This window comes from Azonexus hydrophilus (assembly GCF_905120355.1).
Taxonomy (GTDB): Bacteria; Pseudomonadota; Gammaproteobacteria; order Burkholderiales; family Rhodocyclaceae; genus Azonexus.
The window spans coordinates 1-113,547 of the sequence record NZ_CAJHOB010000010.1; the positions used below are offsets into that span (position 1 = coordinate 1).

The window sequence follows — 113,547 nt, forward strand, 5'->3', positions numbered from 1 at the left end:
TTGCTGTCCCCGGTGCAGAAAGCCTGGCATGAATCCGGGCGGGAACGATGAGATGCGTGCACTTCCGTAGGTGCCGTGATGTTGGTTCTGGCAATGGCTCTGCGCACTTTCCAATCTTATTTGGTAACGGAATGGTAGTGGCCAGAGTCGAGGCTGGCGGCAATCTGACGGCTGAGTTCGTACAGGGCGGCATTCATTGCGTGGATGGTGGCGCCGGTGTCGGTGTTGCCGGTGTCAATGCGAATGCGTTGTTCGTGCAGGCTGCTGGCAGTTGCGCCAGTCTGGATGTTCCACCGGGCATGTAGCCAGACTTCGTTGGCGGTGCCGGCATCGAAGCGGATGATTTCGAGATGCAGGCGACGGTCGGCGGTGATGCCCGGGGGAGCAGGGAGCTGGACCACTTGTCCGGCGCCGAGCAGTTGCCCGAGGTTTTCCCCAAGCGTGCGGCGCACGCCGTCTTCGAGCGGTTCCGCCCAGCGCTCGCGCTCACGCAGGAGCAGGCGGCCGCCGTGGTCACGGAGGACGATCTGCGGGCGGTTGAGGTAGTCGGGCAGGACGATGGCGCCGATACCTAGGCGGGGGGCTGTGGTGCTCGCGGCGCTGAATGTCGTCGTGGCCGGAGCCGCTTCGAGCAGGTAGAACTGGCTGGGTGGGCTGCTGGCGCAGGCACTGGTGAGCAGGGCGGTGGCGAGTAACAGGTGGGTACGGTGCAGCATCATTGTTCTCCCTTGCCACGCAACAGCGTTTCGGGCCGTTGCTCGATGGTTTCGGACAGCTGGCGGACTGCGCTGGCGGCCCGCGTGGTTTCTTTCAGTGCGCGTTGCAGGTTGTGCTGTAGCAGCGAATTGTCGGCGGTGGCAGTGCGGATGTCGGACGCTGCCGCCGCAATTTCTTTCAGTGCGCTTTGGGCGGTTTGCATGGCGCTGCGGGTTTCGGCCAGGGTGCTGTGGATGTCGCCGAGCAGTGGCGTGCTGCCCTGTTCAAGCCGGGCGCTCAGGCGTTTCATGTTGTGCATGGTCTGGTTGAGGGCGTGCAAGGTGGTCTGCAGCTGGTCGCTCTCGGCAGTCTTGCGCAGCACGCTGGCCAGGGCCGAAATGTCGCGGAAAAGTGTTTCGAAATCAATGTTGCTGAGTTGCTGTTTGAGTAGCTGAACGGGGGTCGGGATGGTTGGAATTTCCCGCAACTGGCCGGCGTCGCCATGTCCGCGCAGGCGGGCCGGGGTTTCTGGATGGAAGTCGAGGTCGATGTACAGTTGCCCGGTGAGCAGGCTCTGCATCGATAGCTGGCCACGCAGCCCCTGGGTGACGAACTGGCCCGAAGCCATCTGGTTGTTGATGTCCACCGACTGTCCGTAGAGATCGACAGCGGGTTGGGCGAAGAGCTCGATTTCGACCGGGATGAAGAACGATTGCCGGTTGCTGTCGAGGGCAATGCCGATTTGTCTGACCAGCCCGATGTTGACGCCGCGAAAGACGACCGGTGCACCCACTTGCAGGCCATAGACGGAGCCGTCGAAATACATGATGTAGCGCGATTTCTTTTTCCACAGATCGCCGCCGGCAACAAAGAAGAGCGCGGCGATCGCGAGCGTGATGGCGCCGAGGACGAAAGCGCCGATCAGTGCGGGTTGGGTTTTCTTGCTCACATTTTTCCCCTGCCGAGAAAGTTGCGGACGCCTTCCGGTCCGCTGTGTCGGAGTGTCTTCGGGTCGCCCAGGGCGATCATCGTGCGCGTTTCGGCGTCGAGGAAGACGGCGTTGTCGCCGATGGCGAAGATGCTGGCCAGTTCATGGGTGACGATGACGATGGTGGCGCCGAGGCTGTCCCGCAGTTCAAGGATCAGTTCGTCGAGATGGGCGGAGCTGAGCGGATCGAGTCCGGCGGACGGCTCATCAAAAAAGAGGATGTCCGGGTCCAGCGCCATGGCACGGGCCAGCGCGGCGCGCTTTTTCATGCCGCCGCTGATTTCGGAGGGATAGAAATCCTCGAAGCCGGCCAGTCCGACCAGGGCCAGTTTGACGGCCGCCAGTTCGCGTGCATCAGCCGCGCGGAAGCCGCCGATCTCGGTCATGGGCAACATGATGTTTTCACTCAGCGTGAGCGAACTCCACAAGGCGCCGCTCTGAAAAAGCACGCCGAAACGCCGCTGCATGGCCTGGCGGGTGCTGTCGTCGGTCTGCCAGAGATCGACGCCGGCAAAGCGGACGCTGCCGGCCGCTGGTGTCTGCAATCCGATCAGATGGCGCAGCAGGGTGCTTTTGCCGCAGCCGCTGCCACCCATGATGATGAAGATGTCGCCCTGTGCGATGGTGAAGCTGAGGTCGCGCTGGATCAGGCGCTCGCCGTAACGTAGGGTCAGCGAATCGATTTCGATGGCGGTCGGGCGCGGGCTCATGTCAGATGCCCAGCTGCTGGAAAAGAATGGTCAGCAACGAGGCGGAAATGGTGATCAGCAGGATGCCGAGCACCACCGCTGCCGTGGTCGCCTCGCCGACGGCCTGGGCGCTGCGCCCGCAGCGCATGCCGCAGAGACAGCCGGCAATGGCGACGAGCGCGCCATAGACGGTGCCTTTGACCATGCCGACGATGAAATGGGTCAGGTTCAGGGCTTTCGTGGTCTGCTGGAAATAGGCGAAGGCGCCGACATCGAACACCGTCGTCGCGATCAGCATGCCGGCGGCCACGCCGACAATGCCGGCGTACAGCGTCAGCAGCGGGGCCATGACCAGTAGCGAGAGGAAGCGCGGCAGCACCAGGAAATCGCTGACCGGCAGACCGAAGGTGCGGAAGGCGTCGATTTCCTCGTTCACCTGCATCGTCCCCAACTGGGCGGCGTAGGCAGCGCCGGTGCGCCCGGCAAGGATGATGCCGGTCATCAGCGCGGCGATTTCGCGCACCATGCCGATGCCGACCAGGTCGGCGATGTAGATCTGGGCGCCGAGCATGGCCAGCTGCGCCGCCCCCATGTAGGCCAGAATCGTGCCGACGAGAAAGCTGATCAGCGAGACGATGGGCAGGGCACGCGGTCCGGCATCCTCGGCGAAAAGAAGCAGGTCCGCCCGCTGGAAACGGGCTCGGCCCAGCACCAGCCGGCCGAGCGAGCGGAACAGGTCGCCGAGGAAAGCCAGGTTGAGCGGAAGGCGTTGCCAGGCGGCCAGTGTGACCTTGCCGACATGATCGAGGATGCCTTCTTCGTGCGAGTTGCCAGGTTGTCGCCGTGCCGGCACGGCCAGGGCCAGGCGCAGCAGGCGGGCCAGTCCGGGCGGCAGGCCGTCGTCGGCTACGACGCAACCGGCCTGGCGCGCTGATTCCGCCAGCGGCAGCAGACGGGCGAGCAGGCTGCTGTCCCAGCGGCCCAATCCGCTGCAATCGAACTGCAACCGCTCACCACCCGTCACTGACGGCAATGGCTCAGGCTGCTGTTCGCCGGCGTGCCAGTCGCCGGCAATCTGGCAGGTGAGGATGCCGGCTTCCTGGTGAAGCAGCAGGCTGGCGTTGTGCGAAGTCATGGCCAAGGATTCTAGCGCAGCTTGCCTGTTGTCATGCGCCGGGCGAGGACGGCGGCAGCCTGGCCCGGGAAACAAAAAACCACCGCGAACGGTGGTTTTCAGGGGGGGGCGCCTGCGCTCATGCTGCCTTTTTCGGCCAGCTCAGGTCGTTCCAGGCGTTTTGCCAGATCCGGTAGGTATTCTGTGCGGCCAGCAGGGAGAGCAGCGAGACGCGCGTCTGGTGGCGACACAGCCAGCTGAGTTGCGGTGCCGGGTTGAGGAGCGAAGGCGCCGGGCTGGTTTCGTCTTCGACCAGGCTAAGGAAGCGTTCGACGGCCAGGCCGGAGAATTCGCTACCGGCCGTCTGGCCACTCAGGTATTCGGCTTCACCAACGGCACGGCGCCAGAGTTTGAGTGCGAGTTCCTCGCTGATGCCGGCGCGTTTGGCAACCCAGGGGAGAATTTTCGGTGCTTGCATGCTGTTCATGGTGTTTTCCTTTCAGGCCAGGGTAGAGGCTGCTGTGATGTTGAGTGTCTGCCTTGTGAGCATTTTGTGCGGTGCACTATAAATATGGTGCGAAGTATACATTTTTCCAAGGAGGAGGGCGCTGCGCCAAGGTAAAAAATTGTTGCGACGCACAAATTCACCACAGTGAAGGGAAAGGGGTACACTGCCATGCTGTTTTTTCTTCCAGTATTGTCATGTCTGACCTCCTCCATCATCTCAATGCGCCGCAGTTGCAGGCGGTGACGCTGCCGCCGGTGCATGCCCTGATTCTTGCTGGCGCCGGTAGCGGCAAGACACGGGTGCTGACCACGCGCATTGCCTGGCTGCTAGCGACCAATCAGGTGGGGCCGGCGGCCTTGCTGGCGGTGACCTTCACCAACAAGGCAGCGCGCGAGATGACGGCGCGGCTGACGGCGCAGGTGCCGATCAATGTGCGCGGGATGTGGATCGGCACTTTTCACGGCTTGTGCAACCGCATGTTGCGCGCGCACTACCGCGAGGCGGGGTTGCCGCAGACCTTCCAGATTCTCGACAGCGGCGACCAGCTCGCCATGGTCAAGCGCTTGCAGAAAAACCTCGGGATGGACGATGAAAAATATCCGCCGCGCGAGCTCTGCCACTTCATCAATGCGCACAAGGAACAGGGGGTCCGGGCGGCGCAGGCCGAGGTGTATGACCATTACACGCAGCAGCGTGTGGATTTCTATGCCGAGTACGAAGCCCAGTGCAATCGCGAAGGGGTGTGTGATTTTGCCGAACTGCTGTTGCGCAGTTATGAGCTGCTGCAACGTAACGAGCCCTTGCGCACGCATTACCAGCAGCGGTTCAAGCACATCCTGGTCGATGAGTTTCAGGATACCAACCGTCTGCAATATGCCTGGCTGCAGTTGTTGGCCGGTGGCGGGGCAAAGATTTTCGCGGTCGGCGACGACGACCAGTCGATCTATCGTTTTCGTGGCGCCGAAGTCGGCAACATGCGCGACTTCGAGGCGCAGTGGTGTGGCGACAATATCATCCGCCTGGAGCAGAACTATCGTTCGCACGGCAATATCCTGGCCGCTGCCAATGCCATCATCCAGCACAACAGTGACCGTCTGGGCAAGAACCTGTGGACGGAAACCGGTGCCGGCGAGCCGATCCGGGTGTTCGAGGGCTATTCCGATCTCGACGAGGCGCGTTTCATTGTCGAGGAAATCCGCAGCCTGGTGCGCGACGGTGTGCTGGCCAGCCAGTGCGCCGTGCTCTATCGCTCGAACGCGCAGTCGCGGGTGATCGAACATGAGTTGTTTACCCAGGCGGTGCCGTACAAAGTCTATGGCGGGTTGCGCTTCTTCGAGCGGCAGGAAATCAAGCACGCGCTTGCTTACCTGCGTCTGCTCGGTAATCCGGATGACGATACGGCGTTCCTGCGCGTCGTCAATTTTCCGACTCGTGGCATCGGCGCCCGCTCGCTGGAGAATTTGCAGGCTGCCGCGCATCAGATGAATTGCAGCCTGTACAACGCGGCGGCCTCACTCAGCGGCAAGGCGGCGCAGACGGTGGGGGCGTTCGTCGGCCTGATCGAACGCCTGCGTAATGAAACGGCGGCGCTGCCCTTGCCGGAAATCATCGAGCACGTCAGCGAAGTGTCGGGCCTGCTGGAACACTACCGGCGCGAGAAAGAAGGGCAGGAGCGGCTCGACAACCTGAACGAACTGGTCAGCGCCGCTGCCACCTTCATTGATGCCGAAGGCGTCATCGGCGAGCACGGCGCGCTGGCGGATTTCCTGGCGCACGCGTCGCTCGAGGCGGGCGAGCACCAGGCCGGCGAAGGTCAGGAAGCGGTACAGCTGATGAGCGTGCATGCCGCCAAGGGGCTGGAGTTCGACGTGGTTTTCCTGAGCGGTCTGGAACAGGGGCTGTTTCCTCACGAAAACGCGGTCAATGAAGGCACGGCCGGGCTGGAAGAGGAGCGGCGCCTGATGTACGTGGCGGTGACGCGGGCGCGCCAGCGGCTCTACCTTTCCTCAGCGCAGAGCCGCATGTTGCACGGGCAGACGCGCTATTGCGTGCCGTCGCCGTTTTTCAGCGAGATTCCGGGCGAGTTGCTGCTGCGCCTGAACCATACGCGCACACCGTATCCGGCCAGCAATCGTCAGGCCGATACGGCCGGGGGCTGGGATGGGAGTGCGAGCACGGTGGCGGGCTGGCGCATCGGTCAGAGCGTCGAGCATGCCAAATTTGGCGCCGGCGTGATCGTCGCCTGCGAGGGGCGCGGTGCCGATGCCCGGGTGCAGGTGAATTTTGGTGGCGGGGCCGGCATGAAGTGGCTGGCGCTCGAATATGCCAAACTCACGCCCCTGTGAGTTTGTGCGCGGGCGCGGCAGTGATACCCTCACGCTTTCCGGATGTTGGTTACTTGATGGGTGAAGCGTGATGGCAAAAATCAAGGCAGGGCTCTTATCGCTGCGTGATCTTTTCGCGACGGCGTGGTGGATCTTCCTGATTGCCGGCATGGGTTTCGTGGTCGCCTATCAGTTCGTCGAACCCGCGCCGCCGCGCCATGTGGTCATGACCAGTGGCGGCGAAAGCGGCGCCTATTACCATTTCGCCAAACGCTACGCCGCCCTGCTGGCGCGTGATGGCATCACCCTGGAAATACTGCCGTCGGAAGGCTCGTTGCAGAATCTACAGCGTCTGCAGGCAGGCGAAGCGCAGATCGGCTTTGTCCAGGGCGGCACGATTCCGCCAGCACCGGATGACGACCCTGATGGCGAGTCGCCGTATCCTGAACTGCTCTCGCTGGGTAGCATGTTCTATGAGCCGGTGTGGGTGTTTTATCGTGGGCCGACCATCGACCGGCTGTCGCAACTCCAGGGCAAGCGCATTGCCATCGGCCAGGAAGGCTCCGGTGTGCGCCAGCTGGCGGAGCGCCTGCTGGAAGACAACGAGATCGATTTTCGCCGTAACACGATGCCCATTTCCGGCCTGGATGCGGCCGAGGAGCTGCAGCAAGGGCGCATCGATGCGGCGTTCGTGATTGCCGCCGAACATGCGCCAGTCGTGCAGGTGCTGCTGCGTTCGCCCGGTGTCAAGCTGATGAATTTCTCGCAATCCTTTGCTTACGAGCGGCGCTATCCGTTCATGACCCGGTTGACCATGCCGCAGGGGGTGGCCGATCTGGTCCGCGACCTGCCGCCGCAGGACACTCGGGTGCTGGCGCCGACGGCCAGCCTGGTGATCCGGGAGGATCTGCATCCGGCGCTGCAGAATCTGCTGCTGCAGGCTGCGCGCCAGGTGCATGGCAAACCGGGTTTCTTTCAAACGGCCAACGAGTTTCCCGCCTACATGGATGGCATGTTGCCGTTATCTGATCAGGCCGAGCGCTTCTTCAAATCCGGCCCGCCGTTCCTGCAGCGCTATCTGCCGTTCTGGCTGGCGGTGCTGGTGGATCGGTTGTTCGTGCTGTTGCTGCCGGTGATCGCCCTGCTGATTCCCTTGTTGCGGGTGGCGCCGGCACTTTACAGCTGGCGGGTGCGGTCCAAGGTGTTTCGCTGTTATGGCGAGCTGAAATTCCTGGAGGACGATCTGAAAAACCACTACGATCCGGCACGCAACGAGGAATATCGCAGCCGGCTCGATGCGCTGGACGAAGAGGCGGCAGGGCTGCGTGTCCCGCTGGGCTTTACCGATCTGGTCTATACCCTGCGCGAACACGTGAACCTGGTCCGGCGTATTCTGGAGAAACAGGAAGCCGGCGAAGGGAAGCACCCATGAAAACCTTTCTCGTCGCCAATCCCAAGGGAGGCTCCGGCAAGAGTACGCTGGCCACCCATCTGGCGGCTCACTTTGCGCATGCAGGGCAACAGGTGATGCTGGGCGACATCGACCGGCAGCATTCGGCGCGCGAGTGGCTGGCCAGCCGTCCGGCGCATTTGCCGGCTATCGCCACCTGGAATATCGGCCACGATCACATTGCCCGTCCGCCCCGGGGGGCCAGCCATGTCGTGCTGGATACGCCGGCCGGGCTGCGCGGCAAGATGCTGGACAAGGTACTCAAATTGTCGGCGCGGGTGATCGTGCCGGTGCAGCCTTCGATATTCGACATGCGCGCCACGCGTGTTTTCCTCGATGCCCTGCTGGCGGAAAAGGCCGTGCGCAAGGGGCGGGCCGATGTGGCCGTGATCGGCATGCGGGTGGATCCACGCACCCGGGCGGCAGCCGAGCTGGAGCGTTTTCTCGACAGTTTCCAACTGCCCGTGCTGGCCTATCTGCGCGATACCCAGCGCTATGTTCAGGCGGCCGCTGGCGGCCTGACCTTGTTCGATCTGCCGCCCGGGCAGAGCGAGCGCGATCGGGAACAGTGGCAGCCCATCATCGCTTGGGCGGAAGCGGCGGATTGACGCCGGGGCGACCGAGGACAGCATGCTCAAATATCTGCTCATCTGCATTCTGGCGCTGATCGTCTGGTGGGCGTGGCGGGCGCCGCGCCGCCGGGAACGGGCCGTTCCCCCCCGTAACGTGGAGGGGGATGAAAACATGGTGGCCTGCGCCCGCTGCGGGGTGTATCTGCCCGCGAGCGAAGCATTGCCCGGGCCACGGGGGACCTATTTTTGTTCGTCGCAACATCGTGAAGGCTAGCGTTCCTGCCTGGCTGACCAGCACCTGGGAGGCCAACTGGCACTCGTTCCAGTACTTCCTCTTTGCCCGCTTCCTGTTCGGCGCACTGTGCCTGCTCGGCCTGGTGTTCCCCGGGCAGTGGAACGTGCAGCTGGCCCTGCCGCCGTCACCGACGCTGTTCACCCTGTTCATCCTGTTCCTGCTGCTCAGCGGTGGTGGTCTGCTGCTCGCGCGTCTGTGGCAGAAGCATTTCAATTTCCAGCTGTCGCTGCAGGTGGTCGTCGACATCGTGCTGATCAACAGCCTGATGGTGCTGGCCGGGGGGATCGAGAGTGGTTTTGGCCTCATCCTGCTGGTTTCCCTGGCGGCGGCAAGTCTGGTCGGGCAGGGGCGCTGGGTGTTGTTTTATGCTGCGCTGGCAACGTTCTCCGTGCTGATCATGCAAAGTCAGGCGATTGTCGCGCAGGGGGCCGACAGTGGCAGCATCGTGCAGGCGGGGTTCATTTCTGCGGCGTATTTTGCCACCGCCATCCTGGCCCGCCTGCTCGGCCAGCGCATCATGGCCAACGAAGAGCTGGCGCGGCGGCGCGGTATCGAACTGGCGGACCAGATTCACATCAATCAGCGCGTGGTCGAGCGCATGCAGGATGGCGTGCTCATTCTCGGCCACGATGGTCGGATCGTGCGCCACAACCCGATGGCGGCGCGCCTGCTGGGCTTGCCGGAAGCCGCCACGCATCTCGAGAGTTGCACCCCGCCACTGGCCGCGGCGCTGCAGAACTGGCTGGCGGGCTATAGCAGCGACAGCGTCTTCATCAGCGGCGCCGGTAATGCCGAACTGGGGGCCCGCTTCATGCCCACCGGCAGCAGCAGCGGTGAAGTGCTGGTGTTCGTTGAGGATGTGGAGCGCATCAAGGAGCAGGCCAAGCAGCTGAAACTCGCCGCCCTGGGCCGTTTGACGGCCAGCATCGCACACGAAATACGCAATCCGTTGTCGGCCATCGGCCATGCCGCAGAGTTGCTGCATGAGGAGCGGCGTGGCGAAACATTCGATCGCCTGCTGCGCATCATCGGTGACAACACCTTGCGCCTGAACCGGATCGTGACCGATGTGCTTGAACTGGGGCGACAGAAGCAGGCACGGGTGGAAGGGATCAGCCTGCGGCCTTTTCTCGTCCGCCTGGCGGAAGATGCGCAGTCGGTGGGGCAATGGCCCCCCGACGTGGTCCGACTGGACGTGCCGCCGTCGTTGCTGTTGTGCTTTGACCGGGCGCATCTGCATCAGGTGTTGTGGAACCTGATCGCAAATGCCGTGCGTCATTCCAGTGGCAAACCCGGTGCGGTGCAGGTGCGGGCAGCGGCCAGCGAGGCCAGCGGCCGGGTGGATATTGCGGTGTGCGACGATGGCCCGGGCGTGTCGGAGCAGATGCGCGACCAGATTTTCGAGCCGTTCTTTACCACCCACAGCCTCGGGACGGGGCTGGGGCTGTTCATTGCCCGCGAACTATGTGTTGCCAACGGGGCCACGCTGGTGTTGCGCAATCTTGCTCCCGGCATGGCGCCGGGGGCACAATTCGTCATTTCCGGGAGATGTGACACGTGTCTGTAAGCCGTAATGAGCGCCGGCCACGCAGCGAACTCAAGCGCGTGCTGGTGGTGGATGACGAAGCCGATATCCGCGAGCTGATCGACCTCACCTTGCTGCGCATGGGGCTGACGGCGGTGTGCGCGGGTTCCGTGGCGGAGGCGCGGGCGGCGTTGGCCAGTCACGATTTCCAGTTGTGCCTGACCGACATGCGCCTGCCCGATGGCGATGGCCTGGACATCGTGCGTCATATCGGCGAGGCGTACGCGCATCTGCCGGTGGCCGTGATCACGGCCTACGGCAGTGCCGAAAATGCTGTTGCAGCGCTGAAGGCGGGGGCGTTCGATTATCTGGCCAAGCCGATTGGCCTGGAGCAGTTGCGCAATCTGGTGCAGGCAGCGTTGCGGCTGCCCGGTACGGAAGAGGCTGTCGGCACGGCGGAGCAGGAAGGGCCGGAATTGCTGGGGGCGTCCCCGGCCATGCAGCAGGTCCGGGCGATGATCGAGAAACTGGCGCGCAGCCAGGCGCCGGTGTACATCTCCGGCGAATCGGGTTCAGGCAAGGAGGTTGCCGCCCGCCTCATTCATGCCCGCAGTGCCCGCAGTGCCGGGCCTTTCGTGCCGGTGAACTGCGGTGCGATTCCGGAAAACCTGATGGAGAGTGAATTTTTCGGCTATCGCAAGGGGGCTTTTACGGGCGCCGACAGTGATCGGGACGGGTTTTTCCAGGCGGCGCACGGGGGCACCTTGTTTCTCGATGAAGTGGCCGATCTACCGCTGTCGATGCAGGTCAAGCTGTTGCGTGCCATTCAGGAAAAGAAAGTGCGCAAGGTGGGGCAGGTCAGCGAGGAGCCGGTGGATCTGCGCATTCTCTGCGCGACCCACCGCAATCTGCGCGAGTGCGTCGAGAGTGGCACGTTCCGCCAGGATCTGTACTATCGCCTCAATGTCATCGAATTGCGCATGCCGCCCTTGCGCGAGCGCAGCGAAGACATCGAAATGCTGGCCGAGCGCATTCTGAAGCGTCTGGCGGGGCCGGAGCATCCGCTGCTGTCGGCGCAAGCCTTGGTGATGCTGATGACGTATACCTTCCCCGGTAACGTGCGGGAGCTGGAAAACATCCTCGAACGCGCTACTGCGCTCTGTGCCGAGGGCGTCATCCTGCCCGAGGATCTGCAGCTGGAATCGTTGGCCGTGCCGGCTGGGGCGGTCGCTGCGGAGGCGGGGAGCTGGTCGGCGCCAGCGCGCCCGGCGCCGCTGGCAGAGCGCTTGCGGGCCATCGAAAGTGCGCTGCTGCGCCACGTCATGAGCGAGGCGGCGGACAATGCCGAGCAGGCGGCAGAGACCCTGCACGTCAGTGTCGAATCGCTGCAAGCCCGGCTGGCCCGCAACGCATGACGCAGGAGGACGGCATCTGGTTGGCGGAGGGCTGGTGGTCAGCGGCGCGCCACCATCCTTCACCCAACTTCGGGCCGCGGCCGCCGGCAACTCCGGTATCGCTGATCGTGCTGCACAACATCAGCCTGCCGCCGGGCGAATTCTCGGCGCAACCGGTGGTCGATTTCTTTCTCAACCGGCTGGCGGTCGACGCTCATCCTTACTTTGCGGAAATCGCATCGCTGCAGGTCTCGGCGCATTTTTACATTGCCCGCGATGGTGCGTTATTTCAGTTTGTCGGCGCCGATCTGCGAGCCTGGCATGCCGGCCAGTCGTGCTGGCGGGGGGACGCGAACTGCAACGATTTTTCCATCGGCATCGAACTGGCCGGCAGCGACGACACGCCTTTCGCCGCCGCTCAGTACGTCACGTTATGGCCGCTGCTGCGCGCCCTGCGCCAGCGTTATCCTGTCACCGCCATCGCCGGCCACAGTGACATTGCCCCCGGGCGTAAAACCGATCCCGGGCCCTGTTTCGACTGGCCCGCCGTGGCCGAACGTCACCCCGATCTCTGCCCGCCTTGAGACTGCCATGCGCTTGCTCGTCATCGAAGACCACCCCGACATCCTGGCCAATATTGCCGACTACCTGACGGCGGCAGGGCATGTCGTCGATTGCGCCCACAACGGTCCCGGCGGCCTGCACCTGGCGCTGACCGGCAGCTATGACCTGATCGTGCTCGACATCATGCTGCCGGGCATGGATGGCTTTCAGCTCTGCCGCAGCCTGCGCGCCAGCGGCAAGCGCACGCCGATCATCATGCTGACCGCGCGCGATACGCTCGACGACCGTCTGCAAGGGTTGCGCGAAGGCGCCGATGACTATCTGGTCAAGCCGTTTGCCCTGGCCGAACTGGCGGCGCGTATCGATGCCGTGCTGCGGCGCAGCGAAGGTTTTCAGTCGCGTCTGCAGGTGGATGATCTGCTGCTCGATCTCGCTACCTGGCAGGTCACTCGCGCCGGCCAGCCGCTGAAGCTGAATCCGGCCTGCCTCAAATTGCTCGAACTCCTGATGCGCAAGAGTCCTGGCGTGGTGCGCCGGGAAGAAATGGAGTTTGCCCTCTGGGGCGATCAGCCGCCACCGAGCGACAGTCTGCGCAGCCACCTGCATCTGCTGCGCCAGGCGGTCGATCGCCCTTTTGCACACAGCCTGCTGCACACCGTGCATGGCATGGGCTACCGCCTGGCGGCCGAGCATGCGCAGTGAACGCATGCCGCAGCCGTTGGCGCGGCGCATCCTGCTTTCCTTCATCCTGCTCACGTCGCTGGTCGCCGGCATCAATGCCTGGGCCATCATTACCGTCCTGCATGAGGTGGAAGAGGATCTGGTCGGCGAGGAATTGCGCCAGGATATGGCGGCGGTGGAAAACGTCTTCCTCACCGAAGGCCGGATTCCCGACCTGACGGGTGGCAGCGCCCTGTACGCGCCGACGCTGCGGCCGCAGAAACCCTTGCCGCGGGAGCTCGAAACACCGCACCCGGGGTATCAGGAAGTGGTCACGGAGCGTGTCGCCTGGCATGTGCTGGAAGAAGAAATCGATGGTCACCGTTTCATTCTGGTGCGCAATCAGGATGCCTTCGAGGCGCGTGAAAAGCTGTTTTACAAGGTGGTCGCGGGCGGCGTGTTGCTGGCCATCGCACTGGCCTACCTGATCGGGCGCCTGACTGTACGCCGGGTCATCGATCCGGTGATTCGCCTTGCCGCCGCCGTCCGGACGCAGGGGGCGGCACGGCCACTGGCGACAGCCTATGGTGATGACGAGCTGGGGCAGCTGGCGCAGGCATTCGATCAGGCATTCAACGAACTGCAGGCCGCACTCGAACGTGAGCGGCTGTTTACCAGCGACGTCAGCCATGAATTGCGCACCCCCTTGATGATCGTGTCGACGTCCTGCGAATTGCTGGCGCAGGGGCCGCTGCCGGACAACAGCCAGCGGCAGATTGCGCGGATCGCCAAGGCCGGTGCCGACATGCAGGCGCTGGTGGAAACCTTCCTGCAACTGGCCCGGGTGCAGACAACCCGGCTGGCGGAGGGCGACGGCGTCAGCCTCGAGCAGATTGCCGCAGAACAGGTCGCCGTGTGGCAACCGCTGATCGAAGTGCGCGGTTTGTCCTTCGTGTATCGCCAGGAAGGCACGGTGTCCGGCCGCTGGCACCCGACGCTGCTGCGCGTGGTACTGGGCAACCTGCTGCGCAATGCGCTGCATTACACCGAACAGGGCGAGATCCGTTTATGTCTGGATGTTGATGGTTTTCGTGTCGAGGATACCGGTCCCGGCATTGCGCCGGAAGAACTGGGCCGCATCTTCGAACCCTTCCAGCGCGGTCGGCATGCGCGTGGCGAAGGGCTCGGCCTGGGGCTGTCCCTGGTGCGCCGGGTATGCGCCCAGGCCGGCTGGAGTGTGACCGCCGAGGCGCTGGCGGCGGGCGGCAGCTGTTTCCGGGTCCGTTTGCGGCCCTGATTTCACAAAAATTTCACATTTTTTTGACGTGGCTTTGATTGCCGCATGTCTATCGTTGTCGCCATTACTTACTGACGGGCTGACCGTGACTAAACGCACACCGATCGAACTCGAGTTTTCCAAGAAATACGACGACGAACATTCGCTGCAGTATTTCCGCAAGCACAAGGATGGCCTGGCGCGTCGTTTATCCGACTGGCGGGATCAGCAACTGGCACGCCGGGCCCTGCAGATTGCCGGCAATCCCGGGGTGGTGCTCGATCTGCCCTGTGGCGCCGGACGGTTCTGGTCCTTGCTGGCAGAACAGCCGGAGCGTGTCATCCTGGCTGCGGACAATTCGCCGCACATGCTTGAGGTGGCGCGGCGTTGCCAGCCAGCGGAACTGGTCAGTCGGGTCAAGACGTTTCAGACCTCGGCGTTCGCCATTGATCTGGAGGATGGCGCGGTCGACTGTGTTTTCAGCATGCGCCTCCTGCACCACATTGCCGAACCGGAGCACCGTCTGGCCATGCTGCGCGAGTTTCACCGGGTGACGCGCGACACCTTGATCGTATCCCTGTGGGTGGATGGTAATTACAAAGCCTGGAAACGCCGCCGCCTGGAAGCTCGGCGTGCCTTGCGCGGTCCGGGCGAAAACCAGAACCGGTTCATGGTTTCGGCTGCCGTCGTCGAAGCGGAATTCGCCGCTGCCGGTTTCAAGGTGCTGGCGAGCCAGGATTTCCTGCCGCGCTATGCAATGTGGCGTGTTTATACCCTGCGCAAAGCCTGATTTTTACAGGAATAGACGATGTCGTTCGCCATTGATGCGGCTGCGGCGCCCGCAGCTGTGAGCCCGCTGCGCCGTTATTTTGCCCTGCTCTATGTGGCGCTGTGCGTCATGATCGGCCTGTTCTGGCCGCAGGTCGAAATTGAGGGGGCGCAGGCCTGGGGCTATGTCCTGCTCAGTACCCTGGCGTACTCTGGCGCCTATCTGCTGCTGGCGGCCCTGCCGCTGGGGCTGTTGTCACTGTTGCCACGCCGTCTGCCTGGACGTGATCTGTGGCTGGCCGGCGCGGCAGGCCTGGGCGGCAGCCTGGTGCTGCTGGCGGTGTATGCCGATTACCGGCTGTTTTCGCTCTACCAGTATCACTTCAACGGTTTTGTCTGGAACCTGCTGACGACGCCGGGGGGGATTGCGGCACTCGGTGCGACCGAATCGACGGAGCGTACGGTGGCCATGCAGGTGGCCGGCATCGTGCTGGCCAATATGGCCGTGCTGTGGCTGCTGCACCGCTATCACGACCGCGGCTGGCAATTGCCCCGGCGGACCTGGCGGCGGACGGCGGCCACCTTGTTTTGTTTGCTGGGCGTGGTTGAACTGGGTTTCGCCTACAGCGTGCATACCGGTCAGGAGAACATTCTGGCGGCGGCGGATGCGATTCCCTTCCATCTCAAGAGCGGCGCCAGCAAGCTGTTCAAGCGTCTGGGCGTCGAACCGCGGGGCAAGGAAAACATGCGCCTGGCCGGCGGTGAGGTGGTCTATCCGGCAGAGCCGGTCGATAGCAGCAAGGTACGGCCGGATAACGTGATCATTCTGGTGGCCGAATCCTTCCGCTGGGATCTGCTCGACCCGGAAATCACCCCCAACCTGTGGCGCTTTTCCCAGCGCGCGACGCGTTACGAGCGTCACTACAGCGGTGGCAACCGTACCCGCATGGGCATGTTCTCGCTTTTCTACGGGATTTACGCGCCCTACTGGTACAGCTTTGAAAAACAGCGGGTGTCGCCGGTGCTGATGCAGGTGCTGCGCCAACAGGGGTATCAGATGGCCCTGCATACCAGCCAGAGCTTCACCTATCCCGAGTTGCACCACACCCTGTTCGTCGATGTGCCGCCGGAGAATATGCACGCCATCCAGCAGGGCGATGCCTGGCGCCGCGATATCCAGAACATCGACGATCTCAGCCGGCATATCGATCAGCGCGATCCGAAGCGTCCCTTCTTCGGCTTCATGTTCTTCGAATCGACGCATGCGCCGTACAGTTTCCCGGAAGACAGCGCGCTGCGTCCGGACTACCTGCGTGACATGAACTACATCGATCTCGATCTGCGCAACAACATCGGCGGCATCCACAACCGCTACGTCAATGCGGCGCATCACATCGATGCCCAGTTCGGGCGTCTGCTCGAACACCTGGAACGTACCGGCATGCTCGACAAGACGGCTGTGCTCTTTACCGGTGACCACGGTGAGGAATTCATGGAAAAAGGGCGCTGGGGTCACGGTCATGGCAGCACCTTCCCGGAAGAACAGATCCGCGTACCGCTCGTGCTCTGGCGTCCGGGAGTCGAACCGGCCGTGGTCAGCCACCGCACCTCACACCTGCAGGTCGCGCCCACCTTGCTGCACTGGCTGGGCGTGCAACAGGCGCCGCAGACCTATAGCTCGGCGCTGCCGCTGGAGCAGGAAATGCCTTACTTCGTCTTTGGTGAATACGACCACATGGGCGTCGATGACGGCGAACACAAGATCGTTTTTCCCTATACCGGGCGCGACCATTTCCGTTACAGCGTCTATGACGAGAACGATCACCCCGTCACCCGCACGCAGCGCGATGAGGTGGTGGCTGCCGCCCAGCCCCTGCTGACGGCGGTCAGCCATGAAAGCCGGCGTTTCGTGCGCTGATGGGGGGCGTGTCCTGTCAGCCGGGACATCGAGCGGACTGGTGAGGGCTTCCCCGGAGCAACCGGCCAGTCGTCCGCTGACCAGGGCTGGTAGTCTGTTGCTGCCACTGCTGGCGATGGCGGGATTGCTCTGTTGGCCGCCGGAGCGCCTTGATTTTTATCTGAGCCGTATTTTTTATCGCCCGACGGCCGGGTTTTTCTTGCGTCATGATTTCTGGCTGGAGCGCGTGCTGCATGATGGTGTGCGCCAGGTGGCGGCTCTCGGCGCAGTCGGCCTGCTGCTGTGTTTGGCGGGGAGTTTCCTGCATCCGCGTGCCAGGGCATGGCGGCGCCCCCTGCTGTATTTGGCGCTGGCGATTACCTTATCCGCTGCTTCGATGCCATTTCTCAAAAGTGCGACCAAGGTCTACTGTCCGCAGCAACTGGAAGAGTTCGCTGGCGTGCAGCCCTACGTTCCGCTGCTGGCGCCGGTTGCGGCACCGCACGATACCGGGCGCTGCTGGCCGGGCGGGCATGCGGCGACGGCATTTTCGCTGTTTGCGCTTTACTTCGTCTTGCGCGACCGGCGGCCGCGTCAGGCCCGCTGGGTGCTGTACGCGGTCCTGGCCGGCGGAGCTGTGCTCAGTACGGCCCAGATCATGCGCGGCGAGCACTTTTTCTCACATAACCTGTGGACCATGTTGATCGACTGGACGATCTGTCTGCTGCTCTACCGCCTGCTGCTGTATCGTCTGCAGTCACCGGGACTGAGCGGGTGAACCCGGCCAGCGCTGGCGCCGGCCGGGAGGTGAATGTTGCTTTGGGGACAGCCCCCGGCGTTGTTCAGTGCCAGCCCAGCAGGTGGTTGCGGAAGGCGTAACTGGCGCCCTGATAGTAGGCAATGGCGCGGGCAATCAAGGGATCAGTGGGTGCGCCGGCTTGTTCGTCGCTCGCGCCCAGGGCGTCGCGGTGCTGCCGCAAGCCGCGGCGGGGGCTGAGGATGGCGAGGTCGTGGCCGTCGAAGAGCCCCAGATGCTGGTAATTGCCGATCGGCGCACGGCCCGGCAAGGAGTGTTGCAGCAGCAGGTTGCGGCCAAAAAAGGTGGATTCGTAGCTGATCCCGAGCAGGCCGAGCAAGGTGGGGGCAAGGTCGATCTGGCTGGCCAGGGTATCCACTTCGCGGGCAGGGATGAAGCCCGGCGCATAAATGAATAGCGGGATGTGGTAATTGGCTACCGGCAAGTCCTCCAGCCCGGCGCTGCCGGCCGTGTGATCGGCGACGAAAATGAACACGGTGTTGGCAAACCACGGCTTGCTGCGCGCCTGGGCGAGGAATTCGCCAATGGCGTAGTCGGTGTACTTCAGCGCCCCATCGCGCCCTTTACCGGAAGGAATGTCGATGCGGTTGTCCGGATAAGTGAAGGGGCGGTGATTCGACGTGGTCATCAGATGGAAGAAGAAAGGGCGTTTGCTGGCTGCCGCGTTATCGGCCTGTTGCAGCGCCTGGCGGTAAAGGTCTTCATCGGACATGCCCCAGGCGTTGGTGAACTTCATCTCTGCTTCCGGTACGCTGCTCTGGTCGACGATGCGGTAACCATTGCCACTGAAAAAAGCATTCATGTTGTCGAAATAACCGCGGCCACCATAAATGAAAGCGCTGTCGTAGCCGCGGGCAGCCAGTTGCTGGCCGAGGCTGGCGTAACCGCTCTCGCGGCCGATACGCTTGACGATGGAGCGCCCCGGGGTGGGCGGGATGGACAGGGTGATTGCTTCCAGGCCGCGATCGGTGCGCGTGCCGGTGGCCTGAAAGTTGGAGAAGAACAGGCTTTCCCGGCGCAGGCGGTCGAGATTGGGCGTCAGCTGACGTGGGTCGCCAAAACTGCCCAGGTAGCGGGCGCTCAGGCTTTCGATGGTGACCAGAATGACGTTGCGCGCCTGGGCCGGGCCGGGATTGTCGATCTGACGCCGGATGTCAAATGGCGCATCGCTTAGAAAGCGCGCGTTGGGTTCGCTTACTTCCGCGCGCAGCAGCGCTGCTGCCTGAGCTTGCGGCAAGGTGGCGTAAAACTGCGTGTAGTCGAGTTCGTTATTGCGGAATGCGGCAAAAAACTGGAAGGGGCCGTTGCTCGCCAGTTCGCGCTGATAAACATTGCCGCCGCTGTGATGGGGAAAGTCCTGGCCAATGGCCAGACTGTTGACGATTGCCAGGCTGAGCAGGGCGGCAAACGTTTTCACGGCTGGGCGCAGGGCCAGGGGTGGGGCGGAAAAGCAGGCGCTGAGTGTGCGGCGCAAGAGCAGAGTGAACACGCCGGCCAGAATCGCCAGCAAGCCCAGCAGTCGATAGAGGGGGTAGGACTCGATGATGTTGTCGATTACTTCCTTGGAATAGACAAGGTAATCCACCGCAATGAAGTTGAAGCGCACGCCGAATTCATCCCAGAACAGCCATTCGGCAGTGGCGACGAACAACATCAGGAACAGCAGCAGGGCAAACAGCACCGTCAGGGTGTGCCGATGCCAGCGAGTCTGCCACCAGCGGCGGGGGCAGAGCAGGAGATAAAGGGCCAGCGGCAGCACGGCGTAGGCGAGAAAGGCGAGATCGTAGGCCGTCCCCAGCAAAAACAGCTGCGCCGCCGCCAGTGGTCCGGCCGCAGCTTCTTGCAGATGAGTCAGCCAGAGCAGGCTGCGGGTACAGAAAAAAATGCCCAGCCAGCAGGCGACAAACAGGGCGAGGTAGCGCGTTTGCGCGTGGCGCGGCAAAAACAGGGGAGCTGTACGGACGATGTCTGGACGCTGCATGACGGGCACGAGGGATGAACACGCAGGCAGTATTGGCCGGCGGGCGTCAATAAAACGTCAAGGAAAGGTGAAAAAAACGTCAACGTCCCGACCTGGTCGGTACAGTTTCGAGCCAGTGCAGGGTCGGGTTTAGCGGCAGGTATCGCAGGGGTGGATTTCGACCGTGAGATGCACCAGGGCCTGTTCGTTTGCCAGCAGTTCGCGGATGGCGAGCGGTGTCAGCGTCGGATCATGCGAGAGCAGGGACAGGGTGCCGGCATAGCGGCCGTTACCGACACGCCAGAGGTGCAGGTCGGTGATGAGCAGATCGGCATTGAACCTGTGCAGTTGCTGGCGGAGGCGTGTGGACAGTGGTGACTCGACTTCGCGGTCGAGCAGGATGCGGCTGCTGTCGCGCAGCAGGTTCTTTGCCCACAGGGCGACCAGGGCGGCGCCGACCAGGGCGCAGGCGGGGTCAAGCCAGGACCAGCCCTGCCACCAGCCGCCGGCAAGGGCAGTGATGGCGAGGATCGAGGTGAGGGCGTCGGTGACGACGTGGACGTAGGCCGCCCTCAGGTTGAGATCGTGGTGGTGCTCATGCTCATGCCCATGATCGTGGTGGTGTCCGTGATCGTGGTCGTGGCCGGCCCGCAGCAGGATCACGGCGCAGACCAGGTTGACGATCAGGCCGAGGACGGCAACCGCAAGGGCTTCGGCGTAGGCAATCGGGCTCGGCGTGATGAGGCGTTCGACCGCGCCCGCGACCATCAGCGCCGCGATGGCGAGCAGGAACAGGGCGCTGGTATAGCTGGCCAGGATTTCGATCTTCCAGGTGCCGAAGACGAAACTTGGATCGTCGGCATAGCGTCGGGCGGTGCTGTAGGCGAAGACAGCCAGGCCAATTGCCAGGGCGTGCGAACTCATGTGCCAGCCGTCGGCGAGCAAGGCCATGGAGTTGAACCACCAGCCGGCACTGATCTCGATCAGCATCATCAACAGGGTGATCCAGAGCACCCGGCGCGTACCCGCCTCGGCGTGCCGGGTGCTGCTGGCAAAATCGTGTGAATGCGCCCAGCGTGAGAGATCGTGTGGTGTGTTCATCGCTCTGCCCGGTTCGACGGCGTTGTTATTGCTGCCCGTAGCTGCTGAATTTTTCGCCTACCGCAGCCATTTCCGCCGGGCTCAGCAGCACCGGGGTGCCCAGCTGGCAGGTGCGCCAGTACTGTTCGCACAGTTCCTCCAGTTCGCCGGCGAGGGCCAGTGCCTGTTCAAGGTCGCGGCCGGCAACGAGCAGGCCGTGGTTGGCGAGCAGGCAGGCGTGGCGGTCGGTCATGGCGTCAAGCGCGGCGGCGGACAGTTCCTGCGAGCCAAAAATCTCGTAACGGCTGCAGCGCACCGTGTCGCCGCCGAAGCGGGCAATCATGTAGTGAAAGGGGGGAATGTCGCAGCGCTGGCAGGCCAGGCTGACGGCAAAGGGCGAATGGGCGTGCACGACGGCACCGACGTGCAGCCGGGCGGCGTAGAGGTCACGATGCAGGCGCCATTCGGAAGAGGGTTTGCGCTGGCCACTGATCGTCCCCGCCAGGGTCATGTGCGGGATGTCAGCGGCTGTGAGCGCGGCGTAAGGCATGCCGGTGGGCGTGATGTAGAAACCGTCGTCGGCGCGCAGGCTGATGTTGCCAGCGGTCCCCCGGTTGAGCCCGGACGCCTGCGTGGCCAGGGCGGCAGCGATGAGCTGCTGGCGCGGGTCAGTCATCGCCCACCTCGTCGGGGTACAGGGCCCGCAAGCCTTCTCGGCTGGCCGGACAGCTGCCGCGTTCGGTGATGATGGCTTTGACGAGCCAGCCGGGAGTGACGTCGAAGGCGGGGTTGGCGACATCCGCATCGGCCGGCAGCTGGCGCAGGTGGGCGGGTTGCTGTGCGCGATCCAGTCCGGTGACCAGGCGCAGTTCGTCGCCCGCACGCTCTTCGATGGGAATTGCGGCGCCGTCCGGACAGGCAAAGTCGAGGGTGGAGCGCGGCGCCGCGACATAGAAGGGAATGCCGTTGTCGGCACAGGCCAGCGCTTTCAGGTAGGTGCCGATCTTGTTGGCGACATCGCCATTGGCGGCAATGCGGTCGGCACCGACGATGACGGCATCGACCTTGCCCTGGCGCAGCAGGAAGCCGGCCGCATTGTCGGCGATCAGCGTATGCGGCACGCCATGCTGCGCTAGTTCCCAGGCGGTAAGCAGCCCCTGATTGCGGGGCCGGGTCTCGGATACCCAGACATGCACCGGAATGCCGGCGTCGTGCGCCGCATAAATCGGCGCCAGTGCGGTGCCGTGGTCCACGGTGGCCAGCCAGCCGGCGTTGCAATGGGTCATGACATTGAAGACCTGATCGTCGGCGATGATCAGGTCTTTCCACAGCGCCAGCGCATGCTGGCCGATGGCGGCATTCTGCGCCACATCTTCCTCGGCGATGCAGGCGGCTTCTGCCCAGGCTGCCGGGCAGCGGTCAGCCTGCGGTAACGGGCGCAGGGTCTGCGCCATGCGGGTCAATGCCCAGTGCAGATTGACCGCGGTCGGGCGGGTCGCGCCCAGGCAGTCGAGCGCTGCGGCAAGGGTGGCATCGCTGCCATCCTGCGCCAGTGCGAGGGCGACACCATAGGCGGCGGTGGCACCAATCAACGGCGCACCGCGCACCTGCATGCTCGAGATCGCCCAGGCGCAGCCGTCCAGGCTGTCGATGCGCTGCCAGACGAGGCGGTGCGGTAATTGAGTCTGGTCGATGATTTCAATCGCCCCGTCCGCGGTGAGCGGGCGCAGGGGGCGGGTAGGGATGCCGTTGACGTTCATGGGGTGTGTGCTGCCGTGAGAGTGGTTGCCGCTATGGGTGCGGATCATACACACTGAAGCCGGCCGGCGCATGCCGGGCCGGCCGACCGGAAAGCGCTTGCGCTCACCGTCTGGCCTCGGAATAATCCGGCCTGTCATCAACTTCACCGGAACAAGACCATGGGTATGCTGCAAGAATTCAAGGAATTTGCCGTCAAGGGCAACGCGATGGACCTCGCGGTCGGTGTCATCATCGGCGCGGCCTTCGGCAAGATTGTCGATTCGGTGGTGGGCGACCTGATCATGCCGCTGGTCAGCATGGTGGTGGGCAAGCTGGACTTTTCCAACCTGTTTCTCGTGCTGGGCAACAACCCGGAAAACCTGACGGCCCTGGCTGACCTGAAAAAAGCGGGGATTCCCGTCTTTGCCTACGGCTCTTTCATCACCATCCTGCTCAATTTCATCATCCTCGCCTTCATCATCTTCATGATGGTCAAGCAGATGAACCGCCTGCGCAAGGCCGATCAGGAAGAGGCTCCGGCACCGGCCGAAACGCCGGAAGAAGTCCAGCTGCTGCGCGAAATTCGTGATTCGCTGAAGAAATAAGCAGTGCAGACTGAACCAGCCCCCGGCGTTCCGGGGGCTTGTCGTTTTCAGAACAGCATCCGCCACAACGCGCGGATTGCCCCGCTGGCAGCCTGTACTTGGGCGCGTTCGACCGGGGCCTTGGGGTTGGCGGAGAGGCGGGTCAGGTGTTGTTGCCGGCGCAGCTCGCGGTAGGCATCGCCCGCAGCCTGGGCGGCAGCGCTTGGGATCAGGCCGAGTTCGGCGGCGATGCGCAGCAGGGCGATGTTGCCGAGGTTGCCGGTCAGGCGCGGGTGCTGGTGCGCGTGGCCGAGGACCAGATATTGCACGATGAATTCGGCATCGATCAGGCCACCACGGTCGTGTTTCAGGTCGAAAAACTGCGGGGCGTCGCGGGTGTGGGCGGCATGCATCTTGTCGCGCATGGCGAGGATGTCTTGTTTGAGTGTGGCCAGGTCGCGTTGCTGACAGAGGATTTCGCAGCGCAGTCGTTCGAAGCGCTCGCCCAGCGCGCGGTCGCCGGCACAGGCGCGGGCGCGGGTGAGGGCCTGGTGTTCCCAGGTCCAGGCGCTGTGCAGCTGATAGTTGCGGAAGGCGTCGAGACTGACGGTCAACAGGCCGGCGTCGCCATTGGGGCGCAGGCGCAGGTCGGTTTCAAACAGGGTGCCGGCGCCGGTCTGGCTGGATAGCCAAGTGTTCATGCGTTGCACCAGACGGCCATAGTTGTCCGGGGCGTCGGGGTCGTCATCGTCGTAGATGTAGACCAGATCGAGGTCGGAGGCGTAGCCCAGTTCCTTGCCGCCAAGCTTTCCGTAGCCGATGACGGCAATTTTCGGGTCGGCGCAGTGGCGCTGGCGGATTTTGCTCCAGGCCAGGGGCAGGGTTTCCTGGATCAGTGTATCCGCCAGTTCGGTGAGGTGATCGGAGAGGGATTCGATGCTGTGCTGGCCGGCCAGATCCTGCGCCAGCAGGCGAAACAGCTGGGCGTGGTGCATTTCGCGCAGGATGTCCATTTCGCGCTCGGTGTCGCCGGCATGATCGGCGAGGTTCTGCCGCAGTTGGGCCCGGAAGGCAGGCCAGTCGGTGGCGGTGTCGTACAGACGCGGATTGAGCAGTTCGTCCAGCAGCAGGGGGTAGCGTTTGAGATATTCGCTCGCCCATTCCGAGGCGCCGAGCAGGTCGATGAGGCGGCGCAGCGCCAGCGGGTATTGCTGCAGGAGGGCGAGATAGGTGCCGCGCCGGGCGATATGGTCGATGAACAGCAAGGCCCGGTGCAGGGTGAGGTCCGGGTCGGCGGTGCTGGCGGCGGCTTCGATCAGGCGCGGGCCGATGGCGTCGAAACGTTGCCGGTTGCTTGCCGGTAGTTGCTGATAGCGGCTGGCCTGGCGCAATTCGGACAGGCGCTGCAGCACGGTGGCGGGATCGCGGAAATGTTGCGTGGCGAGCAGCTGATGCGCAGCGTCTTCGTCGAGTTGGCCGAGCCAGAGGCCGGTCAGCGGATGTTCGCCTGCTTCCGGATCGGCAAAGACGTTGTCGAAATGCTGGCTGACGCGGGCGCGATGGGCGGCGAGGACGGGAGCAAAATGCGCCCAGTCGGGGAAATCCATGCTCTGTGCGATCACTTCGCGGGCACTGTCGGTTGTCGGCAGCAGGTGCGTCTGCGCGTCATCGACGTACTGCAGGCGGTGTTCCAGGCGGCGCAGAAAAACATAGGCAGTACGCAGTTCGGCTTCCGCCTCGGCGGTGATGATCTGGCGTTCGGCCAGCAGGGCGAGGACGTGCAGGGTGGGGCGGATCTGCAGGGCGGTATCGCGGCCGCCACGGATGAGCTGAAAGACCTGGGCGATGAATTCGATCTCGCGGATGCCGCCGGGGCCGAGCTTGATGTGGTCGATGTGGTCCTTGCGCGCCACTTCGCGGCGGATCTGGGCGTGCAGTTCGCGCATGGCGTTGATGGTGCCGAAATCGAGGTATTTGCGGAACACGAAGGGGCGGGCGGTATCGGCGAGTTCCTCGGCCCAGTGCTCCTGCCGGTTGGCGCCGTCATTCATGACCCGCGCCTTGATCCAGGCGTAGCGCTCCCAAGCCCGGCCCTGGGTGATGAAATAGTTTTCCAGTGCGTCGAGCGAGCAGACCAGCGGTCCGGAGTCGCCGTTGGGGCGCAACCGCATGTCGACGCGGAAGACCTGCCCATCGGCAGTGATGTCGCCCAGGGTCTGGATCAGTTTTTTGCCCAGACGGGTGAAGAAGTCGAAATTTTCGATGCTTTTCTTGCCGTTTTGCTGCCCGTCGGTGTCGCCATCCTCCGGGTACACGAAGATGTAATCGACATCGGAGGAGACATTCAGCTCGCGTCCGCCCAGCTTGCCCATGCCGACGACCAGCAGCCGCAGCGCCCGCCCTTCGCTATCGAGCGGCTCGCCGTAGAGGGCGGCCAGTTGCCGGTGATGGTGCGCCAGCGCCAGGTTGGTGGTGAAATCGGCCAGCCAGCTCATGGCCTGCATGATTTCGTTCAGCGGCGCCAGGCCGCCCAGGTCGCGCAGGATGAGTTGCGCCATGATCCGGTGCCGCAACCGGCGCAGGGCGGTGCGCAGGCTGTCGTCGCTGTGGTCGCCGGTGAGCAGGGGCGCTTCCAGGGCGGAGTAGTCCAGCGGCTGTTCCCAGTGGGCGCTCAGTTCGTCGATCAGGGCTGGCTGGGCGGCAAGAAGCTGGCTCAGGTAACGGCTGTGGCGCAAGGCGGTGTGCCAGCGCGGGTCGAGGGTGGCGGTCATCGGATCGGGGGCGGGTGAGGGTAAAATGCCGGCCTGTTCATGTTCCGGCCGGGAACGGCTGTATCGTCGAGAGTTGCATTCTAGTGAGCAATTTCATTTTCTGGCAAAGCCGGATTGATCCCGTGGCGTGAGTTCTCCGCAGACTTCGTTGCCGACGCCCGAGCGTCGTCAGGTGCGCCAGGCGGTCTATTACCGCGTGCATGCCTGGCGGCAGCTGCTGGCGCGCTCCTGTTGCGGCGTGTCGGTGGGGGGCGTGCTGCGCGTCCTGGGCTGGTTGCTGCTGGCGGCATGGCTGCTGTTCGTGGCTGTTTTTCTGGGGCTGCGTTTCTTTGTCCTGCCGGCCATCGACGATTACCGGCCGGCGCTGGAGCGTAGCATTGGCGCGGCGCTGGGGCAGGAAGTACGGATCGGCCGAATCGCCGCGCAGTGGCAACGCTTTAATCCGGAGCTGGTGCTGGAAGATTTGAGTCTGCTGGCCGACGATGGCAGTCCGGGATTGACCTTGTCCAGCGTCGATGCCGTGCTGTCCTGGCACACCCTCTGGCGCTGGCGGCCGATTCTGGCGCTGCTGGCGATCGAACGGCCGGTGCTCAATGTGCGCCGGGGAACAGACGGCCAGCTCGAAATCGCCGGCATCCGCGGCAGCGAAGGGGGCGGCAGCGATGGCCTGGACTGGCTGCTGGCCCAGAAACATATTCGCATCACTGATGCCACCCTGCTCTGGGAGGACGCCCTGCGTGGCGCGCCGGCGCTGGTGCTGGAAGATGTGCAGATGCGTCTGGACAACAGCGGTCGTCGCCACCGGTTTGCCTTCTCGGCCCTGCCGCCAGCGGCCCTGGCGGGGCGGCTGGATGTACGCGGCGATCTGTACGGCAATGTGCAGGAGGGCTGGTCGCTGCAGGGGAGCGAAGTGGATGGCAGGATCTACCTGGATTTGCCCTATGCCGACCTTGATGCCTGGCGGCCCTGGTTTGATTATCCGGTACCGTTGACCCACGGGCAGGGCGCATTGCGCCTGTGGGCCGAACTGCGAGACGGTGACATCGGTGTGACCATGGATCTGGCGCTCGACAGTGTGCGCGTGCAGCTGGGGCAGACCCGGCCGGTACTCGATCTGGCTACCCTGCGGGGGCGTCTGCTGGCGACCTGGCGGGCACAGGGCTGGCAACTGGCGGCAAAACGCCTAGAGTTGCGTACGCACAGCGGCATGCAGCTGGCGCCGATGGATTTCCTGCTCGACTGGCAGGCAAAGGATGGCGCACAGGAAGGACAATTCACGGCCGACCGCCTGAGTCTCGATAAACTGGCCCATCTGTCGGATTACCTGCCGCTCGACCCGCAGACCAGGAACCTGCTGCAGGCGTATGCGCCGCAGGGTGAGATCAGCCAGATCCGCAGTCACTGGCGCTGGGAAAATGACGGCCTTTCGCGCTACGGGGTGAAAGCCGAATTCAGTGGCCTGGGCGTGCGGGCCGAGAGCTATTTCCCCGGGGCGGAAAATCTGCGCGGTACGATTGATCTGACGGAGCGCGGCGGTGCGGTGCATATCGATGCCCGGGCGGCCTCCCTGTTCCTGCCGGCGGTATTTCCCGAGGCCCAGATCCGTTTTGACCGCCTGCGGGCGGATACGCAATGGAGCGTCAAGGCCGGCGTGATCGATGTTCAGATCGAGCGGGTGCAGTTTGCCAGCCCGGACGCCACCGGTTCGGCGCAAGGCATCTACCGCTTTGACGGTAACGGGCCTGGCGAGATCAATCTCAGCGCACGCATCGACAAAGCCGACGGGCGGGCGGTGTGGCGCTACATGCCGCATGCGGTCAATGCCGATGCGCGCGCCTGGTTGCAGCATGGGATTACCGGCGGTACGGCGAGCGATGCCAAACTGGTGCTGCGCGGCAACCTGCGTGATTTTCCCTTCCGCGATCCGAAGCAGGGGCAGTTCCTGGTGACGGCCAAGGCGCACGATGCCCGCATTGATTACGCCGAGGGCTGGCCGGTCATCGAGCATATCGAGGCCGACATGGAGTTTGATTACGGCATGCGCATCAAGGCGCAGCGCGGCCGCATCCTCGGTGCGACCATCGGGCCCGTGGAGGTCAGCATGCCCGATTTTGACGTGATGGACGAAATGCTCATCATCAAGGGCAAGGCCGCAGGGCCGACCGGGGAATTTCTCAAATTCATCGAACGCAGTCCGGTGGCTGCCAGCATCGATCACTTCACCGCCGGCATGCAGGCGCAGGGGCCGGGTGAGCTGGATCTGGCCATCGACCTGCCGCTGCGACGCATCGACGACACCAAGGTGCGCGGACGTTATCAGTTCGCCAACAATACCTTGCAGGTGGTGGAGGGTTTGCCGCCCATCACCGCTGTGCAGGGGGCACTCGACATCACCGAGGCTTCAGTCACTGCCCAGGAAATCAACGGGCGTGCATTTGCTGGTCCGGTCCGGGTGCAGGTCGGCAGCGAAGCGGGCAAAGACGGTGGCAAGGTTCTGATCAAGGCTTCCGGCAAAGCCGATCTGGGCGAGGTCGGCCGGCATTTTGCCTGGCCCCTGCTCGACCGTGTCAGTGGGGCCGCGCAGTGGAAGAGCGACATCATCATCCAGAAACGGCGTGCCTATGTGCTGGTGACGTCCGATTTGCTGGGGGCGGTTTCGCCCTGGCCGGAGCCCCTGAAAAAAACGGCGGATTCCACGCTGCCGCTGCGCATCGAACGCAGCGAGCCGGTGGCCGGACAGGAAAATTACCGCATCACGCTGGGTAAGGTGATGAGTGGCTTGCTGGTGCGTCGAGACGGGCGCTGGGCCAATGGCATCATCAATGTCGGTGGTGCCGGTGGCGCTCCGCCGGCGAGCGGATTGGGTGTGCGGATCGCGCTGCCGCGGATCGATGGAGATGCCTGGCGCGCTGCACTGGCTGCTGCACCGGCAGAAAGTCAGGGCAGCGCAGCGGCAGCGGTGGCCGCAGACAGCGACGGTCTGCAACTGACGCAGGTGGAGGTGAAAACACCGCACTTGCAACTGCTTGGCAGTGCCTACAACGCCCTCGATGTCGCCCTGTCAGCCCAGCCGGATGGCTGGAAAATCAGGCTGCGGGCGCAGGAGGCCGACGGCGAGCTGCTTTGGCGCAGCGCTGGCGATGGCTGGCTGGCGGGCAATCTACGCTACTTGCGCGTGCGCCGTGAGGGAGAAACGACGCCGGGTAGCGCACCCGCCAGTGTCGAAACAAAAACCCTGCCGGGCATGCAGCTGACGGTTGAGGACTTGTGGCTGGACGACAAGGCCTTGGGGCGTCTGCAGCTGAAAGCCCGCAATTTGCGCGGGGCCTGGCTGCTGGAGTCGGTGCGCCTGGCCAATCCGGACGGGGAACTGACCGCCAGCGGTCGCTGGACGCGTGGCGCGCAGCAGCGCACCGATCTCGATTTCACGCTGACGGCGAAAGACATTGGCAAGCTGCTCACCCGCCTGGGCTACGAGGACGCCGTGCGCCAGGGGACCGCCAATCTTTCCGGCAACGTGCACTGGCGCGGGGCGCTGACCGATCTCGATTACGCCAGTCTGAGCGGTGATCTGCAGGTGGAGGCCAGAGATGGCCAGTTCAATCAGCTGAAGCCGGGGGCCGGGCGTCTGCTTGGACTGATCTCCCTGCAGTCACTGCCGCGCCGGCTGACGCTGGATTTTCGTGATCTGTTCAGCGAAGGTTTTGCTTTCGACCGCATCAGCGGCAAGCTGATTGTCGAGAACGGCGAGATGAAGACCCTGGGAGGGCTGCAGATCAACGGTCCGGCGGCGCAGGTGAATATCGATGGCAGTACCCATCTGCAGCGTGAAACGCAGGATCTGAGCGTGCAGGTACGGCCAGAGATCAGCATGCTGGCGGTGGGGGCGACGGCACTGATCAATCCGGTGGCCGGTGCTGCAGCGCTGGTGGCGAACACGGTGCTGAAGAATCCGCTGAACAAGGCGCTGGCCTACGATTACCGGATTACCGGCAGCTGGTCCGAACCGAAGGTCGAGAAAATCGGACTGGCTGCCATGACCCCGTCTGCCGGGGCGGAGAAAAAGCCATGAGCGAAGCGAAAAATTGCCGGCTGGCGGCGATCCAGATGATTTCCGGCCCTGATGTGGCTGACAATCTGCGCACGGCAGCGCACTGGATTGCCGAAGCGGCTGCCCAGGGCGCACAACTGGTGGTGTTGCCGGAGTATTTTCCCATCATCGGGGCGACCGATGCGGCGCGGCTGGCAGCGCGCGAAGCTTTCGGTCAGGGTCCGATCCAGGACTGGCTGGCGGCAACCGCGCAGCGGCATGGCATCTGGCTGGTGGCCGGGTCGCTGCCCTTGTCTGCCGATGCCGCCGACAAGATGCGCAACAGCTGCCTGCTGTTCGATCCTGCTGGCGCCTGTGTGGCGCGTTACGACAAGATTCATCTGTTCGGTTTTCGCCAGGGCAACGAGGCTTACGATGAGGCGGCGGTGATTGAGGCCGGCCAGCAGCCGGTGGCGGTGACGACGCCGTTTGGCCGGGTGGCCTTGTCGATCTGCTACGATCTGCGCTTTCCGGAGTTGTATCGCGGCTTGGGAGAAATCGATCTGATCCTGATGCCGGCAGCGTTTACCGAAATTACCGGGCGTGCCCACTGGGAAATCCTGTTACGCGCCCGTGCCATCGAAAACCAGTGCTACGTGCTGGCGGCCGGGCAGGGCGGACGGCATGCCAATGGCCGGTTGACCCACGGCAACAGCATGATCGTCGATCCCTGGGGCGAAGTGCTTGACCGTAAACTCAAGGGGCCGGGCGTGGTGCTGGCTGAACTCGATCACGCGCGCTTGTCCCATGTGCGCGGTAAATTGCCGGCACTTGCCCATCGCAAATTGTGAGAATCCATGACTGAACAAAACTTCCTGCAGCAAGCAGAATCCGTATTACTGACACCTTTTGGCCTGAGTGAGGGCGATCTGGCGCGCACCTTTGGCAATATCCTCAGCCATCGGGTCGATTATGCCGACCTGTATTTTCAGTACGCGCGTTCGGAAGCCTGGAGCCTGGACGAGGGGATCGTCAAATCGGGCAGCTTCAACATCGATCAGGGGGTTGGCGTGCGCGCCTTGTCCGGCGAGAAGACGGCATTTGCCTATTCCGACGACATCAGCGCTGCGGCACTTGCCGACGCTGCTGGCGCGGTGCGGGCCATCGCCAGTGCCGGTCAGACGGCGCGGGCGCCGTTGCTGCAGGCGCAGGCACAGCAGGCTGGTTTGTACCTGCCACAAGACCCGTTGGCGTCGCTGTCGGCAGAGGCCAAGGTGGCGCTGCTGGAACGGCTGGAGGGCTTTGCCCGCGCGGCCGATCCTCGGGTGGTGCAGGTGAATGCCGGGCTGGCAGGCGAATACGAGGTGATTCTGGTGGCTGGTTCCGATGGCCGTCTGGCGGCGGATATCCGCCCATTGGTGCGCTGTTCGGTTTCCGTCATCGTCGAAGAAAATGGCGCGCGCGAGCAGGGAAGCGCCGGGGGGGGCGGGCGTTTCGATTTTTCCTATTTCGACGATGCCGTGCTGCGTCGCTATGCCGAGGAAGCGGTGCATCAGGCCGTGGTCAACCTCAAGGCGGAGGCGGCGCCGGCGGGGCAGATGACCGTGGTGCTCGGGGCAGGCTGGCCTGGCATCCTGCTGCACGAGGCGGTGGGGCATGGCCTGGAGGGGGATTTCAATCGCAAGGGCAGTTCGGCCTTCAGTGGCCGAGTCGGCGAGCGCGTGGCGGCGGCCGGTGTCACGGTGGTCGATGATGGCACCATTGCGCAGCGGCGTGGCTCGCTCAATATCGATGATGAAGGTAACCCCAGCCAGCGCACAGTGCTGATCGAGAACGGTATCCTCAAGGGCTACCTGCAGGACAGTCTCAATGCCCGCCTGATGGGGGTGGGGCCGACCGGTAACGGCCGGCGCGAATCGTTTGCCCATCTGCCGTTGCCGCGCATGACGAATACCATGATGCTGGCGGGTGCTCACGATCCGCAGGAAATCATTGCGTCGGTGGATAAGGGGATTTATGCCGCCAATTTTGGTGGTGGACAGGTCGATATCACCAGCGGCAAATTTGTTTTTTCCATGAGCGAAGCCTATCTCATCGAAAACGGCAGGATCACCCGCCCGATCAAGGGCGCGACCCTGATCGGCAATGGCCCGGATGTGCTGACCCGCGTCAGCATGATCGGCAACGATCTGCGCCTCGATCCGGGGGTGGGGACTTGCGGCAAGGAAGGGCAGAGTGTGCCGGTGGGTGTCGGGCAACCTACATTGAGAATTGATGGACTGACCGTGGGCGGGACGGCATAATTCCGCCTTGTCATTATTCGGAGCAAAAACATGCGTTTCTCCTCGTTTCTGGCGGTTCCCCTGTTGAGTGTGCTGACGGCTTTCCCCGTACTGGCACAAACTCCCGCCCACGAGCGCATGAAAGTCCTGCAGGTCGATCCCGCCGCGTTGCAGAACGCCATTGCGGCAGGCAAGAAGGCCAGTTTTTTCTGTGCCAACTGTCATGGTGAAAATGGCATCGCCAAAACAAGTGATGTACCCAACCTGGCTGGGCAGCATCCTTCCTATCTGCTGGAACAGATCCGCAAGTTTGGCGCGGGGGAACGCAAGGATCCGTTCATGCAGGGCCTGATCAAGGTGCTGAACGACGAAGAGCGTGCCCAGATCACCTTGTATTACGCCAACGTCAAGGTGCCGCCCGCCAAGGCGGATCCGGCGCATACCCAGCAGGGCAAGGTGCTGTTTGAAAAGCTGTGTGCCCGCTGTCACGGCGCCGGTGCGCGTGGTACTGAAATTTACCCGCGTCTGGCCGGTCAGCAGCAGCCCTATCTGCTGAAATCGATCACTCATTACCGCGATGGCACCGGGGTGCGCAACAACCCGCTGATGTCGATTGCCACGGCCGGTTTGAAGAATGAGGACATCCTCGCCCTGTCGCACTTCCTGGCGCAATTGCCCTGAATCAGGCTGATCTTCCGGTAGAATCGGGCGTTTCGACGATTTTTCTGGAAGGTTGGTCATGGGGACACGCGCAGCGGACAAGCCGGTAACTGATGATGTCAGGATCAAGGAGATCAAGGAACTCGTTCCGCCGGCCTTGATCAACAAGGAGTATCCGGTCACTGCGCGGGCGGCCACCACGACTTTCCAGGCCCGACAGGCGATCCACCGCGTCTTGCACGGTGCCGATGACCGCCTGCTGGTGGTCATCGGCCCCTGCTCCATCCATAACTACGAACTGGCGATCGATTACGCAACGCGACTGGCCAAGGAAGCGGAAAAATACCAGGACGAACTGGTCGTGGTGATGCGTGTCTATTTCGAGAAGCCGCGTACCACGGTGGGCTGGAAGGGCCTGATCAACGATCCGCGTCTGGATAACACTTTCCGTATTAACGAAGGTCTGCGCCTGGCGCGGCGCATCCTGCTCGAAATCAATGAAATGGGGGTGCCCTGCGCCACCGAGTTTCTCGATACCATCACTCCGCAGTACACGGCCGACCTGATTGCCTGGGGCGCGATCGGCGCGCGTACCACTGAATCGCAGGTGCACCGCGAACTGGCTTCCGGTTTGTCCTGTCCGGTCGGTTTCAAAAACGGGACCGACGGCAACATGCGCATCGCGGTCGATGCCATCCGCTCGGCCAGTTCGCCGCACCATTTCCTGTCGGTGACTAAAACGGGTCATACCGCGATTGTGTCCACGCAGGGTAATGAAGATTGCCACGTCATTCTCCGTGGCGGCAAGGAACCCAACTACGATGCGGCCAGTGTGGAAGCAGCCAGCCAGGAAATTGCCAAATCAGGACTGGCGGCACGGCTGATGGTCGATTTTTCCCATGGCAACAGCCGCAAGCAGTATGCCTTGCAGATGGAAGTCTGCGACAGCGTCGCGGCGCAACTGGCTGCGGGTGAAGAACGCATCATGGGGGTGATGGTTGAATCGCATCTATGCCCGGGGCGGCAGGATCTGACGCCGGGGCAGGAGCTGACCTATGGGCAGAGCATCACCGATGCCTGCATCGGCTGGGAAGACAGCCTGGCGGTGCTGGAGCGTCTGGCTGCCGCAGTGCGCGCGCGGCGCTTGGTCAAGGCCGACTGAAAGAGCGCTTCACCCCGGAGGAGGAAATGTACGCCGGGGCGTAGTGTGTGTACTCCGCTGCGCGGGTGTCCGCTGTTCAGGTGAGTTCGAGGAAGCTGCCGACGGCTTCGCTCTGCGCCAGTGTGTCGGCGTAGCCGAGGTCGATCAGACGGCGGGTGAAATTTTTTTCGAACAGCAGGTAACTCGTCAACGCACCCCCTTGCGGATTCATCGCGCCCAGGCCGCCAAGCAGCTTGCGGATGGTCCACGGCAGGCTGGAGGCCTGTTCGGCGGCGATGCGGTCGAGGCTTTGTGAGGGTGAAATCACCAAAGTCTCGATCGGGCGCAGGCTGACGCCCTGTTGCTGCCGCAGGGCTTCTGGCATTGCAGCAAGCGTCCGGTTGATGCGCTGGATGCGTTCAATATCAACCGACAGGCCGTCAAGAAATATGCTTGAGAGGGCATGGCCGGCAATCTGTGCCAGGCTGGGATAGTCGCTGTCGCCATATTCGCCGCGCCGGCGTTGTTCGCTTGCCCGTGTTGCGCCGATCACCAGCAGCCGGTCGGCGCCCAGGTGAATGGCCGGCGCTAGCGGGGCGAACTGGCGCATGGAACCGTCGCCAAAATATTCACGGTGAATGCGGACGGCCGGGAAAATGAAGGGAATGGCGCTGGACGCCAGCAGATGCTCGGTGCCGAGGGTCGTACGCAGCCCCAGGCGCTGGCTGCGCTGCCACGGTAGCACCTCGGGCAGAGCCTGGAAAAAATTGATGCTCTCGCCGGAATCGTAGCCGGATGCCGTGATGTTGAGCGCCCGCAGGGCGCGGGATTCGATTGAGCGCTCGATGCCGGGAAAGTCGATGTGGCGTTTGAGCAAGCTGGCCAGTGGCGCGTTGTCGAGCAGGGAGCGCGGCGCTCGCCCGGTCAGCCAGCCTGTCGTTAGTACGGCGAGCCAGCGGGCGCCGGCTGCGGCAACGCTGGCGGCATCGACACGGTAAATGTCGGCGGTGCGCATGTGTCGCCAGAACGTGTTGAGGCTGCCGGTTGCCTGGCGAAAATTATCTGCCTGGCAGGCTAGCCCCGCTGCGTTGATGGCGCCGGCTGAGGTGCCGCAGATGATGGGAAAGGGGTTGCGCTTCGACTTGCCGCGCAGGCGGTTGATGGCAAGCAGAGCGCCGATCTGGTAGGCAGCCCGGGCGCCACCGCCGGTCAGGATCAGGGCACGTGTGCCGTTGCTGCCTGCGACCGTCATCAGGATGACGGCGGGCGCGTTGCGTCAGCCCAGCAATTGGGCGTCTCGTACAGGCGGACCTGCTGCAGGCGCAAGTGGTTGCCGTAACGGTCTTGGTATACCGGGTCGAGCAAGGTAAAAGCTAGCTGGGCGAGGTTTTCAGCCGTCGGAATGTAGTCCAGCAGCACGGTTTTGTGGTCGGGCAGGGTGGCGAGAAAATCAACCACGGAATGGTCGCCACGGTAGACCAGAAAGGCGTGGTCCCACAGGTCCACCACATGTGCCTTGGCCAGCGACTTGACTTCGGAAAAATCCATTACCATGCCGTTGGCGGGATCTCCCGCCCGGTCGATCACGCTGCCGGTCAGGGTGATTTCGATGGCGTAACGGTGACCGTGTAGATGGCGGCACTGACTTTTATGATCGGGAATGCGGTGGCCGGCATCGAATTCCAGGCGGCGGGTAATCAACATGAGCGGAAAAGATCGCGGAAATGGCCGGGAATTATACAATGCGCGGATGCTGCGCATTGATGACCACAACCGTGCCGAAGCCGGTTTTACCTATGTCTACCCTGTGCTGTCACGTCGTGCCGGAGGCGTGTCGGTAGGGGTCAATCTCAATCCCAACAGCGCCTGCAATTGGGCTTGCCTCTACTGCCAGGTGGACAACCTGCAGCGCGGCGGGCCGCCGCCGATTGATCTGCAGCAACTGACGACCGAACTGGATAGCCTGCTCGCCACGATTCAGGCAGGAAATGGTAGTGGTGCCGCGGCGGGTGCGGCGCTGGTTGATATCGCTTTTTCCGGTAATGGTGAGTCGACTGCGGCGGCAGAGTTTCCTGCGGCGGTGCAGGCGGTGTGTGCGCTGATGCAGCGGCGGGCGCTACAGGTGCCGTTGCGCCTGATCACCAATGGCAGTTTCCTGCATCGCCCCGGGGTGCAGGCGGGCATCCGGCAGATTGCCGCGCAGGGAGGCGAGGTGTGGTTCAAGCTTGATCGTGGCAGCAGCGAGGAAATTGCCGAGGTGAATAGTATCGCCTGGCCGTTGGAGCGTGCTGTGGCGAATCTGGAGCGTTGTGCCGGCCTAGCACCGACCTGGGTGCAGAGTTGCTGGTTCCGTCTGGACGGTGTGCTGCCGCAGGATGATAGTGTCGCTGCCTACTGCGCCGCATTGAAACCACTGGCCGACAAGCTGCAAGGCGTGCATCTCTATGGCCTGGCGCGCCCTTCGCGGCAGGCCGCTGCGCCGCGCCTGAGTGCGTTAACGGCTGCCGAACTGGATGCGATCGCCGCCGTTGTGCGCAAAGAAACAGGGCTCAAGGTCGTTGTTTCACCTTGAGCCCTGTCGTGCCGGGATGCTGCGGAATCAGGCTGCTTTCTTGGTGCGGTTGCGAGCAGCTTTCTTCAGGGTCTTGAACAGTTCCGGTTCCTGTGAACGCAGGTACTCGGCTACTTCCCAGTCTTCCTGCTTGATGTTCTTGACGTCGATTTGTTCGACGTGCACCAGACGCAGCAGCTCGCGCACCGGTTTCGGCATGTTGCGACCGCTTTCATAGCGGGAGCCGCCGCTCTGCGTCACGCCCAGAGCAGACCAGAATTGCTGCTGGTTCAGGCCGAGTTTGCGACGGATTTCGCGCGGGTCGATCTTTTCGATCACTTTGGTGGATGCCATGGTTTTCTCCTATGCAAGGAAGTTTGATATAAATATTTGTGCTTTCTAACTATGACTTAAGTCATATGCCGAATTGTAGAGGGGGATATGACGAAGAGCAAGATATTCATGACGAATTTTGTATGGCGAATGTGTAACCGGAGGTGACGTTTCGCTATGCAGAACACAGTAGAAAAATCATCGAAGCAGCCGGAAGCTGGCTTGCCTTGTGATATCATCCGCCGCGTTTTGAACCACCGAAACAGCGCAAGGAAGCGTGGCAGAGTGGTCGATTGCACCGGTCTTGAAAACCGGCAACGGGCAACCGTTCGTGAGTTCGAATCTCACCGCTTCCGCCAGCGATTTGTGCCTGAACTCGCCGCCATGACGTCCCCATGAATCGATTGCGCCAGCCCCGCACCATTGCCCTGGTGGGCAAATACAACAGCCCTGAAATCGCGGAGTCTTTGTCGCGCCTGGCGCAATATCTGCACGAACGGGGTGTGTCGGTGTTCATCGAGCGGGAAACGGCCGGGCATATTGGCAAGCTGGTGGATCTGGCACGTTGGGTGACCTGCGGTTTCAACGACATTGGCGCACATGCCGATGTCGCGATCGTGCTCGGCGGCGATGGCACGATGCTGAACGCGGCACGTCGTCTGGCGCGTTACTGCGTGCCATTGGTCGGTGTCAATCAGGGACGGCTTGGCTTCATGACCGACATCGCCCGCGATGACATGCTGACCTGCATGGACGATCTGCTGGATGGTAATTTCCAGCCGGAAAGTCGTATGTTGCTGGCGGCTGAGGTGTTGCGCGGGGGGCGGGAAATTGCTTCCAATCTCGCCTTGAACGATGTCGTGATTGACAAGGGGGCCATTGGCCGCCTGATCGAATTCGAGCTGTTTATTGACGGTGAATTCATTTTCAACTTGCGTTCGGACGGCCTCATTGTTTCCACGCCGACGGGTTCCACGGCCTATGCGTTGTCTGCCGGTGGCCCCATCCTGCACCCGACGCTGACCGGGATTGCCCTGGTGCCGCTGTACCCGCATGCGTTGACCTATCGGCCGGTGACGGTGAATGACACGGTGGAGATCGAACTGCGCATCACGCATGCCGACGATCCGCGGGTGCACTTCGATGGCCAGGTCACGCAGGATTTGCAGGTGGGCGATAGCGTGCGTATTCACCGCTCGGATCATGCCATCTCGTTCCTGCACCCGCCGGGCTACAGTTATTTCTCGATGCTGCGGCAGAAGCTCCAGTGGAGCGAACGGCCCAAAGGCAGCTGAATGGCAAGCGAAAAGGAAAGCGATGCTGCGCCAATTATCACTACGTGATTTTGTCATTGTCGATCGGCTGGAACTCGAGTTTTCCTCGGGTTTTTCCGTTCTGACCGGGGAAACCGGGGCGGGGAAGTCGATTCTGATCGATGCCTTGGCGCTTGCTCTGGGCGAGCGAGGAGATGCCGGCGTGGTGCGTGCGGGCTGCGACAAGGCCGAAATCGTTGCCCTGTTCGATATTGCTGCGCTGCCGGCGGTGGCTGCCTGGTTGCAGGCTAACGACCTGGCTGCCGATGATGACCTCATGTTGCGTCGGGTGGTCGATGCCAACGGCCGTTCGCGGGCCTGGATCAATGGTACGCCAGCGACGGTGCAGCAGTTGCGTGAGGTGGGAGAGCATCTGGTCGATATTCATGGCCAGCATGCGCATCAGTCCTTGTTGCGCGGTGATGCGCAGCGGCAATTGCTGGATGCGCATGCCGGTCTTGAGGGACAGGTCAGGGCGGTCGGTGAAGCCTGGCGCCAGTGGCGGGCGGCGGATGGTGCCTGGCGCGAGGCCAGTACTCAGGCCGAGGCGCTGGGCCGTGAGCGTGAGGATCTGAGCTGGCAGGTGCAAGAACTGGCGCAACTTGATCTGGGTGAAGACGAATGGGCGGCGCTGGATGTCGAGCATCGTCGTCTGGCGCATGCGGCCAGCCTGATCGAAGGCGCGCAATTTGCCCTGGCGGCGCTCGCCGAAGGCGATGCGGCGTGCCAGGAAACGATAGACCAGGTTGCCGGACGACTGGACAGTCTGGCCGCGTTCGATCCGGCGCTGGCGGAGGTTGCCGGCGTGCTGGCTTCGGTCCAGGCTGAGTTGAGCGATGCGGTGTCATCGCTGCGGCGTTATGCCGAGCGGGCGGATCTGGACCCGGCGCGTCTGAGTCAAGTCGAGCAGCGGATGGGGGCTGTGCTGGCGCAGGCGCGGCGTTTCCGGGTGGCGCCGGAAGCTTTGCCGGAAGTATTGCGTGCTGCCCGCGAGCGGCTGGATGCACTCACTGCCGCCAGCGATCTCGGGGCACTGGAACGCCAGGCGCAGGCGGCAGAACAGGAATTCCGTCTGCTGGCGGGGCGACTGAGCGAGGCGCGTCAGGAGGCAGCACAGGCGATGAGCGTGGCGGTCAGTGCGAGCATGACGCAACTGGCGCTCGGTGGCGGGCGTTTCGAGGTGGCGTTGCTGCCGCAACCCGCCGGGACAGTCCATGGTCTCGAGCAGGTCGAATTCCGCATTGCCGGGTTGTCGGGCCAGGAGGCGCGGCCTCTGGCGAAGGTGGCGTCCGGTGGTGAGCTGTCCCGCATCAGTCTGGCCATTCAGGTGCTGACTTCACGTTCGGCGGCGGTGCCGACTCTGATTTTCGATGAAGTGGATGTCGGTATTGGCGGCGGTGTGGCCGAAATCGTCGGACGTCTGCTGCACGAACTGGGGCTGGAGCGTCAGGTGCTGTGCGTGACCCACCTAGCGCAGGTCGCGGCGCGTGCCGATGCGCAGTGGCGGGTGGCGAAAACGACACGCGCCGGGGAGGTGCTGTCGTCGATTCAGCTGCTGGACAGCGCAGAGCGGGTTCAGGAAATCGCCCGCATGCTGGGCGGTGTCGAATTGACGGAAATCACCTTGCAGCACGCGCAGGAAATGCTGGCGCGCCAGTAAGGCGGGGTACAAGGAGAAAGTGGCCGGCTACCGACTGCGTCGTGTCAGTTATTTGTTCTGACAATCGCGGCACTGGCCATAGAGATAGAGGGCGTGGTCCTGAATCTTGAACCCGTGCTCCAGTGCCACCCGGTCCTGCCGCTTTTCGATTTCGGGGTCGTAAAACTCGGCTACCTTGCCACACTGGACACACACCAGATGATCGTGGTGCTTGCCGTGGTTGATCTCGAAAACGGCTTTGCCGGATTCGAAGAAGTGCCGTTCGAGCAGCCCGGCCTGCTCGAACTGGGTGAGTACGCGATAAACGGTAGCCAATCCGATGTCCATGTTGTCGGCTAGGAGAAGGCGATAGACGTCTTCCGCCGTCATGTGGCGCAAATCGCTTTTTTCGAACAGTTCGAGAATTTTCAAGCGGGGGAAGGTGGCCTTGAGACCGATATCCTTGAGGCTCTGGGGGTTGCTCATGGTGGGATTCCTGTTTCGTTGTGCGTTATCGGTGCCGCTGGCTGGCGGTTCGGGTATGATATACCGCTTCCTTGCTGCCATGAAATTATCCCCGGAATCTTCCATGCGTCACACACGCTTTTCCCTTCTGGCGGCGTTTGCTCTCTTCATGACGGGCTGCGCCTATAAACCGAGTTTCATCAACGAATACAAGATCGACGTGCAGCAGGGTAACGTGCTGACGCAGGACATGGTGGCGCAACTCAAGCCGGGGCAGACGCGCGAACAGGTGCGTTTCATTCTGGGCAGTCCGTTGCTGACCGACGTGTTCCACCGGGAGCGCTGGGACTACGTCTACTATTTTCGCGATGGCAGTACGCGCAAGGTACAGCGGCGCCAGTTTTCCGTATTTTTCGATGCGGACCACCGCTTGAGCCGGGTGTCCGGCGATGTTGAGGTTGCTGCTACGGAAGAGTTGACGACGCCGCAGGCGCGTACACGGGTCATCGACCTGGGAGCGATCAGCGAGCAGGATGCGGCAGCGGGTATGCCGGCGCCGGTTGAAGAGGAATCTGAGCAGCCGGGCTTTTTCCGGCGGATGTTGAACTGGGTAGGGTTGTAAAAATGAATCAAGTAGTCAGGCCGCGTATCGGCATCGTGGGTGCCAGCGGGCGTATGGGCCGCATGTTGCTTGAAGCGGTATTGAAGGATGCGGATGTGGCGCTGGGCGCCGCTTTTGATCTGCCTGGCAGTTCTTCGATTGGCGTCAATGCGGGCGCCTTGGTGGGGCTGTCCAGCGATGTCTTGGTGAGCGCCGATCTGGCAGCGGGCATGCAGCAGATCGATTGCCTGATCGATTTCACCCGTCCGGAAGGCACCCTGCAGCATTTGGCACTGTGCCGACAGGCGGGGGTGGGCATCGTCATCGGGACGACCGGTTTCGATGCGGCTGGCAAGGAGGCGATTGCCGACGCGGCACGTGATATCCCGGTGGTGTTTGCGCCGAACATGGCCGTGGGCGTGAATCTGGTGTTCAAACTGCTTGATACGGCGGCACGCATCCTGTCCACGGGGTATGACATCGAGGTGGTTGAAGCGCATCACCGCATGAAAATTGACGCGCCGTCGGGTACGGCGCTGCGCATGGGCGAGGTGGTGGCAGCGGCCCTTGGGCGTGATCTGGAAAGCTGTGCGGTGTATGGGCGCGAAGGCGTTACCGGTGAGCGCGATCCCTCCACGATTGGATTTGCGACCGTGCGCGGCGGCGATATCGTCGGCGATCATACGGTGATGTTCTGCGGCCTGGGCGAACGTGTTGAAATCACCCACAAGGCGAGCAGTCGCATGCCGTATGCCTTGGGCAGCCTGCGCGCCGCCCGCTTCATCGCTGGCCGCAAGAACGGTCTGTTCGACATGCAGGACGTCCTCGGCCTGCGCTGATCGGATGCGCCAGCAGCCATGAAATCCAGTCTGCTTGCCCGTCAGCTGCAAAGTCTGTTCGGTGGCGAGAAAGATGAGGGTTTTCGTCTGGCGCTGGCGCAGGCCAGAAATGGCAATAGTGCGCCCCTGCTGGCGCAACTGGAGCCCTTGATTGAGCAGGTCGATAGTGCCTATGCGGCCTATGTCAATCTGAATCAGTGGACTACGGTCCTCTCTGGCGACGCCTTGATGGACTGGAATCTGCTGACCGGGGCCATCGATGTCAAGCGCGGCTGGAAGGAAATGCTGGGCTATGACAAAACGGAGCTGGGCGATAGCGTTGTCCAGTGGCAGCAGCTGCTGCACCCGGAAGATGCGCGGCGCTTTCAGGAAGCGCTGGCGGTTCATGTCGAACGGCGGGACCGCTGGTTCGAACTGGAATGTCGCTTGCGCGGCAAGGACGGTGGCTGGCGCTGGTGCCTGATGCGCGGTGCAGTGGCCGCCCGTGATGCGGCTGGGCAGCCTGTTCGATTGCTGCTCCTGCAGCGCGATATTGCCTCCTTCAAACGGACTCAGGCCGAACTGATCGAGGCGCGCGACCTGGCCGAATCCGCCAGTCAGGCGCGGGGCACTTTCCTGGCGAACATGAGCCACGAAATCCGCACGCCGATGAATGGCATTATCGGCATGACGGAGCTGGCGCTCGATACCGATCTGGATGCCGAACAGCGCCACTATTTGCGCACGGTCAAATCTTCGGCCGAATCCTTGCTCGGCATCGTCAATGACGTGCTCGATTTTTCCAAGATCGAAGCGGGTAAGATGGATATCGAGGCGGTTGCCTTTCCCGTCGAGGAGGTTATCTTCGAGGCGGTGCGGGTGCTGGCAGTTGATGCGCACAGCAAGGGGCTGGAACTGGTGGTCGATGTTGCGCCGGGCGTGCCCGAACGTCTGGTCGGTGATCCGACCCGCCTGCGTCAGCTGCTGCTTAACCTGGTGGGCAATGCCATCAAATTCACCGAGCGGGGTGAGGTGTGCGTACGCGTCGAGATTGAAACGGGGGCGGCGGGTGACGTGCTGCTGCACGTGACGGTGCGCGACACCGGGATGGGTATTCCATTGTCCAAGCAGCAGGCGATCTTCGCTGCCTTTACCCAGGCTGATGCGTCGACGACGCGGCGCTTTGGGGGTACGGGTCTGGGACTGGCGATCTGTACCAAGCTGGTGCAGTTGATGCAGGGTCAGATCTGGTTGGAAAGCGAGGAAGGCAAGGGCTCCTGTTTTCATTTCACGGCGCGGATGGGCTATGTCGATGATGCCGGCGAACAGCCGGACGCAGAGGAGAGTTTTACCGGGCGTCGGGCGCTTGTGGTCGAGAAGAACGCGGGTGCGGCCTTGTGCCTGCAGACCATGCTTGAACGCCAGGGGATCAAGACGGCTGTTCTGGCAGAGCCGGCGCAGGCGGTTACGGCGATCGACATGAACCGCACTTTGGATCAGGCTTTTGACTATCTGCTGGTGGATGTCGACATGCCCGCGCCAGGTGGCATGGCCCTGATTGAAAGCTGGCGCCAGGCCGGTCAGCATGAGCGCGTGCTGGCCTTGCTCACGACCGATAATCAGCGCCGGGAAATCGGCCGCTTACGGGAACTGGGTGTACAGGTACATCTGATGAAGCCGGTGGGGCGCGGTGACATCAGTGCTGCCCTGATGCTGCTGGAGCAACAGGGGCGCGAGCGGCAAAGTGATTTCGGCCCGGCGCAGCCGGAGGCAAGCCGTAGTCTGCGTATCTTGCTGGTGGACGATAACCCGGTGAATCAGGAAGTGGCTCGCCGTCTGCTCCAAAAACAGGGGCACAGGATCAAGATTGCCAACCATGGTGGCGAGGCGGTGGATATGTTCGAGCAAGGGTCATTCGATGTGATCCTGCTGGATATGCAGATGCCCGTAATGGGAGGGGTCGAGGCGGCGGAGGCGATCCGGGCGCGCGAACTGCGGCGCAGTTGGGTGGTGTCGCGTGAATTTCAGCCGATATATATCATCGCCATGAGCGCCAACGCACAGGGAAGCGACCGGGAGCAGTGTCTGGCGGCCGGTATGAACGACTACGTTGTGAAGCCCCTGATTCTGGATGAATTGCACGCTGCGCTGGCCAAGGTGCCAGCGGCCGGCGATGGCAACTGGGTGAGTGCCAGCAGTGTTGGTGGTGTGCTCGCTGATGGCTGTCTTGACTTGCCGGGGGCCTTGGCCAACCTGGGTGATGTGGATCTGCTGGTGACCATGGCCAGCATGTTCCTGGAGGACTGGCAGAACTACATCGACAAGCTGGCGCGTGCTCTGCACGCACGGGATGCGGCCAACTCGCGTCTGCATGCGCACACCTTGAAGGGATTGCTGGCCATGTTCAACGCCGAGGTGGCGCGCGCCCACGCGCTGATGATCGAGGGCGCGATGACCGGAGAAAGCCAGGACTGGGATGAAGTGGGCCATGAATTCTCTGCGTTGCAGAGCGAAATGGCACGTATCCGCCCGCAATTGATGCGCTTTGTCGAGAAGCGTTCGGTCGACTGAAAAGCTTGCTGGATTTGCCTGCAAAAGGGCTTCTCAGCTAAAATACGCCGGTTAAGCGCGCCGTGGAGGGATGAACATCCCTCCTTTTTGTGTGCGCGCAAGCAAAAAAATCAGGAGAGCCGACGTGTCGTTGCTGCCATCATTCACCCCCGCCATCCTCGCCCTCGCCGACGGGACGGTATTCAAGGGGTATTCCATCGGCGCAGACGGCCTCGCGAGTGGCGAAATCGTCTTCAATACCGCCATGAGCGGTTACCAGGAAATTCTGACCGATCCTTCCTATACGCGTCAGATTGTCACGCTGACCTATCCGCATATTGGCAATACCGGTTGTAACAGTGAAGATTGTGAGTCCGCCGATCATTTTGCTGCCGGGCTGATCATCAAGGATTTGCCGCCGGCTTCGAACTGGCGCAGCGAGGAAACGCTGGACGCCTATCTGCGCAGAAACGGCATCGTCGGCATTGCGGGTATCGATACCCGCAAGCTGACGCGCATCTTGCGCGATTCGGGTGCGCAGGCCGGTTGCATCCTTGCCGGTGATGTCGACGAGGAAAAAGCCTTGACGATGGCCCGGGCCTTTCCGGGACTGGCAGGGATGGATCTGGCAAAGGTGGTGTCAACCGCTACGCCCTATGAATGGACGGAAACCGAGTGGACCCTGAACGGTTTTGGTCAGCAAGGTGACACCCGTTTCCATGTGGTGGCCTACGATTTCGGTGTCAAGCGCAACATCCTGCGTATGCTCGCAGATCGTGGCGTACGCGTGACTGTGGTGCCGGCCCAGACGCCGGCAGCCGAAGTGCTGGCCATGAAGCCGGACGGTGTCTTCCTGTCCAATGGCCCTGGCGACCCGGAACCATGTACCTACGCCATTGATGCCATCCGCGAGATTCTCGATGCGGGCGTGCCCACTTTTGGCATCTGCCTGGGGCACCAGCTGCTGGCCCTGGCTTCCGGCGCCAAGACCATGAAAATGAAATTTGGTCACCATGGTGCCAACCATCCGGTGAAGGACCTGGATTCTGGCAAGGTGCTGATCACCAGCCAGAATCACGGTTTTGCGGTCGATGCATCCACCTTGCCGGCTAATCTGCGGGTGACGCATGTATCGTTGTTCGATGGTTCAAATCAGGGTATTGCCCGCACCGATGTGCCGGCTTTTTCCTTCCAGGGGCACCCGGAAGCCATTCCGGGGCCGCACGATGTTGCCCATCTGTTCGACCGTTTCCTCGATTGCATGACGCGTGGTGTCGCGGCACTTTGAGAAAAGATCGAGGGGGCTGGCGCAGGGTGAGACCGGTCAGCTCCCGGAATGAGAAGCCAACGAATATTTATGGAGATGCGAAGAGGATGGCGTGACGAGGCTGGGGCAATCCCGTATCCCTCACATATCCCTTCCAAGAGAAAATGCCGAAACGTACAGACATTCAAAGCGTCCTGATCATTGGCGCCGGTCCGATCATCATCGGCCAGGCCTGTGAATTCGACTACTCCGGTGCTCAGGCCTGCAAGGCACTGCGCGAGGAGGGCTACAAGGTCATCCTGGTGAATTCCAATCCGGCGACCATCATGACCGACCCGGAAATGGCCGACGTGACCTATATCGAGCCAATTACCTGGCAGGTCGTCGCCAAGATCATCGAGAAAGAACGTCCGGACGCGCTGCTGCCGACCATGGGCGGTCAGACCGCGCTCAACTGCGCGCTCGACCTTGACCGCGAAGGCGTGCTGGCCAAGTTCGGTGTCGAGTTGATCGGCGCTTCCAAGGAAGCCATCGACAAGGCCGAGGACCGGCAGAAATTCAAGGACGCCATGACCAAGATCGGTCTTGGCTCTGCGCGTTCGGCGACTGCCCACAGCATGGAAGAAGCCTATCAGGTGCAGGCGATGGTTGGTTTTCCGACCATCATCCGTCCGTCCTTCACCCTGGGGGGGACCGGTGGTGGTATCGCTTACAACATGGAAGAGTTCGAAACCATCTGCAAGCGTGGTCTGGAAGCGTCGCCAACACACGAATTGCTGATTGAGGAATCCCTGCTCGGCTGGAAAGAGTTCGAGATGGAAGTGGTGCGCGACAAGGCGGACAACTGCATCATCATCTGTTCGATCGAGAACCTTGACCCGATGGGGGTCCATACCGGCGACTCCATTACCGTCGCGCCTGCACAGACACTGACGGACAAGGAATACCAGCTGCTGCGCAATGCTTCCATTGCGGTGCTGCGTGAGATCGGCGTCGATACCGGTGGCTCCAACGTGCAGTTCGCCATCAATCCGAAGGATGGTCGCTGCATCGTCATCGAGATGAACCCGCGTGTCTCGCGCTCTTCCGCGCTGGCATCGAAGGCCACCGGTTTCCCGATCGCCAAGATCGCCGCCAAGCTTGCCGTTGGCTACACCCTCGACGAACTGGCCAACGACATCACCGGCGGCAAGACGCCGGCGTCGTTCGAGCCGTCGATCGACTACGTCGTTACCAAGGTGCCGCGGTTTGCTTTCGAAAAATTCCCGCAAGCGGATTCGACGCTGACGACACAGATGAAATCGGTCGGCGAGGTCATGGCCATGGGGCGCACCTTCCAGGAATCGCTGCAGAAAGCACTGCGTGGCTTGGAAGTCGGTGTGGACGGCTTTAACCTGCGCTCAGTCGATCCGGAAACCATCGATGAACAACTGGCCATCCCGTCGCCGGATCGCCTGTGGTATGTCGCCGACGCCTTCGGTGTCGGCATGAGCGTGGACAAGGTGTTCGAGCTGACCAAGATCGATCCCTGGTTCCTTACCCAGATCAAGGAAATCGTCGATCTTGAACTGGCTGTTGAGAAGCGCCAGCTGTCTTCTCTGACTGCCGAGGAAATGCGTTTCCTGAAACAAAAAGGGTTTTCCGACCGGCGCCTGGCCTATTTGCTCAAGGCAAGCGAGGCCGAGTTTCGCAAGCAGCGCCATGCGCTGGGTGTGCGCCCGGTGTACAAACGGGTCGATACCTGTGCGGGTGAGTTTTCGACCGGTACCGCCTACATGTACTCGACCTACGAGGACGAGTGCGAGGCCAATCCGACCGATCGCAAGAAAATCATGGTGCTCGGTGGTGGGCCGAACCGCATCGGTCAGGGCATCGAATTCGACTACTGCTGCGTGCATGCGGCGATGGCCATGCGCGAAGACGGTTACGAAACGATCATGGTGAACTGCAATCCGGAGACGGTGTCGACCGACTACGATACGTCGGATCGCCTGTACTTCGAGCCGCTGACCCTGGAAGACGTACTCGAGATTTGTGCCATCGAGAAGCCGGAAGGCGTGATCGTTCAGTATGGCGGCCAGACGCCACTGAAGCTGGCGCTGGCGCTGGAAGCCAATGGCGTGCCGATCATTGGCACGACGCCGGAATCGATCGATATCGCCGAAGACCGTGAGCGCTTCCAGAAACTGCTGCACGATCTCGGCCTGAAGCAGCCGCCCAACCGTACTGCACGTACCGAAGAGGAGGCCTTGCGCCTGGCGCAGGAGATCGGTTACCCGCTGGTGGTCCGCCCATCCTATGTGCTGGGTGGTCGTGCCATGGAGATCGTGCATGAGCAGAAAGACCTCGAACGCTACATGCGTGAGGCGGTCAAGGTGTCGAACGATTCTCCGGTGCTGCTGGATCGCTTCCTCAACGATGCCATCGAGTGCGACGTCGATGCCCTTTCCGACGGCAAGGAAGTGCTGATTGGCGGCGTCATGGAGCACATCGAACAAGCCGGCGTGCACTCGGGCGACTCGGCCTGCTCGCTGCCGCCGTACTCGTTGAGCAAGGAAGTTCAGGATGAATTGCGCCGACAGACCAAGCTGATGGCCAAGGCGCTCAACGTGTGCGGCCTGATGAACGTGCAGTTTGCGATCAAGGACAACGACGTTTACGTGCTCGAAGTCAATCCGCGCGCGTCGCGCACCGTGCCTTACGTGTCCAAGGCGACCGGGCTGCAGCTGGCGAAAATTGCCGCCCGCTGTATGGCAGGCAAGAGCCTGGCGGCACAAGGGGTGACCAAAGAGGTGATTCCGCCGTATTTCTCGGTGAAGGAGGCGGTCTTCCCCTTCGTCAAGTTCCCCGGCGTCGATACCATTCTTGGCCCGGAGATGAAGTCCACCGGTGAGGTGATGGGGGTGGGCAAGACATTTGCCGAAGCCTTCATCAAATCGCAACTGGCTGCGGGCGTGCGCCTGCCGCGTCAGGGCAAGGTGTTCATGTCGGTCAAGGACAGCGACAAGCAGAAAGTCATCGAGATTGCCCGGCATCTGGTTGATGCAGGCTTCCAGTTGGTGGCCACGCGCGGCACGGCCCATGCCATTGAGGCAGCCGGTCTGCCGGTACAGGTGGTCAACAAAGTGACCGAGGGGCGGCCGCACATCGTCGACATGATCAAGAACAATGAAATCGCCTTGATCATCAATACGGTGGAAGAAAAGCGCGCCGCAATCAATGACTCACGCTCGATCCGGACCTCCGGCCTGCAGGCCCGGGTGACCATTTACACCACGATCTGGGGTGCCGAGGCTGCGGCGGAAGGTATTCGCAATCTGGGCGAGATCGTGGTCTATCCGATCCAGGAACTGCACGCCGAACTCGCTTAATCCAACCTTATATTGCCGCCGGCTTGCCCTTTGACGGGTGCCGGCGGTTTTGCTTTTTGGGGAGAAAAATGAACAAGGTTCCATTGACCGTCAAAGGTGCTGAACTGCTACGCGACGAATTGCAGCGTCTGAAGACAATCGAACGGCCTGCTGTGGTCGCCGCCATCGCCGAAGCGCGCGCCCATGGCGACCTGTCGGAAAATGCGGAATATGATGCCGCCAAGGAGCGCCAGGGCTTCATCGAAGGGCGCATCAAGGAAGTCGAGGGTAAGCTGTCGAATGCGCAGATCATCGATCCGGCATTGCTGGATGCCGATGGCCGCTGCGTCTTCGGGGCGACCGTGGAGATGGAGGATCAGGACTCCGGAAACAGCGTCACCTACCAGATCGTCGGCGAAGATGAGGCTGACATCAAGGCCGGTAAGATTTCCGTGAATTCACCGGTGGCGCGCGGTCTGATTGGCAAGTACGCCGGCGACCTGGCACAGGTTCAGACGCCAGGTGGAATTCGTGAATACGAGATCATTGACGTACGTTACGAGTAAAGCGAGACCAGTCGGGCGGGGTTGCCGCCCGCAGGTGTTTCAGCTTTGAAAACTGCGCTTGGTCCGCCGTGCAGGAGCCTGTTGCGGGGCGGATTTTTTGCTGGCGGCAGCTGTTTTTTCCGGATTTTCCCGATACACGACCAGTAATTTCCCGATATGCTGTACCGCCGCAGCGTCAAGTTCCTGACAGATGGTGGCGAGATAACTCAGGCGATTATCCCGGCTGTCGCCGTAGACACGGATCTTGATCAGTTCGTGGGCGGTGAGACAGGTATCGATTTCTTTCAGGACACTGTCGCTCAGACCATTCTCGGCGATGGAAACGACCGGGTTCAAACCGTGGGCACGGGCGCGCAGTTCGCGAACCTGGGTGGAAGTCAGTTGCGGCATGTGATTAAACCTTTTTAAAAACGGCATTTTACCGAAGAATGAAGCGAACCAGAACCAGCAAGGCATGGATGCAGGAGCATGTGAACGATCCCTACGTGCAGCAGGCCAAGAAAGATGGCTGGCGTTCGCGGGCCGCGTTCAAGCTGCTGGAGATCGACGCCAAGGACAAACTCCTCAAGCGGGGCGAAGTCGTGGTGGATCTGGGGGCAACCCCGGGCGGCTGGTCACAGGTGGCCGTACAGTGCGTGGGTGAATCAGGTCTGGTCCTCGCGCTCGATCTGCTGGAGATGGCCCCGATCCGCGGTGTCCATTTCATTCAGGGTGATTTTCGCGAGGATGCTGTGCTGACACAGCTGGAAGAGGCGCTCGGCGAGCGTGAAGTGGGAGTTGTGCTGTCGGACATGGCCCCCAATATGTCGGGTGTTGCGGTCATGGATCAGGCGCGGGTAATGCATCTGGCAGAACTGGGGCTGGATTTTTCGCGAGCCCATCTGAAACCCGAAGGTGCTTTCCTGGTCAAAGTTTTCCAGGGGCGCGATTACGAAGCGTTCGTCAGGGCGATGCGTGAGACCTTTCAGAATGTCGTGGTGCGCAAACCCGATGCGTCGCGTGACCGTAGTGCGGAGGTTTACCTTTTGGGACGCGGTTTGCGTTGAGAAATTGTTTAGAATGACGGTTTTGTTGCTTGTCGAAGACAAAGGAGTACTCGCTTGAACAATATGTTCAAAAATCTCGCAGTCTGGGTGGTGATCGGTCTGGTGCTGATGACGGTGTTCAACCAGTTCAACACACGCCAGGCCGCCCCGGGAGCGATGGAGTATTCGCAATTCCTCGAGGAAGTGAAGCAGGGGCGGATCAGCAAGGTCGTGATGGAAGGGCGCACGCTCAAGGCGACCACCAATGACGGTAAACGCATCACCAGTTACGCACCGCCTGATCTGTGGCTGGTTTCCGATCTGCTCAAGTACGATGTCAAGATCGAGGCCAAGCCGGATGAAGAACCGTCTTTCCTGATGAGCATCTTTGTCAGCTGGTTCCCGATGCTGCTGCTGATTGGTGTATGGGTTTTCTTCATGCGCCAGATGCAGGGTGGCGGCAAGGGTGGCGCGTTCTCCTTCGGTAAATCGAAGGCGCGCATGATGGATGAGTCCACCAATGTCATCACCTTTGCCGATGTTGCCGGTTGCGACGAGGCCAAGGAAGAGGTCCAGGAAATCGTTGATTTCCTGCGCGATCCATCGAAATTCCAGAAGCTCGGCGGACGCATCCCGAAGGGCGTGCTGATGGTTGGTAATCCAGGTACGGGCAAGACCCTGCTGGCGAAGGCGATCGCCGGTGAGGCCAAGGTGCCGTTCTTCTCGATTTCCGGTTCCGATTTCGTCGAAATGTTCGTCGGCGTCGGCGCCGCGCGTGTGCGCGACATGTTCGAGAACGCCAAGAAGCACGCGCCGTGCATCATCTTCATTGACGAAATCGATGCGGTCGGTCGCCATCGTGGCGCTGGTCTTGGTGGCGGCAACGACGAGCGCGAGCAGACGCTGAACCAGTTGCTGGTCGAGATGGACGGCTTCGAGGGGCACTCGGGCATCATCGTCATCGCCGCCACCAACCGTCCGGACATCCTCGACCCGGCGCTGCTGCGCCCGGGCCGTTTCGACCGCCAGGTCGTGGTGCCGTTGCCGGACATCCGTGGCCGCGAGGAAATCCTTAAGGTGCACATGCGCAAGGTGCCGATCGCCGGTGACATCAAGGCCGACATCATCGCTCGCGGCACCCCGGGTTTCTCCGGCGCCGACCTGGCCAACCTGGTCAACGAGGCTGCCCTGTTTGCTGCCCGCGGCAACAAGCGTCTGGTTGATATGGAGGACTTCGAGAAGGCCAAGGACAAGATCATGATGGGCGCCGAACGCCGCAGCATGGTGATGACCGAGGAAGAAAAGATGAATACGGCCTACCATGAGTCCGGCCACGCTGTGGTCGCCAAGCTGGTGCCAAAGTCTGATCCGGTGCATAAGGTCACCATCATTCCGCGTGGCCGTGCCCTCGGCCTGACCATGCAGTTGCCGGAGCAGGATCGCTATGCCTACGACAAGCAGTATCTGCTGTCGCGTATTGCCGTCCTGTTTGGTGGGCGCATCGCCGAAGAACTGTTCATGAATCAGATGACCACCGGTGCCTCGAACGATTTCGAGCGTGCCACCGCCATGGCCCGCGATATGGTCACCCGCTACGGCATGTCCGATCTTGGGGTGATGGTGTACGGTGAGAATGAGGGTGAGGTCTTCCTCGGTCGCTCGGTGACGCAGCACAAGAACGTTTCCGAAGCGACGATGCAGAAGGTGGATGCTGAAATCGGCCGCATCATTGATCAGCAGTACGCACTGGCTCGTCGCTTGCTCGAGGAAAATCGGGACAAGGTGGAGGCGATGACAAAAGCGTTGCTTGAATGGGAAACCATTGATGCCGAGCAGATCGATGACATCATGGCCGGCAAGCCGCCGCGCCCACCGAAACCGGCCCAGAGTCTGTCCACGCCGGCCTCACCGGACCAAACTCCGGGCGCCGAACCCAGCGCTCCGGCGACCGCTTGATAACCGACTGACCTATTTGCCGGAAGCCTTGCTTCCGGCCTTTTTTCATGCGCGAAATACACTGCGGTCGCTACCGCCTGACACTTGATCGCCCACTGGTGATGGGGATTGTCAATCTGACGCCGGATTCCTTTTCGGGCGATGGTCTGGCACACAATACCCGTCTGGCGATTGAGCATGCCCGGCAGCAATACCAGGCGGGTGCGGACATTCTTGATATTGGTGCTGAATCGACGCGACCTGGTATCGCGGCGACATCGGAACAGGAAGAACTGCGGCGCTTGTTGCCAGTACTGCAGGAGGTGTGCGGTTGGGGCGTGCCGGTGTCCGTGGATACCTACAAGCCTGGCGTGATGCGTGTAGCGCTGGCGGCAGGTGTCAGCATGATCAACGATATCAGTGGGCTGCGTAGCGCTGAAGCGCGCGCGGCAGTCGTGGATTCGGACTGTGCTGTATGTCTGATGCACATGCAGGGCGAGCCGGCCACCATGCAGGATGCGCCCGTTTATGAGGACGTGGTTCGGGAGGTGAGTACCTGGCTCCAGCAAGCGACAGAGGCTTGCGTAGCTAGCGGTATCGCCCGTGGCAGGCTGGTTCTGGATCCCGGGTTCGGCTTTGGCAAGGACCTGGGGCACAACCTGGCCTTATTTCGCGCACTTTCGGGCGATCTTTGGCAGGGCTTGCCCCTGCTGGTAGGTGTTTCGCGCAAAAGGATGTTGGGTGAAATTACCGGGCGGCCGGTGACGGAAAGGGTGTATGCCAGTGTCGCTGCAGCGTTGCTGGCAGCACAACGGGGGGCGGCAATCTTGCGCGTGCACGATGTGGCGGCGACCTGCGACGCACTGAAAGTATGGCAAGCGGTCAAGGAAGGGGAAAGAGCGTGAGTAGAAAGTATTTCGGCACTGATGGGGTGCGCGGTCGGGTTGGACAAAGTCCGATTACGCCGGATTTCGTGATGCGTCTGGGCTACTCGGCCGGCAAGGTGTTTCTGGCGCAATGCCCGATGCCGCCGGGGGAACGTCCCAGCGTATTGATTGGCAAGGACACGCGAATTTCCGGATACATGCTGGAATCCGCCCTCGAGGCGGGTTTTTCTGCTGCGGGTGTGGATGTCTGCCTGGTCGGTCCGATGCCGACTCCGGCCATTGCCTATCTGACCCGAGCATTGCGTCTGCAGGCCGGGATCGTGATCTCGGCGTCGCACAATCCATATTACGACAACGGAATAAAGTTTTTCTCGGCACAGGGTAGCAAGTTGCCGGATAGTCTGGAGCGCGCTATCGAAGCGGGTATCGAGCAGGAAATGCACTGCGTCGATTCGGCCGACCTAGGGCGGGTGCGGCGCATCGACGATGCCCGTGGACGCTATATCGAGTTCTGCAAAAGCACATTCCCCAACGAGCTGGATCTGCGCGGACTGAAAATCGTCGTTGATTGCGCGCATGGTGCTGCCTATCACATTGCGCCGGATGTCTTTCACGAACTGGGGGCCGAGGTGATCAGCATCGGTGTACAACCGAATGGCTTGAACATCAACGCCGGCGTTGGCGCGACAGCACCACAGGCGCTGGCGGAGGCCGTACGGGAACACGGCGCCGATCTGGGGATTGCCCTGGATGGCGATGCCGATCGTATTCAGATGGTGGATGCGGCAGGTCGCCTTTACGATGGTGACCAACTTCTCTACGCCATCGTCAGGCACCGGGCGCAAAAAGGCAAAGTGGCCGGCGTGGTGGGGACCTTGATGACCAATCTGGCCCTTGAGCATGCCCTGGCCAAACTGGACATCCCGTTCGCCCGCGCCGCGGTTGGTGACCGTTATGTGGTGGAAATGCTGCAGAAAGAAGGCTGGCTCTATGGTGGTGAAAACTCCGGTCATATTCTGACGCTTGATCGCCACTCCACCGGTGACGGCATCGTTGCCGGGCTTCAGGTGCTGGCTGCACTGCGGGAAAGTAGTGGCGACCTGCAGGCTTTGCTGGGCGATTTGGTGCTGTATCCGCAGGTCTTGATCAATGTGCCGCTGGCGCGTGCTTTTGCCTGGCAGGAGGCGCCACAAATTCAGGTGGCACAGCAGCGAGTGGAAGCGCGTCTCGCCGGGCGGGGCAGGGTATTGCTGCGTCCTTCCGGTACGGAACCGCTGCTGCGGGTCATGGTGGAAGGCGAGGATGCTGCTTTGGTCCGTACGGCTGCCGAGGAAATTGCGGCAGCCGTACGGCTGGCTGCAGGGAATTGATGGAGTGCCTCGCGGGAGCTTCACATTGACCCAGGGAGACCGCCATCGTTATAATTCCGCGGTTTTTGCCCACGGAGATTAGTGCGTGCGTTCCAAGCTTGTTGCCGGTAACTGGAAAATGCATGGTGGTCTGGCCGCCAATGCGGCCTTGTTGTCGGCGCTGCTGACCGAGATCGATACGCTGCCGTGCGAGGTGGTGGTGTGCCCGCCATTTCCCTATCTGGCGCAGGCGCAGCAGGTGCTGGCCGGTTCGGCGCTGAAGCTGGGGGCGCAGAATGTCAGTCAACACCCCGCGGGTGCCTATACCGGCGAGGTGTCAGTCAGCATGTTGCGGGAGTTTGGTTGTCGTTATGTGCTGCTTGGGCACTCCGAGCGGCGCGCCATATATGGCGAGAGCGATGCTACCGTAGCCGCCAAGTTCGAGGCCGTGCTGGCCGAAGGTCTGGTTCCGGTGCTTTGTGTCGGTGAAACCCTGGCGGATCGTCAGGCGGGGGAGACCGAAATGGTCGTTGGGCGTCAGCTCGATGCAGTGCTCGCCCGTCTTGGGGTGGCTGCTTTGGGGTGCGGGATTGTTGCCTATGAACCGGTGTGGGCGATTGGTACTGGCCAAACGGCTACTCCGGAGCAGGCGCAGTTGGTGCATGCGTTCATTCGCCAGCGGGTGGCGGCGAGTGATGATGAGGTGGCAGCAAAATTACGCATCCTCTACGGAGGTAGTGTGAAAGCAGACAATGCAGCGGCCTTGTTCGGCCAGCCGGATATTGATGGTGGGTTGATTGGCGGGGCGGCCTTGGTGGCTGAGGATTTTCTGGCGATTTGTCGGGCGACCGGCGTGTCGTCTTCATAGCGAAGAAAGTGGGTAAGTAAAAATGAGCTGGATGTTCTCCTTGGTGTTGACGATTCATATTCTGGTGGCGCTCGCCATTATCGGTTTGGTCCTGGTGCAGCACGGTAAGGGTGCCGACATGGGGGCTGCCTTTGGTAGCGGTGCCTCCGGTAGTCTGTTTGGTGCGTCCGGGTCGGCTAATTTTCTTAGCCGGACGACGGGTGTGCTGGCTGCGGTCTTCTTTCTGACCAGCCTGTCCCTGGCCTACTTCGCGTCCGAAAAGCCAAAAACGTCTGGTAGTCTGATGCAGGATTCGGTACAATCGCAGACTGTCCCGCTGGCTCCTGCCGGAGGGGTGAATGAACCAGCTGGCGCGGGTTCCAAGGCGCAGCAGGTGCCAAAGTAAGCTGTTTATTCCACTGTCAATTTGTGTTTTGACCGGTGGGTGAAGAGTAGTAAAAGCAATACGCCGACGTGGTGAAATTGGTAGACACGCTATCTTGAGGGGGTAGTGGCGCAAGCTGTGCGAGTTCGAGTCTCGCCGTCGGCACCATAACGGGGTTGGTTGATTTTCATCCAGCTCGATAAAAACTGACAAATTGGCGGCGGATGATGGAAGCGTATTTTCCAATCCTGATGTTTGTGTTGGTTGGGGTGGCGATTGGTGTTTTGCCGGTTGCCATGGGTTTTGCGTTGGCGCCCCGGCGTCCCGACCCCGAGAAACTCTCCCCCTATGAGTGTGGCTTCGAGGCATTCGAAGATGCGCGCATGAAATTCGATGTGCGTTACTACCTCATTGCAATCCTGTTTATTCTGTTCGATCTTGAAATCGCTTTCCTGATTCCTTGGGGTGCCGTGTTTTCCGATATGGCAGCCAGTGACGGTCTCGGGGTGTTCGGTTTCGTCGAAATGCTGGTTTTTATTGGCATTCTGGCACTGGGTGATATTTATGCCTGGGCCAAGGGTGCTCTGGACTGGGAATGAGGCGGCGCCATGGCCATTGAAGGAATTCTGCAGGAAGGCTTTGTCACCACGACGGCGGACAAGCTGATCAACTACATGCGCACTGGCTCGATCTGGCCAATGACTTTTGGTCTCGCCTGTTGCGCGGTGGAAATGATTCACGCCGGCTGCTCGCGCTACGACCTGGATCGCTTCGGTATCATCTTTCGCCCCAGTCCGCGGCAGTCCGATGTGATGATTGTGGCGGGTACCTTGACCAATAAAATGGCGCCGGCCCTGCGCAAGGTGTACGACCAGATGGCTGAGCCACGCTGGGTGATCTCCATGGGTTCTTGCGCAAATGGTGGTGGCTACTATCACTATTCCTACTCGGTGGTGCGCGGTTGTGATCGCGTGGTGCCGGTTGATATCTATGTGCCGGGCTGCCCGCCCACCGCGGAGGCGTTGCTCTACGGCTTGATTCAGCTGCAGAACAAGATTCGTCGCACCAATACCATTGCCCGCTAAATTTCGAGGCCGATCCCTATGTCAGCCAAGCTGGATGCGCTTTGCCAAAAATTGCAGGAACGATTCGGGGATGCACTTCAATCCACGAAAATCGCCCTGAACGAACTGACCGTCGAGGTCGCTGCAGGTGATTACTACGCCACCATGCAGGCCTTGCGTGATGAGAAAGAATTTTCCTTCGAGGAACTGATCGATCTGTGCGGTGTGGATTACTCCACTTACGGCGATGGTGCCTGGGTTGGAAAACGCTATGCCACAGTGGTGCATCTGCTGTCGATCGCGCACAACGTTCGCTTGAGAGTGCGGGTTTTTGCCGAAGATGACGAGTTCCCGGTAACTGATTCGGTGACCACATTGTGGAGTTCTGCCAACTGGTTCGAGCGTGAGTCGTTCGATCTGTTCGGGATTGCCTATACCGGCCACCACGACTTGCGCCGTCTGCTCACCGATTACGGTTTCATCGGTCACCCCTTCCGCAAGGACTTTCCGATCACGGGGCACGTCGAAATGCGTTACGACCCGGATCAGGGGCGAGTGGTGTACCAGCCGGTAACCATCGCGCCTCGCGAAAATACCCCGCGCATCGTGCGCGAAGATACCTACGGGGATCCGAAACATGGCTGATATTCAGAGCTATACGCTGAACTTCGGGCCGCAGCACCCGGCCGCCCACGGTGTGTTGCGCATGGTGCTTGAGATGGATGGTGAAGTGGTGCGCCGCGCTGACCCGCATATCGGTCTGCTGCACCGTGGGACCGAGAAGCTTGCCGAGCATCGTACCTGGGTGCAGGCCATGCCCTACATGGATCGCCTGGACTACGTCTCGCCCATGTGCAATGAGCACGCCTACTGCCTGGGTGTTGAGAAACTTCTGCAGATCGAAGTGCCGGAGCGGGGTAAGTACATCCGTACCATGTACGACGAAGTTACCCGCATTCTCAACCACCTGCTGTGGATCGGCTGTCATGCGCTCGACGTTGGCGCCATGGCCATGGCGCTGTACACCTTCCGTGAGCGGGAAGATCTGATGGACGCTTATGAAGCGGTCAGCGGGGCCCGTCTGCACGCAGCTTATTATCGTCCGGGTGGCGTTTATCGCGATTTGCCGGAGCGCATGCCGCAGTACCGGGAGTCGACCTGGACCAGTGCCAGCAAGGCCAAAGCGCTCAACGAGAACCGCAGCGGATCGCTGCTGGACTTCCTGGAAGACTTTACCGAGCGCTTCCCGAAATACCACGCTGAGTACCACACCCTGCTGACCGACAACCGTATCTGGAAGCAGCGGTTGGTCGGTGTGGGTGTGATCAGTCCGGAGCGCGCCATGCAGCTTGGCTTTACCGGCGCCATGCTGCGCGGTTCTGGCGTGGCCTGGGATTTGCGCAAGAAGCAGCCTTACGCGGCCTATGACAAGGTGGACTTCGATGTGCCGGTCGGCGTCAATGGTGACAGCTACGACCGTTACCTGGTGCGCATGGAAGAAATGCTGCAGTCGAACCGCATCATCAAGCAGTGCATCGACTGGTTGCGTAAAAACCCCGGTCCGGTCATCACGGATAATTTCAAGGTGGCGCCGCCCAAACGGGAAGCCATGAAGTCAAACATGGAAGAGCTGATTCACCATTTCAAGCTCTTCAGTGAAGGGATTCACGTCACGCCGGGCGAAGCCTATGCTGCGGTCGAGCATCCCAAGGGTGAATTTGGCATCTATTTCATTTCCGATGGTGCCAACAAGCCGTACCGGATGAAAATCCGTGCACCGGGCTACGCCCATCTGGCTGCGATGGACGAGATGGCGAAGGGCCACATGCTGGCTGACGTCGTCACGATCATCGGTTCTCAAGATATCGTTTTTGGCGAGATCGACCGCTGATGTTTTCCGCTGACACCCTACAAAAATTCGCGCGTGAGGTCGGCAAGTACCCTGCTGACCAGAAACAGTCTGCCGTGATGGCCTGTCTGGCGCATGCGCAGGAAGAAAAAGGCTGGTTGCCACCCGAGGCGATCGAGGCTGTTGCCAACTATCTCGGCATGCCCCCCATGGCGGCGTACGAGGTGGCTTCCTTCTACAACATGTATGATCTGAAACCGGTCGGCAAGTACAAGCTCACGGTGTGCACCAATCTGCCGTGCGCGCTGTCTGGGGGCAATCATGCGGCCGAGTACCTGCAGAAAAAGCTGGGCATCGGTTTCAATGAAACGACGCCGGATGGCAAATTCACCCTGAAAGAAGGGGAATGCATGGGTGCCTGCGGTGATGCGCCGGTGTTCATCGTCAATAACCGGTCGATGTGCAGCCACATGCATCCGGATCAGATCGACAAGCTGCTCGAGGAGTGCAAGTAATGGCCATGATGGGGGCAATCAACCCGGTCCTGATGGCCGGTCTCGATGGCGACAATAGCTGGCGTCTCAAGGATTACGTGGCGCGCGGCGGTTATGAGCAGCTGAAACGCATCCTGCAGAGCGGGATGACGCAGGAAGACGTCATTGCAGAGGTGAAGAAGTCCGTGCTGCGCGGACGGGGTGGCGCTGGCTTTCCGACGGGCCTGAAATGGTCTTTCATGCCGCGCTCCTTCCCCGGTGACAAGTATGTCGTCTGCAACACCGACGAAGGTGAACCGGGAACTTTCAAGGACCGCGACCTCATGCGCTACAACCCGCATGCGGTGATCGAAGGCATGATCATTGCCGGTTTTGCCATGGGCGCGACGCGGGGTTACAACTACGTTCACGGTGAAATCTGGGAAATTTACAAGCGTTTCGAGGAAGCACTGGATGAGGCGCGTGCAGCAGGTTTCCTGGGGCAGAAGATTCTCGGCACCGAATTCAGTTTCGATCTCTTCGCCCACCACGGTTACGGTGCCTATATTTGCGGAGAAGAAACGGCGCTGCTTGAGTCGATCGAGGGCAAGAAGGGACAGCCCCGCTTCAAGCCGCCTTTCCCGGCTTCTTTTGGCCTGTACGGCAAGCCGACCACGATCAACAACACGGAAACCTTCGCTTCCATTCCCTTCATTCTGAAGATGGGTGGCGAGGAATACCTCAATCTGGGTAAACCGAACAACGGCGGCACCAAGCTGTTCTCGGTTTCCGGCCACGTCAACCGCCCGGGGAACTACGAAATTCCCTTGGGTACCCCGTTCGCCAAACTGCTCGAAATGTGCGGTGGCATGCGCGGCGGGCGCAAGCTGAAGGCGGTGATTCCGGGGGGGTCCTCGGCGCCGGTGATGCCGGCTGAGGTGATCATGGACTGCACCATGGACTACGATTCGATCAGCAAAGGCGGTTCGATGCTCGGCTCGGGTGCTGTCATTGTCATGGATGAAACGGTGTGCATGGTCAAGGCGCTCGAGCGTCTGTCCTATTTCTACCATGAAGAATCCTGTGGCCAATGCACACCCTGCCGCGAGGGCACGGCCTGGATGTACAAGGTGGTGCATCGCATCGAGAATGGGCTGGGCAAGCCGGAGGACCTGGACTTGCTCAACAGTGTGCTGGGCAACATTGCTGGCCGCACCATCTGTGCGTTGGGTGATGCGGCAGCTTTCCCGGTGCAGAGTTTCATCAAGCATTTCCGCGCTGAATTTGAACACCACATCGAGCACAAGACCTGTCTGGTGCCCAAGGATGTGCAGTGGGCAGGCAGCGGCTTCCACAAGATCACGGCCTGAAGGCCTGGTCCGTTAAGAAAACTGGCTACAAGGTAGCGACATGCTAGATATTGAAATCGACGGCAAGAAGGGACAGGTACCCGCAGGCAGCACGGTGATGGACGCCGCGCAGCAACTGGGCGTGTACATTCCGCATTTCTGCTATCACAAGAAACTTTCCATTGCCGCCAGCTGCCGCATGTGTCTGGTGGAAGTCGAGAAGGCACCCAAGCCCCTGCCGGCCTGTGCCACGCCGGTGACCAATGGGATGAAGGTGTTCACCCACTCAGATCTCGCAGTCAAGGCGCAGAAGGGGGTGATGGAATTCCTGTTGATCAATCACCCGCTGGATTGCCCGATCTGCGATCAGGGCGGTGAATGCCAGCTGCAGGATATGTCGGTTGGTTACGGCCCGATGAAAAGCCGCTACACCGAGGAAAAGCGTGTCGTCTTCCACAAGGATGTCGGCCCCCTGATCTCGATGGAAGAGATGAGCCGTTGCATCCACTGTACGCGCTGTGTGCGCTTCGGCCAGGAAATCGCCGGGGTGATGGAATTGGGGATGGCCAATCGCAACATGCATGCGGAGATCATGACCTTTGTCGGCCGTTCGGTGGACTCCGAACTGTCTGGCAACATGATTGACCTGTGCCCGGTCGGTGCCCTGACCTCTAAGCCGTTCCGTTATACCGCGCGGAGCTGGGAGCTGCAGCGGCGGAAATCGGTCAGCCCGCACGATTCCGTCGGCGCCAACCTGGTGGTTCAAGTCAAACACGACACCGTGATGCGTGTCCTGCCGCGCGAAAACGAAGCAGTTAATGAATGCTGGATTTCCGACAAGGAGCGTTTCGCCTACCAGGCCTTGAATTCCGAGCAGCGCCTCGACAAGCCCATGGTCAAGCAGGGCGGAGAGTGGAAGGAGGTCAGCTGGAACGTGGCTCTTGATTACGTGGCCCATGCCCTGAAGGACATCGCCCGCGAACACGGTGGCGATGCACTGGCGGCGCTGGCGGCGCAATCGTCCACCCTGGAAGAGTTTTACCTGCTGGGGAAAGTGATGCAGGGCCTGGGCAGCAAGAATGCCGATTTCCGTCCCCGTCAGAGTGACTTCTCGGCCGATGCCCAGCGTGCGGGTGCACCGTGGCTGGGTATGCGTCTGGCTGAAATCGAACAACTTGATGCGGCGCTAGTGGTGGGGTCGTTCCTGCGCAAGGATCATCCTCTGATCGCGCAACGCCTGCGTCAGGCCGCCAAGAAGAATACCCAGGTCAGCATGCTGTCGGTCACAGCCGATGATCAACTGATCGCCTTGGCGAATCAGGTCAGCGTGGCACCGGCACAACTTGCCGCCGCCTTGGCTGGCGTGGTGCGTGCTGCAGCCGAAGCGAAGGGTGAAGCCGTCCCCGCCGGCCTGGAAAACGTGGCGGTCTGCGACAACTGTCGCAAGATTGCAGCCAGTCTGCTGCAAGGGGAAAAGAAGGCAGTATTCCTTGGTAATGTCGCGACCCAGTCACCCGACGCAATGCAGATTCAGCGTCTGGCACTCGAACTCGGCCGTATCACCGGGGCGACGGTCGGTTTCCTTGGCGAGGGCGCCAATACGGTCGGCGGTTATCTGAGCGGGTTGCTGCAAGGCGGTGCCAACGCTCGCAGCATGTTCGAAACTCCGCGCAAGGGCTATGTGCTTCTTGGGGTGGAACCGGAGCTTGATTGTGCCAATCCCCAGGTTGCGCAGGCGGCTCTGGACAAGGCGGCCTTCGTCGTTTCCCTGTCGCCGTTCAAGAGCGATGCCGCGTTGCAATACGCCGACGCCATCCTGCCTGTTTCGCCTTACACCGAGACGGCTGGTACCTTCATCAATACCGAGGGCCGTGTTCAATCGTTCAACGGCGTAGTCAAGCCACGCGGTGAAACCCGTCCGGCCTGGAAACTGCTGCGCGTGCTGGGCAATGTCCTCAACCTGCCTGGTTTTGAGTATCAGAGCAGTGAAGAGGTGCGCAACGAGGTGCTTGGCGCCACGGCAGAATTCGCCAACGGTCTCGACAATGCGCTTAACGCCGCAGCAATCGCCGTGCCGGCAGAAGTGAAGCAGGGGCTGCAGCGTATTGCCGATGTGCCGATTCACTTTGCCGACGCCATGGCCCGGCGTGCCCCGGCGCTGCAGAAGACCGCCGATGCACGGGCACCGCAACTGCGTGCCAATGTGGCAACCCTCCAGGCTTTGGGGCTGCAGGCCGGTGAGTCAGCCAAAGTACGCCAAGGAGGTGGTTGTGCAGTATTGACCGTTGCCCTGGATGCTGCGGTTCCCGATAACTGCCTGCGCGTCGCTGCTGCTCATCCGACAACCGCAAGCCTGGGTGCAATGTTCGGTGACATCTCTGTGGAGCGTGCATAAATGGATGCCCTGATGAATTTCGGACAAGGCCTTTTTGGCGTGGCCTGGCCGGCGGTATGGACCCTGCTCAAGATCGTTGCCATCGTTGCTCCGCTCATGCTCGGCCTGGCGTATCTGACCTATTTCGAGCGCAAGGTGATTGGCTATATGCACGTGCGTATCGGCCCCAACCGGGTGGGTCCATGGGGCTTGCTGCAGCCGATCGCGGATGGCCTGAAGCTGCTGCTGAAGGAAGTTGTCGTTCCCACCAATGCATCGAAGAAGGTGTTCATCATTGCGCCGATGCTGGCCATCGCGCCTGCACTGGCAGCTTGGGCGGTGATTCCCTTCACCGACACACTGGTCTTGGCCGATATCGACGCTAGCCTGCTCTACATCCTGGCGATGACCTCCATCGGGGTGTACGGCATCATCCTCTCCGGTTGGGCATCGAACTCCAAATACGCTTTCCTCGGCGCCATGCGTTCGGCGGCACAGATGATTTCCTACGAAATCGCCATGGGTTTTGCCCTGATCACGGTGCTCATGATTGCCGGCAGCCTGAATTTCATCGACATCGTCAATGGTCAGGCCGAAGGCCGTTTCGCCGACATGGGCCTGGGGTTCCTGTCTTGGAACTGGTTGCCATTGCTGCCGATGTTCCTCGTTTACCTGATCTCCGGTACCGCTGAGTTGAATCGTGCCCCGTTCGACTTGGCTGAAGGCGAATCGGAGATCGTCGGTTTTCACGTCGAATATTCGGGGATGGCGTTCGCACTGTTCTTCCTTGCCGAATACGCCAACATGATTCTGGTGGCGGCGCTGACCTCGCTCCTCTTCCTGGGGGGCTGGTTGTCGCCGGTCGGTTTCCTGCCCGATGGCATCCTCTGGATGTTCGCCAAGATGTCGTTCGTGCTCTTCCTGTTCCTCTGGTTCCGCGCCACCTTCCCGCGTTACCGTTACGACCTGTTGATGCGTCTGGGCTGGAAAGTGTTCCTGCCACTGTGTTTCTTCTGGGTCATCATTGTTGGCGCGTGGATGATTTCGCCGCTGACCATCTGGAATTGAGGAGAGAAGAATGGGTTCGATGAAGGAAATCTTCGGCAGCCTCTTCCTCAAGGAGCTGTTGAAAGGTATGGCGGTGACCGGCAAATATTTCTTTGCCCGCAAGATCACCGTGCAATATCCCGAGGAAAAAACGCCACAAAGCGTCCGCTTTCGTGGTCTGCACGCTCTGCGCCGCTATCCGAATGGTGAAGAGCGCTGCATCTCCTGCAAGCTGTGCGAGGCAATCTGCCCGGCCATGGCAATCACCATCGAGGCGGAGCCGCGTGACGATGGTTCGCGCCGGACCACACGCTACGACATCGATCTGACCAAGTGCATCTTCTGCGGTTTCTGTGAAGAAGCCTGCCCGGTGGACGCAATCGTCGAGACCCGTATTTTTGAATATCACGGCGAAAAGCGTGGCGATCTCTACTACACCAAGGAGATGCTGCTGGCCAATGGCGAACGCTACGAAGCCCAGATCGCCGAAGATCGCGCGCTCGACGCGCCTTACCGCTGACAGGTGCCTGCGATGGAATTTCAAACTGCTGTTTTCCTCTTTCTTGCGGCCATATTGATCTACGCCGCCCTGCGCGTGATTACCGCCCGCAATCCGGTGACTGCCGTGCTGCATCTGATGCTGGCCTTCTTCACTACCGGCGGGATCTGGTTGATGATGCAGGCCGAGTTTCTCGGTATTGCCCTGATTGTGGTGTACGTTGGCGCCGTGATGGTGCTGTTCCTGTTCGTGGTGATGATGCTTGATCCCAACTTCGATCAGCTGCGCCAAGGCTTCTGGCGCTATCTGCCACTGGGTGCGATGCTCGGTCTGGTGATGGTGCTGGAAATGGGTCTGGTGCTGGGCAGCAAGTATTTCCAGGTACCGCTCAGCGAAGCCGTGGTTGAACCGGGCATCTCCAATACACGCGAACTGGGTGCCTTGCTGGTGACGGATTACGTTTTTCCGTTCGAACTGGCGGCCGTGATCCTGCTGGTGGGTATGGTCGCTGCCGTGGTGCTGACTTTCCGCGGCGGACCCAAGCGCTCGCGGGTGCCGAACCCAAGCACGCAACTGTACGTCAAGGCCAAGGACCGTGTGCGCGTCCTGCAGATGCCGGTTGAAAAAGACTAATCCGGGGCAAACATGCTGACACTAACCCTTTCCCACTTCCTGATCCTCGGCGCGATATTGTTCGCCATCGCCGTCGTCGGCATCTTCCTCAACCGGAAGAATCTGATCGTGTTGCTGATGTCGATCGAACTGATGTTGCTCGCCGTGAATATGAACTTCGTGGCGTTCTCCCATTTCCTGGGTGATCTTTCCGGGCAGGTTTTCGTTTTCTTCATCCTTGCCGTCGCGGCGGCTGAAGCCGCCATCGGCCTGGCCATCCTGATCGTGCTGTTCCGTAATCTCAAGAGCATCCATGTGGATGACCTGGGTAGCCTGAAGGGTTAAACATGGACATGAAATCGCTCTATCTTCTCGTTCCCCTCGCGCCTCTGTTCGGTGCCATCGTCGCCGGCCTGTTCTGTCGTGTGATTCCCCGCTGGCTGGCCCACACGGTGACCATCCTCGGGGTGGCAACTGCCTTTGGCGCTTCCGTCCTCATCTTCATGGACGTCATGGCCGGCAATACCTACAACGGTACGGTCTACCAGTGGATGACCAGTGGTGACTACAGCTTCGAGGTCGGTTTCCTGATCGACTCACTGACGGCAACCATGATGCTGGTGGTGACCTTCGTGTCGCTGATGGTGCACATCTACACGATTGGCTACATGCAGGAAGATCCTGGCTACAACCGTTTCTTCAGCTACATCTCGCTGTTCACCTTCTCCATGCTGATGCTGGTGATGGCCAACAACTTCATGCAGCTGTTCTTCGGCTGGGAAGCGGTGGGTCTGGTTTCCTACCTGTTGATCGGTTTCTGGTACACCCGGCCGACGGCGATTTTCGCCAACATGAAAGCTTTCCTGGTCAATCGCGTCGGCGACTTCGGTTTCATTCTCGGTATTGGTCTCATCCTGGCCCATTTCGGCTCGCTTGATTACGTCGAAGTGTTCAAGCAGGCTCCGGATTTCGCCAATACCACCATCAACATCTGGGGCGCCCAGGAATGGTCGTTGATGACCGTTGCCTGTATCTGCCTCTTCATTGGCGCCATGGGCAAGTCGGCGCAAGTGCCGCTGCACGTCTGGCTGCCGGATTCGATGGAAGGTCCGACCCCGATCTCGGCGCTGATTCACGCCGCGACCATGGTGACCGCTGGCATCTTCATGGTGTCGCGCATGTCACCGCTGTTCGAGCTGTCGACCACTGCACTGTCGTTCGTTCTCATCATCGGCGCCATTACCGCGCTGTTCATGGGCTTCCTCGGCATCATTCAGAACGACATCAAGCGCGTCGTGGCCTATTCGACCCTGTCGCAGCTGGGCTACATGACCGTTGCGCTCGGCGCCTCGGCTTATTCGGTGGCCATCTTTCACCTGATGACACACGCCTTCTTCAAGGCGCTGCTGTTCCTTGCCGCTGGCTCGGTCATCATTGGCATGCACCATGATCAGGACATCCGCAACATGGGCGGCCTGCGCAAGTACATGCCGATTACCTGGCTGACGTCGTTGATTGGCTCGCTGGCATTGATCGGTACCCCTTTCCTTGCCGGTTTCTATTCCAAGGATTCGATCATCGAGGCCGTCAAGTTCTCCAGCATACCCGGCTCCGGCTTCGCTTACTTTGCAGTGCTGGCGGGGGTGTTCGTCACCGCGTTCTACTCCTTCCGCATGTACTTCCTCGTTTTCCATGGTGAGGAGCGCTTCGGCAAGGGTGAGCATGCCGACCATCATGGCGACCACGACGACGAAGAAGCCTCGCACGACCATCACCACGGTCTGGCGCCGGGTCAGAAACCGCACGAAACGCCATGGGTGGTGACCCTGCCGCTGGTCCTGCTGGCGATTCCGTCGGTGGTCATCGGTTACATCGGTATCGGCCCGATGGTGGCAGGTGACTACTTCAAGGATGTGATTTACGTCGACGCTGCTGCACATCCGGCCCTGTCTCAGTTCCTGGAGCACTTCCACGGTGCAGCGGCGATGGGCCTGCACGCCTTCCAGACGCCAGCCTTCTACCTGGGGCTTGCCGGGGTCGTGCTGTCCTGGTTCTTCTACATGAAGCGCCCCGACATCCCGGCGGCGATCCAGCGTCGCTTTGCATTGGTCAATGAAATACTGGAAAACAAATACTATTTCGACAAGATCAACGAGTTCGTGTTTGCCGGCGGTGCCCGCGTTCTTGGCAAGGCATTGTGGCGGGGTGGGGATGTCGGCTTGATTGACGGAATCATCATCAACGGCTCGGCCAAAGTGGTTGGTTGGGTTGCTACGATCAGCCGCCTTTTCCAGACTGGGTACGTGTATCACTACGCCTTTACGATGATCATCGGCCTGCTGGTGCTGATGACGTTGTGGCTGAACCACGCATAAGCTGAACCGCTCGCAGAAAAGCAAGGAACAACATGTCGAACTACCCGCTGCTCTCTCTCGCCATCTGGGTGCCCATTCTGGCCGGGGTCATCGTTTTGATGACCGGTGGTGACCGCAACGCGCCTTTGGCGCGGGTGCTGGCGCTCATCGGTGCCATTGCCGGTTTCCTCGTCACCATTCCCCTGTGGACTGGCTTTGATGTCAGTCACTCGGGTATGCAGTTTGTCGAGTTGCACAACTGGATTCCCCGTTTCAACATCAACTATCACTTGGGCGTTGATGGCATTTCGATGCTGTTCGTACTGCTCAACGCCTTCATCACCATCATCGTGGTGGCGGCTGGGTGGGAAGTGATCAAGACCAAGGTTGCGCAGTACATGGCAGCTTTCCTGATCATGTCCGGCTTGATGAACGGCATCTTCACGGCGCTCGATGGCATCCTGTTTTATGTCTTCTTCGAGGCCTCGTTGATCCCCCTGTACCTGATCATCGGTGTCTGGGGTGGCCCCAACCGTGTTTATGCGGCGATCAAGTTCTTCCTTTACACCCTGCTGGGCTCGTTGTTGTTCCTGGTTGCGCAGATGTACCTGTTCTTCAAGGCCGGTGGCAGTTTCTCCATTCTCGACTGGCACCAGCTGCCGCTGGATTTGACCCCGCAGATCTGGGTATTCCTCGCCTTCATGGTCGCCTTTGCGGTGAAAGTGCCGATGTGGCCGGTGCATACTTGGTTGCCGGACGCGCACGTCGAGGCGCCGACTGGAGGCTCCATTGTGTTGGCAGCCATCGCCCTCAAGCTCGGTGCATATGGTTTCCTGCGCTTCTCCCTGCCGATTGCACCGGATGCGTCGCATGAGCTTGCCGGTCTGCTGATCGCCTTGTCTCTGATCGCAGTGGTGTATATCGGTTTTGTCGCCCTGATTCAGACCGACATGAAAAAGCTGGTCGCTTATTCGTCGATCGCTCACATGGGTTTCGTGACCCTCGGTTTCTTCATGTTCAGTCCGCTGGCGATCGAAGGCGCTCTGGTGCAGATGATCTCCCACGGTTTTGTCTCGGGAGCCATGTTCTTCTGCATCGGTGTCATGTACGACCGTGTGCATAGCCGGCAGATTGCCGATTACGGCGGTGTGGTCAATACCATGCCGAAGTTTGCTGCCCTGTTCATGTTGTTCACCATGGCCAATGCCGGTTTGCCGGCCACTTCCGGCTTCGTCGGTGAGTTCATGATCATCCTGGCAGCCGTTAAATTCAACTTCTGGGTGGCCTTCCTGGCTGCGACCTCGCTGATCCTGGCTGCGTCCTACTCCCTGTGGATGTACAAGCGGGTGATCTTTGGCGATGTGGCGAATGACCATGTGAAGGAGTTGACCGATATCGGCGGTCGTGAATTCATCATTCTCGCCGTGCTTGCCTTGTGCACCCTGTGGATGGGCCTGTATCCACAGCCCTTTACCGAAGTCATGCACACCTCGGTCAACGACCTGCTGCGCCATGTCGCCGTCAGCAAGATTCAATAAACGGTAGCCGTCATGTTTGAAAATTTCGTCATTCCCGATTTTCTGCCGGCGGCGCCGGAAATGTTCCTGGCCATCATGGCCATGACCATCCTGATGATTGATCTGTTCGCCAAGGATGCGCGCCACTCGATCGCTTTCTGGCTGGCGCAGCTGACCCTCCTCGGTTGCGCCTTCATTCAGGTCTACACCAGCACCCCGGGGGTGGTTTACACCTTCAGCAATACCTTCGTTGATGACAGCCTGGGCGATTTGCTCAAGATCTTCGTCTATCTGACCATGATCGTTGTCTTCTTCTATTCGCGGACTTACTTGAGTGACCGCCCCGATATGAACAAGGGGGAGTACTACGTACTCGCGCTGATGGCGACCTTGGGCATGCTGGTGATGATTTCCGCCAACAATTTCATCACGGTGTACGTGGGCCTGGAGCTCCTGTCGCTGTCCCTGTATGCGCTGGTCGCGATGAATCGCGATTCCGTTCAGGCAACCGAAGCTGCGATGAAGTATTTCGTTCTCGGTGCGCTCGCCTCCGGTCTGCTGCTCTATGGCATGTCGATGATTTATGGTGCGACCGGTAGCCTGGAAATCACCGAAATTGCCCAGTCCTTCGGCGCTGCTGAGGGTAACCGGACCGTGCTGGTGTTCGGGCTGGTGTTCATGGTCAGTGGCTTGGCCTTCAAGCTGGGGCTGGTGCCATTCCACATGTGGATACCTGATGTCTATCACGGTGCGCCGACCCCGGTGACCCTGTTGATCGGTTCGGCACCCAAATTCGCCGCCTTTGCCCTGATCATGCGCTTGCTGGTCAGCGGGCTCCTGCCCCTGGCGCAAGACTGGCAAGGCATGCTGGTGATCATGGCGGTGTTGTCCATGGCCATCGGTAACCTGGCTGCCATTGCACAGAGCAACATCAAGCGCATGCTGGCTTATTCGGCAATTTCCCACATGGGCTTCATGCTGCTCGGCATCGTTACCGGTGTCGTCAGCGGTGATCCGCGCTATGCACTCAACGCTTACAGCTCGGCGATGTTCTACGTCATTGCTTACGTGCTGATGACGCTTGGCGCTTTCGGGGTCATTCTCCTGATGGCGCGGGCCGGTTTCGAAGCAGAAGAACTCAGTGACTACAAAGGCTTGAACAAGCGGAGTCCGTGGTTCGCCTTCATCATGTTGATGGTCATGTTCTCCATGGCCGGCGTGCCGCCGTTCATTGGTTTCTTCGCCAAGTTTTCGGTTCTGCAAGCGGTCGTGGCGACCGGTGAGATCTGGCTGGCCGTGGTGGCGGTTATTTTCTCGCTGATTGGTGCCTTCTACTATCTGCGAGTCGTCAAGCTGATGTATTTCGACAAGCCCGAAACGGAAACGCCGATCGAGGCAGGCATTCATGTGCGTCTGCTGCTCTCGGCCAATGGACTGGCGGTTGCTGTGCTTGGAATTTTCCCGCAGGTCATCATGACGTTGTGTGCCTATGCTCTGCTGACATCGTTCTGATTGAAGGAAACTCCGTGTTTACAACGCCCCGCCTAGTGCGGGGCGTTGTGCGTTTGGATACATGTTTCTGCCAAAGAGTGCGGATAAACATCCGGTACATCGCGCCCCTGTGCTATCATTCGCGCCGGCGGGTCTCCCCGCATTGCAGGGTGGTGAACCTGGTCAGGTCCGGAAGGAAGCAGCCACAGCCATTTACTGCAAGTGCCGGGGGTTAGGCTCGCCACTTTCATTTTCTGCTTTATGTGAGGCGCATGAGTTATCAGGTTCTCGCGCGCAAGTGGCGACCGCGCAACTTCTCGACCCTGGTGGGTCAGGAACACGTCGTACGTGCACTCAATCATGCGCTCACCGAGCAACGTCTGCACCACGCCTATCTCTTTACCGGGACGCGCGGGGTCGGCAAGACAACCATTGCCCGCATCCTCGCCAAATCGCTGAATTGCGAAGCGGGCATCACGGCTACGCCGTGTGGTCAGTGCACAGCCTGCCAGGAAATCGACGCCGGGCGCTTCATTGATCTGCTGGAAGTTGATGCTGCGACCAATACGCGCGTCGACGAAATGCGCCAGCTGCTGGAGAACGCCACCTACGCACCCACGCGGGGCAGATTCAAGGTGTATGTGATCGACGAAGTGCACATGCTGTCCACTTCCGCCTTCAACGCCATGTTGAAGACCCTGGAAGAACCGCCTGAGCACGTGAAATTCATTCTGGCCACGACGGACCCGCAAAAAATTCCGGTGACGGTTCTGTCGCGCTGTCTGCAATTCAATCTCAAGCAGATGCCCGTGCCGGCGATTGCCGGCCATCTGGCGCACATCCTGCAGATGGAAGGAATTCCTGGTGAGGGCGGCGCGCTCAATCTGATTGCGCGCTCGGCCGGCGGCAGCATGCGCGATGCCCTGTCATTGCTCGATCAGGCGATTGCGCATGGGGCCGGGCAGGTCGATGAGGCGCAGGTGCGCAGCATGCTGGGTAGCGTCGATCAGGATCACCTCTTTTCCATTCTCGAAGCCTTGCCCGCAGGCGACGCTGGTGCCTTGCTTCAGGTGGCTGCGAATCTTGCCTTGCGGGGGTTGTCATTTGCTGTCGCCTTGCAGGAACTGGCCGCACTACTGACACGGATTCAGATCGTGCAGTGCGTTCCGGAAGCGGGCGATGACGATGATCCCGATCGCGAACGCATCCAGTTGCTGGCGCGGGCGCTGTCTGCCGAATTCATCCAGTTGGCCTATCAGATCGTGACGGTCGGGCGCAGCGAGCTGGCGCTGGCGCCGGATGAGCACGCCGGCTTCGTGATGACCCTGCTCCGCCTGCATGCCTTCCGCCCGCGTAGCGTGGGCGAAATTGTCGAAGCGTACCGGCCCGCCGTAACGCCACCGGTGCGCCAGGCGCCGCCAAGTGCTGCTCCGGTCGCTCCGCCCATGCAGCCGGTAGTGACAGCGCCTCCGGCTGTCGTGGCGGCCGAGTCGGCAGCGGAGGAGCGGCCCCGTCCTGCGGCTGGGCAAACCATGACGGGGTCGGCTGCGGATTGGTCAGCGCTGCTGGCCGCTCTACCAGTCAGCGGCCTGGTACGCACTCTGGCGGCAAATTGTGAATTGCGCGAACTGGGTGAAGGGCACTGTCTGCTGCGTCTGCCAAGCGAATTTTCGCATCTGCAGATGAAACCCAACCCCGATAAATTGCAGCAGGCGCTATCTGATTATCTCGGTCGGACGATTCGCCTGACCATAGAAGCAGGGGTGACGGCGGTGGAAACGCCGGCAGCGGCTCAGGGAAGGCAACGCCAGGAACGCCAGGAGCAGGCGGAAATGGCGATCAGGAACGATGATTTTGTACGCGAGGCGGAAGATTTGTTTGCTGCCTCGGTGGTTGAAGCTTCCATTAAACCGATCGATTGACGGAGTCAGTAAATGATCAAAGGTGGTTTGGGTGGCCTGATGAAGCAGGCGCAGATGATGCAGGAAAACATGAAAAAGGCGCAGGAGCAGTTGGCGCAGATGGAGGTCGAAGGCCAGGCGGGTGCCGGTATGGTCAAGATCGTGATGACCTGCGCGCATGATGTGCGGCGCGTCAGTATCGATCCTTCCGTCATGGATGACAAAGAAATGCTGGAGGACCTGGTCGCGGCGGCGGTGAACGATGCTGTTCGGCGTGGCGAGGCGCTCAGCCAGGAAAAAATGGCCGGTTTCACTGCTGGCTTGAATCTGCCGCCGGGTCTCAAGCTGCCGTTCTGACGTGCCGACCAGTAGCATCGTCGAGCTGGCGGAGGCGCTGCGTTGCCTGCCCGGGGTGGGTCCGAAGTCGGCGCAGCGCATGGCATATCACTTGCTGCAGCACGATCGCAGCGGGGCAGAGCGCTTGGGGCAGGCGGTGCAGCGTGCGCTGGCCGTCGTGCGCCGCTGTGGTCGCTGCAATACCTGGACCGAGCTCGAGTTGTGCGAGTGCTGTGCCTCACCGCAGCGCGATCAGAGCCTGCTATGCGTGGTGGAGTCTCCGGTCGATCTCAACATGATGGAGCAGACCCACGCTTACAACGGACTGTATTACGTCCTGATGGGGCGGATTTCACCGCTGGATGGGGTCGGTGCGCGTCAATTGGGGCTGGATGCCTTGCTGGCACGAGCACTCGATGGTGTCGTCAAGGAAGTGGTTCTGGCGACCAATTTCACCAACGAAGGTGAGGCGACCGCGCATTACATCAGCGCCATGCTGAAAACGCATGGTGTCGCGGTAACGCGCATTGCCCGTGGCGTTCCGGTGGGAGGGGAGCTGGAGTTTGTTGATAGTGGCACCCTGGCGCAGGCATTGCGGGAGCGGCGGCTTCTGGTGGATCTATAAGAAAAATTCCATCTTCTATCGTTGGCGGCCATGCCTTATAATTCCGCCTTTGTTTTTTTACCCATTCAATTCCTTTAGGGGTCAGCGTTATGAGCAATCAAGGGAAGATGGACTGCGGTCGGCGGCGGCTTGTCGTCGCTACGGCAGCCGTCGGGGGTGTCGGCGCGGTGGGCGCTCTGGTGCCGTTCGTGTCCAGCTTGCTTCCATCGGAGCGTGCGAGGGCTGCAGGGGCGCCAGTCGAGGCTGATATCAGCAAGCTGGAAAGCGGTCAGATGATGACTGTGGAGTGGCGCGGCAAGCCGGTCTGGATCATCAATCGGACCAAGGCCATGCTCGATACGCTGCCCAAACTGGATGGCCAGGTAGCTGACCCGAAATCCGAAGTGGCGACGCAGCAACCGCCTTACGCTGCCAACGCAACGCGCTCGATCAAGCCTGAAGTGCTGGTGGTGGTCGGTATTTGTACCCACCTCGGTTGCTCGCCATCGAATAAATTCAAACCGGGCAACGAAGAGGGTATGGGCGCCGACTGGCTGGGTGGCTTCCTCTGCCCCTGCCACGGCTCGACCTTCGATTTTGCCGGCCGCGTGTTCAAGGCCAAGCCGGCACCAACCAATCTTGAAGTCCCGCCGCACGTGTATCTCACCGATACACGCATCCTCATCGGCGAAGACAAGAAGGGGGCATAATCATGGCTGGTGGAACTTACGAAAAATACAAATCGGACGGCTCGCTGGGCGGTAACGTCCTGGAGTGGGTGGATGCCCGTTTCCCGGCAACTTCCATGTGGAAGGGCCATTTGTCCGAATACTACGCACCGAAGAACTTCAACTTCTGGTATTTCTTCGGCTCGCTCGCCCTGCTGGTTCTGGTCATCCAGATCGTGACCGGCATTTTCCTGGTCATGCACTACAAGCCGGATGGTTCGCTCAACGCCGCCGGTGTTCCGGTTGCCTTTGCTTCCGTCGAATACATCATGCGTGACGTGCCGGGTGGCTGGATCATCCGCTACATGCACTCGACCGGGGCATCTGCCTTCTTCATCGTGGTTTACATGCACATGTTCCGTGGTCTGATCTACGGTTCCTATCGCAAGCCGCGGGAGTTGACCTGGCTGTTTGGCGTCGGCATTTTCCTGGTGCTGATGGGCGAGGCCTTCTTCGGTTATCTGCTTCCCTGGGGACAGATGTCTTACTGGGGCGCACAGGTGATCGTCAACTTGTTCGGCGCCATCCCTGTGGTTGGCAACGACCTTTCCATCCTGATCCGCGGCGATTTCGTGGTGGGTGATGCGACACTGAACCGTTTCTTCTCCTTCCATGTGATTGCCTTCCCGCTGATCCTGATCGGTCTGGTTGCTGCGCACATCCTGGCTTTGCACGAAACCGGCTCCAATAATCCGGACGGTATCGACATCAAGGAAAAGAAGGACGAAAAGGGCATTCCGCTCGATGGCATTCCTTTCCACCCGTATTACACGGTCAAGGACATTGTCGGGGTGGTGGTTTTCCTGATGGCGTTCTCGGCGATCATGTTCTTCGCGCCGGAAGGTGGCGGTTACTTCCTCGAAACGCCGAACTTCTACCCGGCTGATCCGCTGAAGACGCCGAACCACATCGCACCGGTCTGGTATTTCACGCCGTACTACTCGATCCTGCGTGCCATGGTCTGGAACTTCTTCGGTCTCGATGCCAAGTTCTGGGGTGTTGTTGCCATGGGTGCTTCGGTTGTCATCTTCGCCTTCCTGCCGTGGCTGGATCGTAGTCCGGTGCGTTCGATCCGCTATCGCGGCCCGATCACCAAGGTGATGATTACCCTGTTCGTGATCTGCTTCTTCATCCTCGGCTATCTGGGCACGCTGTCCCCGTCCCCGATGGGCGAGTTGATTTCGCAGGTCTGCACGGTCTTCTATTTCGCCTTCTTCCTCGGTATGCCGTGGTGGTCCCGGATGGACAAGTTCAAGCCGGTGCCTGAGCGCGTCACGATGAAGTGAGAGGATGCATAAAATGAAAAAATTTCTGATCGCTCTGTTCTTTGCGCCGGTTCTCGCCCTTGCCGCAGGGGGTAATGTCCACCTCGACAAGTGGCCAGGCTCGGTATCCGACAAGGCTGCCCTGCAGAACGGGGCCAAGCTGTTCGTCAATTACTGCCTGAATTGCCACAGTGCTTCCTTCATCCGTTACAAGACGCTGGTGGACATTGGTCTGACGGAAGAACAGATCAAGGAAAACCTGATGTTTACCGGCGAAAAGATCGGTGACCTGATGCAGGTGGCAGCCCGTCACGATGAGCAGAAGAAGTGGTTCGGTGCAACGCCGCCGGATCTGACCATCGTTGCTCGGGCCCGGGGTGAAGCCGGGGCACCGAAGGCGGGTGCGGACTGGCTCTATACCTATCTGCGCACCTTCTACCGTGACGATAGCCGTCCGACTGGCTGGAATAACCTGGCCTTCGAGGCAGTCGGTATGCCGCACGTGCTGTGGGAACTGCAAGGAACGCAGGTCATGGATCCGGCGACGCACAAGCTGTCTCTGGCTGTGCCTGGCAAGATGAGCCCCGCCGAATATGACAAGGCGGTTTCCGACCTGGTTTCGTTCATGGTGTGGATGGCCGAACCGCAGCAGGAATTCCGCAAGACGCTTGGCTACATCGTGCTGGCTTTCCTGGCGCTCCTGTTCGTCGTTGCTTATGCGCTGAAGAAGGAATATTGGAAAGATATCCACTAATACCTTCCTGATCGCGCAACGGCACCGCGGTTCCGGTTCTACCGGCCGCGGTGCCGAATCTCGTTTTAAGGACAATGAATCATGATGAATCTCTACTCGGGTACGACCTGCCCTTTCAGCCACCGTTGCCGCATCGTGCTCTACGAAAAGGGCATGGACTTTCAGGTGATCGATGTCGATCTGTTCTCCAAGGCCGATGAGATCGCCGCCATCAATCCGCACGGCCGGGTGCCGGTGCTGGCCGAGCGCGATCTGGTCCTGTTCGAGCCGAACATCGTCAATGAATATATCGACGAACGCTTTCCCCATCCGCAGCTGATGCCAGCGGACCCCATCATGCGGGCGCGGGCCCGGCAATTGCTCGTCGGCATGGAACGGGAGATCTTCTCGCACATGGAAATCCTTGAGAAGAACGGCAAGGGTGCTGACAAGGCGCGGCAGGAAATCAAGGCGCGTCTGACGGAAATCGTGCCCATCTTCAATAAGCAGAAATACATGCTGGGTGATGATTTCTCCATGCTGGATGTGGCCATTGCACCGCTGCTGTGGCGTCTTGATCACTACGGCATCGATCTGGGTAAGGCCGCGGCGCCACTGATGAAATACGCTGAGCGTATTTTCAGCCGCCCTGGCTTCATCGAAGCCCTGACCCCGTCCGAAAAAGCGATGCGCAAATAAAGCCATGGAACTACCATCAACCAAACCCTATCTGCTGCGCGCCATCTGGGAGTGGTGCTGCGACAACGGTTTTACACCGTACATCGCGGTCAAGGTGGATCAGCGGACGCTGGCCCCGCGCGAGTATGTGCAGGATGGTCAGATCGTTCTCAACATCGGTCCTGATGCCAGCAATCGCCTGCAGATGGGGAATGAGTTGATTGATTTCCAGGCACGTTTCGCCGGCACGCCGCGCCAACTGTCGATCCCGGTGGATCGCGTGATGGCGATTTATGCCCGCGAAAACGGCGCAGGTATGTCGTTTGAAGTCGAGGATGTAGCGGCACCATCCGCCAGCAATGAAAATACCGACCCGGATGAACCACCACGGCCACCTTCCGGACGGCCTTATCTGCAGCGCGTCAAGTGAGCCCATGCGCGAAGCCCTGATCCTGTTTGCTCACGGTGCACGTGACCCTGAGTGGGCGCAGCCTCTGCGTCAGGTAGAGGCGCGCGTCCGTTCCATGGCGAGCGATGTGTATGTTGATCTGGCGTTCCTCGAATTCCTTGCCCCCAGGCTTGTCGATAGCGTGAATGCGGCGATTGCACAAGGGGCCGGGCGCATCCGCATCGTCCCGCTTTTCATCGCACAGGGAGGACATCTGCGGCACGATTTGCCCCGCTTGGTGGCCGAACTGCAGTCGCAGTGGCCGAAAATCGAGTTCTCGCTGGCGCGGGCGATCGGTGAGGAAGACGGTGTAATTGCTGCCATGGCGGCGGCGGCACTGCAAACCTGAACGCAAAAGGCCGACGCAAGTCGGCCTTTTCTGTCGAGCAGCGGGTAATTATTTTTTGCCAGTAATCGGGCACACCCCGTCGATGACTTGCAAGTCGTTGTCGTGGGCGAAATTGAGCATGAAGCGGTAGGCCATGGGTTCGATTTCACCCAGCCGACCATCGACGAATACCGCCTTGTCACCGTTGTAATCGCCGGGGCCGACATAGGGCGAATATTTCATCTTGCGCTCGGCGCCAAAGGCGGACATGACTCCACACAGCCGTTCTGCCCAGTCACTAGGGCGGAATTTCCGGCCTTCCTTGGTAACGCCGATGATGATGAAAGTGGTCGATTCTTGTGTTGTCATTGTTGTGCACTCTGCGTGTTATGTGATGACGACCTTGTCTCTTGCCGCATTCTAGCAGAAGAGGCTGCTGGAAACGGACGCCGGCTGTGTGGCGTGATTTTGTTCTAAGATGGAGTCTGTCCGCTGCCCTGAGATCAATCGGCATAATCGGTACCAATGATGACGACGATTTACGCTTCATTCACTGTGGCAAACTGGTCACTGCGTGCTCCGCAGGAACAGGGGGGCGTGTCGCAGTCTGATCCCGGGAAAAAGGCGGAGGGCGGTACACATGCGAATCAGGCGAGTTTGACAGCCGAGCAGCAAGCGGAAGTCAGCAAGCTGCAGAAAATCGACAGGGAAGTCCGCCAACACGAAATGGCACACATGGCTGCTGGTGCGGGCATGGTCACCTCGGGTGCCAGCTACACCTATACGCGTGGTCCTGATGGGCAGAATTACGCGGTGGCGGGTGAAGTCAGTATCGATACCTCGCCTGGTCGTACACCGGAAGAGACCATCGCGCGGGCAGAGCGCATTCAGGCTGCCGCCTTGGCGCCTGCTGAGCCTTCATCACAGGACCGGAGTGTGGCGGCGCAGGCGGCGCAGATGGCGGCCCAGGCGCGACAGGAGCTGGCGGCAGCAGAGCAGGAACAAGGAGGCGCGCCGGTGGAAGCCGGGGTGGCCGATGCAGATCCTGCTGCGCAGCAGTCGCAGGCGGTGGCAGCGCAAAAAAACCAAGGCATAGCGGCTTATCAGCGTCAGGCGGTGGATGCGGGTGCGGTTGGCGCTCAGCCTTCCGCTTCGCCAGGCGTGCCGATCGATCTGTACGCTTAGGCTGTTGCAGCCAGCGTGATAGCTGGCTGCAGTGGAGTGCCTAGCCTGCCAGGTTGGCGGGCAGTTTTTCTTCGATCAGCTTGAGCAACGGCAGGAACACCTTGGGTGTGCCGGCGATGACATTGCCGGTTTCAAGGTAATTTGCTTCGCCGCGCAGATCGCTAATCAGGCCACCGGCTTCCGCAATGAGCAGGGCACCTGCTGCCATATCCCATGGTGCCAGGCCGAATTCCCAGAATCCGTCATAGCGGCCACAGGCAACGTAGGCCAGATCCAGCGATGCGGCTCCGGGGCGGCGCTGGCCAGCGGTTTTCTGCGCCAGCTCCTTGAAGATGGACAGATAGAGGTCGACCTTGTCGAATTCGCGGTAAGGGAAACCTGTGCCGATCAGGGCTTCACCCAGGCGGGTGCGGCGTGAAACGCGGATGCGCCGGTCGTTGAGAAAGGCGCCGCCGCCTTTGCTGGCAGTAAAGAGTTCGTTGCGGTTCGGGTCAAAAATCACCGCATGCTCGATGGTCTTGCCGCGCATCAGGGCGATTGAAACAGCATACTGCGGCAAGCCGTGAATGAAATTGGTCGTGCCGTCGAGTGGGTCGATCACCCATTGATATTCGCTGTCACTCCCATCCAGCGCCGGAGAAGCGCCGGATTCCTCTGCTAGAATCCCGTACGCCGGATAGGCCTCGCGCAGCACTTCGATAATGGCCTGTTCCGCCGCCTTATCGACTTCCGTGACGAAATCATTGGGTTGCTTGCTGCTGACCTTGAGCGAGTCCAGGTCGTTGGAGGCGCGGTTGATGATCTGACCGGCACGGCGCGCGGCCTTGACGGCGATGTTGATGATGGGATGCATGGCGATTTGGCAAAGAGCGACCGGTCGCCGGTGGCGATCGATACAAATTTTGGAAAGCGCGAATTTTACACCATGAAGCCAGAGGCACTGTTGTCCCGCATTCGGGTGGTGTTATGCCGCCCCAGTCATCCAGGCAATATTGGTGCTGCGGCGCGGGCAATGAAAACCATGGGCCTGCATGACCTCTGTCTGGTGGCGCCGCGCCAGTTTCCTGATGCGGAAGCAACAGCGCGGGCGACGGGGGCAGTGGATGTCCTGGAACGGGCGCAACAGGTCGATAGCCTGGCGGAAGCACTGCAGGCCAGCGTATTTTCTGTTGCGCTGAGCGCCCGTCAGCGTGACCTTGGGCCGCGCCTCGGGGCGCCACGTGCGGTAGTCGCGGAACTGCTGGCGTGTGCGGCAAACGGCCCGGTGGCGTTGGTATTCGGTAACGAAAGCAGCGGTCTGGCGAACGAGGAAATCATGCAGTGCCAGGCGGCGGTGACTATTCCCACTAATCCTGAGTTCAGCTCGCTCAATCTGGGCGCGGCAGTGCAGCTTCTGTGCTATGAGTGCCGCATGACGGCCTTTGCCGGTGCGGCGCCCTTGCCGGATGCAGGTGTGACGCCGTTGGGCGGGGAGCCAGCGAGTCATGCTGAAATCGAGGGTTTTTACACGCACCTGACGCAGATCATGCAGGACACGGGCTTCTACAATCCGCAGCAGCCCGGACGGCTGCTGGCCAAGCTGCGCCGCCTGTTCGGGCGGGCGGGGCTGGAGCGTGACGAGGTGAATATCCTGCGCGGTATTCTGAGCGCCACGCAAAAACCGACCCGGCACGGTCGTCAGGACTGAGCTCCTACGGCGAACCCTATGGAATGTAGGGTAAGCGGATGTGTTCGGTGCTGCTGGCGTTCTCCGTCATCTCCCGACACAGGGCACGGAACAGGCTGATGGCCTTGCTGCCGCGGCGGCTGGCGTGACAGGCAAAATAGAACTGGCGGCTGAAATCGAATTGTGGGGTGGGAATTTCCATCAAGCTGCCGCGCCGGAACGCTTCACGCAAGGCCAGGCGTGACAGACAGCCAATACCCAGACCGGATTCCACCGCGCGCTTGATGGCTTCGGTGTGTTCCAGCTCCAGCCCGGCGCGGACTTCCTGCAACTGACCGCGAATGCCTTGTTCGAAACGGGTGCGGGTACCGGAGCCAGCTTCCCGCAGAATCCAGAATTGCCGGGACAGCGTGTTGTTGTCGATCGGGCCTTGCCCGGCGAGCGGATGGCTGGGGGCGCAGAAAATCACCAGCTCATCCGCCAGCCAGGGTTCCAGCAGGAGTTCGGAATGGCTGAATTCGCCTTCCAGCAAAGCAAAGTCACAGGAAAAACGCAACAAGCGCTCGGCGATGGCGGCGGTGTTGGCCACTTGCAGGCGGACAGGGGAATCAGGATAGCGCCGCATGTATTCGACCACGATCAGCGTGGCGAGATAGTTGCCGATGGTCATGGTGGCGCCGATGGCCAGCGGGCCGGGGCCGCTGCCGGTGAGATAGGTTTCGATCTCGCTGGCCTGGATGAGCAAGGCTTCGGCCTTGTCGAGCAAACCACGACCGGTTGAGTTGAGGTACAGCGATTTACCAACGCGGTCGAACAAGGGACGGTCGAACATGCGCTCCAGTTCGACTAGGGCGCTGCTTGCTGCGGATTGCGATAGCTTCAGCTGCGCGGCGGCGCGCGACACGTTTTCTGTGCGGGCAATGGCAACGAAGATTTCCAGTTGGCGCAGGGTGTATCTCATATTTATAAAACAGATAAGATTGATCGATATTAACCGTTTTTTCGATAGATGATTTTGCTTTATCCTTGCGCCCTTCTGTTTTCCTGTCCGAGTACACCGCACCATGAGCGCTTTCATCAGCGAAACCGTCACCTCTGTTCATCATTGGAATGACAGCCTGTTTACCTTCCGTACTACGCGCGATCCGGCACTGCGTTTCATCAACGGCCAGTTTGTGATGATCGGCATCGAGGTCAACGGTAAGCCCCTGATGCGCGCCTATAGTGTGGCCAGCGCAAATTACGAAGAGTATCTGGAATTCTTCAGCATCAAGGTGCAGGATGGTCCGCTGACGTCACGGCTGCAGCACCTGCAGCCTGGCGACCAGTTGCTGGTCAGCCGCAAGCCGACGGGGACGCTGGTGCTGCGCGATCTCAAACCCGGCAAACGTTTGTTTTTGTTCGCCACCGGCACTGGCCTGGCACCGTTCATGAGCCTGATCCACGATCCGGAAATGTATGAGCAGTACGAGAAAATCATCCTCATTCATGGCGTGCGCTGGGTGAGCGAGTTGGCGTACCGTGATTACATCGAGAATGAATTGCCGAACAACGAGTTTCTGGGTGAGGAAGTACGCGCCAAGCTGATCTACTACCCGACGGTAACGCGCGAGCCGTTCCGCAACCAGGGACGGCAGACCGATCTCGTCACCAGCGGCAAGCTGTTTGCCGATATCGGTGAGCCACCGCTTGATCCCGCGACCGATCGCGGCATGATTTGCGGCAGCCCGCACATGCTCAAGGATATTTCCAGCATGCTTGATGGCTATGGCTTCCACATTTCGCCGCATATCGGCGTGCAGGGCGATTACGTGATCGAGCGGGCATTCGTCGAGCAGTAACGACGAAATAAGCGTGTGGCCTGTTGGTCGGGAGGCGCAAGCGCGTTATACTCGCGCGCTTGAAAAAAACGCCCGGCCGGCCGGGTGGACTGCTGTCAGCGTTACTTTGGCGTGTAGAAGAATGGACACACAACGGAACGAGGGCTCGGCAACAGCCGGCGTAAGTCTCTCCGGGAAATTCTTCTAGCCTGCGTGGCGCTTGCGGCATGGGGTTGTCTGGCATCTGCCGGGCAGCAACCTGACCACCGTAATACAGGGAGAGACCTGCCGCATGAATACCCCCGCGATTTCTGCTGTTGTAGCCACAGCCGCCACCACCAGCATCACCCGCAGCGCGACCGGCCTGCATCTGATTGGCGATCTCTATGTCTGTCGCTGTGATCAGCGGCTGATGCTTGATGCCCCCTACCTGGAAGAGTTTTGCAAGCAAAGCGTCGAAGCAGCGGGGCTGACGACGGTAGGTAGCCTGTTCCACAGCTTTGGGGAAGGTGATGGCGTGACCGGCGTCGTGGTGCTGGCGGAATCGCATCTTTCCATTCATACCTGGCCCGAAGCGGGTTACGTGACGCTGGATGTTTACGTCTGCAATTACTCGACCAACAATCGGCCGAAGGCTGAAAAGCTGTTCGAAACCATTCTGACGGCGTTCAATCCTGCCGATCCGCATCTGCATCGTGTCGAGCGCGCCTGATGGGGGCGCCACGCTATGCTGCCGAGCGTCTGACGCCGGATTTCGGTTTTTATCTGCGCGATACGCACACTCTGGCGCGCATCGAGTCGCCCTGGCAGGAGATCGAGGTCTTCGAGAACCCCCTGTTCGGTCGGGTGATGCGCATTGACGGCTGCTTCATGACGTCCGAGCGTGATGAATTCTTTTATCACGAACCGATGGTGCATTTGCCGGCCGTCAGTCAGGGTGGCCCACGCTCCGCCTTGATCGTGGGCGGCGGTGACGGGGGGGCGGCGGAGGAATTGCTCAAATATCGTTCGCTGCAGCGACTGGTGCTTGCCGAACTGGACGGCGCGGTGATCGAAACCGCGCGCCGCTGGCTACCGGAGATTCATCGCGGTGCTTTTGATGATCCGCGCCTGGAAATCCGTCTGGGGGATGCACGGCCGCTGATTGAGGCGGGTACGGAACGCTTCGACCAGATCATTCTTGATCTTACCGACCCCTTCGGCCCAGCCACCGATCTCTACACCGTCGAGTTTTACGCAGCTTGCCGGCGCGCCTTGAATCCGGGCGGCGTGCTTTCCCTGCATCTGGGGTCGCCAATTCATCGGGCCGGCGCGATGGCGCGGATTCATGCGTCGCTGACAGCCAATTTCGCCGTGGTGCGTCCCTACCTGCAGTACGTTCCCCTGTACGGCGCCCTGTGGTGCATGGCCATGGCCTCCGATACAGTCGATCCACTGGCCCTCACCGCGACGGAAGTGGAGGCGCGTATCGCCGCCAATGCCCTGCGTGATCTGCAGCTGTATAACGGCGCGACGCACCAGGCCATGTTGGCGCAGCCCAATTTCGTCCGTGCCATCTTTCAGGGCGATGCCGCGCCGATCCGGCGCGGTGAGGTGCTGGCCGATGTTTACGATCCGGCACAGATGCCGGCGTTGCAGGTGCGCGAAGTTTGATCGCTGGCAAGCTGCTGGCGCGCCAGCGGGTCTTGTCGGTAATAGCGAACGAGGAGCCGGTAGAGTGCCGGGTACTCCGCCGCCAGAATGTCGGGGGCGCCAAAGAAACACTCGCTGCTGACGGCGAAGAACTCTTCCGGCGCTTCGCTGGCGTAGGGATCGATGCGGGTGGTTTCGCCGCCATCAACCCGGGCGCAGAAGTCGCTGTAGGCTGGAATGAAATCCTGCAGCCACGCCTGGCGCGAGAGTCCTTCCGGTAGCTCGGGGATGCCGTCGGCTTCCCCGTTCAGCATGTCCAGCTTGTGTGCGAACTCGTGAATGACGACGTTGTAGTCCGCGCTCGCCATCGCGGCATCGTGCCAGGAGATGAGCAGTGGCCCGCCAGCCCAGGCTTCACCGGACAAGACGTCGGCGTATTCGTGTACCACGCCGGCATCGTCCATTTCGCTGCGGGTGACGATGAATTCGTCCGGATAGACGACGATGCCGACCCAGTCACGGTAGGCGGCAAGCCCCAACTCCAGGATGGGAAGGCAGCCTTGGGCGGCGATGGCCACGCAGATGGCATCGTTCAGAACCAAGCCGCCTGCGGCAGAAAACTCCTTGCTGGCAAGGAAGGCTTCGCACAAGGTCTTGAGCCGGGCTTTTTCCTGTTCGCCAAGTACGCGCAGGAAAGGGTAGCGTTCAATGGTGCTGCACCAGAGCGCCCGGGGAATTGGGCGCGGGGGCTGGCTCAGCCAGCGCGCCAGCCATGCAAACATGCCCATCTCAGCCTTTGCGCATGGTCAGGAAGATGCCGATGAAAATCAGGCTGATGCCGACGTAGTGAAAGTGCTGCGGCTGTTCTCCGAGGAAGATGGCAGAGAGCAGGGTGCCAAAAACCGGCATCAGATGGATGAAGAGGCTGGCCCGACTGGCGCCGACTTCGGCGACACCGCGGTTGTAAAAAATGTAGCCGATGAAACTGGGGAAAATTCCGACATAAGCCAGCGCGGCGAGAGATCCTGCGTGTGTGTGAATATGGTGGCCTTGCGCCATTTCCCAGAGATAGGCCGGCAGGAGAGCCGCCAGGCCAACAGCGGTGAAGGCGGCGAGCAGCAGCATGGCATCAACCCCCGCGGGCCGCCAGGCGAGGCCGATGGTGTAGAGCGCCCACACGGTGATCGCCAGCAGCATCCACAAGTCGCCCTGATTGAGATTGAAATTGAGCAGCACGGCAAGCTCGCCACGGGCCACGATGGTCAGTGCCCCCGCCAGTGAAACCGCGACGCCCAGACAGGCCGGCAGTGACAGACGCTTGCCCAGGACAAGCCAGGCAATGGCCATGGTGGCGACGGGGATGAAGGAATTGAGGAGGACGGCATTGGTTGCCGTGGTGGTTTGCAAAGCGAGGTAGGCGAAGGTGTTGTATCCGCCCACCCCAAGCAGGCCAAGAAGGGTCACCGAGCGCCAGGAACGGCGCAGGAGCGGCCATTGTGTCCTGAAATGCGGTGCGGCCAGGGGTAGGATCAGGAGGAAGGCCAGCAGCCAGCGCCAGAACGCCATGGCCAGCGGCGGCACGTCTGCCCGGATGCCGCGCCCGACAACCATATTGCCGGACCAGAAGAGGGCGGTGAGTGTGAGGAGCAGATAAGGGTTTTTCAGCGATTTCATCATCGTCGACACATTATGCCCGAGGCTGCGCAGAGGCAGTCGGCTGTCGGTATAATTACGGCATGGTATCCGTTGTTCATTCTGTCGCCGCCCAGAGCGATTTCGCGCAATTCTTTTCCGTTCTTTCGGCGGGCCTGACGGCGGCCGAAAGCGAACGGCTGAACGATGCCGTCACCTATGCCTGGGAGATTTATGGCGATCGTCTGCTGGGGAGCGGCGAGCGGATCTGGTCGCATGCCCTGGGTATGGCGGTGATCATTGCCGGGCTGGAGCTTGATCTCGAATCGCGGGTTGCGGCGCTGCTTTTTGCCGTGCCGGCGCAGGACGAACATGCCATCGCGCATGTCGAGACGCGTTTTGGTAAACCGGCAGCGCATCTGGTGCAAGGGGTTTATCGTCTCAATCGCCTGCGCCCGATCAGCAAGGGTTTTGTCGCGGTCGATCTGGAAGCCGGTGAAAGCAATCCAGCGGAAATGCGGGCCCAGATTGAAGTGTTGCGCAAGATGCTGCTGGCCATGGTGGAAGACATCCGCGTCGTTCTGTTGCGTCTGGCCAGCCGCACCCAGACGCTGCGTTTCTATGCGTCCAACCCGGATGACCTGCGTACCCAGGTGGCGCGTGAGACGCTCGAATTGTATTCGCCGCTGGCCAACCGGCTGGGGGTGTGGGAGTTGAAATGGGAGCTGGAGGATTTGTCCTTCCGTTTCATCCATCCCGATATTTATCGCTCGATTGCCAAACAGCTCGATGAAAAACGCAGCGAGCGCGAGGAGTTCATCGCCAACGCCGTGACCCGCGTGCGTGAAGAGCTGGCGGCTTCCGGCATTCATGAAGCTGAAATTTACGGCCGCCCCAAGCACATTTACAGCATCTGGAACAAGATGCGCAAGAAGGGGGTCGAGTTTTCCGAAGTCTACGATGTGCGGGCGCTGCGCATCATCCTGAAGGACGTCAAGGAGTGCTACACCGCCCTGGGTATCGTGCACAACCTGTGGACGCCGATACCCAAGGAATTCGACGATTACATCTCGAATCCCAAGGGTAATAACTACCGCTCCCTGCATACTGCTGTGCACTGCCCGGATGGGCGGAGCCTGGAAATCCAGATTCGGACCCAGGAGATGCACGGCCATGCCGAACTCGGCGTGGCGGCCCACTGGCGTTACAAGGAAGGCAGCAAGGCACCGGGTGCCGATGCCTACGATGAAAAAATCGCCTGGCTGCGGCAGCTCCTGACCTGGAAGAATGAGGTCGCCAGCTCTGACTGGGTGACACACTACAAGCAAGCCGCACTTGATGAAACCATCTACGTGATGACTCCGCAGGGGCGCGTGGTCGACCTGCCTTCGGGGTCGACGCCGGTTGATTTCGCTTACCGCGTGCATACCGATCTCGGCCACCGTTGCCGTGGCGCCAAGGTGGATGGGCAACTGGTACCGCTCAATACGCCCCTGGAAACCGGGCAGCAGGTGGAAATCGTCACGGTCAAGCTGGGTGGCCCCTCGCGCGACTGGCTCAACCCAACGCTCGGCTACATCCATACCAAGAGTGCCCGCACCAAGGTGCGCAACTGGTTTGCTCATCAGGCACTTGAGGAAACCCTGAGCGAAGGCAGGGCCCTGATCGCCAAGGAGTTGCAGCGTGCTGGTCAGACCGGCGCCAATATTGACGAACTGGCGCGCAAGATGGAATTTGCCAAGGCCGACGATCTCTATATTGCGGCGGCACGCGGTGAGCTGGGGCAACGCCAGTTGCAGCTGGCGCTGCGCGGCGATGCCTCGCTCGAGAATCTGCTGCCGGATACTGTGCCGACACGTCCACGCAAGCCGGTCGAAGGTAATCAGGGGATCCTGATTGTGGGTGTCGACAAACTTCTGACACAGCTGGCACGTTGCTGCAAGCCTGCACCGCCCGACGAAATTCTCGGTTTCATCACCCGCGGCAAGGGGATTTCCATTCACCGCGCCGATTGCTCCAATTTTGCCAATCTTGCCGCTCTGCATCCGGAACGGGTGATCGAAACGGATTGGGGCGAGGAAACTACGGGCGTTTTTGCCTGCGACATTGTGGTGGATGCACATGACCGGCAGGGTTTGTTGCGCGATATCTCCGAGATATTCACTCGTGAAAAGCTGAATGTCATCGGCGTCAATACACAGTCGCGTCAAGGTGAAGCGCACATGAGCTTTACCGTGGAAATCGCCAATTTGCGCCAGCTGCAGCGTACCCTGGGCCTGATTCATGACGTGCAGGGCGTGGTCGGGGTGCGGCGGGCCTGAGTTTTGTTGCGCATAGGGGTGCGACAATTTGCCGCAAGCTGCGGCCAGCACTGCGTGCCACAATCGACGACGAGAACAGGACGGGGCGTGTTGATCTGGCTCGTCCGTTTTTTCTTGTAGAAAGCATTCAGTGAACAAAAAAATTCTGCTTGATATCGTAGGTGTGTTGTTGATCGTTCTGGTTGTGCTGATCGGTTACAAGCTCTCACCGAGCTTGTTGCCCAAGGCTGATCTGACAATTGAGCCCGACCCTGCTTGCGATGTGCAGAAAACTCCCTGCAGTGTTGCCGTGCCTGAACTGGGGGTGTTGAAATTTTCCGTCGGCACGCAGCCGATTCCGCTGGTCAAGCCTTTTCCTGTGATGGTCGATATGCCCGGCGCGGCAAAGGTGGAAATCGATTTTGCCGGTGTCGACATGGACATGGGCTACAACCGCCCGCTATTGCAGGAAGCCACAGACGGTGTTTTCAAGGGTGAAGCGACTCTCCCGGTATGTGTCACCGGTCGCATGACCTGGCAGGCAACCGTCCTGGTGGAAATTGGCCGGACGCGCATTGCCGTGCCTTTCCGCTTCGTGACCGGGGAGTGACGGCGGTGGATAAGCGGTCGGGTGGTCAGGTGAGCGAGCGTTTCCTCGTCATTCTTGCAGTTTTTGTGGCGGCGCTGATTGCTGCTTTGGCCGTGTTCTGGCATCCCGAGCCACCGCCCGCTGTCCGTCCTTCGAGTTTGCCTGCTGGGGGAGACTTCAGATTGCAATCAGTCAGCGGCCCGGTTGCCCTCTCCGATTATCAGGGGCGACTGGTCATGCTGTATTTTGGCTACACCTTCTGTCCGGATATCTGCCCGACAACCTTGGTCACGCTGTCAGAAAGCCTTTCCAGCCTCACCGCCGACGAACGGAAAAAGGTTGCCGTGCTGTTCGTTTCGGTCGATCCTGAACGCGATACGGTAGCGCACCTGAAAACCTACCTCGACTTCTTTTCTATCGGTGCCGTCGGGTTGACCGGCACGGCCGAGCAAATCGCCGATGTTGCCCGGCGCTATGGCGTGTTTTATAGCAAGCAGGCGGCTGATTCTGCAACGGGCGCTTACAGCATGGATCATTCCGCCGATACTTTTCTGGTTGGGCCGGAAGGCCGGGTGCGTGCGCGTATTGCCCATGGTACGCAGCCGGAAGAGGTCGTGGCCATTATTCGTCAGTATTTAAACCCGCAATGAGGAGTCTGTCATGAAACGTCTGAGCATGCTTGTTTCCGGTCTGTTTGTATCGCTCGCGGCTTTCGCCGGTGCTGCAGATCAAGTTGAAGTGCACGAGCCCTACGTGCGCCTGGCGCCGCCCAACGCCCCGGCCACCGGCGCTTTCATGGTGATCAAGAATACCGGCGACAGCCCGGTCAAGGTGGTGAAGGCGGAAAATCCCACCTCCAAACTGACCGAACTGCATAACCACATCAACGACAAAGGCGTGATGCGCATGCGTCAGGTACCGTCCATCGACATTCCCGCCAAGGGACAGGCCGAACTCAAGCCGGGCGGCTTGCACGTGATGCTGATCGAAATGAAAGCACCGTTGCAGGAAGGCCAGATCGTCCCCATCACCCTGGGGTTCGAGGACGGTAGCAGCAAGCAGGTGGATGCCAAGGTGGTCAACATGATGGCGGGCAAGAGCATGCCGCAACCCGTGCAGCACGGTAAGCACTGAACTCGCTGGCCCAAAAAAAACCCGCAGTCCAAGCTGCGGGTTTTTTGTCGGGGAAACGTGCAGGGCAAGGCGTGTCATGACTCATTCGCCATTACCTCATTTGTTACCCTTATATTGAGGTAATGGATTACCCTCATTGCCGTTATTGGTCTTCGACCACAAAGCGCCAATGCCACGCCCGGAACAGCCAATGACGCCTAGCTCTTGTTGTTCGCGCAAGACATGGCGCACCATGTCCCGGCTAACACCAGGGCAAACCAGTTCGAGTTCGCTAATCTTGAACTCTCCTTTGGCGCGGGAAAGCAGCTGGTTGATGCCGGCGATAACCATCTCGCGCTTCGCTCCCCGAGGCGCCTTGATTTCTCCGACACGCTCTACAAAATCGCGGTAAGCCGTCTTTTTGATTGATAGAACGTAGTTGATGTAGTGCCAAGGGTTGTGCTTCCCCTCATGCCAATCCTTTGAACTCAGCTCAAGGGTTTCGTAATAACGCCCCTTGTTTTGCTCAACAAGACGTTCCAGGCTGATGTAGCGGCCAGCCTCATAGCCAAGTTGATAGCTTTGCAACAGCCACAGCAGACGAGAAACACGACCATTGCCGTCTCGAAAAGGATGGATGCACAGAAAGTCCAGATTAAAGGCAGCCAAGGCAATGAGCGGCGGCAACCAGCGTTCCTCAAGGCACTGCTGCCAGTCTGCAATCAGCGTATCCATGGCGTCCTGAGTTTGCGCCGCAGGAATGGTGCGAAACCGGACACGCTCCGATCCATCCGGATAGCGCTCGATAATGTCGCCATCCCGCTCCTTGTACTTCCCGGCATCCCAAATCTGGCCGCGCGTCAGCGCGTGCAAGCGGCAGATTGTTTCATTGCAGATAGGCAGTAGAGCGGCATCCTTGTGAATAAGGGTTAGTGCATCACGATAGCCGCGCACCTCTTCCTCGTCGCGGTCACGAAATAGGGGTTTTGGTGCGACCAAAATATCGCGGACGCGATTCGGATCAATCGTGACGCCCTCGATTCGATTCGACGAAACAGCGCTTTCAATGATGGCCGATTCGCGCAGCGCCTTCAGCCGTTGCGGTGATTGCTGAGTGTAGAGTTCCTGTTTGCCTCGATATTCACCAAGATCGTTCAAATACCACGCAGTGCTAGCTTCCATAGGGAAGCGATTGAGGGAGAACAGTCGAAGCGTCGAAATCATCTGCCGGCCTCCATGCGCTGACGAACACCACGTGGCTTGCATATAGCCTTTTTATTGGGCCAGACAAAACTCATTCGTCTGTTGCGATCTGCGCCTGCAAATAGTTGGGCAGGCTGATGTCAGTAATCAGCGATTGCTGGGTTTCCAGCCAGTCAATGGCCTTTTCGCAGTTTTCCAGCAGTTCTTCCAGCAGTTCGCGGCTGACGTAATCCTTGTTTTCCTCGCACAGGGTGATTGCCTCGATCAACAGCGGGCGCTGGATGTCCTGTTCGTAGGTGAGGTCGCCCTGCAGGCACTCGACCACGTTTTCGCCGATCAGCAGTTTGCCCAGATTCTGCAGATTGGGTAGCCCTTCCAGAAACAGCACGCGCTCGATCAGTTCGTCGGCTTCCTTCATGACGCGGATCGATTGCTTGTACTGGTAATCGTTGAGTTTTTCCAGGCCCCAGTTACGGAACATGCGGGCATGCAGGAAATACTGGTTGATTGCTGTCAGCTCGTTTTTCAGCACCTTGTTGAGGGTGTCGATGATTTTCTTGTCGCCTTTCATGTTCCCTCCTTATGCCGGATTGCCCGAGCCCATCTGACTCTGCAGGTAATTTTGCAGACCGGTCAGATCAATCAGGCGTAATTGTTGTTCCAGGAAATAAGCGTGATCCATCTCGGTGTCTTCGAGTTGCACCTTGAGCATGTCGCGGGTCACGAAATCATGGGCCTTCTCGCACGCGACGATGGCCTTCTTCAGTTCGGCATCCACCTTGTATTCCACATCCAGATCGGCTTTGAGCATCTCCGGCACGGTTTTGCCGACTTTCAAGGCTTCGCGCTTGGCCAGGTTTGGCTTGCCTTCCAGGAACAAGATGCGCTGAATCAGAGCGCGTGCATGCTGCCGTTCATGATCCGATTCGTGTATCGATTTCTCGGCCAGTACGTTCAGCCCCATGTCGGCATACATCTCGCCGTGCAGCAGATACTGATCCACCGCCGTCAATTCGCCGGCCAGCAATTCATTCAGAATCTCGATGATTTTCTTGTCGCCTTTCATGTGTTTTCTCCGCTGTGGTAAGGGCTTCATTGTAGGGGGTGTGGGTGGGTTTTGGGGGATTACCGGGGGTAAGGTTTGATGAACAAGTTGTTGTTCGAATCAAGCAAGCCAGGCAGTGACCGCTGATCCTGTATCCGTAACCGTCGATCTGGAAGTATGGTTTTTTTTGGGTGCACTGAAGAGAATGAGATCATGCGCTACTCATATACCATCCCCTTCCCAAAGTCTTCTCGCCAGTGCGGCTTCACCATGGTTGAGCTGATGGTGGTGATTGCCATTCTGGCAGTTCTTGCAGCAATTGCTGCGCCAAGCTTTCAGTCTCTCATCGAACGATGGCGGGTGCGTTTGGTGGCGGAGGAGCTCGAAGGCAGTATTTATTACGCACGCTCCGAAGCAATCAAACGTGGTGGTTCTGTGACCCTTGAGGCCAAAGGGAGCGGTTGGCAAGATGGCTGGAGCATTGTGCACACCCAAGGGGCCAACAGTACAACACTGCAGGAAAAAGCGGCTTCAGGGCAGGTGAGTATTACTTTGGCTGGGAGTAATGGAAAAATTGCCGTTGATCGTTGGGGGATGATGGGCCATAGCGGTGGTTTGCCGGTTCTGCTTGATTTCACGATTGTGCCAGCCGGAAAAACGGCAAGCGATGCGAGTGCAGCGCGTTTGTGCGCGGGATTGGGGGGGCGTGTGCGGCGAGTCAAAGGCAGTGAGAGCTGTGCTTGATGTGATTTGGGAGAAGAGCAATTGAAGTCAAATAAACAATCGGCTGTCAATCTACGGCAACAGCGCGGGATGACCTTGATTGAGTCCGTTGTGGCTATTGTGGTGGCTGCACTGGGGATTCTCGGAGTTGTCGGCACGCAGGTGCGTACATTGGCTGACACTCAAACTACGGTACGCCGCGCCCAGGCTATCCGTTTGATTGAAGATCTCAGCGAGCGTATGCGAATCAATCCCAGTGCCTTGGCAGCTATAGACACCTACGTGACCGCATTTGCGGATGAGCCGACTGTTGTGGCTTGTCCGTCTGTGGGATGTAATAAAAATCAGCAGGCTACTTACGATCTTGCTGTCTGGAAGCAGAATGTTCGTAATACTTTGCCACTCGGCAAGGTGGCGGTGTTTGTACCTCAGGCGGAAACGGGTTTAGTGGCAGACCAAAGGCGACAGTTGGGGGTCATGATTGCCTGGCGCGAAAACGAAAGAGATAGCAGCAGCGCGTACAAAGACCAGATTGACGCCACCAAAGAGCGGGCAGCAGATGGAAGCCTGAGTGATGGGGCGGGGGGGGTGGTGTCTTGCCCCGTGAACCACACGTGCCATTTGCAATATCTTCCTGTCCCCACGCGCTGCGCTGCATACCAGCCATTAAATGGCCATGTTTGCCCAGGAGAATAATTGTGAATAGAAAAAATTCTCATATTTATGCCAAACGAATTCAACTTGGAATTTCACTAGTCGAGTTGATGGTTGGTGTTGCAATTGGGTTATTGGTTGTCTCCGTGGCTGTAGGTGCATTAATGGTGTCAAGGAACATATCAGGCACCGTTAGTGATGCGACGATGATTCAACAGCAAGCGGCTTATGCGATGCGCGTTATTGGATCACAGATACGTCAGGCCGGTTCATTACGGTTAAATCTTGATGCACGAAGCACAGGAAGTATTGAGTATCTGACTCAGGTTGGAATAGAAACAAAAGCGCCTGCAGTCGGTGGAGGTAATGGGTTTTTTCCAAAAAAAGACTCAATTTCAGGGACTGATAATTTTATTTCTTTAGCATATCGCCGCTATAAGGAAGCTAGCTTCAGCGCTGCGGCAGATACGTCCTTGAGTCGTAATTGCTTGGGTGGGCCCGCCGATGCGAGTGAAGATCAGCGGCTTGAGAGCATATTTGATGTGAATGGAAGCCAGTTGCGATGTGATGGCAATGGCGCAGGCGCTCAGCCAATTGCAAATAACGTGGCGGATTTTCAGATCCGTTACCTTCGCCAAGACAACTCAGAAAAAGGTAACAGCAAAATGCAGCGGGTGCTTGGCTCTGCCGTTGCGAACTGGGCGCAAATCCAGGGGGTAGAGGTTTGCCTTGTTATGTACGGTAACGAACCCATCGAAATCCCGGTGGGTAGCTCTTATGTTGGTTGTGATGGGAATAACGTGGACTTGAATTCACTAACGGGCGTTCGCGCGCGACGTCTGCATTTGGTGTTTCGTAACACCTTCCAAATGCGTAGCCAAGGCTTAGCTGCTAGTGAAGGGATTTGACTGTGAATAATCAAACAAAAAAAATATGCGTTAGAGGTATGTTTTTAACGCCAAACCACCAGCGTGGGGTTGCCCTATTTGTGGTTGTGGTGTTTGTTCTTCTTTCCATGCTTCTTGCTTTGTGGTCGGCACGTTCCTCATTTTTTAATGAATTGGTTGTGGGGAATGATGCTGACTACCAGCGAGCACACGAAGCTGCTCAAGCCTTATTGCAGGATGCAGAGCGCGACATTGAAATGTCTAGCGAAAACCCACCCAAACCGCTGGGAGGGAGTGTGTGTGGAGGGGACGTTTGTCGTGTAACCCATACGTATAAATTGAGCTCAGATAATTTGTTGGCCTCCTTGTTGGGGCTGACCACTGAAACTACGGGGTGCAGTAAAGGTATTTGCGTAAGACGTGGTAATCCAAAGCAGGATTTCTGGAATGATGAAACGGCTTTGGCTGGGTTTGCCAAAACCGGTGTCGGTATGCGCTATGGGCAAGTGACTGGGGCTGCGGTTACAGGAAAAGGCAATCCAATTTTATCAGACGTTACAGCGGACAATCGTGGTGGTTGGTATTGGATTGAGGTGTTCAAAAGTATTGTTGTCCAGCCTGGTTTGATAACGGATGAGCCAAATAATTTTATGATGGTTAGGGCTGATAAAGATAAGGGGGATGCGATCGTTTATAGGATAACATCCCTTGCGTATGGCAGAAAGCCAGGAACGATGGTGGTACTGCAACAAACTCACCTTGAGCAGCGCGATAACTTGGATGAAACTGAGTTTTAGCTCTGTAGTTAAGTTGTGCTATGAATAATCTATAAAAGGAGCAGATCATGCCCAAAAGAATTTCAGCAGATCAGGTGTTGCGCCCAACGCTATTAGCAATTGCCGTAAGTGCTGCTCTGGTGCCTCACGTCGCAAAGGCGCTCGATTTTGCTCAGGCACCTCCGGGAACGGTACAGCCCTATGTGCGGCCGAACGTGATCATCTCGGTTGATGACTCGGGGAGTATGGATTTTCGTCTGGATAAAGAAAGTACAAGTGGCGCGACGAATGAAAAAACTCCATATGCTAACGGTAGTTGGCCTAGCACAAGCCGACGAATGAATGTATTGAAATATGCGCTGCGCTCTGTTTTTGATCCGAGCCATCCTAAGTACGATAATACGTTGTTGCCAGATGGGAAGATACGACTGGCCTGGCAGGTGATGCACAATAACGGCGGATCAACAGATGCGAAGAGTGTTGACAGTGAGTCACTGAAGAATAACTCCATGCGACCTTTGGAAGGGGAGCATCGTACGAATTTTATTAGTTTTGTAAATAGTCTAGATGCGAGTGGTGGTACGCCATCACATACGATGTTTTCTCAAGCAGATGCCTATTTGCGACGCCCGCCAAGCAAGAGTGGTCCATGGTCGGGTAATCCAGGGGGTAATGATACAGCCGCCTCAACCTACCTGGGTTGTCGACGTAACTATCATATCTTCATGACGGACGGTCGCTGGAATGGGACCGCATCAGGGGGGCATCAGGATTGTGCTGCCCCTTACAGTAATTGTAATACAGACGCCAAAGGTGCCAATAAAACATTGCCGGATGGCACCGTCTATAGCTCCTCTACAGCAGCGAATAGACCAAACAATGAATTATATTCTGATAATTACGCCAATACGCTGGCAGATTGGGCGTTTAAGAGCTGGTCGCAAAGATTGCAGCCAGTAGGGGCATTGACAGGCGACCCTGAGCCCGCAGCGGATTATCGTAAAGCCCCTGCGAGTGAAAGTTTTGGTAATGATAAGGATGGAAAGCTTGCTTCGCTGGAGCGTTACTGGAATCCAAAATACAATCCAGCAGATTGGCCGCATATGGTGACCTACACCATAGGTTTCAGTGCGATGGCGTATACGTGGCCTGGAGCTCCGGATATTATCGCGCCGACGCAAATGGTACCATTTGGTTATGACGGAAGCTTTCCGAGCTTGGTGACAGGGGCGCTTGAATGGCCAGCAATGGATAATGAGAACAAACGTTCGCTCGATCTTTGGCACGCAGCACTAAATGGCCGTGGTCGTTTCTATGCGGTAGAAAAGGGGGAGGATCTGGCGAAAGCATTCCGTGATATTTTTCAGCAAATCAACAGTCAAACTGATCCTGATCTGTCGTCACTGGCGACGAGCGGCTTCAGCACAATCTCTGGCGATGTTGGGGCATATGTGGCCAACTACGAGCCAAAAAATGCCTGGAAAGGATTTGTAAAGGCATCAGTGTGGAAACAGGATGGAACAGAAGGTTTCCCAGCGGAATGGGGGGGGAAGGACACGGCAGCCAAGCTGGATGCAAAAGGAGCTAGTGCACGCCTGATTTTAAGCTGGAGCGATCAATGGTCAGGGAGTAAGGATAAGGGTGGGGTTGCTTTCAAATGGAGTAATGATCAGAGTTACCTGAGTGCACAACAAAAGTCTTGGCTAGGGCTGAATACAAATGCTTCAGGTGTTACCGTAAAAACAAATGGTCAGAATGTGCTTAATTATGTCCGAGGTGAGCGTAGTTACGAAGGTGCCGAGCTTTCCGGTGGTTCAGGTTATACGGCAGCTAAACCTTTCCGTCAGCGCTACTCCATTCAGGGTGATATTGTAAACTCAGAAATTTGGTACGCTTCAGTTCCGGTTAGCAACTACGGTCAAAAAGGCTATGTTGATTTTATTAAAAATAATAAAAATCGCTTGCCAATGCTTTATGTGGGCGGGAATGACGGTATGTTGCACGGATTTTCTGCGCATGATGGAGATGAGAAAATTGCCTATGTGCCACGTGGAGTGATTCCTACGCTGAAACTTCTTGCAGAGCCAGATTTTAATACCAAGCACCGCTATTTTGTTGATGGCTCGCCTTTGGTAGGTGATATTGATCTTAATAGCTCTGGTTTGTCTGATAGTAACGATTCCTATACGCCGAACTGGAAATCTTATTTGGTGGGAACACTAGGGGCTGGCGGTAAGGGTTACTTTGTTCTTGACGTGACTTCGCCCGCTGCTTTTTCGGAGAGTGGTGCCAGCAATTTGGTCGTGATGGATCGCAGTATCAGTGCGGAAGCAAGTGCCAAGCCTAATTGTGGCGCTTTGACAGGAGCGCAGAAGACCGCCTGTGATGCTGCTGAAGAGGAGAATAGGGATATCGGGTTCATTACGGCAAAGCCCGTGCGTTCGCTTGAGAACCCAATGCGTTCCTCTCAGGTTACCCGGATGAACAATAACCGCTGGGCTGTTGTTTTGGGAAATGGATACAACAGTGATAATCAGCGCCCTGTACTTTTGATTCAGTACCTGGATGGGGATAAGAAATTGGTCCGTATTGCAGCTACCACTGATACGCAAGGTACGGGCATGGCCAAAGATAATGGGCTGGCTGCGCCGCGCGTTGTTGATATCAATGGTGATGATCGGGCTGATATTGTTTATGCGGGGGATAACCAGGGGAATTTATGGAAATTTGACCTGACCAATGAGAATGATAGCCTCTGGAAGGTGGCATTCGCTGGTCAGCCGTTATTCTCGGCTACAGGGCCCGCTTCTCTCGGGAGTGCGCGCACTTTGAAACAGGCAATTTCTGCTCCACCTATTGCGCGTGCCAATAATCGTTTGAAGGTGGTTGGTAGCGGCACTAGCCAGACGGTTGCGCGGGTTGGAGGGATGATGGTGGCCTTTGGCACGGGGCGTAACGTTGACGTCAATGATCAGAAAAGCACCAAGGTCGAAACGCTGTACTCGGTTCTTGATAACACACGTTACCGCACTGTGACGGGCACGCTGGGTAAGCGTCTCGAAGTGCATCCGGGTGGCGGTACCTGTTCTCCAATTCCACAAGACGATTGCGCACCTGTTCCCAAAGCGCTGGGTGAGGGTGTGGCGACTGCCAAATTGGTCAAACGCTCATTCTCGTCTACTGCAAATACAGCAGGGTTTCAGGAGTTGCAAAAAGATGAGGCCCTGAACTGGGCAAGCCATAATGGTTGGTATCTCGATTTTCCAGCTATCGGGGAGCGCTTGCTTAAACCAACTGAATTTTATGACGACAGTAATGTGCTGGCGGTGTTTTCTCAAGTTCCAGCAAAAGGCTCCGATGCCGATCCGGATGTAGAGAGCTGTGAAGTGATCTCCGTTGATGATGAGCGGCAATATCTGCAGTTCATGAACATCATGGACGGTGCTCCACCTTCGATTCCGATTTTCAAGTCAGCAGGTGCAGCAAATCAGACGAGGCTTGCTATAGGCAAGGGGGCGCATAGCATTATGAACTTGGATAAATCTACCGGGCGCCTTATTTCAGGCAAGGGCGGGAGCGGAGCAGGGGGCGATCCCATTGATCTTAATCGTGCCCCGGTGCAGATTTTGCGCCCCAGTTGGCGTCAATTGAAGTGAAGGAAAGAATATGCTTTTGAGTAAAAAATATCCTAAAGCGATCGGCTTTACGCTTATAGAGCTGATGATTGTCGTGGCGATTGTGGGTATCCTTGGTTCAATTGCTTACCCGAGCTACACCGAGTATGTGCGCCGAGGGCATCGCGCCGAGGCGCGCGCTGGTTTGCTGCAAGCAGCGCAGTGGATGGAGCGTGCGGCGACTGCAACAGGAACTTATCCCTTGGCGGCAGCTTTTCCCGCGAGTCTTAAAACCGTGCCTAACGGTCGTTACACCATTGGAATAGTTTCGGCAGACGGTGCGACATATACCTTGACTGCGGCCCCTCAAGGGGCGCAGTCGAGTGACAAATGTGGCAGCTACACCCTGACGCAGGCAGGGGTACGCGGTGCGGCTGGCGTTACATCGGGGGACAAAATCAGCGAATGCTGGGGTAAGTAAGTGTTCGGTCGTCGAAAATGCCCTGTACTGTACTTGTGCATTGCAGGGGTTTCAGGATACAATTCCCGTCTTTGATTATTTACCTTCTGGATTTAATTCATGGCCAATAGCGCACAAGCCCGCAAGCGCGCCCGTCAAGCAGACAAGCAGCGCGCCCATAACGCAAGCCTGCGTTCGACCCTGCGCACCGCGATCAAGCGTGTGCGCAAGGCGATCCTCGCCGGCGACAAAGCCGCCGCCCAAGGCGTCTTCCAAGAATCGGTTTCGGTGATCGACCGTATCGCTGACAAGAAAATCGTGCACAAAAATGCCGCAGCTCGCACCAAGAGCCGTTTGTCGGCGCAGATCAAGGCACTCGGCGTCGCCGCCTGATTCCTTTGTAATCTGGGTTACCGCCCAGCGTGCAAAAGAGCCCTCGGAGATTTTTGAGAGCTTTTTGTTTTTGTGTTGGTAAATGAAAAAAGCGCCTTGCGGCGCTTTTTTACTGGCTGCGGCTTGATCAGGCCGTAAACATCGCATCGCCTAGCGCGGTGTTGCCGCTGTCGCCCGCCTTGACTGTCTCGGCACAGGCAATGGCCTGGGGCAGCATCTGGTCGGCGTAGAAACGGGCCGTGGCAAGTTTGGCGCGGTAGAAGGCGGTGTCGCCGCTGCCTTCGGCGAGGCGGGCGCTGGCGGCGAGGGCGGCTTTGGCCATCATCCAGCCGTTACAGGCGACGACCGCCAGGCTGAGGTAGGGCACGGCGGCGGTGAGCACCCCGGCGAGGTCTTTCTGGGCGTTGGCGGCGAGCCATTCGGTGCTGTCGGTCCACATTTTGAGGGCGACGCCGAGTTTCTGACCGATGCCGGCGAGTTCCGGTTTGCCGCTGGCGATCAGGGTCTTGACCGTGGTGTGGATTTCGCCAAAGACGATTTTTGCGGTGGCGCCCTGGTCGCGCATGAGTTTGCGGAAGAGCAGGTCGTTGGCCTGGATGCCGGTGGTGCCTTCGTAAATGGTGGTGATGCGCGAATCGCGCCAGTGCTGGGCGGCGCCGGTTTCTTCGATGAAGCCCATGCCGCCGTGGATCTGGATGCCAAGCGAGGTGACTTCGATGCCCATTTCGGTGCCGCCCCCCTTGACGATGGGAATCATGAATTCGGCGAGGTAAAGGGCCTTTTTGCGTGCTTCGGCATCTTCCAGGTGACTGGCCCGGTCGAGCAGACCGGAGGTGTAGTAGGTGAGGGCGCGGGCGGCTTCGACACGTGATTTCATTAGCAGCAGCATGCGGCGGATGTCCGGGTGTTTGTCGAGGGTGACCAGGGTGGCACCGGTCAGGGCGTCGCGTCCCTGCTGGCGCTCGCGGGCATAGGCCAACGCCTGTTGATAGGCGCGCTCACCGAGGGCAACGCCTTGCAGGCCGACGCCGAGGCGCGCTTCGTTCATCATGATGAACATGTATTCCAGGCCGCGATTGGCTTGCCCCAGCAGATAGCCGACCGCCCCTTCGCCCTTGTCGCCATAGGCCATGACGCAGGTGGGGCTGGCGTGGATGCCGAGCTTGTGTTCGAGCGATACGCACCAGGCATCGTTGCGCGCGCCGAGTGAACCGTCGGCATTGACCAGGAATTTCGGCACCAGGAACATCGAGATGCCTTTGACCCCCGGCGGTGCGTCCGGCAGGCGGGCCAGGACGAGATGCACGATGTTGTCGGTCATGTCGTGGTCGCCGTAGGTGATGAAGATTTTCTGGCCGAAAATGCGGTACGTGCCGTCGGCCTGGGGTTCGGCGCGGCTGCGGATGAGGGCGAGATCGGAACCGGCTTGCGGTTCGGTCAAGTTCATGGTGCCGGTCCATTCGCCGGAGACCATCTTTTCCAGATAGACCGCTTTCAGTTCGTCGCTGGCGCAGGTGAGCAGGGCTTCCACCGCGCCGGTGGTGAGCAAGGGCCCCAGGCTGAAGGAAATGTTGGCGGCGCACAGCATTTCCTTGGCGGCGATGCCCAGCGTGTTGGGCAGGCCCTGGCCACCGAATTCGGTGGGCAGGGTGATGCCGTTCCAGCCCGCCTTGCGGTACTGGCTGTAGGCTTCCTTCCAGCCGGGGGGCGTGCGCACGCCACCGGCGTCGAGCTGGCAACCTTGCTGGTCGCCGATGCGGTTGAGCGGAGCAATGACTTCGCCCGCAAATTTGGCGGCTTCATCGAGAATGGCATCGGCCAGGTCCGGGGTGGCCTCGGCAAAGGCCGGCAGCTGGGCCAGTTCGTTGAAACCGGCGATTTCGTCCATGACGAAACGCATGTCCTTGACGGGAGCGCGGTAGTCGCTCATGAGGGTGTCTCCTTTTTCGGGTTTTTAGAAAAGTTGCTGGGTGAGGCGGTTTCTGGCGGCTTGATATTCGCTGCGCAGCTGCGCAACGATGTCGGCGGCCGGGAGGATGGCGTCGATGCTGCCCACGCCCTGGCCGGCCCCCCAGATGTCGCGCCAGGCTTTGGCGCTCTTGCCGTCATCGGCGGCACCAAAGTTCATGACGCTCTTGTCACGGTGCGGCAGGTTGTTCGGGTCCAGGCCCGCCGCGACGATGCTTTGCTGCAGGTAGTTGCCGTGCACGCCGGTGAAGTACGGGGTGTACACCACGTCTTTCGCTGTGGCGGCGACCAGGGTGTCCTTGTAGGCAGAGACGGCATTGGCTTCGCTGCTGGCGATGAAGCGGGTGCCGATGTAGGCGAAATCAGCCCCCATGGCTTGTGCGGCGAGAATGGCGGCGCCGTTGGCAATGGCGCCGGAAAGGGCAATGGGACCATCCCAGAATTTGCGGATTTCGCTGACCAGGGCGAAGGGGCTGAGGGTGCCGGCATGGCCACCGGCCCCGGCGCAGACCAGGATCAGCCCGTCGACACCGGCTTCGATCGCTTTTTCGGCATGGCGCACGCTGATCACGTCATGGAACACCTGCCCGCCATAGGCATGCACGCGCGGCACGATGGCGGTGGGTGCCGAGAGGCTGGTGATGATCAACGGCACCTCGTGTTTGATGCACAGCGCCATGTCGTGTTCAAGACGGGTGTTGGAGGCATGGATGATCTGGTTGACCGCAAACGGTGCCGCTCCGGGGCTGGCCGCCAGTTCGCGCTTGATGCGCAGCAGCCAGTCATCGAGCAGGGCTTCCGGACGTGCGTTGAGTGCCGGAAACGAGCCGATGACGCCGCTTCTGCACTGGGCGATCACCAGATCCGGATTGGAAACGATGAACATCGGCGCGCAGATCACGGGCAGTTGCAGGTTCTTGTTCAGAGCGGCGGGGATGGGCATGGGTCAGGCTCCTTCTTTCAAGGCGCGACGCAGGATCTTGCCGACGTTGGTACGGGGCAGGTCGTCGCGGAATTCGACATATTTCGGGACTTTGTAGCCGGTCAATAGGTGCCGGCAGTGCTCGATCAATTCGTGTTCGGTGACGCGGGGATCCTTGCGCACCACGAAAATTTTCACCGCTTCGCCGGCCCGTTCATCGGGTACGCCGATCGCTGCGACGTCGATGATGCCGGGGTGCATGGCCACGGCTTCCTCGACTTCGTTGGGATAGACGTTGAAACCGCTGACCAGGATCATGTCCTTCTTGCGGTCCACCAGGAACACGTAACCTTGGGGGTCGATGTAGCCCATGTCGCCGGTGCGCAGAAAACCATCGGGGTAAAAGACATGCTCTGTTTCGTCGGGGCGGTTCCAGTAGCCCTTCATCACCTGCGGACCACGGATGCAGATTTCGCCGACCTGGGTGCCGGGTACTTCATTGCCGTTGTCGTCGCGGATGGAAATTTCGGTCGAAGAGATGGGGAGGCCGATGGCACCATTGAAGTCTTTCATGTCGAGCGGATTGATGGTCGCCGCCGGACTGGTTTCGGTCAACCCGTAAGCCTGCAGCAACGGCACCCCGACCACCTGTCGCCAGTGTTCTGCCACGGGCGCCTGTACTGCCATGCCGCCACCGAGGGTGACGTTCATGGTCGAAAAATCGAGCTTGGCGAAATCCGGGTGGTTGAGCAGGGCGTTGAACAGGGTGTTGACGCCAGTGACCACGGTGACCGGATATTTGCCCCACTCCTTGATGAAATTGGGAATGTCGCGCGGGTTGACAATCAGCAGGTTGCGCGCGCCGATCATCAGGAAGGTCAGGCAGTTCGCGGTGAGCGCGAAGATATGGTAGAGCGGCAGCGCGGTGATGATGAATTCCTGCCCTTCATGCACCACCGGACGAATCCAGCTATAGGCCTGGGTGACGTTGGCGGCAATGTTGGCGTGGGTGAGCATGGCCCCTTTGGAAATGCCGGTGGTGCCGCCGGTGTATTGCAGGAAGGCGATGTCGTCCTGGGCCAGGGGGACGGCTTTCCAGCCATGCCGGCGACCGGCGCCCAGTGCGGCCTTGAACGACAGGCTGCCGGGCAGTTTCCAGGCGGGCACCATTTTCTTGACGTGGCGGATGACGAAGTTGACCAGGGTGCCCTTGACGGCGCCCAGCATCTCACCCAGCGGCGTCACCACGACATGGCGCAGCTGGGTGTGGGCGATCACCTGTTCCAGGGTGTGGGCGAAATTTTCGACGATGACGATGGTCGTCGCTCCCGAATCCTTGAGCTGATGTTCCAGTTCGCGCGGGGTGTAGAGCGGATTGCAATTGACCACGACACAGCCGGCGCGCAAGGTGCCGAACAGCGCGACCGGGTATTGCAGCAGGTTGGGCATCATCAGGGCGACGCGGTCGCCCTTCTGCATGCCGATCGACTGCAGCCAGCCGGCGAAATCGCGGGTTTCTGCTTCCAGCTCGGCATAGGTCATTTCCTTGCCCATGCTGATGTAGGCCACCTGGTCGGCAAATTTGCGGCAGGCGTCTTCGAACAGGGCGACCAGCGAAGGAATGTGATCGATGTCGATCTCCGCCGGTACGCCCTGGGGGTAACTCTGTAACCAGATCTTTTCCATGGTGTCTCCTCCTGGATATGTCGCTGGGTATTCGTTTGTCTGTTTTTTGTTCAGTGACCAAGCAGTGCTTTTTTCAGCGCTGCATCTGCCGGTTGGTCGCCCAGCCACACTTTGAGCAGGGCAGCGGCAAAGTCGGCCCCTGCCACCATACCGGCGTTTTGATTGTTGCGCAGCAGGGAGACACCAGCGCTGGAAAAGTCGAGGTCAATGACATCCCCGGGGCGCACCTTGCCCAGCGCTCGCATCAAGGTGCCTAGCTGGTCGATTCTGGGTTGCAGGGCACTGAGTTGCGCTGGGGTCAGGTTGTTGCGCATGCCTTCGTCGAGGGCGGCATGGAAGCTGTCGGCCTCCAGTTCGCGCAGGATGTGCAGGCGCATGCGGCGCAGTCCCTTGCCGTCGATCAGGGCGGAGGCCGAGGTGCTTTTTTCGCCGGCATAGAGGGCGCCGACATAGACCTTGAAAAACAGTTTGCTGCGTAACCCGGCGCCGTTCAGCCGCAAGGTCTGTCCATCGACATTCTGTTGTTCGGCAATCCGGGTGCCGGCTACTTCAAGTGCCAGTGCCGTGCTGCAGGCCAGTAGCAGGCTGAGGCCGAGGCTGCAGGTCGCCCGGGTCCAATGTGTTGTCCGCATCTTTGTCTCCTCCGGATTTCTTCCAGTAGTAATTTTTTTCAGCGATATAGACGGTACGTTCGACGACGGTGTGTACCGTGCCATGCCCGTCCTTGAGTTCGATCGTGTAGGTTCGTTCCAGCTCCGGATGGCGAAGCAGTTGTTCCCGGATGCAGGCCAGTTCCGCTTCGTCGATGGAAAAATCGGCATACAGCGTGGTGTAGCCCGGCTTGCGGTAGCGGATGCTGGCGGATTTGTCCCACACTACATACGCTTCGCCCAGCGCGGCCATCAGCATCATCGGGTGCGCGCCGTCAGTGATTGCGAATAGCGAACCCCCATAGAGCGAGCCGACGATGTTCTTCGTTTTCCACGAGCAGGGCAGGGCGATGCGGATGTGGCGCAGGTCGCGCGCCACATGCACCACCCGCCCGCCCGTGCCGCGAAAGGCGGGATGGAAATTGAAGCCCAGGCGTACCATGCGGGCACGCCAGGTGGGCGACAGGCGGGCAAGCCAGGCCGGTTTCATCGTAGCCGCTCAGACCCGCTCGAAAATGCCGGCAGCACCCATGCCGGTGCCGATGCACATGGTCACCATGCCGTACTTGCCACCGGTGCGCTGCAACCCATGCACCACGGTTGCCGTGCGGATGGCGCCGGTGGCGCCGAGCGGGTGGCCGAGCGCGATGGCACCCCCGAGCGGATTGACCCGGGCCGGATCGAGGTCGAGTTCGCGCATCACCGCCAGCGATTGCGCGGCGAAGGCTTCGTTGAGTTCGATCCAGTCGAGGTCATTCTGCGTGATGCCGACTTGTGTCAGCACGCGCGGAATTGCCGCAATCGGGCCGATGCCCATGATTTCCGGCGCGACGCCGCCGACCGCGTAGCCGGCGAAGCGGGCAAGCGGCGTCAGGTTGTGTTCTTTCAGGACTTTTTCAGAGACCAGCATCACCGCGCCGGCGCCGTCCGACATCTGCGAGGAGTTACCGGCGGTGACAGAACCGCGCACGTTGAACACCGGTTTCAGCTTGGCCAGTTTTTCCAGGCTGGAATCCGGGCGTGGGCCTTCGTCGGTGTCGGCCAGCCGCTCTCGGGTGGTGACGGTGCCGCGGGCGAGATCGGGCAGCTGCTCACGCACCTGGTACGGGCTGATTTCCGCCTTGAAATGGCCCGCGGCAATGGCGGCACAGGCCTTGGCGTGCGAGGCGACGGCAAAGGCGTCCTGATCGTCCCGGCTGATCTGCCATTGTTTCGCCACTTTTTCGGCGGTCAGGCCCATGCCGTAGGCAATGGCGACGTGCTCATCGGTAAAGATGGCCGGATTCATCGCCATCTTGTTCCCCATCATCTGCGGCATGATGCTCATCGACTCGGTGCCGGCGGCGATCATCACGTCGGCCAGGCCAAGGCGGATCTGATTGGCGGCGTCAGCCACCGCCTGCACGCCGGATGAGCAGAAGCGGTTGATGGTGAGGCCAGGCACGGTGATCGGCAGGCCGGCCAGCAGCAGGCCAATGCGGGCGACGTTCATGCCTTGTTCGGCTTCCGGCATGGCGCAGCCGACGATAACGTCGCCGATGCGGGCGGGATCAATGCCCGGTACCTGCGCCACCACCGATTTGATGGCGTGTGCCAGCATGTCGTCCGGGCGGATGTTCCGGAACATGCCGTTTTTCTTGGCCACCGGCAGGCGGGTGGCGGCAACGATGTACGCGTCCTGAATCTGTTTGTTCATTATGTATGTCTCCTCGCCGGGCTTAGTTGCGCAGGGGTTTGCCGGTGTCCAGCATGTGCTGGATACGGGCCTGGGTGAGCGGGTTTTTCAGCAGGTCGACGAACAAGCGACGTTCGACGGTCAGCAGCCATTCTTCATCGACCCGGCTGCCGCTTTCGATGTCGCCGCCGCAGAGGGCGATGGCGGCGGCTTTGGCGACCTGGTAATCGTGCGCGGAAATCATGCCGCCTTCCCGCATGTTGACCAGCATCATCTCGAAGGTGGCGATGCCGGTGCGGCCGGCGACCGGAATGTTGCGCGCCATCGGTGGCGGTGCCCAGCCGGCGTCGGCTAGGTTGCGCGCTTCGCGGATGGCGACCCAGAGCAGTTCGTGGGCATTGAACAGGACCGTGTCGCTGGGCCGGGCAAAACCGTAATCGATCGCTTCCTGGGCGCTTTTTGCCACCTTGGCCATGGCGATGGTCTGGAAGACTGGTTGCAGATAGTTGAAGACTTCGCCCGGTACCGCCGATTGCGCTGCCCAGGCGGCGGCGCGGACAGCGAATTCCTTGCAGCCGCCACCGGCTGGAATCAGCCCGACGCCGGCTTCGACCAGGCCGACATAGCTTTCCAGCGCCATGACGCGTTTAGCGGCGTGCATGACGAATTCGCAACCGCCGCCCAGGGCCATTCCCTGCACCGCAGCGACCACGGGCACCTGCGCATATTTCAGCGTTTGCGAGGCGCGCTGGAATTTTTCCACGGTCTGTTCGAGGCGATCGAACTGGCCGGCGGCGATGGCCTGCGTGACCTGCGCCAGATTGGCGCCGACGGCAAACGGTGCCTCGTGCCAGACGACCACGCCGGCGAGCGTTGTTTCCGCCTGGCGCACGGCAGCAATCACGCCGTCGAGCACCTCGTCGCCGATGGTGTGCATCTTCGATTTGATGGACAAGATGCCGATGCCCGCATCCTGCTCGGGCAGGCGCCACAGGCGTACGCCGTCATTCTCGTACAGCGTTTCGCCGGCGTGTTCCGGGCGCAGCCCGGCTTCGCCCAGCACCCGTTCTGGGAACAGCTGGCGTTGGTAAACCGGCAGCGTCGAGCGGGCGGCATAGGTATTGCGCCGCGCCGAGTACGAGCCGGCGCTGCCATGTACGCCCTGGCGCCCGTTTTCCAGTACCCAGGCCGGCAGCGGTGTGTTGGTCATGCTCTTGCCGGCGGCGATGTCAGCGGCAATGGCTTGGGCAATGTCAGCCCAGCCGGCCGCTTGCCAGGTTTCGAACGGCCCCTGCGCCCAGCCGAAGCCCCAGCGCATGGCGAAATCCAGATCGCGGGCATTGTCGGCCACATGTTCGAGCTGCACGGCGCAGTAATGGAAGACGTCGCGAAAGATGGCCCACAGGAATTGTGCCTGTGGGTGGCTGGAGGCCCGCAACGCGGCAAACTTTTCGGCGGGATTGCGGATCTTGAGAATCGCTGCAACTTCCTCGGCGACTTCGCCGGCCGAGCTGCGGTAATTCTGCGTAGCCAGGTCGAGTACCTGGATTTCCTTGCCCTGCTTGCGGAAAATGCCGCAGCGGGTTTTCTGGCCGAGGGCCCCTTGTTCGATCAGGGCGGTCAGCCAGGTGGGGGTGTTGAAATGGGCGTGCCAGGGATCGTCCGGCAGGGTGTTGCGCATGGTATTGACCACATGCGCCAGGGTGTCCAGACCGACGACGTCGGCGGTGCGGTAAGTGGCGCTCTTCGGGCGACCGATACGGGGGCCGGTGAGGGCGTCGACGGTGTCGAAACCGAGCTTGAAGGCGGCGGTGTGGTGCATGACGGCGAGTATGGAAAACACGCCGATGCGGTTGGCGACGAAATTGGGTGTGTCGAGCGCACGGATGACGCCCTTGCCCAGGCGCGAGGTCAGCCAGGTTTCCAGCTGGTCCAGAGTGGTCGCGTCAGTGCTGGGGGTGGCGATGATTTCCACCAGGTGCATGTAGCGTGGCGGGTTGAAAAAGTGAATGCCGCAGAAGCGCGGCTGCACCTGCGCCGGCAGGCCAGCGCCCAGTGCCTGCATGGACAGGCCGGAGGTGTTGGAGGCGACGATGGCGGTTGGTGACAGATAGGGCGCGATGCGGGCGTAGAGATCGTGCTTCCAGTCCATGCGCTCGGCGATGGCTTCAATGATCAGATCGCAGTCAGCCAGCAGGGGCAGGTGCTGGTCATAGTTGGCGGCATCAATGTAGGCCAGCTTGTCCTTGCTGGACAGCGGTGCGGGATCGAGTTTCTTCAGGCCGGCCAGGGCTTTATTTACGATACCGTTCGGATCGCCTTCCTTGGCGGGTAAATCGTAAAGCAGCACAGGTACGCCGGCATTGGCCAGATGGGCGGCAATCTGTGCGCCCATCACCCCGGCGCCCAGAACGGCTGCTTTCTTGACGTTCAATGTGTTCAAGATATGTCTCCTTTTTTTGATTTCGTCAAAAATAAAACGAACGTTTGAATTATAGACAGGGCGCACCTGGGGTCAAGCGTTTTTTTACTGACGTCAAGACGGGGGGCGAAAGAGGCTGTGTCACCCCGTGCAGCTGTCAGAAATGGGGCGTTAAATAGTCATTGCGTGCCATGGCCGTTGGGCTAGAATTTTCTGGTCTGGTAAATCATTTGAGGATGGGGAAAACCATGGGCTGGTTCGATCATTTATCGCTGCGCCACAAATTGCTGGTGAACTTTGTGGCGAGTGGCGGTGTATTGCTGCTGGCGCTGGTGTTTCTTGGTTTCCAGATCCGTACCGTGGGCGGGCATACGCAGGAAATCGCCAAGATCTGGTTGCCGGCGCTTGGCACGGCGGGCGAAATCAGCCAGTTGCGGCTGCGTTTCCGGGTGCGTAGCCTGGAGTACATGCTGCCGGGGAGCGCGGAAGAAAAAGAAAGAATCCGTCAGGGATTGAACAAGCTTGACGCTTCGCTGCATGCGGCCTTGAAAGCCTATGAACCCTTGATTACCAGTGAAGATGAGCGGCGCATACATGGCGAGGCGATTGCGGCCATCGCGGCGTACAAAGCTGAAGTGGACAAAGCCATTGCCCTGGCCGAGGCGGGCGATGAGGCCGGGGCGCAGACCCTGCGCCGTACAACCTGGGTCAAAGCCGCCGATCTGGTGCGCGACAAGACGGATGCACTGATTGAAATCAATCATGCCGGCGCAGCCCAGGCATCAGAGGTGGCTGATGCCGCCGTCACTGCCGGCATCCAGTCCAGTGTCGCCAGTCTGGTTGCCGGGGCGGTGCTGGCGCTGCTGGTTTCCTGGCTGGTTTCGAGGCGCATGGAGCGGCAGTTGAATGAAGCCGTGACAGCGACGCAGCGGATTGCCAGTGGCGATTTGAGTGGGCGTTTGCCGGCGGCCAGCCGGGATGAAATCGGGCGCATGTTTGCCGGACTCGGCACCATGCAGGAGGCACTACGCCAAGCCATGGGGGAAACCCGGCAGAGTGCCGATGAAATCATTGCCGCCTCGCAATCGCTCAACCACGCAGTGGATCTGATCGATCAGTCGGCTACCGTGCAGAGTACAGCAGCCTCCGCCATCGCCGCCAATGTCGAGGAATTGACCGTTTCGATCAACCATGTGTCCAGCAACACGAGCGAGGCTGCGCGTCTTGCCAATGCATCGGATGAACAGGCCGAAGAAGGGCACGAGGCCATCGCGGAACTGGTTGACCAGATCACCCAGATGTCCGGAGTGGTGCATCAGGCGGCAGATACCATCAACAGCCTGCGCGACGAATCGGAAAAAATTTCCAGCATCGTCGAAGTGATTCGTGAAATTGCCGACCAGACCAATTTGCTCGCCCTGAATGCTGCCATTGAAGCAGCGCGTGCGGGTGAGACCGGGCGTGGTTTTGCCGTGGTGGCCGATGAAGTACGCAAGCTGGCGGAACGTACGGCGGTGTCGACCGGCGAAATTCGCGCCATGGTCAGTTCCATCCAGCAATCAACGGGGCAGGCAGTGGTCGGTGTGCAGCGTGGGGTTGATCTGTCCAATAGCAGCGTCGAACTGGCGCAGCGTGCAGGGACGGCGATTGCACAATTGAAGGAAATGGCGCAGCAGGTGGCGGAGGTGGTGAACGAGGTCAATAACGGTCTGCGCGAACAGTCGGCGGCTTCAACCGATGTGGCGGTGAAAATCGAGCAGGTGGCTACGCAATCGGAAGAGGCGAGCGCCATTGCGCACGAAACGGCAACTGCAGCCCGTAGCATGGATAAAACCGCACAGCGCATGCAGGAAATCGTCAGCCGCTTCCGTTTGTGATGGCCTGATGCGCTGGCAGGAAACAGGGCAAATCCCCGCAGTCAGAAGCTGCGGGGATTTTTTTGGATACATTTTGCTGCGCCGCACAAATTGCTTGACACTCTGGTTGCTGTAGATACAATTGCGCCATGTTGCATCGCAGCAAGTGCGGTGTGCCTGCCATATAAAACAACTCAACGGAGTAACTGAAATGAACTTCAAACCGCAAGAATTCGCCCAGTCCGGCATCAATTTTTCCCTGTTCGTCGCCAATACCGTGCTGAACGGTGTCGAGCGCCTGGCTGTGCTCAACCTGGCCGCTAGCCGTTCGGCTCTGGAAGCTGGCATCAGCAACCTGAACATCCTTCTGGGTGCCAAGGATCTGCCCAGCTTGATCGAACTGCAGAAAAGCATTGCCACGCCGAGCCTGGAGAAGGGTGTGGAGTACTCGCGCAACGTGATCGCCATTGCGACCGAAGCCAAGGACAAGATCGCCAAGGAAGTGGAAATCCACGTTGCCGACACCAAGGCCAAGGTTTCCGGCCTGGTCGAAAAGGCGCTGGAATCGGCGCCGGCAGGTTCGGAAGTGGCTGTTGCTGCCGTCAAGTCGGCCATGCAGTCGGCCAACGAAGCCATGGGCAACCTGAACAAGGTGGCCAAGCAGGCTGCTGAAGTGACCGAAGCCTCGGTTGCTGCCGCGACCGAAGCGACCATTCAGGCGGCTGGTGTTGCTGCGGCCCCGAAGGCCAGCAGCAAGAAGGCTGCCTAAGCCAGACTTACTGCGTCACGCAGGCCGAAACCGGGGGCAACCCCGGTTTTGTCGTTTACGCCGTCGTTGCATGCGTGCGATGTCAGCATCCCCGGATTAGCAGCGTAAAATCTGCCCCCTGCCAAGTTATCGAGCGCCGAATACGTCCATGGCGTGCTCAATCCGGAGAGGGTGAAATGAAAAATCAGGAAACTGCTCAGGCGCCAGAGGCGCGCGTGCATTGGTCCAGTCGCTGGGGGTTCTTTCTGGTGACGGTCGGTTCGGCGGTAGGGCTGGGCAACCTCTGGAAATTCCCCTACATGACCGGCAGCAATGGCGGCAGTGCCTTCGTCCTGGTTTATCTGTTTTGCATTCTGCTGATCGGCGTCCCGCTTTTAATGGCGGAAACCCTGCTGGGGCGGCGTGGACAGGCAAGTCCAGTGGGGACGATGCGCCTGCTCGTTGCCGAAGCCGGGGCTAGTAAGGCGTGGCTGGCTATCGGCTACATCGGCATCATGGGCTCTTTCCTGATTCTGTCGTTCTACAGCGTGGTCGCCGGCTGGGTGCTGGAATATACGTGGCAGGCAGCGGGTGGGTTCGCCCCGGCGCCCAAGGAAGCCTTCGGACAGGCCTTCAGTGATCTGCTCGCCAATCCAGGCCGCCTGATTTTCTGGCATACGCTGTTCATGGCCATGACCGCCGCAGTCGTGCTGGGTGGGGTGACTTCCGGTATCGAGCGCGCCAACCGGATCATGATGCCGAGCCTGTTCCTGATCCTGCTGTTCCTGGTGGGCTACGGCGCCTTCGCTGCGGATCTGCCGGCGGCCTTTCGTTTCCTGTTCCACTTCGATGCGGCAGCCATCAACCGCAGCGTGTTGTTCGCTGCTATGGGACACGCGTTCTTTACCTTGAGCCTGGGGATGGGGGCCATCATTACCTATGGCTCCTATCTTGACCGGGCTACTTCGATTCCGCGTATCTGCCTGCAGGTGGCAGTGGCCGATACCCTGGTGGCCCTGCTGGCCGGTCTGTCGATCTTTGCCGTGGTGTTCGCCCAGGGACTGGAACCGGCCGCTGGGCCGGGTTTGCTGTTGCAGACACTGCCACTGGCGTTTTCGCAGATGCCGGGGGGGCAGGTGGTCGGTTTCCTGTTTTTCGTGCTGGTGGTATTTGCCGCCTGGACCTCCTCCATTTCCCTGCTGGAACCCAGCGTTACCCTGGTTGTCGAGCGTTTTGGTCTGGGCCGCCAGGTGGCCGTGCTGCTGGTGACGCTGGGCATCTGGTTGCTGGGTGTGGCGGTAGCCCTGTCGTTCAACGCCTGGAGCGGTGTCACCCTGTTCGGACTTGGTTTTTTCGATTTGCTCGATACCCTGACGAGCAAGATCATGATGCCGTTGGCCGGGCTGCTGATTGCGGTGTTTACCGCCTGGGTTATGCAGCGTCGGCATGTGGCCGATGAAATCGGGCTGTCTGGCCGCAGTTTCTCTTTCTGGTACCGGGTGGTGGCCTTTGTGTCGCCGGTGGCCATTGCGATCATCTTCCTCAACGTGATCGGTATCCTGGGCTAAGGCCAGCGTTCAGCCAGTCTATTCCGGGGCGCTGATCTTGACTCGCACCATGCGTTGGAAGAAGAGGCTGTTGGGGACCTGCAGCAGGCTGGGCTCGCGGTCGGGCAGGTTTTCCCGGAGGGTGGTGTGGATCAGGTGAATGTCGAGCACCTCGCCGCCCAGTCCGGGTTTGTCGCCGTTTTCCAGGATTTCGATGTGATCGTGCAGGCGAAATGGCCGGGTGGTATAGATCAATATTGAGCAGAACAGATTGGACAGGACGCTCCAGGCGGCAAAAAAAGCGACTGCCGCCACGGTTGTGAAACCGGTGATGGCGCCCCACAGCACCATGCTCGAGACCCCGAAACGATCGAGGATGAACAGCAGAAGTCCGCCGAAAATAAGCGCCGTACTGATGCGGCCCCCGCCAACGATCAGTTCCAGTGGCAGGTTGTGACGCAGCACGATGCGGCGGATCAGCCAGTGCAGTACAGCTCGTAGCAGAAAGGCCAGGAGTACGGCGGCGCCGATCTGCAGTGCCAGGGTAATGTCAGCCAGCCAGGGCATGGCCCAGTCGGGGAGATGGTTTTTAAGTTTCATGAGCGGGCTTCGAGCGAGGTCAATTGGCCGGCGTGTTTGCTCAGGATGGCGTAGATGTCGGCGTCAAACCCCGGGCGGGGGGCGGTGAGCAGAGCCGGGAGGGCATCCGGTGTTTCTGCGGTGCCCAGGTAGCACCACTGATCGACCAGATGCAGGGTCGAGAGTTCGCGTAATGCTGCCGGCCCGGCAAAAGGCCAGCGCGGCGCCGGCCCGCTGTGATTGCGTCGGGGCCGTTGCAGGCTGGGGGGAGATAACGCGCGCAAACGCGCTTCGAGCAGGCGGGCGCCGATTTCGCCCGCAGTTTCATGCCAGACAATATGCTGTACCCGTTCCCGCACCTGGCGGTCGCGGCTGGTCTTTTCCGGTGCGGCAAAAAATTGCGACAACTGCCGGGCGATGTTGCCGGCGCGGCTGATCCACAGGGCTTGACCCGCCGCGTCGCGCAGTTCGAATACCCCCGGTGTT

General features: G+C 60.1%; 106 protein-coding genes, 2 tRNA genes and 1 other RNA gene. 78 read left to right on the top strand and 31 right to left on the bottom strand.

The window, feature by feature from the left end:
• Positions 1-116: 116 nt before the first annotated feature.
• The 5 genes from JYJ39_RS09220 to JYJ39_RS09240 form a co-directional block, all read right to left on the bottom strand.
• Positions 117-719 carry a PqiC family protein gene (locus JYJ39_RS09220; RefSeq protein ID WP_205203816.1) on the bottom strand — a complete coding sequence of 201 codons (603 nt, stop codon included), beginning with the start codon at positions 717-719 and terminating at the stop codon, positions 117-119.
• Complete coding sequence (locus tag JYJ39_RS09225; RefSeq protein WP_205203817.1) at positions 716-1,645, bottom strand: MlaD family protein; 930 nt, start codon at positions 1,643-1,645, stop codon at positions 716-718. The genes JYJ39_RS09220 and JYJ39_RS09225 overlap by 4 nt, the downstream gene beginning before the upstream one ends.
• Positions 1,642-2,394 carry an ABC transporter ATP-binding protein gene (locus tag JYJ39_RS09230; protein WP_205203818.1) on the bottom strand — a complete coding sequence of 251 codons (753 nt, stop codon included), beginning with the start codon at positions 2,392-2,394 and terminating at the stop codon, positions 1,642-1,644. Before JYJ39_RS09230 ends, JYJ39_RS09225 begins: the two co-directional genes overlap by 4 nt.
• A gap of 1 nt (position 2,395) precedes the next feature.
• Positions 2,396-3,508 (bottom strand): ABC transporter permease, encoded by a 1,113-nt coding sequence (locus JYJ39_RS09235; RefSeq protein ID WP_205203820.1) that lies wholly within the window; start codon positions 3,506-3,508, stop codon positions 2,396-2,398.
• A 118-nt stretch (positions 3,509-3,626) separates the two neighbouring features.
• Positions 3,627-3,974, bottom strand: a complete 348-nt coding sequence (locus JYJ39_RS09240) for a hypothetical protein (RefSeq protein ID WP_205203821.1) — start codon at positions 3,972-3,974, stop codon at positions 3,627-3,629.
• 215 nt (positions 3,975-4,189) lie between these two features.
• Here JYJ39_RS09240 and JYJ39_RS09245 point away from each other — a divergent pair, with 215 nt between their 5' ends.
• The 12 genes from JYJ39_RS09245 to JYJ39_RS09295 all read left to right on the top strand — a co-directional run bounded on the left by JYJ39_RS09245 (position 4,190) and on the right by JYJ39_RS09295 (position 17,498).
• A complete protein-coding gene (locus JYJ39_RS09245; RefSeq protein WP_205203822.1) occupies positions 4,190-6,340 on the top strand; it encodes a UvrD-helicase domain-containing protein in 2,151 nt (716 codons plus the stop codon).
• 70 nt (positions 6,341-6,410) lie between these two features.
• Entirely contained in the window at positions 6,411-7,751 is a 1,341-nt protein-coding gene (locus JYJ39_RS09250; RefSeq protein ID WP_240189608.1) for a TAXI family TRAP transporter solute-binding subunit, read from the top strand.
• A complete protein-coding gene (locus tag JYJ39_RS09255) occupies positions 7,748-8,377 on the top strand; it encodes a ParA family protein (protein ID WP_205203824.1) in 630 nt (209 codons plus the stop codon). The genes JYJ39_RS09250 and JYJ39_RS09255 overlap by 4 nt, the downstream gene beginning before the upstream one ends.
• Positions 8,378-8,399: 22 nt before the next feature.
• A complete protein-coding gene (locus JYJ39_RS14040; RefSeq protein ID WP_240189609.1) occupies positions 8,400-8,615 on the top strand; it encodes a PP0621 family protein in 216 nt (71 codons plus the stop codon).
• The gene (locus JYJ39_RS09260) at positions 8,605-10,203 is read left to right on the top strand and encodes a sensor histidine kinase (RefSeq protein ID WP_240189610.1); all 1,599 of its coding nucleotides are present in this window, start codon (positions 8,605-8,607) and stop codon (positions 10,201-10,203) included. The genes JYJ39_RS14040 and JYJ39_RS09260 overlap by 11 nt, the downstream gene beginning before the upstream one ends.
• Positions 10,194-11,576, top strand: a complete 1,383-nt coding sequence (locus tag JYJ39_RS09265; protein WP_205203826.1) for a sigma-54-dependent transcriptional regulator — start codon at positions 10,194-10,196, stop codon at positions 11,574-11,576. Before JYJ39_RS09260 ends, JYJ39_RS09265 begins: the two co-directional genes overlap by 10 nt.
• Positions 11,573-12,139 carry a 1,6-anhydro-N-acetylmuramyl-L-alanine amidase AmpD gene (gene ampD, locus JYJ39_RS09270; protein WP_205203828.1) on the top strand — a complete coding sequence of 189 codons (567 nt, stop codon included), beginning with the start codon at positions 11,573-11,575 and terminating at the stop codon, positions 12,137-12,139. Before JYJ39_RS09265 ends, ampD begins: the two co-directional genes overlap by 4 nt.
• 7 nt (positions 12,140-12,146) lie before the next feature.
• The gene (locus JYJ39_RS09275; RefSeq protein ID WP_205203829.1) at positions 12,147-12,821 is read left to right on the top strand and encodes a response regulator transcription factor; all 675 of its coding nucleotides are present in this window, start codon (positions 12,147-12,149) and stop codon (positions 12,819-12,821) included.
• Positions 12,811-14,076 carry a sensor histidine kinase gene (locus JYJ39_RS09280; RefSeq protein ID WP_205203830.1) on the top strand — a complete coding sequence of 422 codons (1,266 nt, stop codon included), beginning with the start codon at positions 12,811-12,813 and terminating at the stop codon, positions 14,074-14,076. The genes JYJ39_RS09275 and JYJ39_RS09280 overlap by 11 nt, the downstream gene beginning before the upstream one ends.
• 85 nt (positions 14,077-14,161) lie before the next feature.
• The gene (locus JYJ39_RS09285; RefSeq protein WP_240189611.1) at positions 14,162-14,845 is read left to right on the top strand and encodes a class I SAM-dependent methyltransferase; all 684 of its coding nucleotides are present in this window, start codon (positions 14,162-14,164) and stop codon (positions 14,843-14,845) included.
• A gap of 18 nt (positions 14,846-14,863) precedes the next feature.
• Entirely contained in the window at positions 14,864-16,741 is a 1,878-nt protein-coding gene (locus JYJ39_RS09290; RefSeq protein ID WP_205203831.1) for a sulfatase-like hydrolase/transferase, read from the top strand.
• A complete protein-coding gene (locus JYJ39_RS09295) occupies positions 16,716-17,498 on the top strand; it encodes a phosphatase PAP2 family protein (protein ID WP_205203832.1) in 783 nt (260 codons plus the stop codon). Before JYJ39_RS09290 ends, JYJ39_RS09295 begins: the two co-directional genes overlap by 26 nt.
• A gap of 64 nt (positions 17,499-17,562) precedes the next feature.
• On the opposite strand, the gene JYJ39_RS09300 is transcribed toward JYJ39_RS09295, so the two are convergent.
• The 4 genes from JYJ39_RS09300 to mtnA form a co-directional block, all read right to left on the bottom strand.
• Complete coding sequence (locus JYJ39_RS09300; RefSeq protein ID WP_240189612.1) at positions 17,563-19,518, bottom strand: LTA synthase family protein; 1,956 nt, start codon at positions 19,516-19,518, stop codon at positions 17,563-17,565.
• A gap of 129 nt (positions 19,519-19,647) precedes the next feature.
• Positions 19,648-20,598: a CDF family Co(II)/Ni(II) efflux transporter DmeF gene (gene dmeF, locus JYJ39_RS09305; RefSeq protein ID WP_205203833.1), complete on the bottom strand. Its 951-nt coding sequence runs from the start codon at positions 20,596-20,598 to the stop codon at positions 19,648-19,650.
• 25 nt (positions 20,599-20,623) lie between these two features.
• On the bottom strand, positions 20,624-21,253 hold the full coding sequence (locus JYJ39_RS09310; RefSeq protein ID WP_205203834.1) for a class II aldolase/adducin family protein: 630 nt from the start codon (positions 21,251-21,253) through the stop codon (positions 20,624-20,626).
• On the bottom strand, positions 21,246-22,337 hold the full coding sequence (mtnA, locus tag JYJ39_RS09315) for an S-methyl-5-thioribose-1-phosphate isomerase (protein WP_205203835.1): 1,092 nt from the start codon (positions 22,335-22,337) through the stop codon (positions 21,246-21,248). The genes JYJ39_RS09310 and mtnA overlap by 8 nt, the downstream gene beginning before the upstream one ends.
• A 159-nt stretch (positions 22,338-22,496) precedes the next feature.
• On the opposite strand from mtnA, the gene mscL reads away from it, so the two are divergent.
• Positions 22,497-22,922, top strand: coding sequence for a large conductance mechanosensitive channel protein MscL (gene mscL, locus JYJ39_RS09320; protein ID WP_205203837.1), 426 nt, complete (start codon positions 22,497-22,499; stop codon positions 22,920-22,922).
• A gap of 47 nt (positions 22,923-22,969) precedes the next feature.
• Here mscL and glnE read toward each other — a convergent pair whose 3' ends face one another.
• Entirely contained in the window at positions 22,970-25,672 is a 2,703-nt protein-coding gene (gene glnE / locus JYJ39_RS09325) for a bifunctional [glutamate--ammonia ligase]-adenylyl-L-tyrosine phosphorylase/[glutamate--ammonia-ligase] adenylyltransferase (RefSeq protein WP_205203839.1), read from the bottom strand.
• Between the two features lie 127 nt (positions 25,673-25,799).
• Here glnE and JYJ39_RS09330 point away from each other — a divergent pair, with 127 nt between their 5' ends.
• From JYJ39_RS09330 to aroG, 5 genes are read left to right on the top strand one after another with little or no spacing between them, the layout of a single operon-like run.
• Positions 25,800-29,744 (top strand): YhdP family protein, encoded by a 3,945-nt coding sequence (locus JYJ39_RS09330; RefSeq protein WP_205203842.1) that lies wholly within the window; start codon positions 25,800-25,802, stop codon positions 29,742-29,744.
• The gene (locus tag JYJ39_RS09335) at positions 29,741-30,553 is read left to right on the top strand and encodes a carbon-nitrogen hydrolase family protein (RefSeq protein ID WP_205203843.1); all 813 of its coding nucleotides are present in this window, start codon (positions 29,741-29,743) and stop codon (positions 30,551-30,553) included. Before JYJ39_RS09330 ends, JYJ39_RS09335 begins: the two co-directional genes overlap by 4 nt.
• Before the next feature lie 6 nt (positions 30,554-30,559).
• Complete coding sequence (tldD, locus tag JYJ39_RS09340; protein ID WP_205203844.1) at positions 30,560-32,005, top strand: metalloprotease TldD; 1,446 nt, start codon at positions 30,560-30,562, stop codon at positions 32,003-32,005.
• Between the two features lie 30 nt (positions 32,006-32,035).
• Positions 32,036-32,665, top strand: a complete 630-nt coding sequence (locus JYJ39_RS09345) for a c-type cytochrome (RefSeq protein WP_205203845.1) — start codon at positions 32,036-32,038, stop codon at positions 32,663-32,665.
• Between the two features lie 58 nt (positions 32,666-32,723).
• The gene (aroG, locus tag JYJ39_RS09350) at positions 32,724-33,806 is read left to right on the top strand and encodes a 3-deoxy-7-phosphoheptulonate synthase AroG (protein WP_205203846.1); all 1,083 of its coding nucleotides are present in this window, start codon (positions 32,724-32,726) and stop codon (positions 33,804-33,806) included.
• Positions 33,807-33,882: 76 nt separating this feature from the next.
• On the opposite strand, the gene JYJ39_RS09355 is transcribed toward aroG, so the two are convergent.
• Both JYJ39_RS09355 and queD read right to left on the bottom strand, forming a co-directional pair.
• Positions 33,883-35,037 carry a patatin-like phospholipase family protein gene (locus JYJ39_RS09355; RefSeq protein WP_205203847.1) on the bottom strand — a complete coding sequence of 385 codons (1,155 nt, stop codon included), beginning with the start codon at positions 35,035-35,037 and terminating at the stop codon, positions 33,883-33,885.
• Positions 35,037-35,489: a 6-carboxytetrahydropterin synthase QueD gene (queD, locus tag JYJ39_RS09360; protein WP_205203848.1), complete on the bottom strand. Its 453-nt coding sequence runs from the start codon at positions 35,487-35,489 to the stop codon at positions 35,037-35,039. Before queD ends, JYJ39_RS09355 begins: the two co-directional genes overlap by 1 nt.
• Between queD and JYJ39_RS09365 the strand changes: the two genes are divergently transcribed.
• Entirely contained in the window at positions 35,488-36,357 is an 870-nt protein-coding gene (locus JYJ39_RS09365; RefSeq protein WP_240189613.1) for a radical SAM protein, read from the top strand. The genes queD and JYJ39_RS09365 overlap by 2 nt on opposite strands.
• Positions 36,358-36,384: 27 nt before the next feature.
• Here JYJ39_RS09365 and JYJ39_RS09370 read toward each other — a convergent pair whose 3' ends face one another.
• Positions 36,385-36,690 (bottom strand): helix-turn-helix domain-containing protein, encoded by a 306-nt coding sequence (locus tag JYJ39_RS09370; protein ID WP_205203850.1) that lies wholly within the window; start codon positions 36,688-36,690, stop codon positions 36,385-36,387.
• 250 nt (positions 36,691-36,940) lie between these two features.
• On the opposite strand from JYJ39_RS09370, the gene JYJ39_RS09375 reads away from it, so the two are divergent.
• The 3 genes from JYJ39_RS09375 (at position 36,941) to recN (ending at position 39,642) form a co-directional block, all read left to right on the top strand.
• Positions 36,941-37,028, top strand: a tRNA-Ser gene (locus JYJ39_RS09375).
• A 36-nt stretch (positions 37,029-37,064) separates the two neighbouring features.
• Complete coding sequence (locus JYJ39_RS09380) at positions 37,065-37,964, top strand: NAD kinase (protein ID WP_205203852.1); 900 nt, start codon at positions 37,065-37,067, stop codon at positions 37,962-37,964.
• 22 nt (positions 37,965-37,986) lie between these two features.
• Positions 37,987-39,642 (top strand): DNA repair protein RecN, encoded by a 1,656-nt coding sequence (recN, locus tag JYJ39_RS09385; protein ID WP_205203854.1) that lies wholly within the window; start codon positions 37,987-37,989, stop codon positions 39,640-39,642.
• A 48-nt stretch (positions 39,643-39,690) separates the two neighbouring features.
• Here the strand turns inward: recN and fur are convergent, their stop codons facing one another.
• Positions 39,691-40,107: a ferric iron uptake transcriptional regulator gene (fur, locus tag JYJ39_RS09390; protein ID WP_205203856.1), complete on the bottom strand. Its 417-nt coding sequence runs from the start codon at positions 40,105-40,107 to the stop codon at positions 39,691-39,693.
• A gap of 103 nt (positions 40,108-40,210) precedes the next feature.
• Here fur and JYJ39_RS09395 point away from each other — a divergent pair, with 103 nt between their 5' ends.
• The 6 genes from JYJ39_RS09395 (at position 40,211) to greA (ending at position 49,238) form a co-directional block, all read left to right on the top strand.
• A complete protein-coding gene (locus JYJ39_RS09395; protein WP_205203858.1) occupies positions 40,211-40,708 on the top strand; it encodes an outer membrane protein assembly factor BamE in 498 nt (165 codons plus the stop codon).
• 2 nt (positions 40,709-40,710) lie between these two features.
• Positions 40,711-41,526, top strand: a complete 816-nt coding sequence (gene dapB / locus JYJ39_RS09400) for a 4-hydroxy-tetrahydrodipicolinate reductase (protein WP_205203860.1) — start codon at positions 40,711-40,713, stop codon at positions 41,524-41,526.
• A gap of 18 nt (positions 41,527-41,544) precedes the next feature.
• The gene (locus JYJ39_RS09405; RefSeq protein ID WP_205203862.1) at positions 41,545-44,076 is read left to right on the top strand and encodes a response regulator; all 2,532 of its coding nucleotides are present in this window, start codon (positions 41,545-41,547) and stop codon (positions 44,074-44,076) included.
• A gap of 133 nt (positions 44,077-44,209) precedes the next feature.
• Positions 44,210-45,343 carry a glutamine-hydrolyzing carbamoyl-phosphate synthase small subunit gene (carA, locus tag JYJ39_RS09410; RefSeq protein ID WP_205203973.1) on the top strand — a complete coding sequence of 378 codons (1,134 nt, stop codon included), beginning with the start codon at positions 44,210-44,212 and terminating at the stop codon, positions 45,341-45,343.
• A gap of 143 nt (positions 45,344-45,486) precedes the next feature.
• Complete coding sequence (gene carB / locus JYJ39_RS09415) at positions 45,487-48,693, top strand: carbamoyl-phosphate synthase large subunit (RefSeq protein WP_205203863.1); 3,207 nt, start codon at positions 45,487-45,489, stop codon at positions 48,691-48,693.
• Positions 48,694-48,761: 68 nt separating this feature from the next.
• Positions 48,762-49,238, top strand: a complete 477-nt coding sequence (gene greA / locus JYJ39_RS09420) for a transcription elongation factor GreA (RefSeq protein WP_205203864.1) — start codon at positions 48,762-48,764, stop codon at positions 49,236-49,238.
• Between the two features lie 39 nt (positions 49,239-49,277).
• Here the strand turns inward: greA and JYJ39_RS09425 are convergent, their stop codons facing one another.
• Entirely contained in the window at positions 49,278-49,628 is a 351-nt protein-coding gene (locus tag JYJ39_RS09425) for a YhbY family RNA-binding protein (protein WP_205203865.1), read from the bottom strand.
• Between the two features lie 38 nt (positions 49,629-49,666).
• Between JYJ39_RS09425 and rlmE the strand changes: the two genes are divergently transcribed.
• From rlmE to JYJ39_RS09580, 31 genes are all read left to right on the top strand, one after another.
• Positions 49,667-50,284, top strand: a complete 618-nt coding sequence (gene rlmE, locus JYJ39_RS09430) for a 23S rRNA (uridine(2552)-2'-O)-methyltransferase RlmE (RefSeq protein WP_205203866.1) — start codon at positions 49,667-49,669, stop codon at positions 50,282-50,284.
• Between the two features lie 54 nt (positions 50,285-50,338).
• Positions 50,339-52,219, top strand: coding sequence for an ATP-dependent zinc metalloprotease FtsH (gene ftsH / locus JYJ39_RS09435; protein WP_205203867.1), 1,881 nt, complete (start codon positions 50,339-50,341; stop codon positions 52,217-52,219).
• A 47-nt stretch (positions 52,220-52,266) separates the two neighbouring features.
• Complete coding sequence (gene folP / locus JYJ39_RS09440) at positions 52,267-53,103, top strand: dihydropteroate synthase (RefSeq protein ID WP_205203869.1); 837 nt, start codon at positions 52,267-52,269, stop codon at positions 53,101-53,103.
• Positions 53,100-54,455: a phosphoglucosamine mutase gene (gene glmM / locus JYJ39_RS09445; RefSeq protein ID WP_205203871.1), complete on the top strand. Its 1,356-nt coding sequence runs from the start codon at positions 53,100-53,102 to the stop codon at positions 54,453-54,455. The genes folP and glmM overlap by 4 nt, the downstream gene beginning before the upstream one ends.
• An 85-nt stretch (positions 54,456-54,540) precedes the next feature.
• Positions 54,541-55,302: a triose-phosphate isomerase gene (tpiA, locus tag JYJ39_RS09450; RefSeq protein ID WP_205203874.1), complete on the top strand. Its 762-nt coding sequence runs from the start codon at positions 54,541-54,543 to the stop codon at positions 55,300-55,302.
• Between the two features lie 22 nt (positions 55,303-55,324).
• A complete protein-coding gene (secG, locus tag JYJ39_RS09455; RefSeq protein WP_205203876.1) occupies positions 55,325-55,687 on the top strand; it encodes a preprotein translocase subunit SecG in 363 nt (120 codons plus the stop codon).
• Between the two features lie 62 nt (positions 55,688-55,749).
• Positions 55,750-55,834 (top strand) — tRNA-Leu (locus JYJ39_RS09460).
• A 56-nt stretch (positions 55,835-55,890) separates the two neighbouring features.
• The gene (ndhC, locus tag JYJ39_RS09465) at positions 55,891-56,265 is read left to right on the top strand and encodes an NADH-quinone oxidoreductase subunit A (protein ID WP_205203878.1); all 375 of its coding nucleotides are present in this window, start codon (positions 55,891-55,893) and stop codon (positions 56,263-56,265) included.
• 9 nt (positions 56,266-56,274) lie between these two features.
• Positions 56,275-56,751 (top strand): NuoB/complex I 20 kDa subunit family protein, encoded by a 477-nt coding sequence (locus tag JYJ39_RS09470; protein WP_205203881.1) that lies wholly within the window; start codon positions 56,275-56,277, stop codon positions 56,749-56,751.
• An 18-nt stretch (positions 56,752-56,769) separates the two neighbouring features.
• Positions 56,770-57,375 carry an NADH-quinone oxidoreductase subunit C gene (locus JYJ39_RS09475; protein WP_205203883.1) on the top strand — a complete coding sequence of 202 codons (606 nt, stop codon included), beginning with the start codon at positions 56,770-56,772 and terminating at the stop codon, positions 57,373-57,375.
• The gene (locus tag JYJ39_RS09480; protein WP_205203886.1) at positions 57,368-58,621 is read left to right on the top strand and encodes an NADH-quinone oxidoreductase subunit D; all 1,254 of its coding nucleotides are present in this window, start codon (positions 57,368-57,370) and stop codon (positions 58,619-58,621) included. Before JYJ39_RS09475 ends, JYJ39_RS09480 begins: the two co-directional genes overlap by 8 nt.
• On the top strand, positions 58,621-59,094 hold the full coding sequence (gene nuoE, locus JYJ39_RS09485; protein ID WP_205203888.1) for an NADH-quinone oxidoreductase subunit NuoE: 474 nt from the start codon (positions 58,621-58,623) through the stop codon (positions 59,092-59,094). The genes JYJ39_RS09480 and nuoE overlap by 1 nt, the downstream gene beginning before the upstream one ends.
• The gene (gene nuoF / locus JYJ39_RS09490; RefSeq protein WP_205203890.1) at positions 59,094-60,422 is read left to right on the top strand and encodes an NADH-quinone oxidoreductase subunit NuoF; all 1,329 of its coding nucleotides are present in this window, start codon (positions 59,094-59,096) and stop codon (positions 60,420-60,422) included. Before nuoE ends, nuoF begins: the two co-directional genes overlap by 1 nt.
• Before the next feature lie 40 nt (positions 60,423-60,462).
• Positions 60,463-62,796 carry an NADH-quinone oxidoreductase subunit NuoG gene (gene nuoG, locus JYJ39_RS09495; RefSeq protein WP_205203891.1) on the top strand — a complete coding sequence of 778 codons (2,334 nt, stop codon included), beginning with the start codon at positions 60,463-60,465 and terminating at the stop codon, positions 62,794-62,796.
• Positions 62,797-63,843 carry an NADH-quinone oxidoreductase subunit NuoH gene (gene nuoH / locus JYJ39_RS09500; RefSeq protein ID WP_205203892.1) on the top strand — a complete coding sequence of 349 codons (1,047 nt, stop codon included), beginning with the start codon at positions 62,797-62,799 and terminating at the stop codon, positions 63,841-63,843.
• A 10-nt stretch (positions 63,844-63,853) separates the two neighbouring features.
• Positions 63,854-64,342: an NADH-quinone oxidoreductase subunit NuoI gene (gene nuoI / locus JYJ39_RS09505; protein ID WP_205203893.1), complete on the top strand. Its 489-nt coding sequence runs from the start codon at positions 63,854-63,856 to the stop codon at positions 64,340-64,342.
• Positions 64,343-64,354: 12 nt separating this feature from the next.
• Positions 64,355-64,954, top strand: coding sequence for an NADH-quinone oxidoreductase subunit J (locus tag JYJ39_RS09510; RefSeq protein WP_205203894.1), 600 nt, complete (start codon positions 64,355-64,357; stop codon positions 64,952-64,954).
• Positions 64,955-64,966: 12 nt separating this feature from the next.
• Positions 64,967-65,278 (top strand): NADH-quinone oxidoreductase subunit NuoK, encoded by a 312-nt coding sequence (gene nuoK, locus JYJ39_RS09515; RefSeq protein ID WP_240189615.1) that lies wholly within the window; start codon positions 64,967-64,969, stop codon positions 65,276-65,278.
• Positions 65,279-65,280: 2 nt separating this feature from the next.
• Positions 65,281-67,308, top strand: coding sequence for an NADH-quinone oxidoreductase subunit L (gene nuoL / locus JYJ39_RS09520; protein WP_205203895.1), 2,028 nt, complete (start codon positions 65,281-65,283; stop codon positions 67,306-67,308).
• A gap of 32 nt (positions 67,309-67,340) precedes the next feature.
• A complete protein-coding gene (locus JYJ39_RS09525; protein WP_205203896.1) occupies positions 67,341-68,825 on the top strand; it encodes an NADH-quinone oxidoreductase subunit M in 1,485 nt (494 codons plus the stop codon).
• A 12-nt stretch (positions 68,826-68,837) separates the two neighbouring features.
• Positions 68,838-70,316, top strand: coding sequence for an NADH-quinone oxidoreductase subunit NuoN (gene nuoN / locus JYJ39_RS09530; RefSeq protein ID WP_205203897.1), 1,479 nt, complete (start codon positions 68,838-68,840; stop codon positions 70,314-70,316).
• A 126-nt stretch (positions 70,317-70,442) separates the two neighbouring features.
• Positions 70,443-70,541, top strand: an RNA gene (gene ffs / locus JYJ39_RS09535) — signal recognition particle sRNA small type.
• A 26-nt stretch (positions 70,542-70,567) separates the two neighbouring features.
• On the top strand, positions 70,568-72,217 hold the full coding sequence (gene dnaX / locus JYJ39_RS09540; RefSeq protein WP_205203899.1) for a DNA polymerase III subunit gamma/tau: 1,650 nt from the start codon (positions 70,568-70,570) through the stop codon (positions 72,215-72,217).
• A 12-nt stretch (positions 72,218-72,229) separates the two neighbouring features.
• A complete protein-coding gene (locus tag JYJ39_RS09545) occupies positions 72,230-72,553 on the top strand; it encodes a YbaB/EbfC family nucleoid-associated protein (RefSeq protein WP_240189616.1) in 324 nt (107 codons plus the stop codon).
• Between the two features lies 1 nt (position 72,554).
• On the top strand, positions 72,555-73,157 hold the full coding sequence (gene recR / locus JYJ39_RS09550) for a recombination mediator RecR (RefSeq protein ID WP_205203901.1): 603 nt from the start codon (positions 72,555-72,557) through the stop codon (positions 73,155-73,157).
• 89 nt (positions 73,158-73,246) lie between these two features.
• The gene (petA, locus tag JYJ39_RS09555; RefSeq protein ID WP_205203903.1) at positions 73,247-73,846 is read left to right on the top strand and encodes a ubiquinol-cytochrome c reductase iron-sulfur subunit; all 600 of its coding nucleotides are present in this window, start codon (positions 73,247-73,249) and stop codon (positions 73,844-73,846) included.
• 2 nt (positions 73,847-73,848) lie between these two features.
• Entirely contained in the window at positions 73,849-75,150 is a 1,302-nt protein-coding gene (locus JYJ39_RS09560) for a cytochrome b (protein ID WP_205203904.1), read from the top strand.
• Positions 75,151-75,163: 13 nt separating this feature from the next.
• Positions 75,164-75,883: a cytochrome c1 gene (locus tag JYJ39_RS09565; RefSeq protein WP_205203905.1), complete on the top strand. Its 720-nt coding sequence runs from the start codon at positions 75,164-75,166 to the stop codon at positions 75,881-75,883.
• A gap of 81 nt (positions 75,884-75,964) precedes the next feature.
• A complete protein-coding gene (locus tag JYJ39_RS09570) occupies positions 75,965-76,561 on the top strand; it encodes a glutathione S-transferase N-terminal domain-containing protein (RefSeq protein WP_205203906.1) in 597 nt (198 codons plus the stop codon).
• Between the two features lie 4 nt (positions 76,562-76,565).
• Positions 76,566-76,970 (top strand): ClpXP protease specificity-enhancing factor, encoded by a 405-nt coding sequence (locus JYJ39_RS09575; RefSeq protein WP_205203907.1) that lies wholly within the window; start codon positions 76,566-76,568, stop codon positions 76,968-76,970.
• 4 nt (positions 76,971-76,974) lie between these two features.
• The gene (locus JYJ39_RS09580) at positions 76,975-77,337 is read left to right on the top strand and encodes a sirohydrochlorin chelatase (protein ID WP_205203908.1); all 363 of its coding nucleotides are present in this window, start codon (positions 76,975-76,977) and stop codon (positions 77,335-77,337) included.
• A 48-nt stretch (positions 77,338-77,385) separates the two neighbouring features.
• Here the strand turns inward: JYJ39_RS09580 and JYJ39_RS09585 are convergent, their stop codons facing one another.
• Positions 77,386-77,685, bottom strand: a complete 300-nt coding sequence (locus tag JYJ39_RS09585) for a DUF3579 domain-containing protein (RefSeq protein WP_205203909.1) — start codon at positions 77,683-77,685, stop codon at positions 77,386-77,388.
• A 156-nt stretch (positions 77,686-77,841) separates the two neighbouring features.
• On the opposite strand from JYJ39_RS09585, the gene JYJ39_RS09590 reads away from it, so the two are divergent.
• Entirely contained in the window at positions 77,842-78,501 is a 660-nt protein-coding gene (locus tag JYJ39_RS09590) for a putative metalloprotease CJM1_0395 family protein (RefSeq protein WP_240189617.1), read from the top strand.
• A 40-nt stretch (positions 78,502-78,541) separates the two neighbouring features.
• On the opposite strand, the gene JYJ39_RS09595 is transcribed toward JYJ39_RS09590, so the two are convergent.
• Positions 78,542-79,354, bottom strand: coding sequence for an inositol monophosphatase family protein (locus tag JYJ39_RS09595; protein WP_205203911.1), 813 nt, complete (start codon positions 79,352-79,354; stop codon positions 78,542-78,544).
• A gap of 72 nt (positions 79,355-79,426) precedes the next feature.
• Between JYJ39_RS09595 and JYJ39_RS09600 the strand changes: the two genes are divergently transcribed.
• Positions 79,427-80,188: an RNA methyltransferase gene (locus tag JYJ39_RS09600; protein ID WP_205203912.1), complete on the top strand. Its 762-nt coding sequence runs from the start codon at positions 79,427-79,429 to the stop codon at positions 80,186-80,188.
• A gap of 16 nt (positions 80,189-80,204) precedes the next feature.
• Here the strand turns inward: JYJ39_RS09600 and JYJ39_RS09605 are convergent, their stop codons facing one another.
• Positions 80,205-81,128 (bottom strand): LysR substrate-binding domain-containing protein, encoded by a 924-nt coding sequence (locus JYJ39_RS09605; protein ID WP_205203913.1) that lies wholly within the window; start codon positions 81,126-81,128, stop codon positions 80,205-80,207.
• A 103-nt stretch (positions 81,129-81,231) separates the two neighbouring features.
• On the opposite strand from JYJ39_RS09605, the gene JYJ39_RS09610 reads away from it, so the two are divergent.
• From JYJ39_RS09610 to speE, 3 genes are all read left to right on the top strand, one after another.
• Positions 81,232-82,008, top strand: a complete 777-nt coding sequence (locus JYJ39_RS09610) for a ferredoxin--NADP reductase (RefSeq protein WP_205203914.1) — start codon at positions 81,232-81,234, stop codon at positions 82,006-82,008.
• A gap of 271 nt (positions 82,009-82,279) precedes the next feature.
• A complete protein-coding gene (gene speD / locus JYJ39_RS09615) occupies positions 82,280-82,699 on the top strand; it encodes an adenosylmethionine decarboxylase (RefSeq protein WP_205203915.1) in 420 nt (139 codons plus the stop codon).
• Positions 82,699-83,640 (top strand): polyamine aminopropyltransferase, encoded by a 942-nt coding sequence (gene speE / locus JYJ39_RS09620; RefSeq protein WP_205203916.1) that lies wholly within the window; start codon positions 82,699-82,701, stop codon positions 83,638-83,640. Before speD ends, speE begins: the two co-directional genes overlap by 1 nt.
• Here the strand turns inward: speE and JYJ39_RS09625 are convergent.
• On the bottom strand, positions 83,595-84,401 hold the full coding sequence (locus JYJ39_RS09625; protein WP_205203917.1) for a zinc-dependent peptidase: 807 nt from the start codon (positions 84,399-84,401) through the stop codon (positions 83,595-83,597). The genes speE and JYJ39_RS09625 overlap by 46 nt on opposite strands.
• Before the next feature lie 7 nt (positions 84,402-84,408).
• Positions 84,409-85,296, bottom strand: a complete 888-nt coding sequence (locus JYJ39_RS09630; RefSeq protein ID WP_430622474.1) for a DMT family transporter — start codon at positions 85,294-85,296, stop codon at positions 84,409-84,411.
• Positions 85,297-85,355: 59 nt separating this feature from the next.
• Here JYJ39_RS09630 and JYJ39_RS09635 point away from each other — a divergent pair, with 59 nt between their 5' ends.
• From JYJ39_RS09635 to JYJ39_RS09650, 4 genes are all read left to right on the top strand, one after another.
• Positions 85,356-87,572 (top strand): RelA/SpoT family protein, encoded by a 2,217-nt coding sequence (locus JYJ39_RS09635; protein ID WP_205203919.1) that lies wholly within the window; start codon positions 85,356-85,358, stop codon positions 87,570-87,572.
• A gap of 130 nt (positions 87,573-87,702) precedes the next feature.
• Entirely contained in the window at positions 87,703-88,161 is a 459-nt protein-coding gene (locus JYJ39_RS09640) for a hypothetical protein (RefSeq protein WP_205203921.1), read from the top strand.
• 29 nt (positions 88,162-88,190) lie between these two features.
• Positions 88,191-88,790, top strand: coding sequence for an SCO family protein (locus JYJ39_RS09645; protein ID WP_205203923.1), 600 nt, complete (start codon positions 88,191-88,193; stop codon positions 88,788-88,790).
• A 10-nt stretch (positions 88,791-88,800) separates the two neighbouring features.
• Positions 88,801-89,274: a copper chaperone PCu(A)C gene (locus tag JYJ39_RS09650; RefSeq protein ID WP_205203925.1), complete on the top strand. Its 474-nt coding sequence runs from the start codon at positions 88,801-88,803 to the stop codon at positions 89,272-89,274.
• A 96-nt stretch (positions 89,275-89,370) separates the two neighbouring features.
• On the opposite strand, the gene JYJ39_RS09655 is transcribed toward JYJ39_RS09650, so the two are convergent.
• From JYJ39_RS09655 to bfr (JYJ39_RS09665), 3 genes are all read right to left on the bottom strand, one after another.
• The gene (locus JYJ39_RS09655) at positions 89,371-90,477 is read right to left on the bottom strand and encodes a Fic family protein (RefSeq protein WP_240189618.1); all 1,107 of its coding nucleotides are present in this window, start codon (positions 90,475-90,477) and stop codon (positions 89,371-89,373) included.
• 70 nt (positions 90,478-90,547) lie between these two features.
• Positions 90,548-91,027 carry a bacterioferritin gene (gene bfr / locus JYJ39_RS09660; RefSeq protein WP_205203927.1) on the bottom strand — a complete coding sequence of 160 codons (480 nt, stop codon included), beginning with the start codon at positions 91,025-91,027 and terminating at the stop codon, positions 90,548-90,550.
• Between the two features lie 9 nt (positions 91,028-91,036).
• Positions 91,037-91,522, bottom strand: a complete 486-nt coding sequence (bfr, locus tag JYJ39_RS09665) for a bacterioferritin (RefSeq protein ID WP_205203930.1) — start codon at positions 91,520-91,522, stop codon at positions 91,037-91,039.
• 192 nt (positions 91,523-91,714) lie between these two features.
• On the opposite strand from bfr (JYJ39_RS09665), the gene JYJ39_RS09670 reads away from it, so the two are divergent.
• The 7 genes from JYJ39_RS09670 (at position 91,715) to rpsT (ending at position 99,008) form a co-directional block, all read left to right on the top strand.
• Positions 91,715-92,245 carry a GspH/FimT family pseudopilin gene (locus JYJ39_RS09670; protein ID WP_205203932.1) on the top strand — a complete coding sequence of 177 codons (531 nt, stop codon included), beginning with the start codon at positions 91,715-91,717 and terminating at the stop codon, positions 92,243-92,245.
• 21 nt (positions 92,246-92,266) lie between these two features.
• Positions 92,267-92,920 carry a type IV pilus modification protein PilV gene (gene pilV, locus JYJ39_RS09675; protein ID WP_275887970.1) on the top strand — a complete coding sequence of 218 codons (654 nt, stop codon included), beginning with the start codon at positions 92,267-92,269 and terminating at the stop codon, positions 92,918-92,920.
• 2 nt (positions 92,921-92,922) lie between these two features.
• Positions 92,923-93,786 carry a PilW family protein gene (locus JYJ39_RS09680; RefSeq protein ID WP_205203936.1) on the top strand — a complete coding sequence of 288 codons (864 nt, stop codon included), beginning with the start codon at positions 92,923-92,925 and terminating at the stop codon, positions 93,784-93,786.
• A 2-nt stretch (positions 93,787-93,788) separates the two neighbouring features.
• Entirely contained in the window at positions 93,789-94,562 is a 774-nt protein-coding gene (locus JYJ39_RS09685; RefSeq protein ID WP_205203938.1) for a pilus assembly PilX family protein, read from the top strand.
• Between the two features lie 47 nt (positions 94,563-94,609).
• Entirely contained in the window at positions 94,610-98,197 is a 3,588-nt protein-coding gene (locus JYJ39_RS09690; protein ID WP_205203940.1) for a pilus assembly protein, read from the top strand.
• Between the two features lie 10 nt (positions 98,198-98,207).
• Positions 98,208-98,636 carry a type IV pilin protein gene (locus JYJ39_RS09695; protein WP_205203941.1) on the top strand — a complete coding sequence of 143 codons (429 nt, stop codon included), beginning with the start codon at positions 98,208-98,210 and terminating at the stop codon, positions 98,634-98,636.
• 99 nt (positions 98,637-98,735) lie between these two features.
• Positions 98,736-99,008 (top strand): 30S ribosomal protein S20, encoded by a 273-nt coding sequence (rpsT, locus tag JYJ39_RS09700; RefSeq protein WP_205203942.1) that lies wholly within the window; start codon positions 98,736-98,738, stop codon positions 99,006-99,008.
• A 127-nt stretch (positions 99,009-99,135) separates the two neighbouring features.
• On the opposite strand, the gene JYJ39_RS09705 is transcribed toward rpsT, so the two are convergent.
• From JYJ39_RS09705 to JYJ39_RS09735, 7 genes are read right to left on the bottom strand one after another with little or no spacing between them, the layout of a single operon-like run.
• Positions 99,136-100,938, bottom strand: coding sequence for an acyl-CoA dehydrogenase (locus JYJ39_RS09705; RefSeq protein ID WP_205203943.1), 1,803 nt, complete (start codon positions 100,936-100,938; stop codon positions 99,136-99,138).
• A 24-nt stretch (positions 100,939-100,962) separates the two neighbouring features.
• Entirely contained in the window at positions 100,963-101,919 is a 957-nt protein-coding gene (locus JYJ39_RS09710; protein ID WP_205203944.1) for an NAD(P)H-dependent flavin oxidoreductase, read from the bottom strand.
• A 3-nt stretch (positions 101,920-101,922) separates the two neighbouring features.
• Positions 101,923-103,584: a long-chain-fatty-acid--CoA ligase gene (locus tag JYJ39_RS09715; protein ID WP_205203945.1), complete on the bottom strand. Its 1,662-nt coding sequence runs from the start codon at positions 103,582-103,584 to the stop codon at positions 101,923-101,925.
• 50 nt (positions 103,585-103,634) lie between these two features.
• Positions 103,635-104,216, bottom strand: coding sequence for a chalcone isomerase family protein (locus tag JYJ39_RS09720; protein ID WP_205203946.1), 582 nt, complete (start codon positions 104,214-104,216; stop codon positions 103,635-103,637).
• Positions 104,134-104,724, bottom strand: a complete 591-nt coding sequence (locus JYJ39_RS09725; protein WP_205203947.1) for a DUF4442 domain-containing protein — start codon at positions 104,722-104,724, stop codon at positions 104,134-104,136. The genes JYJ39_RS09720 and JYJ39_RS09725 overlap by 83 nt, the downstream gene beginning before the upstream one ends.
• Before the next feature lie 9 nt (positions 104,725-104,733).
• On the bottom strand, positions 104,734-105,930 hold the full coding sequence (locus JYJ39_RS09730; RefSeq protein ID WP_205203949.1) for an acetyl-CoA C-acyltransferase: 1,197 nt from the start codon (positions 105,928-105,930) through the stop codon (positions 104,734-104,736).
• A 22-nt stretch (positions 105,931-105,952) separates the two neighbouring features.
• Positions 105,953-108,352, bottom strand: a complete 2,400-nt coding sequence (locus JYJ39_RS09735; protein ID WP_205203951.1) for a 3-hydroxyacyl-CoA dehydrogenase/enoyl-CoA hydratase family protein — start codon at positions 108,350-108,352, stop codon at positions 105,953-105,955.
• 227 nt (positions 108,353-108,579) lie between these two features.
• On the opposite strand from JYJ39_RS09735, the gene JYJ39_RS09740 reads away from it, so the two are divergent.
• The 3 genes from JYJ39_RS09740 (at position 108,580) to JYJ39_RS09750 (ending at position 112,503) form a co-directional block, all read left to right on the top strand.
• Entirely contained in the window at positions 108,580-110,208 is a 1,629-nt protein-coding gene (locus JYJ39_RS09740) for a methyl-accepting chemotaxis protein (protein ID WP_205203953.1), read from the top strand.
• A 190-nt stretch (positions 110,209-110,398) separates the two neighbouring features.
• Positions 110,399-110,956 (top strand): phasin family protein, encoded by a 558-nt coding sequence (locus JYJ39_RS09745; protein WP_205203955.1) that lies wholly within the window; start codon positions 110,399-110,401, stop codon positions 110,954-110,956.
• A gap of 176 nt (positions 110,957-111,132) precedes the next feature.
• Complete coding sequence (locus JYJ39_RS09750) at positions 111,133-112,503, top strand: sodium-dependent transporter (protein WP_205203956.1); 1,371 nt, start codon at positions 111,133-111,135, stop codon at positions 112,501-112,503.
• 18 nt (positions 112,504-112,521) lie between these two features.
• Here the strand turns inward: JYJ39_RS09750 and JYJ39_RS09755 are convergent, their stop codons facing one another.
• Positions 112,522-113,082: a mechanosensitive ion channel family protein gene (locus JYJ39_RS09755; protein ID WP_205203957.1), complete on the bottom strand. Its 561-nt coding sequence runs from the start codon at positions 113,080-113,082 to the stop codon at positions 112,522-112,524.
• Between the last annotated feature and the right edge of the window lie 465 nt (positions 113,083-113,547).

Excerpts from the sequence above, each read along its gene's own strand:
- JYJ39_RS09750 (WP_205203956.1), top strand. The coding sequence starts at position 111,133 with ATGAAAAATCAGGAAACTGCTCAGGCGCCAGAGGCGCGCGTGCATTGG.
- JYJ39_RS09755 (WP_205203957.1), bottom strand. The coding sequence starts at position 113,082 with ATGAAACTTAAAAACCATCTCCCCGACTGGGCCATGCCCTGGCTGGCT.
- nuoE (WP_205203888.1), top strand. The coding sequence starts at position 58,621 with ATGTTTTCCGCTGACACCCTACAAAAATTCGCGCGTGAGGTCGGCAAG.
- bfr (WP_205203927.1), bottom strand. The coding sequence starts at position 91,027 with ATGAAAGGCGACAAGAAAATCATCGACACCCTCAACAAGGTGCTGAAA.
- fur (WP_205203856.1), bottom strand. The coding sequence starts at position 40,107 with ATGAGCAACCCCCAGAGCCTCAAGGATATCGGTCTCAAGGCCACCTTC.
- JYJ39_RS09575 (WP_205203907.1), top strand. The coding sequence starts at position 76,566 with ATGGAACTACCATCAACCAAACCCTATCTGCTGCGCGCCATCTGGGAG.
- speE (WP_205203916.1), top strand. The coding sequence starts at position 82,699 with ATGGGGGCGCCACGCTATGCTGCCGAGCGTCTGACGCCGGATTTCGGT.
- greA (WP_205203864.1), top strand. The coding sequence starts at position 48,762 with ATGAACAAGGTTCCATTGACCGTCAAAGGTGCTGAACTGCTACGCGAC.
- JYJ39_RS09745 (WP_205203955.1), top strand. The coding sequence starts at position 110,399 with ATGAACTTCAAACCGCAAGAATTCGCCCAGTCCGGCATCAATTTTTCC.
- JYJ39_RS09590 (WP_240189617.1), top strand. The coding sequence starts at position 77,842 with ATGATGACGACGATTTACGCTTCATTCACTGTGGCAAACTGGTCACTG.
- JYJ39_RS09565 (WP_205203905.1), top strand. The coding sequence starts at position 75,164 with ATGAAAAAATTTCTGATCGCTCTGTTCTTTGCGCCGGTTCTCGCCCTT.
- nuoN (WP_205203897.1), top strand. The coding sequence starts at position 68,838 with ATGTTTGAAAATTTCGTCATTCCCGATTTTCTGCCGGCGGCGCCGGAA.
- JYJ39_RS09295 (WP_205203832.1), top strand. The coding sequence starts at position 16,716 with ATGAAAGCCGGCGTTTCGTGCGCTGATGGGGGGCGTGTCCTGTCAGCC.
- JYJ39_RS09380 (WP_205203852.1), top strand. The coding sequence starts at position 37,065 with ATGAATCGATTGCGCCAGCCCCGCACCATTGCCCTGGTGGGCAAATAC.
- rpsT (WP_205203942.1), top strand. The coding sequence starts at position 98,736 with ATGGCCAATAGCGCACAAGCCCGCAAGCGCGCCCGTCAAGCAGACAAG.
- carB (WP_205203863.1), top strand. The coding sequence starts at position 45,487 with ATGCCGAAACGTACAGACATTCAAAGCGTCCTGATCATTGGCGCCGGT.
- dapB (WP_205203860.1), top strand. The coding sequence starts at position 40,711 with ATGAATCAAGTAGTCAGGCCGCGTATCGGCATCGTGGGTGCCAGCGGG.
- JYJ39_RS09585 (WP_205203909.1), bottom strand. The coding sequence starts at position 77,685 with ATGACAACACAAGAATCGACCACTTTCATCATCATCGGCGTTACCAAG.
- glnE (WP_205203839.1), bottom strand. The coding sequence starts at position 25,672 with ATGACCGCCACCCTCGACCCGCGCTGGCACACCGCCTTGCGCCACAGC.
- JYJ39_RS09245 (WP_205203822.1), top strand. The coding sequence starts at position 4,190 with ATGTCTGACCTCCTCCATCATCTCAATGCGCCGCAGTTGCAGGCGGTG.
- JYJ39_RS09670 (WP_205203932.1), top strand. The coding sequence starts at position 91,715 with ATGCGCTACTCATATACCATCCCCTTCCCAAAGTCTTCTCGCCAGTGC.
- mscL (WP_205203837.1), top strand. The coding sequence starts at position 22,497 with ATGGGTATGCTGCAAGAATTCAAGGAATTTGCCGTCAAGGGCAACGCG.
- mtnA (WP_205203835.1), bottom strand. The coding sequence starts at position 22,337 with ATGAACGTCAACGGCATCCCTACCCGCCCCCTGCGCCCGCTCACCGCG.
- JYJ39_RS09605 (WP_205203913.1), bottom strand. The coding sequence starts at position 81,128 with ATGAGATACACCCTGCGCCAACTGGAAATCTTCGTTGCCATTGCCCGC.
- JYJ39_RS09370 (WP_205203850.1), bottom strand. The coding sequence starts at position 36,690 with ATGGCATCCACCAAAGTGATCGAAAAGATCGACCCGCGCGAAATCCGT.
- dnaX (WP_205203899.1), top strand. The coding sequence starts at position 70,568 with ATGAGTTATCAGGTTCTCGCGCGCAAGTGGCGACCGCGCAACTTCTCG.
- JYJ39_RS09705 (WP_205203943.1), bottom strand. The coding sequence starts at position 100,938 with ATGAGCGACTACCGCGCTCCCGTCAAGGACATGCGTTTCGTCATGGAC.
- JYJ39_RS09560 (WP_205203904.1), top strand. The coding sequence starts at position 73,849 with ATGGCTGGTGGAACTTACGAAAAATACAAATCGGACGGCTCGCTGGGC.
- queD (WP_205203848.1), bottom strand. The coding sequence starts at position 35,489 with ATGTTGATTACCCGCCGCCTGGAATTCGATGCCGGCCACCGCATTCCC.
- JYJ39_RS09310 (WP_205203834.1), bottom strand. The coding sequence starts at position 21,253 with ATGACTGACCCGCGCCAGCAGCTCATCGCTGCCGCCCTGGCCACGCAG.
- nuoF (WP_205203890.1), top strand. The coding sequence starts at position 59,094 with ATGGCCATGATGGGGGCAATCAACCCGGTCCTGATGGCCGGTCTCGAT.
- JYJ39_RS09630 (WP_430622474.1), bottom strand. The coding sequence starts at position 85,296 with ATGATGAAATCGCTGAAAAACCCTTATCTGCTCCTCACACTCACCGCC.
- JYJ39_RS09710 (WP_205203944.1), bottom strand. The coding sequence starts at position 101,919 with ATGCCCATCCCCGCCGCTCTGAACAAGAACCTGCAACTGCCCGTGATC.
- nuoG (WP_205203891.1), top strand. The coding sequence starts at position 60,463 with ATGCTAGATATTGAAATCGACGGCAAGAAGGGACAGGTACCCGCAGGC.
- ndhC (WP_205203878.1), top strand. The coding sequence starts at position 55,891 with ATGATGGAAGCGTATTTTCCAATCCTGATGTTTGTGTTGGTTGGGGTG.
- JYJ39_RS09235 (WP_205203820.1), bottom strand. The coding sequence starts at position 3,508 with ATGACTTCGCACAACGCCAGCCTGCTGCTTCACCAGGAAGCCGGCATC.
- JYJ39_RS09580 (WP_205203908.1), top strand. The coding sequence starts at position 76,975 with ATGCGCGAAGCCCTGATCCTGTTTGCTCACGGTGCACGTGACCCTGAG.
- JYJ39_RS09345 (WP_205203845.1), top strand. The coding sequence starts at position 32,036 with ATGCGTTTCTCCTCGTTTCTGGCGGTTCCCCTGTTGAGTGTGCTGACG.
- JYJ39_RS09695 (WP_205203941.1), top strand. The coding sequence starts at position 98,208 with ATGCTTTTGAGTAAAAAATATCCTAAAGCGATCGGCTTTACGCTTATA.
- JYJ39_RS09690 (WP_205203940.1), top strand. The coding sequence starts at position 94,610 with ATGCCCAAAAGAATTTCAGCAGATCAGGTGTTGCGCCCAACGCTATTA.
- JYJ39_RS09510 (WP_205203894.1), top strand. The coding sequence starts at position 64,355 with ATGGAATTTCAAACTGCTGTTTTCCTCTTTCTTGCGGCCATATTGATC.
- JYJ39_RS09365 (WP_240189613.1), top strand. The coding sequence starts at position 35,488 with ATGAGCGGAAAAGATCGCGGAAATGGCCGGGAATTATACAATGCGCGG.
- aroG (WP_205203846.1), top strand. The coding sequence starts at position 32,724 with ATGGGGACACGCGCAGCGGACAAGCCGGTAACTGATGATGTCAGGATC.
- JYJ39_RS09740 (WP_205203953.1), top strand. The coding sequence starts at position 108,580 with ATGGGCTGGTTCGATCATTTATCGCTGCGCCACAAATTGCTGGTGAAC.
- nuoL (WP_205203895.1), top strand. The coding sequence starts at position 65,281 with ATGGACATGAAATCGCTCTATCTTCTCGTTCCCCTCGCGCCTCTGTTC.
- JYJ39_RS09335 (WP_205203843.1), top strand. The coding sequence starts at position 29,741 with ATGAGCGAAGCGAAAAATTGCCGGCTGGCGGCGATCCAGATGATTTCC.
- JYJ39_RS09720 (WP_205203946.1), bottom strand. The coding sequence starts at position 104,216 with ATGCGGACAACACATTGGACCCGGGCGACCTGCAGCCTCGGCCTCAGC.
- JYJ39_RS09470 (WP_205203881.1), top strand. The coding sequence starts at position 56,275 with ATGGCCATTGAAGGAATTCTGCAGGAAGGCTTTGTCACCACGACGGCG.
- JYJ39_RS09610 (WP_205203914.1), top strand. The coding sequence starts at position 81,232 with ATGAGCGCTTTCATCAGCGAAACCGTCACCTCTGTTCATCATTGGAAT.
- rlmE (WP_205203866.1), top strand. The coding sequence starts at position 49,667 with ATGAAGCGAACCAGAACCAGCAAGGCATGGATGCAGGAGCATGTGAAC.
- JYJ39_RS09220 (WP_205203816.1), bottom strand. The coding sequence starts at position 719 with ATGATGCTGCACCGTACCCACCTGTTACTCGCCACCGCCCTGCTCACC.
- folP (WP_205203869.1), top strand. The coding sequence starts at position 52,267 with ATGCGCGAAATACACTGCGGTCGCTACCGCCTGACACTTGATCGCCCA.
- JYJ39_RS09280 (WP_205203830.1), top strand. The coding sequence starts at position 12,811 with ATGCGCAGTGAACGCATGCCGCAGCCGTTGGCGCGGCGCATCCTGCTT.
- recN (WP_205203854.1), top strand. The coding sequence starts at position 37,987 with ATGCTGCGCCAATTATCACTACGTGATTTTGTCATTGTCGATCGGCTG.
- JYJ39_RS09250 (WP_240189608.1), top strand. The coding sequence starts at position 6,411 with ATGGCAAAAATCAAGGCAGGGCTCTTATCGCTGCGTGATCTTTTCGCG.
- JYJ39_RS09355 (WP_205203847.1), bottom strand. The coding sequence starts at position 35,037 with ATGACGGTCGCAGGCAGCAACGGCACACGTGCCCTGATCCTGACCGGC.
- JYJ39_RS09625 (WP_205203917.1), bottom strand. The coding sequence starts at position 84,401 with ATGTTTGCATGGCTGGCGCGCTGGCTGAGCCAGCCCCCGCGCCCAATT.
- JYJ39_RS09405 (WP_205203862.1), top strand. The coding sequence starts at position 41,545 with ATGAAATCCAGTCTGCTTGCCCGTCAGCTGCAAAGTCTGTTCGGTGGC.
- JYJ39_RS09230 (WP_205203818.1), bottom strand. The coding sequence starts at position 2,394 with ATGAGCCCGCGCCCGACCGCCATCGAAATCGATTCGCTGACCCTACGT.
- JYJ39_RS09650 (WP_205203925.1), top strand. The coding sequence starts at position 88,801 with ATGAAACGTCTGAGCATGCTTGTTTCCGGTCTGTTTGTATCGCTCGCG.
- JYJ39_RS09240 (WP_205203821.1), bottom strand. The coding sequence starts at position 3,974 with ATGAACAGCATGCAAGCACCGAAAATTCTCCCCTGGGTTGCCAAACGC.
- JYJ39_RS09290 (WP_205203831.1), top strand. The coding sequence starts at position 14,864 with ATGTCGTTCGCCATTGATGCGGCTGCGGCGCCCGCAGCTGTGAGCCCG.
- petA (WP_205203903.1), top strand. The coding sequence starts at position 73,247 with ATGAGCAATCAAGGGAAGATGGACTGCGGTCGGCGGCGGCTTGTCGTC.
- bfr (WP_205203930.1), bottom strand. The coding sequence starts at position 91,522 with ATGAAAGGCGACAAGAAAATCATCGAGATTCTGAATGAATTGCTGGCC.
- JYJ39_RS14040 (WP_240189609.1), top strand. The coding sequence starts at position 8,400 with ATGCTCAAATATCTGCTCATCTGCATTCTGGCGCTGATCGTCTGGTGG.
- tldD (WP_205203844.1), top strand. The coding sequence starts at position 30,560 with ATGACTGAACAAAACTTCCTGCAGCAAGCAGAATCCGTATTACTGACA.
- JYJ39_RS09570 (WP_205203906.1), top strand. The coding sequence starts at position 75,965 with ATGATGAATCTCTACTCGGGTACGACCTGCCCTTTCAGCCACCGTTGC.
- JYJ39_RS09545 (WP_240189616.1), top strand. The coding sequence starts at position 72,230 with ATGATCAAAGGTGGTTTGGGTGGCCTGATGAAGCAGGCGCAGATGATG.
- JYJ39_RS09480 (WP_205203886.1), top strand. The coding sequence starts at position 57,368 with ATGGCTGATATTCAGAGCTATACGCTGAACTTCGGGCCGCAGCACCCG.
- JYJ39_RS09525 (WP_205203896.1), top strand. The coding sequence starts at position 67,341 with ATGTCGAACTACCCGCTGCTCTCTCTCGCCATCTGGGTGCCCATTCTG.
- JYJ39_RS09635 (WP_205203919.1), top strand. The coding sequence starts at position 85,356 with ATGGTATCCGTTGTTCATTCTGTCGCCGCCCAGAGCGATTTCGCGCAA.
- nuoH (WP_205203892.1), top strand. The coding sequence starts at position 62,797 with ATGGATGCCCTGATGAATTTCGGACAAGGCCTTTTTGGCGTGGCCTGG.
- JYJ39_RS09725 (WP_205203947.1), bottom strand. The coding sequence starts at position 104,724 with ATGAAACCGGCCTGGCTTGCCCGCCTGTCGCCCACCTGGCGTGCCCGC.
- speD (WP_205203915.1), top strand. The coding sequence starts at position 82,280 with ATGAATACCCCCGCGATTTCTGCTGTTGTAGCCACAGCCGCCACCACC.
- ampD (WP_205203828.1), top strand. The coding sequence starts at position 11,573 with ATGACGCAGGAGGACGGCATCTGGTTGGCGGAGGGCTGGTGGTCAGCG.
- JYJ39_RS09475 (WP_205203883.1), top strand. The coding sequence starts at position 56,770 with ATGTCAGCCAAGCTGGATGCGCTTTGCCAAAAATTGCAGGAACGATTC.
- JYJ39_RS09275 (WP_205203829.1), top strand. The coding sequence starts at position 12,147 with ATGCGCTTGCTCGTCATCGAAGACCACCCCGACATCCTGGCCAATATT.
- JYJ39_RS09425 (WP_205203865.1), bottom strand. The coding sequence starts at position 49,628 with ATGCCGCAACTGACTTCCACCCAGGTTCGCGAACTGCGCGCCCGTGCC.
- nuoK (WP_240189615.1), top strand. The coding sequence starts at position 64,967 with ATGCTGACACTAACCCTTTCCCACTTCCTGATCCTCGGCGCGATATTG.
- JYJ39_RS09600 (WP_205203912.1), top strand. The coding sequence starts at position 79,427 with ATGAAGCCAGAGGCACTGTTGTCCCGCATTCGGGTGGTGTTATGCCGC.
- nuoI (WP_205203893.1), top strand. The coding sequence starts at position 63,854 with ATGGGTTCGATGAAGGAAATCTTCGGCAGCCTCTTCCTCAAGGAGCTG.
- JYJ39_RS09255 (WP_205203824.1), top strand. The coding sequence starts at position 7,748 with ATGAAAACCTTTCTCGTCGCCAATCCCAAGGGAGGCTCCGGCAAGAGT.
- JYJ39_RS09300 (WP_240189612.1), bottom strand. The coding sequence starts at position 19,518 with ATGCAGCGTCCAGACATCGTCCGTACAGCTCCCCTGTTTTTGCCGCGC.
- JYJ39_RS09715 (WP_205203945.1), bottom strand. The coding sequence starts at position 103,584 with ATGGAAAAGATCTGGTTACAGAGTTACCCCCAGGGCGTACCGGCGGAG.
- dmeF (WP_205203833.1), bottom strand. The coding sequence starts at position 20,598 with ATGAACACACCACACGATCTCTCACGCTGGGCGCATTCACACGATTTT.
- JYJ39_RS09395 (WP_205203858.1), top strand. The coding sequence starts at position 40,211 with ATGCGTCACACACGCTTTTCCCTTCTGGCGGCGTTTGCTCTCTTCATG.
- JYJ39_RS09655 (WP_240189618.1), bottom strand. The coding sequence starts at position 90,477 with ATGATTTCGACGCTTCGACTGTTCTCCCTCAATCGCTTCCCTATGGAA.
- secG (WP_205203876.1), top strand. The coding sequence starts at position 55,325 with ATGAGCTGGATGTTCTCCTTGGTGTTGACGATTCATATTCTGGTGGCG.
- JYJ39_RS09595 (WP_205203911.1), bottom strand. The coding sequence starts at position 79,354 with ATGCATCCCATCATCAACATCGCCGTCAAGGCCGCGCGCCGTGCCGGT.
- JYJ39_RS09730 (WP_205203949.1), bottom strand. The coding sequence starts at position 105,930 with ATGAACAAACAGATTCAGGACGCGTACATCGTTGCCGCCACCCGCCTG.